A 110573-nucleotide genomic window follows, 5' to 3' on the forward strand; every position below is an offset into this window, starting at 1 on the left:
TTCGGCTCAGCCTGCGCATCTGTCGCATAGACCACGCCCAACCGCGCCTCGCCCAGTGCAACCAGAGCCAAGGCGGCGCGGACATTGTCGGTCTGCACCACATGAGGTTCCGCCAGATCCCACAGTCCCAGATGACTCAGAGCCGCCTTGCCGTATTGCCCCGCAGGGATTGCCTCAACCAGCGCCATGGACAGGCGACCTCCGCCTAGGGCGGCCGCGAGATCCTCGGGCGTTTCCGGCAAGGTCGCCGGGGCCGCTTGCGCCGCTGGGGCGATCAGCACCAGAGCATTCCCAGCGAAATCTCGGCGCGTGCCGCCGGCCAACAATCCGGCATCCTCGACCACATCCAACCAATTCGTATTGGCGGACAGATACGCATCCGCAGGCGCACCCAAAGTGATCTGGCGGGCCAGAACCGAAGACCCCGCGAAGGACAGCGCGACCTCGTGCCCCGTGTCTTCCTCGAAGGCCTGCGCGACCTCATCCAGCGCCCCGCCCAGGCTGGCAGCCGCAAACACGGTGATCCTGTCAGCAAAAGAAGGCAGACTTGATGCGCCCAGAAATAGGGCGGCAAGGGTGTATCGACGGGCGCACAAAAACATCTCGGATCGAGATAACGGGATGCGTGGCCCGTCAGCAAGGGGTTTTGCGGTCGCAGCGTTCAGGCGAAGTGGGTATCGACGCTTCCGAACGCGCCGAAATCTGCGTGAATGTCGGTGCCCGAGGGACATTCGACCGGACGGATAAAGCTGCCTGACAGGATGATCTGCCCCGGTTCGATGCTCTGGCCATACTGCGCCATGCGGCGGGCAAGCCAGACCACGCCTTCCACCGGATCATTCAGAACACCTGCGCCAAGCCCAGTTTCTTCGACCTCTCCGTTACGGAAGGAGATTGCACCAACCCAGCGCAGGTCAAAATCATCGACCGCATGGCGTTCGGCACCCAGAACGATCCCTGCATTGGCGGCGTTGTCGCTAATCGTGTCAAAGACCGTGCGGGTCTTTCCGGTCTCAGGATCCACGCGCTGAATGCGTGTGTCCAAGATCTCGATCGACGGAGAAACGTAGTCCGTGGCGGCGATTACATCATCGCGGGTCACATCCGTCCCCCCGATGGCATCTTTCATTACAAAGGCAATCTCTGCCTCGATCCGGGGTTGGATGAAGCGGCCAGCTGGCACTGTTGCTCCGTTCTCAAACAGCATGTCGTCAAACAAGATGCCGCTGTCCGGGATGACGATGTTCAACGCATATTGCATCGCTTTCGAGGTCAGCCCGATTTTCCAGCCGATGACCTTACGCCCCTCGGCCAGCTTCGCGCGGTAGATCGCGTTCTGCACCTGATAGGCGTCGTCCATCCCCATCTCCGGGTGGCGCTTTGTCAGCAGCCCGATCTGGTCGCGAGTTTTCTCGGCGGCAAGCAAATCGGCGGCAGCGCGGGCGTGATCTTCTGGCGTCATACGGCTTCGTCCTCGATCGTGTTCGACAGCGTGCCAATCCCGTCAACCGACACTTCGACCACGTCACCGGGCACAAGGTATTTGGGCGGGTCAAATCGCGCACCAGCACCGGTGGGCGTGCCCGTGACGATTACATCGCCGGGCTGAAGCGTCATGAAGGTCGAGATATAGGCGATTTCCTCGCGGATCGGGAACATCATGCGGTCCAGTGTGTCATCCTGACGAAGCTCTCCGTTCACATGGGTCTGGATGCGCGCGTCATCCAACTGGGCAGCGTCAGTGAAAGGCACCAGCCACGGACCAATCGCACCGGAGCGATCCCAGTTCTTGCCTTGGGTCACGTTGAATTTCGCATGACGCACCCAGTCGCGGATCGTGCCTTCGTTGCACAGCGTCAGCGCCGCGATGTGGTTGTAGGCATCTTCGGCCGCAATCCGGCGACCCGTCTTGCCAATGACAATCGCCACCTCGCCTTCGTAGTCCAGCGTGTGGTTTTCCGGCGGGCGGATCAGCGGGCGACCATGACCGGTAAACCCGCTGGCAAAGCGCGGGAACAGCGACATGTATTTCGGCTGCGCGCTGCCGTCTTTGTATTCGGCATTGCGATCCGGGAAGTTCACACCCACGCAGAGGATCCGGCGCGCATCGGGCATCACCATGTCGTAGTCGAAATCAGTATGGGTGACCGCGCGCCCTTCGGCTGCTGCAGCCAACGCGTCAAACTGCCCGGCGGCAATAACCTCGTAGAGGCTTGCGTGATCGGGGAAGGCGTCGTTCAGCGCGATGGCGCCCTCATCCGTAATCGCGCCGAAAAATGTGCTTCCGTCCGCTGAATATGTCGCAAAACGCATTGTCTATTCTTTCACTTTTCGCGCTTTGTGTCGCGCTATCTTGGGTAAAACGACGCAGAAATATACAGATCCCTACATCTATTGCTGTCTCAAACTGAGAAGCTGATATTCGCCTGTCCGGTGCCCGAGCTGCCGAAATAGGGGGTGTAGATGTCGATCTTTCCTTCGTAATCCTTCCAGCCCAACGCGCCAAACAGAAGCGCAGTGTCGTTCATCGCGCATTCGCCGGTGCATTTGACGGCATAGTCGGGCAGTAGGTCGAGGAACTCGGCCCATTTGCCGTTTTCCCAAAGGTCCAGAACGCGCAGATCCATCTGACGGTTGAACTCGCCATTCACAGAATTCAGCCCATCAACCGAGCGTTCGTTGGGGGTGAAGTCATGGCTCATAGACCCCGAGGCGAAGATGGCGACCTTGCGGTCCGACCGCTTGATCCCTTCAGCAATCGCAGAGCCCCAACGGCGGTTTTCTTCGATGGACGAGAACTGGTTCACGGCAGTGGGCAGGACGCGGGCGTTCACGCCTTTGTTGATGAAATGCATCGGCAGAAGCGTTCCGTATTCCATACCCAAATCAGGTTGCGCATGGCCCATGGCGCGCTCGTCGCGTTCTTCCAAAACGCTCAGGATGCTCTGTGCCAGCTCGCTGTCGCCCTGATAGTCGAATTCCATATCCGCCAGCATGTGCGGCAGTTCGTGGCTGATGAAGCGGCCCTTGTGGTGGGGCTTGGCGTTCAGGTGGAAGCCCTGATTGGTGATCCAATGCGTGTCGAAAATGATGAACGTGTCCACACCCCGGTCAATCGCGTCCTGTCGCAGCTTGGCGTAGCCATCGACAGCGGGCTGACGGATGCCTTTGTATTGCGGCATGGTTTCGGACATCCAGATGCTGGGCACATGGGTGATTTTTGCAGCTTGAACGATCTGTCCCATTGGGTCTCCTCCCGTTGGTGGTCGCGCGTTTCCGGGGCAGGGCGCTTAGGCGCCGAGCCGCATGATTTTGTGTTGACCCGTGGCAAAGCCCACGTGTTTTTGCTCCATGTAGAACTCGAACGACCAGTCGCCGCCGTCGCGCCCGATGCCCGATGCCTTCACTCCGCCAAACGGGGTCGGCAGGTGGCGGACGTTTTCCGAGTTCACCCAGATCATGCCTGCTTCCAGCTTGTCTGTGAAGCGTAAGGCGCGGGTCAGATCGTTGGTCCAGACATATCCGGTCAGGCCGTATTCAGTGTCATTGGCCATCGACAGCGCTTCGTCTTCCGACGAGAAGGGGATCGAGGTCAGAACCGGGCCGAAGATTTCTTCGCGCGCGATGCGCATTTGGTTGGTGGCGTTGGTGAACAGCGTCGGGCGCACGAAATAGCCTTCGTCGCCCACCTTCACGCCACCCGCCGCAACGGTTGCGCCGTCTTCCTTGGCGATGTCGAAATAGGACGTCACTTTGTTATAATGTGTCTCGGTCACCAGCGGGCCGATCTCAGTCGCGGGATCCAGTGGGTGGCCAACCTTGATGTTGTTGACGCGTTCGACCAGCTTGGCCTCGAATTCTTCTTTGATTGTATCCTGAACAAGCAGGCGCGAGGACGACGTGCAGCGCTCGCCGTTGATCGAATAGATCATGAAGATCACAGCATCCAGCGCGCGATCCAGATCTGCGTCGTCAAAGACGATGACTGGATTTTTCCCGCCCAGTTCCAGATGGTTACGCTTGTGTGTATCCGCGCCCTGCTTCACGATCAGGCTGCCGGTGCGGCTTTCGCCAACAAAGGCAATCGCTTTGATCTTCGGGTGTTCGCACAGAGCCTTGCCAGCGTCCGGCCCAAAGCCGTTCACAGTGTTCAAGACGCCTTTGGGCAGGCCTGCTTCTTCCGCGATCTCGACCAATAGGCGGGCGGTTAAGGGGCTGTCTTCAGCGGGTTTGTGGACCACAGTACAGCCTGCGGCCAGCGCGGGTGCGATCTTCCAGGTGGACAGCATAAATGGCGTGTTCCACGGCGTGATAACTCCCACCGGGCCGATCGGTGTGCGGCTGGTGACGTTCATCAGCGTGGGCGATTTCAGGTGCTGTCCATCGCGCGACTGAATGACTTGATCCGCGAAATAGCGAAAGTTCTCGGCCCCACGCAGGGCGGCTTTCGACATGAAGCGGAGTGTCTGGCCGGTGTCCCAGCATTCGCAGAGCGAGATTTCTTCAGCACGTGCTTCGATGGCGTCGGCGACGTTCAGCAGGATGCGACGACGCTCGGTGGCGGGCATGTCGCGCCATCCTGCGAAGGCCTCATGGGCGGCATTGGCCGCAGCGTCGATGTCATCCGCCGTGCCGTGGGCCACGTCGCAGATCACCGACTTGTCCACTGGGCTGGTTGTCTGGAACACGCCTGCGGCGCCGTCCCGATCTTCACCGGCGATCCGATTTTTGATCCCACCCGCGCGGAAACGTTCAAGATAGCCCGCGAGTTTCGAAAGATTGCTGTCCAGATCCGACATGTTGCCCCCATACGTTCAGTAATTAATTGCGATGTTAACTAATGATCTGGCCGCTGTCAACAATAGTTGCTTTGTTCAATTCCTAGCCCTTGCTATAACACCCTTATGACCAAGAATAATTCGGCCCGTATGGGCTATCCCAGCACCTCCCGTTCGCTTCCCATCTCGCTTCTTCGAGCGCGAGAGGTGGTGATGCAGCCGATTCGCGACATGCTGGGCGAGCTGGGCTTGACCGAGCAGAAATGGCGTATCTTGCGCACATTGGATGAGTTGGGCGAGGTCGAACAAAGCACCATCGCAAAAGAGGCCTGCCTGCTTTTGCCCAGCCTGACGCGGATCCTGCGCGGGATGGAGGCTGACGGTCTGATCTCGCGGCAATCTGACGCCAAGGACAAGCGCCGCACGCTGGTGACGATCACTGACAAAGGACGCGCCATCGTGCGGGACAACCTGCATCTGGCCAATGACATCGCCGCCCGGATCGAGACGCATATGGGCGAGGACGAGGTGAAGCAGCTTCTGGATCTTCTGGAAAAGCTGCAAGCTGCCAAGCTGTGATCCACACTTCTGGCGCATAAGGGCTTGCAAACGCCGCCTTTCGTCAGCAGGTGTATCGCGCACAAGGGTATCACCGTTTCGCAGCGGAGGCTTTGCAGGTGGACATCAGATTTGATCATGGACCGGATGGGATGGCAGGGCTGTTTTCAGCCCCGCTGGATCAGATCGTGGCGTGGTCTCTGGACGATGTTCCAGGCGCGCTGGACCGTTTGGATCAGGCGCAGAAAAGCGGTGCGTGGCTGGCGGGCTTTGCAAGTTACGAGCTGGGTTATGCGCTGGAGTCGCGTCTGGAGCCTTTGCTGAAACCCGACCGCCGCCTGCCGCTTTTGCAGTTCGGTCTCTATGATGGACCCAACCCCGCGCCTGCGCTTCAGCCCGGAGACGCGGCGCTGTCGGATCTGAAACCCGACTGGGATGCCGACACCTATGCGCGCGGGTATCAGACGGTGCATGACTATATCTGTGCGGGCGACACGTATCAGGTCAACCTGACCTTCCCGATCCGGGGTAGGGCGCAAGGCGACGTGCAAGCGCTCTATCATGCGCTCACACGCTTGCAGCCGGTGCAATATGGTGCGCTGGTGCAGGCTGATGGCCTGCCCGCAATCCTGTCCCGATCGCCCGAGCTTTTCTTTCGCACCGATGCGGATGGGATGATCGAGACGCGCCCGATGAAAGGCACCCAGCCGCGCAGTTCCGATCCTGTCGAGGACGCCGCACGCGCGGTATTCCTGAAAAGTGACGAGAAAAATCAGGCCGAAAACCTGATGATCGTGGATCTGCTACGCAACGACATCTCTCGCATCTGCGAACCGGGCAGCGTCCATGTGCCTGAGCTGTTCACCGTGGAAAGTTATGAGACCGTGCACCAGATGGTGTCGCTGATCCGTGGTCAAATGGAGACCGGTACGCGCCTGTCCGACATCCTGCGCGCTCTCTTCCCCTGCGGTTCGATCACCGGCGCCCCCAAACTGCGCGCGATGGAGATCATCGCCGAGCTGGAACCCAATCCCCGCGATATCTATTGCGGCTCGATTGGCTGGATGGCCCCCGATGGACGGTCCGAATTTAACGTCGCCATCCGCACACTATTGCTGGATGGGCAGGACGCGACCCTCAATGTGGGCGGTGGGCTGGTCTATGACAGCACTGCGGCCTCGGAGTATGAAGAGGCGCTGTGGAAGGCACGGTTTGCGTCGCGTCTATCTAATGGGTTGAGGCAATGAAGAATGTAGTTCTCATCCCATCTAGAGATTTGCTGAAAAGATACGCGCGGTACCGCGGTTTCCGCTCAGCTGGACGACTTGTTTTCGGCTTTGTCACCGTAATTGTCATGTTTTGCGGATATAACTGGTGGTTGATGGTACGCGAGCCTTCCAGTGCAAACATCGGACGATCTTACGAATTTCTGGCACCATACATGGTGTGGCTCGGTCCAGTGATCTTATATCTTGTACAGATTACTGATCTCAACAAAGCCATACGCGAAAAAGACTTCCCGAAACACTAGTGGCGTTGATGATTGAATGGGCTGTAGAGTTTCTGGAAAATGGTGGGCGACCTTGGAATCGAACCAAGCGTGAGTCGCCTCGAGGGAGTTACAGTCCCCTGCCACACCTTGCGGCCTGTCGCCCACTTTTTCCTGCGCAATCTGCGCCGAACGTGGGGCTAGGTATCGCGGGCAGCTTGCGGCGTCAATAAGAAAAATCACCCAAAAGCACCTGCCAAAAGCACTTGTCTCTCAGAAAGCCATGGCGCATTGTCCGGGCCTTGTAAAAACTCAGCGGATCGCGTGATGAAAAAGCCAAAATGGGTCGTCAAAAAGGAACAAGACAAGCGTCAGGCGGCGTCTGAAACTGTGTGGCTGTTCGGGATTCACGCGGTGCGGGATGCGCTGATGAACCCAGACCGCGTGCGGTTGCGGTTGATCGTGACGAAAAACGCGAGCGACAAACTGGCGGACGCGATCGCGACTTCCGGTATGACGCCTGAAATGGCCGACCCGCGCAGTTTTCCGGCGCCGATTGATCCCAATTCGGTTCATCAGGGCGCTGCGCTTGAAGTGAAGCCTTTGAACTGGGGTGATTTCGCCAGCCGCGTGATTGGTGGCGAGGGCAAGATGCCGGTTGTTGTCTTGCTCGACCGTGTGACCGACCCGCATAACGTGGGCGCAATCTTGCGCTCGGCCGAAGTGTTCGGGGCCAGCGCAGTGGTCGGCACCAAACACGGATCGGCGCCTGAAACAGGGGCGCTGGCCAAGACCGCGTCGGGTGCGTTGGAGCGTCAGCCATACCTGCGCGTGCGCAATTTGGCTGAATCTATGGAAGAGCTGCGCAAAATGGGGTTTGTCGTCCTCGGCATGGATGGCGAGGCGACCGAAACCATTGAAGGTGCGCTGGCCGCACGTCCGGATCGCCCTGTCGCTCTGGTCATGGGGGCCGAGGGGCCGGGACTGCGCGAAAAAACCAAGGCGACCTGTGACGCACTGGTGAAAATCCCATTTGCGCGTGATTTTGGATCCTTGAACGTGTCCAATGCAGCAGCGGTCGCGCTATACGCCACACGCCTCACGCGGTGATCACCTTGTTGTGGGTGGGGCTGTAATATCCGCCCCGGCAGCGCAGATTAGGGACAACCGAAAAAGGAGGTCCCAATGTCGAAACTGTCCCTATCCCGCCGTAATATTCTGTCCGGTTTGATTGCTTTGCCTGTTGGGGCGACGCTTCTGACTCGCCCGGCTTTTGCCGCCAACCCACCGGTCTATGCCGAAGATGGTATCGCATGGGATGGGCAAGACCCCGTGGCCTATTTCACAAAGGGCGCGCCAACACCGGGTGTGGCCGAGTTTTCCTTGGAACATGAAGGTGCGACGGTGCTGTTTTCCAGCGCAGCGACCCGCGACATGTTTGCAGCCGATCCTGCGAAATATGCGCCTCAGTTCGGCGGATACTGCGCTTATGCAGCCAGCAAGGGCTATATCGCGCCCACTGTGCCCGAGGCGTGGACCGTCTATGACGATAAGCTCTACCTAAACTTCAGTCTGCGCGCGCGCGAACTGTGGTCACAGGATATCCCCGGCAACATCGCCAAGGGTAATGCCAACTGGCCGGGCATTCTTGAAGGCTGAGCGATGACGGGCGGATCACAAGTGTTTTACCAACCCTTCCAATTCCGCCCCTCCACCATATCTGTCTAACAGAGGCCAGGCTGTGGAACGCCTGAAACCTCTTCACTGTCCCTCGTTCCACCAACTGCGCCCGAGGCTTACTCCCCTCGGGCGCTTTTTCTTTTGCGGTCTTGGAATGGGCGCATCCGGTGCTTAGTTGTGGCCAATGACCCAGACAGATATCGACACCCGCCTGAAACAGATCCTGACAACAACCCGCGTGATCGGCCTTGTCGGCCTGTCGCACAAATCAGACCGTGCCAGCAATCGTGTGGCTGGATTTCTGACTGCGAAAGGCTATCGCGTGATTGGCGTTAATCCGGGGTTGGCAGGGAAAGAGATGTTTGGCGAAACGGTTGTGGCGTCTGTTGCAGATCTTCCCGAAGAGACCGATATGATCGACCTGTTTCGGCGATCCGAGGCAATCGAGCCAATTGTGGACGAAGCGCTGGCCAATTTGCCCAACCTGCGCACGGTCTGGATGCAGCTAGAGATTTTCAACGCGCCAGCGCGGGCCAAAGCTGAAGCGCGTGGGATCGACGTCGTTGAGGATCGCTGCCCGGCGATTGAGTACCCGCGTTTGATTGGGTCGGAAGCGCTGGTTGGATAGAGTTCGAGGGGGCTTTGCCCCCGCGCCAAATCCGTGCTTTGGCGCTCCCCCGGGATATTTACAGTAAGAAAATAAGACCTTAGGTATGACGGGCTGCTTTTTCTGCAATGCCCGAAGTACCTTCACGGCGTTCGAGTTCGGCCAGAACGTCCTCCAGCGCAACGTCGCGCGCGGCGAGCATGACGAGCAGGTGATAGAGCACGTCTGCGGCCTCAGCGGTCAGGTTCTCGCGGTCGTTCTTGGCAGCGGCGATGATGGCCTCGATGGCTTCTTCCCCGAACTTCTCGGCGCATTTTTCCGGGCCTTTGGCCAGCAGTTTGGCGGTCCAGCTGCTGTCGGGATCTGCGGATTTGCGCTCTTCAATGGTGGCGGCCAGTTGGGTCAGGATGCTCATGTCAGCCTCATCGGGATGCCTGCGGCGGCCATGTGTTCCTTGGCCTCGCGGATGGTGTAGTCGCCGAAGTGGAAGATCGAAGCCGCCAGCACGGCGCTTGCGCCGCCTTCGGTCACGCCTTCGACAAGGTGGTCCAGATTGCCAACACCGCCCGAGGCGATCACGGGCACATGCACCGCGTCAGAAATGGCGCGGGTAAGCGGCAGGTTGAAACCTGCGCGGGTGCCGTCGCGGTCCATCGAGGTCAGCAGGATCTCGCCCGCGCCCTTTTGTTCCATCAGCTTGGCGAATTCGACCGCGTCGATTGGGGTGCCGTTGTCGTCCAGCGCGGGTTTGCGCCCGCCATGGGTGAAGATGCCCCATTTGTTGGGCTTTCCATCCGCATCATGGCCGATGGTCTTGGCGTCGATGGCAACGACGATGCACTGGCTACCAAAACGATCTGCTGCACGTGCGATCACGTCCGGGTCGGCCACGGCGGCCGAGTTGAAGCTGACCTTATCCGCGCCTGCCAGCAGCAGGTCGCGCACGTCCTCCGGGCTGCGCACGCCGCCACCGATGGTCAGCGGCATGAAGCATTGTTCTGCTGTGCGGGTGGCCAGATCATACATGGTGCCACGGTTTTCATGGGTCGCCTTGATGTCGAGGAAGCAGAGTTCATCGGCACCGGCGGCGTCATAGGCGCGCGCCTGTTCCACCGGGTCGCCCGCGTCGATCAGATCGACAAAGTTGACGCCTTTCACCGTGCGGCCCTCGGCCACGTCGAGACAGGGGATGATGCGAGTTTTCAGCATAAGTTACTATTAACCCTTCTTTCGCTGATACGAAATCAGATGAAATACCGCCACAATAAGTAGGGCAACCAGAAGTACGAGAGCAATTGGAAGTGTGATCAGCATAAACCAGCCAGATACAAATCCGGCATATAACACGCCCCCAAAATCGAATCCCAGGAAGACGCAGGGGTTCTCGAAGCCTTCATGTAGCGTACAGCCGCGCCAGTCAGCAAATGACGACGAGAGGATCACACCAAGGACTGGTATGAGGCAGAGGATAAGAGTTCCTCCAAGCCAAATATACAGCCCTTTAAATCCCATCAGCCTTTCAAAACCCCCAACGCCTCTTTCAAATCAATTGCCCCATCATAAAGCGCACGGCCCGAGATGGCGCCGTTCAGGCGCGCGCCGCAGGATTTCAATGCGCGCAGGTCGTCCAGCGAGCTTACGCCGCCCGAGGCGATGACGGGGATCGAGACCGCGCGGGCCAAATCGGCGGTCGCCTCGGTATTCGGGCCCTGCATCGCGCCGTCGCGGTTGATGTCGGTGTAGATGATGGCGCAGACGCCTGCGTCCTCGAACGACTTGGCAAGGTCGGTGACCATGACGTCGGTTTCCTCGGCCCAGCCTTTGGTGGCGACGCGGCCGTCGCGGGCGTCGATGCCGACGGCGACTTTGCCAGGGAAGGCGCGGGCGGCTTCGCGGACCAAATCGGGGTTCTCGACGGCTACGGTGCCGAGGATCACGCGAGACAGGCCCTTTTCAATCCAGCCTTCAATGGTGGCCATGTCGCGGATGCCGCCGCCCAACTGGGCGGGGACGTCGATGGCGCCAAGGATCGCCTCGACCGCTGCGCCGTTCACAGGCTCGCCTGCGAATGCACCATTCAGGTCGACCAGATGGATCCACTCGCAGCCTGCGTCCTGAAATGCGCGTGCTTGTGCCGCGGGATCGTCGTTGAACACGGTGGCTTCTTCCATCTCGCCGCGCAGCAAGCGCACGCATTGGCCGTCTTTCAGGTCGATGGCAGGATAGAGGATCATGGCAGGCGCTCCGTTAAGCTGTCGGTTGCGCTGCTTTTTACATGGACAAGGGGGAAAGCCAAGTAAGACCTCCCGTGACGTCACACTTGCCACAAGGCAGCCTAGGGCGGCAGGATATCCTGCAAAACAGGGAGGTAACTATGAAACGAGTGATTGCAGCAGCGGCTTTGGCCGTTGGCCTGGCAAGCCCAGCGATGGCGGATCCGGTGCTTGGGGTGTGGAAGACACAAGTCGATGACGGGGCATATGCACATGTGACCTTCTCGAAATGTGGGGCCGCATTGTGCGGCGTGATTTCGAAAGCTTTCGATGCAAGCGGGGAAATCAGCACGCCTAATATTGGCAAGCAATTGGTCTGGGATATGAGCCCGAATGGCGGCGGCAAGTACTCGGGTGGCAAAATCTGGCAGCCTTCGACGGGCAAGGTCTATAAGTCGAAGATGACGCTTGCAGGGTCGTCCCTGAAGGTCGCAGGGTGCGTTGGCCCGATTTGCAAGAAACAGACGTGGTCGCGGGTGAAATAACGCAGACCGCACAGGGGTTCAGTAACCAGTACTCCATACACAAAGGGCGCCCATTGAGGCGCCCTTTTTTGTTACGGTGTCCAGCTCAGGAAATTTGCAATCATTCTCAGCCCGGCTGCTTGGCTTTTTTCCGGGTGGAATTGCATGCCGATCATGTTGTCTCGTCCGACAATCGCAGTGATGTCGCCGGCATAGTCGCAATGTGCGAGCCGTTCTTCAGCGTTGTCCACAACGAAGTGATACGAGTGCACGAAATAGGCGTGATCGCCTGTGGTAACCCCGTCCAGAACTGGGTGGTCGCTGTCGATCACCAGATCGTTCCAGCCCATATGAGGCACCTTCAGCGCCGGGTCAGCCGGAGTGATCTTGCGTACATGACCTTTGATCCAGTCGAACCCGTCGGTGTCCTGATATTCATGGCTGACGGTGGCCAGCATTTGCATGCCGACGCAAATCCCCATGAACGGGCGGCTCTGACGGATCACAGCCTCTTCCAGCGCTTCATATATACCGCGGTGGTCGGAAAGCTGCTGACGGCAGGCCGGGAAAGCCCCGTCGCCGGGCAGAACAATCCGGTCAGCGCGGGCCACGTCCTCGGGCTTGGTTGATACGATCACGTCGCCCGCATTCGTCTCGGCTGCCATGCGTTGAAACGCTTTTTCGGCCGAGTGCAGGTTGCCGCTGTCATAGTCGATGATCACGGTCAGCATATCAGTCTCCGGGTCGGGTGCCTTTTACAGCGCACCCTTGGTCGAGGGGATGGCGTCCGCTTTGCGCGGATCGGTTTCGACGGCCACGCGAAGCGCACGGGCCACGGCCTTGAACGCGGCTTCGGCCACGTGGTGGGCGTTGAAGCCGTGGATCTGGTCGATGTGCAGCGTGATGCCGCCATGAGTCGCCAGTGCCTGGAAGAACTCGCGTACCAGTTCGGTGTCGAAGTTGCCGATCTTGGGGGCGGCGAACTCGACATTCCAGATCAGGAACGGGCGTGCCGACAGGTCCAGTGCCGCGCGCACCTGCGCATCATCCATTGGCAGGTGGCATTCGCCGTAACGACGGATGCCTTTCTTATCGCCAAGTGCCTCGACCAGCGCTTGCCCGATGGCAATGCCGGTGTCTTCGACCGTGTGGTGATCGTCGATGTGCAAATCCCCTTCGGCGCGGATCGTCATGTCGATCAGCGAATGGCGCGACAGCTGATCCAGCATGTGGTCAAAGAAGCCCACGCCGGTCTGGTTGTCATACTGCCCGGTCCCGTCGAGGTTCAGCTCGACCGAGATCGCGGTTTCAGCGGTTTTGCGAGTGATCTGTGCGCGCCGCATGGGATGTCCTTCTATTACCTGCGCCCCTTATAGGGGGGAGGGGCGGCGGCGAAAAGACAGCAACCCAACGAAAAGGGGCGCTGTGGTGTAAGCGCCCCAAATTCGGTTTGATGCTGAAAGGCGGGGTGGTCTTGGCCGCGCGGGGTTACGCGGCCTGAGACATTACGAACTCGCGTGGGCAGATTTCCATCAGATAGCTCAGGTCTTCTCGGGACATATATGTCAGAAAACCGCGAATCACTGTGTTCAGTTCGCGCGGGTACAAAACAAGCGCGCCGGGTTCACAATGCATATACCCCTCGCGTTCGGCGAGGCCGCGGAATGCGTGATGTTCTGCCATGAATCCAAACACATGGTCGGGCGACCAGCGCAACAGGCTTGTTGCCAATGCAAACCGGGCGAGAATCCCGGGAAGCCCCGTGCCGCGATAACGGTCACTGCTTTCGACCCAAAGGTCTCCATGATAGCAAATCTTCCCGGTGATCCGCTTGGCTCCGGGGCCGGGGCGGTACATGCTGCGATTCATATCCAGAGTGTACCCCGGTGGTGCAAACCCTTGAAAATTCTCGCTAAGATAGTCTGAAAGATACGTATCAGACATATCAATCATGCGCATTGCTTGCGAGTGCATCATCTTGCCCTCGCGGTCCCAACCTACAATCCAGAACCCATTATCTTCGGTTAGCGGTTGGACCTCAGGATCAAACGCCAGTCCCAGTGGGAGCTTGCTTCGGTGCTCGGCAATGTAGTTTGAATAGAGATCGAAATCTGATCCGATTTCGATCATTACGTCCTTCTCGTTAATGATGTCTAGCATGCGTGTTACGTACTGCGCGCCGGCGAATGTGTCGTGAATGGTCATCGGAACCTCTTGGCTAGTGGCTATGACCAATTTTCGCGCAGTCGTTGCGATTTGTCGAATGAACACGCCCTAGTGGAAACTTGTCGACAATATGGCGCAAAATTGACACGGACGCAGAGCGGCACTCTTTAGAATGGCGGTTTCACATCCATTGCCAGTTCCGGGGGCATCGAAAGGCGCATCTCATCCGGCAATTCTAGAATTTGAACATTCAGAGTGCGATCAATCAGGGTTGCCAGCGCCAAATCGCCATCGGCATATCTGCAAGCCATCACAAGACGGTGGTACGAGATCGGAGTCGGAATGTCTTCGGGCCCATACGGCATATGGGTGTGAATATGATCAAGCCGGAGACTTCGGGTACTGGCTACATCATGGAATGATTGAGTCAGCAGATAGCTATAGCCTTTGTCGGTCGGCAGATTGACGGCACTGCGGCCAACAGCGGACCTATACTTTTCCCACCCAAACCACGTTGCGAAGGACGATTTGTCGCCAACTTCCGTACAGATCCAATCTCCGTTTTGCGGGTTGTATCGGAACACCATCAAATATGGTCGCAAGCTGGCGAAACTTGGGCTTTCCAGCTCTCCTTCGGACTGCGCCCAGCTGTGGAATCCGAACTTGAGAAGCTCGGAAGAATTGTCCCAAAGTGAGGTCAGGGGATGCTGTTGCAGGAAGTAAGGGATCTTCCCTTCCTGCAGTGCCAAATAGTGCAGGCCGAGAACATGCCTGCTTTCGCTGTTCAGCCAAGCCTCACCGCGCGCCAAAAGTTCCTCGGCTTCTTTAAGAGCGTTCTCTCCGGTTTCGGTCAGTTTGTATTGTCGGTTTTCAAACGAGAACAGTGGATTTCCCATGTACTCTTCAAGATGGTCGATATGCCGACGGACTGTTTGGCGCGTGCTTCCAAGGTTCTTTACAGTCTTTGATAGGTTGAGAGTCTGCGCCAATGAGGCGAACGACCTCAGCATCTCATACAGTAGCGCAGGCGCATCTCGATGGGTCATCTATGTTCCCTTGTTTGTAAACGCATTGTGCACGATGGCGAAACACTCACCCCCCGATCAACCGTAGCGGCGATCGGAAAACCCTTGAAATACAGGCCTTAGATAGAGTTGGTAACATAAATCATCCATCATGCAATCAAAAATGTTACATAAATGTTCAAACCTCACCAATTGGGTTTCATATCGTTTGATGCCATTCTCCCTTAGCGGGAAACAATTATGTGGTGAAAAAATGGTACATCCGGTTGATGTTCATGTTGGAAAGAAAATTCGCGAAGTGCGCCTGCTGCGGGGCATGACGCAAGTAAATGTAGCTGAAAAACTGGGACTTTCGTTCCAGCAGCTGCAAAAATACGAGACCGGTTATAACCGGGTGTCGGCTAGCAAGATGTTCGAGATCGCTCAACTTCTTGATGTAGAGCCGGCCTATTTCTTCGAAGGGCTGCCGCGTGCGGGTGTGCCCCAGCGCGAAGCTATGGATGAACGGACAGCAAAGGCCGCACAGGCGTTGTCCTCGATCACGGATGAAAAGATCCGTGCACAGATCCAGTCGATGATTCACGAACTTGCCGGGCGCCAGTCTCTGAGCGCCTGAACCCATCGTCCTCTGAGGGGAAGGATGAATTGGGGAAGGGGATGCGCAACGCGCGTCCCCTTATTTTTTTGTTTGCGTGAAATCGGGCGCGTGAACATGTGGACGCACCAGCTGCGTTGGTGCGCATCCATCCATCAATTTTGGGATCTGGTCCATTTGGAGCGGGCGAGGCGATTCGAACGCCCGACCCTAACCTTGGCAAGGTTATGCTCTACCCCTGAGCTACGCCCGCTTCCTATGGCAGTGTCTGGTGGGTGACCAGACTGGGTAACCGATTGGAGCGGGCGAGGCGATTCGAACGCCCGACCCTAACCTTGGCAAGGTTATGCTCTACCCCTGAGCTACGCCCGCTTCCTTCGGTGAGGCGTGAGATATGAAATACAGGCGCGGGCTGCAAGGGGAAAAGCGAGAAATTTCAGGTTTTTTTCTGTTGAGAGCCGCGATGAGCAGGGGTGCGTCTCAGCAGACACAAAGAATTGACCTAAAAAAAGCACGTTTCATACATATATAGTAAAGAAGAAGGAGTGTGGGGGCTCGGAATCATCCTGGGGAGGGTGGGTTTTGGAACTAAATTCTTGCAACTATCAAAAAGTGGTCACGGAGCGTGAGCGCCGTGAAGCGCTGTCTTTGAAACAATGTGAATGCTGCGGTGTAACGTCTGCAGAACTTGCAGCCCGTGGCGAGAGCCTTGAGGTGTGTGGTGATGAGTATATGGCCCGTTTGGGTGGTGGTGGGCGTGTGCTGACACCTGTTGCCCTTTGTCCGACGTGTCACGAAGAGAACCACCGCGACGCGCACAATCATCACAAACATTGCCAGGTCAAAGCACGACAAAGCCGCGAGAGCACGTTCTAAGCCTGAGCTTGGGCATTCGGTTTTGTATCATTGAACGAAAAACGGCCGCTCTGAATGCGGCCGTTTTCGTTTCTACTGTCGGGATAGTTTATTCCAACTCGACCAGCAGATCCTTTGCGTCAATCTGGCCTCCAGCATTCACATGGACCGCACTGACGATCGCATCACGTTCGGCGTGAATACCGGTTTCCATCTTCATTGCTTCGATCGTCAAAAGAAGATCGCCTTCGTGCACCTGCTGACCTGCGGCCACAGCGACTGAAGCAACCACGCCCGGCATTGGGGCGCCTACGTGGTTGTGATTGCCATCTTCGGCCTTCGGGCGCGCTTGGGTTGTCGACTTCACCAGACGGTTTGGCACGCGGATCGTGCGCGGCTGACCGTTCAGTTCGAAGAACACCTTCACTTCGCCGTTCTCGTCGGTTTCGCCCAGTGCCTGCAGACGGATCTCCAGCGTTTTGCCCGGGTCGATCTCGGCCGAGATCTCTTCTCCTGGCTCCATGCCATAAAAGAAGGTCTTGGTCGGCAGGGTGCGCACCGGGCCGTACTGGCGGTGGCGGCCCATGTAGTCCAAGAAGACTTTGGGATACATAAGATAGCCGTTCAGATCCTCATCATCGACTTTGAACCCTGCGAGCTCCTTCGACAGTTCGGCACGGGCAGCCTCAAGGTCCACGGGCTCCAGATGCTTGCCCGGACGTTCCACATTGGGTTTCTCGTCCTTCAGAACCTTCTTGATGATTGACTTTGGGAAGCCACCGGGCGGTTGGCCCAGATTGCCGCGCATCATGTCGACTACCGAATCCGGGAAGGCCACGTCGGCCTTCGGATCCTCGACTTCTTCGCGGGTCAATCCTTGGCTGACCATCATCAGGGCCATATCGCCGACAACCTTCGATGACGGCGTTACCTTCACGATGTCGCCAAACATTTGGTTTACATCCGCATAGCTTTGCGCGACGTCCGGCCATTTCTCTTCCAGCCCAAGCGAACGCGCCTGCGCCTTCAGGTTGGTAAACTGACCGCCGGGCATTTCGTGCAAGTACACCTCGGAGGCAGGCGCTTCTAGCCCGCTTTCGAACGCGGCGTACTGATGGCGCACACCTTCCCAATAGTTCGAGATCTCGCGGATCGCACCAATGTCCAACCCGGTGTCGCGGTCGGTATTGCGCAACGCTTCGACCACCGAGCCTAGACAGGCTTGCGACGTCCCACCTGAAAACGCGTCCATTGCCACGTCTACAGCGTCCACGCCCGCATCCGCTGCGGCCAGAATGGTCGCGCCTGCAATGCCCGAAGTGTCGTGCGTGTGGAAGTGGATCGGCAGGCCGACCTCTTCCTTCAGCGCCTTTACCAGCACGCGGGCTGCGGCGGGTTTCAGCAGGCCAGCCATGTCTTTCAGACCCAGAACGTGCGCGCCCGCGGCTTCCAGTTCTTTCGCCATACCGACATAGTATTTCAGGTCATATTTCGAACGATCCGGGTTCAGGATGTCGCCGGTATAGCAAACCGTGCCCTCGCAAACCTTGCCTGCGTCGACCACAGCGTCCATTGCGACGCGCATGTTTTCCACCCAGTTAAGGCTATCGAACACGCGGAACACATCGACGCCAGACACAGCCGCCTGACGCACAAACTCTTGCACGACGTTGTCAGGATAGTTCGTGTATCCAACCCCGTTCGAGGCGCGCAGCAGCATTTGTGTCATCACATTGGGCATCGCATGGCGCAGGTCGCGCAGGCGCTGCCACGGGCATTCCTGCAAGAAGCGGTACGCCACGTCGAAGGTCGCGCCCCCCCAGCATTCCACGCTGAACAGGCTGGGCAAGTTCGCGGCATAGGCCGGGGCTACTTTGATCATGTCGATCGAGCGCATGCGGGTCGCCAGCAGCGACTGGTGCCCGTCGCGCATGGTGGTGTCGGTGATCAGCAGCTGCTTCTGCGCCTTCATCCAATCCGCAACTGCCTGTGGGCCTTCGGCTTCAAGCAGGGTACGCGTTCCGGCAGCTGGATCTGCGCGCAGGGCAGGGGGCTTCGGCGCTTTCAAGTCTGTGGGCGGGGCAGGACGATCTGTCGTTTCCGGGTGTCCGTTTACGGTGATATCCGCAATATAGGTCAGTACCTTGGTGCCACGGTCACGACGTTTCGAGAACTTGAACAGCTCGGGCGTCTCGTCGATGAATTTCGTTGTGTATTGATTGTTCAGGAATGTCGGGTGCTTCAGCAGGTTTTCGACGAAGGCAATGTTCGTGGACACGCCACGCACACGAAATTCGCGCAGCGCGCGGTCCATGCGGGCAATCGCTTTCTCAGGAGTCTGTGCCCAAGCCGTCACTTTGGTTAGCAGTGAATCGTAGTAGCGCGTGATGACGCCGCCCGCATAGGCCGTACCGCCATCCAAACGGATGCCCATACCGGTGGCCGAGCGATAGGCGGTGATGCGGCCGTAATCCGGAATGAAGTTGTTCTGCGGGTCTTCCGTGGTCACGCGGGTTTGCAGCGCGTGGCCGTTCAGGCGGATGTCGTACTGGCTGGCTTTGCCGGTGGCTTCGGACAGCGATTTACCCTCGGCGATCAGAATTTGCGCCTGTACGATGTCGATGCCGGTGACTTCCTCGGTTACGGTGTGCTCAACCTGCACGCGTGGGTTCACCTCGATGAAGTAGAACTTGCCCGATTCCATATCCATCAGGAATTCGACCGTGCCCGCGCATTCATAATTTACGTGGTTACAGATCTTGCGACCAAGTTCGCAGAGTTCCTCACGCTGGGCTTCGGACAGATACGGTGCTGGTGCGCGTTCAACCACTTTCTGATTGCGGCGCTGGACCGAGCAGTCGCGTTCGTAAAGGTGATAGATATTGCCGTGGCTGTCGCCAAGGATCTGTACCTCGACGTGACGCGCGCGGGTGATCATCTTTTCCAGATAACCCTCGCCATTGCCAAAAGCGGCTTCCGCTTCGCGGCGGCCTTCCAAGACCTTCTCTTCAACTTCGTCTTCGCTGAAAATGGGGCGCATCCCGCGCCCGCCGCCGCCCCAGCTGGCTTTCAGCATCAAGGGGTAACCGACTTCGGCGGCCTCTTGCTTGATGGCCGCCATGTCGTCGCCCAATACTTCAGTGGCCGGGATTACAGGCACACCAGCTTCAACAGCGACCTTGCGGGCCGAGGCCTTGTCGCCAAGCGCACGCATGGTTTCTGCTTTGGGACCAATGAAGGTGATGCCGTTGGCGGCACAGGCATCCACGAAATCCGGGTTCTCGGACAGAAGGCCATAACCTGGGTGGATCGCGTCAGCGCCGCTTTCCTTGGCAACCCGGATGATCTCGTCAATCGACAGATAGGCGGCCACCGGCCCCATGCCTTCGCCGATGCGGTATGCCTCGTCCGCTTTAAAGCGGTGTAAGCCCAGCTTGTCTTCTTCGGCATAGACCGCAACGGTCTTTTTGCCCATCTCGTTGGCTGCCCGCATCACGCGGATTGCAATCTCGCCGCGGTTGGCGATCAGGATTTTCTGAAAGTCGCGCATCAGTGGTCCCCTTGGTCCGTAAATGGAATTGCCGGAGTCGTAGGGGGTGCCGCATTGCAGCGCAATAGTTTTTGTAACGATTGAGTAAGGTTTAGCGCTATATTGGTAAAAATATCTTACCAATATAGCCACGGATTACGAGGGCTTCGAAAGAAGCCCTCCTGCTTGGCGTGTGATATGCCCCTCAAGCTCGAGATTCACCAATTCAGGTAGAATCTGTTGCGAGCCCAAACCATATGATTGGCCGATGTCGCGGATCAATTGATCCTCGGCCAAAGGACAGGATCCCAGTCTGGACAGGATCTGACCATGCAATTCGGCGGTTTCCGCCAATGTCCTTTTGTCGCGAGTTCCCGCCAATTCTGTGGTCGCAGAAGCGTCATTTGCACGCGCTTTCGCGTCAGAAACAGCGGAAGATGCTGCCGGACCGATGGCTTCAATCACATCAGCTGCGTTGCGTACCAGCGCCGCCCCGTCCCGGATCAGCATGTTGCAGCCAAAGGCCCGAGCATCAAAGGGATGTCCCGGTACCGCCAGCACGTCGCGCCCCTGATCCAGTGCGTTGCGCGCAGTCAGAAGCGATCCGGATTTTGCAGCGGCTTCGACCACCACGACGGCACGGGCCAGCCCCGAGATCAGCCTGTTGCGTCTTGGAAAGTGCCGCGCTTGTGGCGTCACACCCGGCGGCATCTCTGAGATACGAAGCCCATCGCGCGCGATGTCTTCGGCCAGATCGGTGTTTTCTTTCGGATAGATCACATCCACGCCGCCCGCCATCACCGCGATGGTTTTGCCGGATTTCAACGCGGTCTCATGGGCAACCGTGTCGATCCCGCGCGCTAGGCCCGAGATTACGGTGAACCCTACCTCGCTTAGATCGTCCGCGAGTTTGCGGGCCATGCGTGTTCCAATCGAGGAGGCATTGCGTGCGCCGATCAGCGCGACAATGGGGCTGTGCAACAGGGTCGTGTCGCCCATCGCCCAGAAGAATGGAGGAGGGTCCGAGATTTCCGACAGCAGCGCGGGATATGCTTCGCTGCCCCAACAGATCATCTTGGCACCCGCCATTTGCGCCCGACGATATTCATCTTCGGCCACGTGTTCGGGGCAGGGGGCATAGTCTTTCACACCCGCTGCCTTCGCGACCTCTGGAAGGGCGTCCAGCGCTGCCTCGGCTGAACCATGTTCGCCCAGAAGTCGGAAAAAAGTTGAGACACCCACGCGGCGTGATCGCAAAAGACGGATCCACGTCAGAGCCTCGTCTTCGGTCTTGGGTGAGGGGGTGGGGTGAAGAGGTTGGAAAAGGTCCTTGGTCATGTGTGATTCCGTCTTTTGCGGGATCAGCATGCAAGGGAAATGGTTAACGGGCCGTGAATCGCAGCATTTTGGTTCAAATCGCCTATGCTGATGTTGGCGACACAGCGTCCTCGGTTTTTTGTGCACGCTGATAACGCCACAGGAAAATTGTCGATGCGGTAAACGCTCCTGCAACGGGCCACCAAAAAGGAACATATAGCGGATCGTCCGGGGCGTAGGCCCCGATCATGAAATATGTTCCAAGTGCAAAAATCTGCCCCAGAACAATTGCTATTGGTCGCGGGGCATTCATAGTACGCACCGCACCGACGAATGTGGGCAGTGTTATTGGGAGCGTTAGCAACATCGCTACACTTGTTGCCACCCCCAGTAGCCCCGATGTTCCAAGAATGGTTACCCAGAGCGATTCACGTCTCGTAAAAGCGCTCATCATAGTCAACACCTCTTGGACAATAAGGGTAAAGCAGATCAGTATGATTGCTCCTGTGAAGAGGAACCCAACCGTAAACAGAGCCGGCCACAGACTTCGTTTAAACTCCGCTCCGAAGCTCACGCCGCCGAACCCCCAACCGTTAGCCCGCCAATCAGCAGCGACGGCTGCCCCACGCCTACGGGCACCGACTGCCCCGCCTTGCCGCAGGTCCCAACGCCCGGATCCATTGCCATATCGTTTCCGATGGCGCGGATCTGTTTCATCGCTTGCGGACCGTCGCCAATCAGGGTGGCACCTTTCACCGGCGCGCCGACTTTGCCGCCTTCGACGCGGTAGGCCTCGGTGCAGGAAAACACGAATTTCCCGTTGGTAATGTCCACTTGGCCACCGCCGAATCCGACTGCATAGATGCCGTCCTTCAGCTCGCCCAGCACTTCTTCCGGGGTGGCGTTGCCGCCTTCCATAATGGTGTTGGTCATACGCGGCATTGGCGCGTGGGCATAGCTTTGGCGACGCCCGTTACCCGTGGGAGCGACCCCCATCAGGCGCGCGTTTTGGCGGTCTTGCATATAGCCGACCAGCACGCCGTCTTCGATCAACACCGCACGGCCCGAGGGCGTGCCTTCGTCATCCACGGTGATCGACCCGCGCCGGTCGGGCAGGGTGCCGTCATCGACGACGGTCACACCTTTGGCCGCGACCTGTTGGCCGACAAGTCCCGAGAATGCCGAAGTGCCTTTGCGATTGAAGTCGCCTTCCAGCCCGTGGCCCACGGCCTCGTGCAGTAGGATGCCGGGCCAGCCATTGCCCAGAACCACATCCATCATCCCGGCAGGCGCAGGCACCGCGTCGAGGTTTACCAATGCAATCCGCAACGCCTCGCGCGCGGTGCTTTGCCAGTGTTGCGGGTCCATCAGGCCGGTCAGACCAGCACGTCCGCCGCCACCGGAGGATCCGCTTTCGCGACGCCCGTCGTTTTCCACGATGACCGACACATTTAGCCGTGTCATGGGACGTGTGTCCGAGACCAGCTGGCCATCGGGGCGCAGGATGTGGACCTCTTGCAGTGAGGCCGCGATCGTGGCTGAGACCTGTACCACCCGCGAATCAAGATCACGGGTAAAGGCGTCGATCTCGCGCAGTGTCTCGACCTTCAGGCCAAAGCTGGCATCCGCCATTGGGTCAGCATCTGTATAGAGCTTCCGGTTGGTGCGGGCCGGCGCATCTGCCCATGTTCCGCCGCCATCACCCACGGCCAATGCCACAGTCGAGGCGGCGCGCTTCAGGGCAGCTTCGCTGATCTCGGTTGAATGGGCGTATCCAGTGGTTTCACCCTTCACGGCACGTAGTCCGAAGCCTTCAGAAGCGTCATAGCTGGCATTGCGCAGACGGCCGTCGTCAAAGACCAAGGCCTCAGACCGCATCCGCTCTAGAAACAGCTCGCCGTCATCGGCCCCGTTTGTGGTCTGCGCCAGAATCTTCTGTGCCTCATCCTGGCCAATCAGGGTCTCGAACGGGCGAAATGCGGTGGTGTTGGTCATGGGGGGCCTTTAGTTTGCGCTAAACGCGACGTTGTTCGTTAACTTGCGAAGGTTTTTCCTTGTTCCCAGCTTTCTAATATGGTTTCACACCAATGAGAAACAAGGGATTCCCGCGCCTTGTGTGTGGGAGAGTCATGAGCGCGCAGCAGCCTGAACCGGAAATCACCGGTGCCGGGCCGCGCCGCACAGGGAAGAGAAAGACGAATATGATGCGTTTCAGCAGCCTTTTCGCCACTGCAACAGCAATTATGACGGCGGGTGTCGCCACAGCTCAGGAAAATCTTGAGGTGATTGGTAAACCGGTACAAGGCGGCACAGGCTTCCAGCCAGCCGTGACCAGCGTTGCCGAAGCGGCCCAAGGGCTTGATGCTATGATCAACGTGATCATCTTCGGGATTACGATCTTCGTAACCGCACTGCTGGCCTATGTCATCGTGCGTCACAACCGCCGCGCCAATCCCGAGCCGGCGACCTTCTCGCACCATACGCCGATTGAAATTGCATGGACCCTGATCCCCGTTGTGATCCTGGTCTTCATTGGTGCCTTCTCGCTGCCGGTTCTGTTCCAGCAGCAGGTCATCCCCAAAGGTGACGTGGTCATCAAAGTCACCGGCTACCAGTGGTACTGGGGCTATGAGTATCCCGAGCACGAGTTTGGCTTTGACAGCTTCCTTCTGGACAAAACAGCATTGGAAGAGCACGGATACGATCAGAGCGACTATCTGCTGGCCACTGACACCGCAGTTGTTGTGCCCACCGGCAAGAAAGTCGTGATGCAGGTGACTGCAGCTGACGTGATCCATTCGTGGACCATTCCGGCCTTTGGTGTGAAGCAAGACGCTGTTCCCGGTCGCCTGGCCGAGCTGTGGTTCGAAGTTGAGCCCGGCAAGGAAGGCATCTACTTCGGTCAGTGTTCGGAACTGTGCGGCAAAGACCACGCCTATATGCCGATTACTGTGAAAGCCGTGACCGAAGCCGAGTACGAAGCTTGGCTGAAAGGTGCGATCGAAGAATATGCAGGCGACGTGACGACCGCACCTGCCGTTCAGGTCGCTTCGGCCAACTGATCAGACGGAAGGGGGTAACCCCTTCCTACAGACCGCCCTTCCGGGGGCGGTTTCTTGCAAGTAAGACCCTAGCCAAAGCGCCGTAACAACATGACTGACGCCAGCATTCAGACGACCAAGACCGAAACCGGCGAAGCCGGGTTTGGCGACTATTTTGCGCTGCTGAAGCCGCGCGTCATGTCCTTGGTGGTGTTTACGGCCCTTGTTGGACTGCTTGTTGCGCCGGTTGGCGTAAACCCTGTGGTTGGCTTGGCCTCGATTCTGTTCATCGCCGTGGGGGGGGGAGCCTCGGGTGCCCTGAACATGTGGTGGGACGCAGACATCGATCGCAAAATGAAGCGCACGCTGACACGACCGATCCCGTCGGGCAAAGTCGAAGAAGGCGAGGCGTTTGCCATCGGCATCACCCTGTCGGTCATGGCAGTCGTGATGCTGGCTCTGGCTGCGAACCTTATGGCTGCGGCGCTGTTGGCCTTCACCATATTCTTCTATGTCGTGATCTACACGATGTGGCTGAAACGCTGGACCCCGCAAAACATCGTGATTGGTGGCGCTGCGGGCGCGTTCCCTCCGATGATCGGCTGGGCTGTTGCCACGGGTGGGATCTCGATCGAAAGCGTTCTGATGTTCGCTTTGACCTTTGCATGGACGCCGCCCCATTTCTGGGCGCTGGCGCTGTTCACCAAGGGTGACTATGCCAATGCTGGCGTGCCGATGCTGACCGTGACCCACGGTCGTAAAGCCACCCGTAACCATATCCTTGGCTACACATTCGCACTGGCTGCTGTCGCTATCGCGCTGGGCCTGACCTCGGTCGGTGGCCCCACCTATATGGTGATCGCGCTGGTTCTGAACGGCATGTTTATCAAAGGTGCGTGGGATGTGTTCCGCCGCACGGATGAAGACAGCGATGCGGACAGCCACAAGGCCGAACGCGGTCTGTTCAAACTGTCGCTGGCCTATCTGTTCCTGCACTATGGTGCACTGCTGGTCGAAGCTTCGTTGAAACCCTTCGGACTGGGGGGCTGGGGCTGATGGCGATCAAAGCTGAACATGAAATGCACAAGCGTCGCCTTTCCCGGAACATCGGACTGGGTCTGGTGCTGGTTGGTTTTGTCGCCCTTGTCTATGGGTTGACGGTGGCCAAAGTAAGCGAGCTGTATCAGCCGGAAGCAACGTCGGAGGCTGGTCAATGAGCCTTTCGCAGCACCAGATGACGGCAGCCAAGATGGTCGGCGTTGTGGTCCTGATGGGATCGCTCAGCTGGGCCTCTGTTCCGTTCTATGACTGGTTCTGCCGTGTCACGGGCTTTGGCGGCGTCACCGGCGTGGCTGAAAAGGCGTCCGATGTGGTTCTGGATCGTAAGGTGCTGGTCCGCTTCGACGCCTCGAAAGAACGCGGCATGCCGTGGGAGTTCAAACCCGTCCAGCACGAGATGGAAATCCGTCTGGGCGAAACCGGGCTGGCCTTCTATGAGGCCTATAACCCCACGGACCGACCCGTGGCGGGCACCGCAAGCTACAACGTGGCACCTTTCGCTGCGGGTGGCTTCTTTACCAAGATCGATTGCTTCTGCTTTGAAGAGCAGGTGCTGCAACCCGGAGAGCGCGTGACCATGCCGGTCACCTTCTACGTGGACCCCGAACTTATCGAGGACGACGAGGGCAAATACGTGAATGCGATCACGTTGTCCTATACGTTCCATGAAACCGAATTGCCTGAAGAGATTGCGCAGCTTGCGCCAACTCAGACGGCTGTGCAAAACTGACGCCAGAAGAACAGGGACTAGACGCTTATGGCACATGCAAAGAACCACGATTTTCACATTCTGCCGCCTTCGGTAAACCCGTTTTTGGGTGCTGTAGCTGGCTTCGTCATGCTGTTTGGCGCTGTCCAATGGATGGCCAACGGCACGCCTTGGCTGTTCTTCGTCGGCCTTGCTGGCGTTCTCTATGTCATGTTCGCCTGGTGGTCGGACGTTGTGCATGAAGGCGAAACCGGTGACCACACTTCGGTCGTGAAAATCGGCCTGCGCTACGGCGTAATTCTGTTCATCATGTCCGAAGTCATGTTCTTCGCCGCATGGTTCTGGAGCTTCTTCAAGCACGCCATGTATCCGATGACCGAAGGCTCGCCCGCCATTGATGGCGTTTGGCCACCCGTCGGGATCGAGACTTTTGACCCCTGGCACCTGCCGCTGATCAACACGCTGATCCTGCTTCTGTCGGGTTGCGCTGTTACCTGGGCCCACCACGCGATTGCACATGAAAACAACCGCAAAGACCTTGTTTGGGGTCTGACTCTGTCGGTGATCCTGGGCGTGATCTTCACCATCTTCCAGGCTTACGAATACAGCCACGCTGCCTTTGACTTCTCGGGCAACATCTATGGCGCCAACTTCTTCATGGCCACCGGCTTCCACGGCTTCCACGTGATCGTCGGTACCATCTTCCTGTTCATCTGCCTTCTGCGCGCGATGAAGGGTCACTTTACTCCGGAAAGCCACGTAGGCTTCGAAGCCGCTGCTTGGTACTGGCACTTCGTTGACGTTGTATGGCTGTTCCTGTTCGCCGCTGTTTACATCTGGGGCGGTTGAACCTGACCTGCGATTAGTCCTAATCAGGGGCGCGAGGGGAAACTCTCGCGCCTTTCTTCTTTCGGATCTCTGTCATGCGCCAAGCCATTGCCATCATCCTGTCCCTCGCCGTGCTTGCCCTGTTCATCGGGTTGGGCACATGGCAAGTGCAGCGCCTGAAATGGAAAGAGGGCGTGCTGGCAGAAATCGACGCCCGCATCGCCGCCGATCCGGTGTCTCTGCCGGATAGCCCTGATAAAGCCCGAGACACCTACCTGCCGGTGATGGTCTCGGGCCAGTTTGGCGACGGCACTTTGCGCGTGCTTGTCTCCACCAAACAGGTAGGTGCGGGCTATCGCCTGATCTCACCCCTGCTGACCGATCAGGGCGCGATCCTGATCGACCGCGGGTTTGTCCGTGTTTCGCACGAGATGCCACCCCTCCCGCAAGGCCCGGTCACTATCGAGGGCAATTTGCACTGGCCCAATGACCGTCTCAGCTCGACACCGGAAAACGATGTGTCTGGCAATACGTGGTTTGCGCGCGATATTGACCAGATGGCCGACGCGTTGGGCACCCAGCCCGTCTTTGTCATCACCCGCCAGATGACCCCGCCCGAGCCACGCGTCCTGCCGTTGCCCGTCACGTCCGAGGGCGTTCCCAACCGGCACCTTGAATATGCAGGCACATGGTTTTTACTGGCCCTGACATGGTCGATGATGACACTTGCCCTGCTATGGCGTAAGAAACGCCGAAACACCTGAAGGACTCACTTTCGATGCGCTATATCTCGACCCGCGGCGACGCACCTGTTCTCAGCTTTGAAGATGCCATGCTGACCGGCCTTGCCCGTGATGGCGGCCTTTATGTGCCTGAAACTGTGCCGACCATGGCAAAGGACGAGATCGCAGCACTGGCGGGCCTGTCCTATGAAGAGATTGCCTTTCGCGTGATGCGCCCCTTCGTTGGCGACACTTTCACCGATGAGGAATTCAAAGAGATCATCGCCAAGGCCTATGCAGGATTCGGCCACGACGCCCGCGCGCCGTTGGTGCAGCTTGGCCCGAACCACTTCCTGTTGGAACTGTTCCACGGCCCGACGCTGGCCTTCAAAGATTTCGCAATGCAACTGATCGGTCAGCTTTTTCAAGTGGCGCTTAGCCGTCGCGGTGAAAAGGTGACCATCGTTGGTGCGACCTCGGGCGACACCGGGTCCGCCGCCATCGAAGCCTTCAAAGGTCTGGACGCGGTCGACGTGTTCATCCTGTTCCCGCATGGCCGTGTGTCTGAGGTGCAGCGCCGCCAGATGACCACGCCGTCGGAAAGCAACGTGCATGCGCTGGCCATGGACGGAGACTTTGACGACTGCCAAGCGCGCCTGAAAGACATGTTCAACGATTTCGACTTCCGCGATGGCGTCAAGCTGGCCGGTGTAAATTCGATCAACTGGGCCCGCGTGTTGGCGCAGGTGGTGTATTACTTCTCGTCCGCCGTGTCGCTGGGCGCGCCGGATCGCAAAATCAGCTTCACTGTGCCGACTGGCAATTTCGGTGATATCTTTGCGGGCTATATCGCCAAGAAGATGGGTCTGCCGATTGACCAGTTGGTGATTGCGACCAACCAAAACGACATTCTGCACCGCACGATGGAAACTGGCGCCTATACCAAGGCGGGTGTTACCCCCTCGATCAGCCCGTCGATGGACATTCAGGTGTCCTCGAACTTTGAGCGCGCACTGTTTGACGCGTACGGGCGTGATGGCAAAGCTGTAGCCGGTCAGATGGACGACCTGAAAGATGGTGGGTTCTCGATCAGCCAAGGCGCAATGGAGTTCTTGAAAGAGCAGTTCACCTCGGGCCGTGCCTCGGAAGACGAAACCATGGCTCAGATCAAGGCAAGCTTCACCACCACTGGCGAAGTGCTGTGCCCACATTCCGCCGTGGGCGTGAAAGTGGCGAACGAGAACCTTGGTGATAGCCCTATGATCACGCTGGCCACCGCGCACCCCGCCAAATTCCCGGCTGCTGTGAAGGATGCTTGCGGAGAAGACGCCCCCTTGCCACCGCGCATGGCGGACTTGTTTGACCGCGACGAGCGCGTGACCCGCGTGGCCAACGACTTGGAAGCATTGAAATCGCTTATCCTCGAGCGTACCGGTGAGGCTACACCTGCATGACGGTGCGTCTGGATCGCCTTTCCAACGGCGTACGCGTCGTGACCGAGCATATGCCGGGGCTGGAAAGCGCCTCTTTGGGCGTTTGGGTCACTGCGGGCGGACGTCATGAAACGCAGGCTCAGAACGGCATCGCGCATTTCCTTGAGCATATGGCCTTCAAAGGTACTCAAAAACGCAACGCGCTTGAGATTGCCGAGGCGATCGAGGACGTGGGCGGCTATATCAACGCCTATACCTCGCGCGAGGTGACGGCCTATTACGTACGCGTTCTGAAAGATGATGTGGCGCTTGGCCTCGATGTGATTTCCGACATCGTGCTGAACCCGGTTTTTGACACAAGCGAGATTGAAACCGAACGCGGTGTGATCTTGCAAGAAATCGGACAGGCGCTCGATACGCCCGATGACGTGGTGTTCGACTGGCTGCAAGAAGCTGCCTTTCCTGAACAGCCCATCGGCCGAACCATTCTTGGCCCATCCGAGCGGGTGAAGGCCTTTGGCCGTGATGACCTGTCGGGCTTTGTTGCGCAGCATTACGGCCCGGATCAGTTGATCCTGTCGGCCGCCGGTGCCGTGGATCATGACGAAATTCTACGTCTGGCCGAAGCCGCTTTTGGCGGGTTGGCGCCGCGCCCATTGCTGACACCTGACGCGGCACGTTGGACGTCCGGCGCACGGGTCGAGGTGAACAATGCGCTGGAACAAGTGCATTTTACGCTGGGCTTCGAAGCGCCCTCGTATCGCGATGAAGGCTTCTATGCCGCACAGCTCTTCAGCTCGGCCCTTGGCGGCGGCATGTCCTCGCGCCTCTTCCAGGAAGTGCGCGAGAAACGCGGGCTGTGCTATTCGATCTTCTCGCAAGTTGGGTCGTATGACGACACCGGCATGTTGACCGTCTATGCGGGGACGTCCGGTGACGATATCTCGGCCCTGTCTGGCCTGTGCATTGATGAGATGAAACGCGCTGCTTCCGACATGTCAGATCGCGAGCTGGAACGCGCCCGCACGCAGATGAAAGCGGGTCTTCTAATGGGGCTGGAAAGCCCATCGGCCCGCGCCGAGCGTATGGCGCGTCTAGTTGGGATTTGGGGTGAGGTGCCGACTGTGGCTGACACCGTCTCCAAAATCGATGCCGTGACCTTGCATGACCTTCGGGCCTTTGGCGCGTCCCTGTCTGACAGCGCCATGGCGATGGCGGTCTATGGTCCGGCAGCCAAGGCCGAGCCGCTGGAGGCTCTGATGGAAAGGCGCGCTGCCTGATGTTCGCGCGGCCCAAGAAGGTTCGGATCGAAACCGAACGTATGACCTTGCGTCCGCCCATGCATAGCGACTATCGCGCATGGGCAGCGCTTCGCGCGACAAGCCGTGACTTCTTATCCCCGTGGGAACCCACTTGGGCCCCGGATCACCTGACCCGGAAAAGTTTCACAAATCGCGTTTATTGGGCCAATCGTTCGGTCGCAGGCGGTACCGCGCTTCCACTTTTCATGTTTCGACGTCAGGACGGCGTTTTGCTGGGCGCGCTGACGCTCGATAATATCCGCCGTGGCCCGTCACAGGCCGGCACCACCGGATATTGGGTCGGTGAACGCTTTGCGCGGCAGGGCTATATGCGCGAAGGGCTGGAAGCACTGGTGCATTACGCCTTCAATGAACTCGATTTGTCGCGGCTTGAGGCGGGATGCCTGCCCGAAAACGCCGCCTCGCGCGGGGTGCTGGAAAAGGTCGGCTATAAATATGAAGGCGTGGCGCAAAGCTATCTTCAGATCAACGGGCGCTGGCGCAATCATGTGCTCTATGCCAACCTGCGTTCAGACCGTCGCGGGCGCACGCAAGCGGGTTAATCCTACTGCTTGAGGCCCACACGGCATCGCACAGCAAAAGGGGCGTGACATGAGGTCCGTCGGTGACACCATCGAAGCAAAACTGCGCGCGGCCCTGCCGGACGCGGTTTTCCGTCCCTTGACACCGGCCTATCTGGAAGAGCCGCGCGGCTTGTTTCATGGCGCGGGCGGTCTTCTGCTGGCCCCCGGATCCGTGGACGAGGTGTCGGTGATCCTGCGCATCTGCAACGACGCGCGCACCCCGGTCGTCCCCTATGGTGGCGGCACCGGGCTGGTCGGTGGGCAGGTGATGCAAGACGCCCAACCTGTGATCCTAAGCCTCGAACGTATGACCCGCATCCGCGCGGTCCACCCTTCGGAAAACGTTCTGGTGGCCGAAACTGGCGTCCTTCTGGCGGATGTCCAATCTGCCGCTGAAAATGCCAACCGCCTGTTCCCCCTGTCATTGGCCTCAGAAGGGTCGTGCCGCATCGGCGGCTGCCTCTCGACCAATGCGGGTGGCGTGAATGTGCTGCGCTATGGCACCGCGCGCGATCTGTGTCTGGGGGTCGAGGCCGTGCTGCCAGATGGCACCATCCATCACGGGCTGAAACGCCTGCGCAAAGACAACACCGGCTATGATCTGCGCGCGCTTCTCTGCGGAGCCGAGGGTACGCTGGGCGTCATCACCGCCGCCAGCCTTCGGCTTTTTCCCCGTCCCGTACGCACCGGCACTGCGCTGTTATCTGTGCGCGACCCCGCGGCCGCTTTGGATCTTCTGGCCATCGCGCAAGCTCAACTGGGGCAGGGGATCAGCGCATTCGAGTTGATCAAGGGCACAGGGCTTGAGTTTCTGTCCGAGGCGAAATTGAGCGGACCGCAACCCTTTTCCGAGACGCCCGGCTGGTCGGTGCTGATCGACCTTGGCCTCGGTCCGTCGGACGATCCCGAAGAGGCTTTGCTGACGCTCTTTGAAAGCGCGCAATCAGCCAATCTCGTCTCGGACGGAGTCATCGCGCAATCCCAATCCCAACGCACCGCGCTGTGGAAGCTGCGTGAAGAGATCCCATTGGCAAACAAGGCTATAGGGGCCATCAGCTCGCATGACATCTCGCTGCCACTGTCCGAGATCCCAGCCTTCCTGACCCGCGCGGACGACACGCTCGCCGCCCTTGGCCCGTATCGCGTGAACACTTTTGGCCATCTCGGCGACGGCAATCTGCACTACAACGTCTTCCCACCCGCAGGGGATGACAAAGCCACCCACATGCCCAAACGCGACGCGATCCGCCGCGCCGTCTATGATCTTGTGGCCGATCATGGCGGGTCTTTCAGCGCTGAGCACGGGGTGGGCCGCCTGAAAACGGAAGAGCTTGCCCGCTACGCCGACTCCGCCCGCCTTGCCGCTATGCGCGCGATCAAACAGGCGCTTGATCCCAATGGGATCATGAACCCAGGCGTGATCTTTCCGCGGGACTGAAACCACCTATCGGCTGCATCAAACGGAAAACGCCCCGCCGGGTAAGCGGGGCGTTGCACGTTATCCATGTGCTCAAGCAGCGCCCGAACTCCAACCGGGCAGGGAAAGGATTACGGCCTACTGGTTAAGGGAAGGTTCACAGCCCTTCGAATTCGCACAAAACATCGACGCCCATGCCGAGCTTTTCTAACTTCTTGCGCCCACCCAGCTCGGGCAGGTCGACGATGAAGGAACAGCCCACGATCTCGCCTCCCAAACGTTCGATCAGTTTGATCCCGGCTTCGGCCGTGCCACCTGTGGCCAGCAGATCATCCACCAGCAAAACCTTTTCGCCCGGCTGAATGGCGTCGTCATGAACCTCCATCACCGCTTCGCCATATTCCAGCGTATAGGCTTCCGACAAAGTTGCCCCCGGCAGTTTGCCCTTCTTGCGGATCGGCACAAAGCCCAGCGTCAGCTGGTGCGCAATCGCGCCACCCAAAATGAAGCCACGCGCCTCAAGCCCGACCACCTTGTCGATCTGCATGCCCGCATAGGGGTGCAGCATCTGGTCCACAGCCATGCGAAATCCGCGCGGGTTGGCGAACAAAGTGGTTACATCGCGAAACAGGATCCCTTCATGCGGGAAGTCCACGATGGTGCGGATATAGTCTTTGACGGATTTCATGTTTTCCCCTCGGTGATCAGACGCATAGCGGCCTCAAGCGGCCCGCGTCTGAACTTATGCGACCACAGCCAGCTGAACAACGCGGCAATTGTGCAATAGGCGATCGAAATCAAGAAAATCTGCATCGGCCGAAGCGATCCGTCGAGCAGCCCAATCGCCTCAAGCGTCCCCATGCCGATCACGATATGCGCCACGTAGTGGGTCAGGGTCTGACGCCCGGCAACGATCATTGCATCGCAGATGCGCCGGATTAGCGGCAGTGTCAGTAAAAGTGGCGTGACCAGCAACACAGTGCCCAGAACCGCTGTGGCCGTGGCCCCGCTGGCCAGCATGTAAAGCGGTCCCGCGGGAGCCGGTTCAGTGCTCATCAGCGCGCCGATCTCGGGATCGCTGATCAGGGCTGCGCTGGCGCTTTGAGCGGCAACCGCCACCAATGCACCGCCCAATACCAAGCCGATCTGAACTGTCCGGCGGCTTAGCTTAAGGCGTCCCAACCACATGCCCCACAATATGAAGGCCGCCCACGGAAAAACCGGGTGCCAACCGTTGAAGAGCGAATGACGCAAGAAGCCCTCAATGGACCAGAAATCGGCATAGCTTAGTGTGTTCCAGTTCCAGCCTTGATCGAAATCCAAAACCAGCTGTGCCCCAAAACCCATAAGGATGAAACCGGCTGTGCCCAACAGAAGCCAGTTGTTCGATCGAGATATGAACGCCATCGCGACGATGAAATAGAGCGCATAGAAATGTAGAATATCTGCGTCAAAGATCAGCATGTTCAGCATGCCGATGACAAACAGGAAAATGGCGCGGCGCAGGTTCAGATGCCACGCGGGCTTGCCAAGACTGGCACCAACTCCGGCCAGAATAACGAACAAGGCGGCGGCGCGGCCTTCCAGATTGTTGGTGATCAGCGATCCGACATCCGCGCCTGATGCAACCTCGGCGGCCAGCCGGAAGTTCACCAAAACCATGCCAACAAAAGCGAGGTATCGGGTTATGTCGACGCCGTTCAGGCGGTTCACAAAACCCGCCCCGCTACCGCATCCAACTTGGCCAGAAGCGCAGGGTCACGCTTTTCCGGGGCGGTCATGATGGCCATGTCGAGCGCGCGGTCGCAGCCATGGGGGCAAGCAGCGCGTTCCGAGCCCAACAAAACAGGCAGCCCTGCAACCATCCGTTTAGCCTTGTCGCCGTTGCCGGTCAGCGTCGCGATCACTTGCGCCACGTCCACCTCGTCATGGTCTGGATGCCAGCAATCGTAATCCGTCACCATCGCGACCGAGGCATAGCAAAGCTCGGCTTCACGGGCGAGTTTGGCTTCCGGCATATTGGTCATACCGATCACGTGTGCGCCCCACTGATCGCGATACAGTCGGCTTTCGGCGAGTGTCGAGAACTGGGGACCTTCCATCGCCAGATAGGTACCACCCTCGTGCACCGTTACACCGGCTTCCCGCGCGGCATCAGCACAGGCCGCGGACAGCCGTGGGCAGGTTGGATGGGCAAAGCCCACATGGGCCACGCAGCCCGATCCGAAGAAGCTTTTCGAACGGGCGAAGGTTCGGTCAATGAACTGATCTACAATGACAAAATCACCCGGAGCCATTTCCTCGCGGAACGACCCGCAGGCAGACACACTGATCACATCCGTGACACCCAGTCGCTTCAAAGCATCAATATTGGCGCGATACGGCACGTCCGAGGGGCTGTGTACATGCCCCCGCCCGTGGCGCGGCAGAAATGACATTTGAATACCATTCAGACGGCCCGTCAGAATCTGATCGGATGGTGCGTCCCAAGGGCTTTCAACGTCCACCCAGTGCGCGTCCTCAAGGCCGTCCATTTGATAGATGCCCGATCCCCCGATGATCCCGATATGTGTGTCCATGCCTGCCTCCATTTCTGTTGGCGCAAGTCTTGCCCGCTTTACATGCCAAAGAAAAGATTCCATCCCGACGAGAATGTGCCATTTTCAGATCGTATGTGAGCGTTATGTGGTTCTTCAGATCAGTCGAATACCTTGTCCGACCTTCGTTGGAGTACCTGGCGAGCAATATCAGCGTGCTGGTAATCTGGTTTGCATTTCAGGGAATGTCGTTTTCGATCCTGGGTCTGGAAATCACCCCCTTCGGTCTGACGATCGGCGTTTTCCTGACCCTCAACTTTTCCCGGTCAACGCCTCAGAGACTGTCGGAAATCCACACTAAACAAGATCGCAGACAACATCTTTGGATCGTTGCATTCGTTTGGGCTGGCCTAATGGCCGCAGTGTTACTTTTGTCGGACTTTGCGCTTCAATTGCTGGTGCTAGGTTCGTACCTGACTATGCTTGTCTTGCTTCTGATTATGAGTGTCGCGGCGCCAGAGATGATTGCGCGGCTCCCTTTCAGGTGGCGCGCAGACCCGGAAGAACGCGCCTTCGTGTTTACGGCTGTACGCATCTTGATCCTGCGCGACGCGGTTTTTTGTGCGGTGGCGATGTTTGTCCTGAACCACGGTGACCTGACTGATTGGGTCATTCTGATCGTTCTCGGACGGATGTTCTTCTACTATTTGTTTGATTGGATAACGGTGGTGTTTTGGCTCACCGAAGCTGATTGACGGCGATAGATGCCTTTAAAGCGAAGCCATGCCTGAACTGCATAACTGCATGTCGCTACGGGGATTGCTCAATACCTGCGAACCTAGTAGTTAGCGCCATTGCGAACAAATCCCCAAATGAGGTGACCCCTTGGCCCGAGCCCTGCTGGCAAGCTTTGCCAATCGTATCGAACGCCCTGATCTGCGCTTGTCGCCGAATGACGAGCTGACGCCGTCGCGGATCAAAACCGAGCTATTGTCGGGTCTGACCGTGGCCCTCGCCCTCGTACCTGAAGCCGTGGCCTTCGCTTTCGTCGCCGGCGTGCACCCGTTGGTGGGTCTTTATGCGGCCTTCATGGTGGGTCTGATCACTGCTGTGATCGGCGGACGTCCGGGCATGATCTCGGGCGCAACTGGTGCACTGGCCGTTGTTATGGTGGCGTTGGTCGCCGAACACGGAGTTGAATACCTGTTTGCGACCGTTGTTTTGATGGGGATTTTGCAGATTTTTGCCGGCGTCATGCACTGGGGGAAGTTCATCCGGCTGGTGCCGCACCCCGTAATGTTAGGCTTTGTGAATGGTCTGGCGATCGTTATTTTCCTAGCTCAGATGACCCAGTTCAAGGTGCCGGGGACGGTCGAGGCTGCGGGGCATGGCGCTGCGGGGGGCGAATGGCTTTCAGGTCTGCCTCTCTTCATGATGCTGGGCCTTGTTGGCCTGACGATGCTAATCATCTGGGGTCTGCCGAAACTGACCTCGATTATCCCGGCACCTTTGGCTGGGATTGGTGTTGTTGCCGGGCTGGTGATTGCCTTTGGGATCGACGTGCCGACTGTTGGTGACATGGCCTCGATCAAGGGCGGTCTGCCAAGCTTCCACAATCCGTTCGGTACGGGCGAGGGGCTTTATGGCACCGCGCTTGCCCCCTTCACACTTGAAACGCTTTGGATCATCCTTCCCTATGCGGTGATCCTTGCTGCGATTGGGCTGATTGAAAGCCTGCTGACTCTGAACCTTGTGGGCGAGATGACCGGCCAGCGTGGCGGCGCTTCGCAGGAATGCATCGCGCAGGGCACTTCGAATGTGATCACCGGTTTCTTTGGCGGCATGGGCGGTTGCGCCATGATCGGCCAATCGATGATCAACGTGCGCTCGGGCGGACGTACTCGTATCGCCGGTATCGCGGCCGCGGTTTTCTTGCTGTTGTTCATCGTTGTTGCCTCCAGCTGGATCGAGATGATCCCGCTGGCTGCCCTTGTCGGCGTCATGTTCATGGTGGTGATCGGCACCTTTGCCTGGAACTCGTTGAAGATCCTACGCCGTGTGCCACGCACTGATGCGTTCGTAATCCTGCTGGTGACCGCTGTGACTGTCTATGAAGACCTTGCTGTTGCCGTGGTGGTGGGCGTAATCGTGTCGGCTTTGGCCTATGCGTGGAACGCTGCCGCCCGCATCCATGCGGTCACCCGCGAAGAAGACGGGGGCAAAGTCTATGACGTGGAAGGCCCGCTGTTCTTCGGCTCGGCCGAAGGCTTTATCGAGCTGTTCGACGTCAAAAACGACCCCGATCTTGTGGTGATCGAATTCGCCCGCTCGCGCGTCGTGGATCAATCGGCCTTACAAGCGATCGAGGCCGTGGCGTTGAAATACGAAGCACTGGGCAAGAAAGTTCAGCTGCGTCACCTGAGCCGCGACTGTCACGACCTGCTGACCAAGGCAGGACACCTGATGGTCGACAGCGATGATGACCCTGATTACGAGGTCGCCGTGGACTATTCGGTCAAAACCGGCATCCTCGGTGGACATTAATAAAAAGGCGCCTTCGGGCGCCTTTTTTGGTTGGATTAACCGGAGTTACTCTCCGGGGCGTTTCAGGGTGAAACTGTCGCGTACGACGGAATAGTCGCGATACCCCAATCGGGCCAAGGGGCGTGCGCGGGTGATGTCGAAAATCCCGTCGACGATGCAGTCATCCCGCATATGGATACCGGTCACTTCGCCGAAACAGACATGATTGGCCTTGCCTGACAGTTCCGTAATCTGCGTTAGCTTGCATTCAAGTGCGGCGGGGGCAGCGGGAAGGCGGGCGGCAGCGATGGTTTCACACTCCACCCGGTCCAAAGCAGCCTTCTCGATCTCGTTGACCTCACGTGCGAAGCTGGCGGCACTGACATTCATCGCGTCCGTTAGGTCTTCTGATACCATGTGCACGCAGAACACGCCGGTCTGGCGGATATTGTCCAAACTATCCTTTCCCAATTGTCGATCCGCCTTGCCCGAGGTCGTGGCGAACATCACCTGTGGCGGATCATAGGCCACCCCATTGAAGAACGAATAAGGTGCAAGGTTATCGCGACCATCGGCATCTCTTGTGGTGATCCACGCAATAGGACGCGGTACGATCAAGGCGTTGAACGGATTATGGGGCAGCCCGTGCCCGTTTTCGGGTTTGTAGAACACTGGCTTATCCCTTCCGTTTCATAGCCTTGCCGTGATAGCAGGAACCTCAAGAGAAGCCAAAGGCAACACGAGGGCAGGCAGCTGTATCATCTGTCTCAGGAAACGCAGGAAGATTGGTGGGAGGTCGAAGCCCTTTATGACCTGTGCTTTGCGCCTGGGCGCGAGGCCTTGTCATCCTATCGTCTGCGCGATGACGTGCCACCAATCCCTGAACTGTCCTTGGTAGCCCGCGACGGGGATGGTGTTCTGGCTGGGGCGATCCGCTATTGGCCAATCGCGGTAGTGGGCGAACGCACGCACAATGCACTGTTGCTCGGGCCGGTCGCGGTGCACCCGACCCGGCAGGGTGAGGGACTGGGGGGGCATCTGATCCGTCAGAGCATCGGGCGGGCGGCCGAACTGGGCTGGGATCGTGTCATGTTGGTTGGGGATGCGCCTTACTATCAGCGGTTCGGATTTACTCGATTAGACGGAGTGATGATGCCTCCGCCCACCAACCCGGACCGTGTTCTGGCCTATGATCGGGGCGGCGGGGCTTGGCGCGGCGTGTCTGGCGAGGTACGCCGGTTCGACACAGCCCATCTGTGAACAAATCCACATTGGGTGATCGGGGACCTTTATTGAAAGGTTGGCTGATTGCGCCGTACAGATGAAAACACACCAACCGCAGCAGGTTTGGCCTGCGCGCCGATGGTTTGGCGTGACATACGTTCCAGTCGTTCTTGCCAGTAAGGGCTGCGCCGATTTTGCGATAGCGGATGCCAGATTCGATGTGCCCGGGTGCCGCGGGATTGGTTTAGCTTCCACTGGCGCGACGAGGCAGGTTGTTTCGGGGCGGTAATAGTCAGGACACCCATGCCAATCACGGCAAATGCAGCAAAGAGCGTGTAGGCGATAAGGACTGAAATTGGGCCAAGCCCCTGCGAGAACGCGGTGATGGCGGCGATGGTGCCGGTGAAAACTCCGGTGAAAAGTACACGAAACAGCATGGGCTTCTCCTAATGCGGTTCAGAGTAGGCAAATGGCCGATCAAAGAACCGCGGCATGTCTTCCAGGATACGAGCGGATCGGCCGGTCCCGTTGCCGGTTTCCTCCTAAACGCCCGCGTTGCTGTTCTGTTATTGTTCTAATTGTCTGAATATTTACCTAACACGGCGCGCAGAGCTGAAAAAAACTGCTTGTCAGGTCGAATTTTTGGCCAGCCAAGCCTTGACCGTCGCGCGCACGGATTGCTCGCCAGACAGACGGGTCTCGTCGATGAGTTCGCGCAGGTCTTCGATATTTGTGCGTCTTATCAGGCTCTTGACCGGTCCGATCGAGGCCGGTCGCATGGAAAGGTGGCGCATCCCAAGCGCTGCAAAACACACCGCTTCCAGTGGACGGCCTGCGTCTTCCCCGCAGAAACTCAGCGGAGTACGGGCCGCGTCGCAACGTGTCACGATCTCTTCGATCAGGTTCAGGAAGGACACGTTCAGCGTGTCATAACGTCGCCGGACTCGTTCATTTTCGCGGTCTGCTGCATAGAAAAACTGCTTCAGATCGTTGCCGCCGATCGAGATGAAATCGGCCATCTCGAAGAATTGTTGTGGGGCAAACACCATCGAGGGTGTTTCCAACATCGCGCCGATCTCGACCTTCTCGGGCAGGATATGCCCCAGGGCACGCTCGCGTTCGATCTCGGCCAGAAGCATTTCGCGTGCGTCGCGGAACTCGTCCAGCTGGGCGATGAAAGGGAACATAACCGTCAGGCAGCGCCCGGCAGCGGCGCGAATGAGCGCCTGCAATTGCATCCGCATGACACCAGGCTTGTCCAGCCCGACGCGGATCGCACGCCAGCCCAAGGCCGGGTTAGGTTCGTCCAGCGGGTTCATATAGGGCAATACCTTATCCGACCCGATATCGAGCGTCCGGAACGTGACCCGCTTGCCTTTCGCGGCGTCCATGACACGCGCATAGGTCGCCGCCAGATCACCGCGGCGCGGGACGCGGTCCACAGTCAGGAACTGAAGCTCGGTGCGGAACAGGCCCACCCCATGTGCTCCAGAGCTTTCCAGCGACGGCAGGTCGGCCATCAACCCTGCATTCATGTGCAGTTTTACCTCGGTCCCACAGAGGCCCATTGCGGGCTTGTCGCGCAAGCTGCGATAGCGTTCCTGCTGCTTGGCCTCCATCGCCATCTTGTCACGGAAGGCGGTGATGATCGTATCCTCGGGGCGTAGATGCACCACGCCCGCTTCGCCATCCACAAGGATGTGGTCGCCATTCAAGGCTTCGGTTGCGATGTGCCCCGCCTGAATGATCAGGGGAATCGCAAAAGCTCGCGCCACGATTGCAGCGTGGCTTGCGACCGAGCCTTCTTCAAGCACGATCCCTTTGAGGCCGCGCCCGTATTCCAGCAGTTCCCCCGGACCAATATTGGTGGCGATCAGGATCGGGTTGTCTGGCATCTCGGCCCCGGTATCCTTGCCCTGTCCGGTCAGGATCCGAAGCAAGCGGTTGGACAGGTCGTCCAGGTCATGCAGTCGCTCACGCAGGTAAGGGTCCGGTACTTGGCTCATCCGGGCACGCGCTGCGGATTGTTCTTTTTCGACAGCAGCTTCAGCGGAAAGGCCCCGAGAAATATCCTCGGCCATACGCCGCATCCATCCCTTGGAATTGGCAAACATCCGATAGGCTTCCAGAACCTGCATCTGTTCCTTGTCGGTCGTCTGCGCGTTCTCAAGCATCTCGTCCACGGACACACGCAGAGTATCAACGGCATCGTTCAGCCGCTTTAATTCAGCATCGGGATCATCAGCCACAGGGTTGGTCACAACCACGCGTGGTTCATGCAACCAGACATGGCCTTCGGCCGCACCTTCCTGCCCAATTCCGCCATTGAATGTCGCGGGGCGCTGGTGCAGTGCGCCCATGGCCTCGCCTTCGCCCACAAAGGCGCCCAGCTCGGTCATCTCGGCCAGAACCATGGCGACCACTTCGATGCCGTAAATCTCGTCGGCTGAGAATGCACGGGGATCTTTCGACTGGATGACCAACACGCCCAGTTTTTCCCCAAGGCGCTGAATGGGCACGCCCATGAAGCTCGAGTAAATTTCTTCGCCCGTTTCCGGCATATACCGGAACCCGCGCTCTGACGGTGCATCTTCGGTGTTTACCACCCGGCCCGAACGCGCCACGCGCCCTACAAGCCCTTCACCGACGCGAAGACGTGTCTGGTGCACGGCTTCCGGATTCAACCCTTCGGTCGCACACAGTTCAAGCGTTTCCGTGTCCCGGAACAGATAGATCGAGCACACCTCGACGCCAAGGCTTTCTGCAATCAGCGACGTGATGCGGTCCAGCCGCTCTTGCCCTTCGGACGCTGCCGCAAGGGTCTCGCGCAGGCTGACCAGCAGCTTTCGACTGTCGCTTGTCTGGCTTTCTGCCATCTTCATCAATCCCTGTTTGCCACGGCTTCTTTGTAGTCCCGGTAACCGAGGCATGAGCCGTTTGATCAAGCCTTATTCTAGCGGCTCGCTGCCACCTATGCCAGAAACACGTGACGTCGGCATCAGCAAATTCTCGCGCGTTTTGACACACCGCCCGGCGCGCCTGTTATTTGCGCGTCCCGACCAGCGTTTGAGCGGAACAGAAAAGTGGCACTTTGGCTGATTATGGGACAATGCGCCGGGGACGAATTGCAAGGCGTGAATTTCAGTCTTTTTCGTGGGTGCGGGTTTAGGCCCCGCGGATCGCAGTCTAAGTTAATACCCAACGAACAATGAACCCGTGTATTGCGAAAGGACCTTTCCATGGCACCCCGACAGACCAATGGGCGCGGCACGCGCTATGACAGCATTCTGGACACCGTGGGCGACACGCCCGTCATCCGCATCAACCGCATCGCGCCCGAAGGCGTAAACATGTTCGTCAAGATGGAGGCGTTTAACCCCGCCGGATCCGTCAAGGATCGTCTTGCCCTGAACATCATCGAAGCCGCCGAAGCCTCGGGCGCGCTGAAGCCCGGCCAGACGGTGGTCGAAGCCACATCCGGCAACACCGGCATCGGCCTTGCGATGGTCTGCGCTGCCAAAGGCTATCCGCTGGTGTTGACCATGGCCGAAAGCTTCTCGGTCGAGCGGCGCAAGCTGATGCGTTTCTTTGGCGCGAAGGTCGTTCTGACCCCCAAAGAGTTGAAGGGCTTTGGTATGTATTCCAAAGCCAAAGAACTGGCTGAAGAGAACGGTTGGTTCCTTGCCAGCCAGTTTGAAACCGACGCCAATGCCGACATCCACGAAAACACCACCGCGCGCGAGATCCTTGCCGATTTCGACGGCGAGCGGCTGGACTATCTGGTCACCGGCTATGGCACCGGCGGCACCGTGACGGGCATCGGGCGCGTGTTGAAGAAAGAGCGCCCCGACACCAAGATCATCCTGACCGAACCCGCCAACGCGGCGCTGGTCGCCTCGGGTTATGTGAACACCCGCAACGATGACCATCAGCCAACCGAGGGCCATCCGGATTTCAACCCGCACCCCATTCAGGGCTGGACCCCGGACTTCATTCCTTTTGTGATGCAGGAGGCGCTGGACAACGGCTATGTTGACGAACTGACCTCGGTCCCCGGCCCGGACGGCATCAAATGGTCGCAACGTCTGGCTGCCGAGGAAGGCATCTTCGTCGGCATTTCGGCCGGTGCGACCTTTGCCACCGCGATCGAGACCGCGAAGTCGGCCCCCGAAGGTGCCAACATCCTGGTCATGCTGCCTGACACCGGCGAACGCTATCTCTCGACCCCGCTATTCGAAGGCGTCGAAGAGGTGATGAGCGACGAGGAAATCGAAATCTCGCGCTCGACGCCTTACGGGCAGATGTGAGTGCTAAGCGATAGATAAAGAACAGCCCGCCGGATTGGTGGGCTGTTTTTGTTTTATGTGGGAAGGACGCAACTTAGCTTGTTTTCAAGCAGCATTCGAATCCGATAGTCGTTGCCAGAATTCAGACAGCCTCGACTTATGGAAATCGTCCTGAACGAGTGTAAGGCATTCGTCGAAGCGCGCCGCAGCAGCGTCCTTGCCTTGCGTGACCCATTCGATAGCTACAAGTCGTTCGGCATAGCCTCCCCCGTTGGAAATATCCTCTTTGATACCTGCGATAATCGCCTCTGTATCGCAAAGCTCCAGAAGCTGTGTTTCCGGAATGGCTTTCACGTCTTCCAGAATCTGCGGAATGACCGATGCTTTGCTTTCGTTACTTCCGATTGTGTACCGGTGACCCTGATTGAGCATGCGCGCCGATGTGAACGATGACGCGAACCCTTGTTTCAATCCGAACCCGACGGCAACAAGTTTTTCGACCTCTCGCCAGTAACAGTTCGCATAGATGTCAACCATCAGGGGACCGAGTTTGATCTTAGAGGAGCCAACGCTCAGGCAAAGAAACTTGCCCTTGCCAAGCTCTTTAACAGCCAAGTTCTTCCTACGCTTAGTGAAGCCAAGTGCAGAGAAAGATTGCGTGATTTCCGAGATTGTCGAATTCTGCCAGCTCATCTCTCACCCCATTCTTAACTACGGTTCTAGACGTAGCAGCATCAATAATGGGTGGTAAGGTCAGATCGCCAGCTATCATCGCCTTTGAGTGGATATCTAGTTCAACGATGTGGCTGCATTGTCATTCGTAGCTAATCTCGAAACCACAAGAAACGGATTGGCCTTCACCGCAAATCCCGCCATCACTGTGGGCAGCAACACGGGACACCGCTAAATGACACAACCCTCCCTCCAAATGGACCGCACCGCATGGATCATGCTGATCGCTCTGGCGGCCGTCTGGGGCGGGTCGTTTTTCTTTGCCGAGGTCGCGCTGGGCGAGGTGCCGCCTCTGACCATCACGCTGCATCGTGTGTTTTGGACCATTCCCATTCTGGCGGTGATTGTCGCGATGAAGCGAATCCCGATCCCGCGCAACCCACGCATTTGGCTGGGCTATCTGGGTATGGGCGCGTTGAACAACGCGATCCCGTTTTCACTGATTTTCTGGGGGCAGACGCAGATTGAGAGCGGTCTTGCCTCGATCCTGAATGGCACCACAGCGATGTTCGGCGCGGTCGTTGCGGGCGTGCTTCTGGTCGACGAACCCCTGACCGGTCGCAAGATCGCAGGCGCCCTTCTAGGCCTGATCGGTGTCGGTGTCATCATGGGCCCCGAGGCCGTGTCGGGCTTTAACCCCGCCAACCTCGCGCAGCTGGCGATCCTCGGCGCCGCTCTGTCCTATGCCTTCGCCAGCGTCTGGGGCCGGGTCATGCTGGCAGGCCAACCGCCCTTGATGAACGCGCTGGGCATGGTGACGGCCAGCACGTTGATTATGGCGCCTGTTGTCTGGATGGTCGACGGAGCGCCATCTCTGAGCCTGTCCGTGACCACATGGGGAGCCCTCTTGGGCCTCGCAGCCCTCTCAACCGCGCTGGCCTACGTCCTCTACTTCGCCATCCTCGTTAGGGCAGGAGCCGCGAACCTGATGCTCGTCACCTTGCTGATCCCGCCCTTCGCTATCGGGCTTGGCGCGATGTTCCTGGGTGAACGTATCGGGCCCGGAGCATGGATGGGTTTCGCGATCATCGCGATGGGGTTCGCGGTGAATGATGGGCGGGTGTTTGGGTGGTTGAAGCGTCGTATCGCTGACTGAGGCCTGGTATGTCTATCGCGCAACTGAAGCCCGAGCGCCTGAAGGTCAACCCAATCTACTATTTTGTTTGTGCGTGGCCGAACTCGGTCTGTGCACTTCTCATGGCATCAAAATAGCAGGGGCTGAGTTGCTGATATGCGTCCCAATTGTTCCAATCATTCACATCAGGAATCTGACGGGCCATATCCTGCTGCGCACGCGGGCTTGCCCAGTAAGTCTCATTTGAAATTGCGGTCTCAAGGGGGCTACGCATCGCTAATGGAGTAGACGCCCACATCGTGCTAATGCCAACTGCAACACAGGCCTGCACTTCATTCTCGCAACTGCGTTCACAGAAATCGACCATTGGTCGCCATGAGCGTACATCTCCGGCAACATTTTTCACACGTCTGAAAAGCTCTGAATTCTCAACCAGTGACCTTGGAGGTGTGCTGACCCATGCGAATTGCAACGCGTCTATTCCAGCGCCGTCGCCGGTTTCCATGGGCCTTCGCGCCGAGCCGACATAGCGCTCGCTTGCAGAACGGGACGCTTGCGCCAATGCCCACTGCACAATGACAACCGCCTCTTCCGGCAATTTGTCGTCGCGCCCAACAAGTACCTCAAGCAAGGCGTCTGCTTGCCCCTGCCGAAGGATTGTTTCTGCAGCAAGTAACGCTGCAATCGGTTCCCCGCGATCAAGTAATGCGCTGATCGCCGGTACCTTTTCTTCGATCTTTTGGGCCTGCAGCAGAGCTGTGGCCAAGGGGGCGACATTTGCCGCTTCTGTTAACCAAGATTTACCAGATAGACCCTTGGGAATGCGAAGAAGGGCGACGCGTTCTTTTCTGGGGAGGTCTGAAGTGACGTGAAAATGCATGTAGCCGTGGCTGGCAATTCTGGCCAACAGCATCTGTGCTGCTGTGTTGCCCTCCCTCGCCAGCGCTGCCAAGGAATGCAGCGCATCCATATCATCACCTGCAAGCCACGTTTCTACAGCCTCGCGGTATTCTGGGCTGTCACTGCCCGCAACCGGGTCAGTCTGCCCCAAGGAAGGGACACTCGACAGAAGACCTGCAATCAAGATTACAATAATTCGAGACACGTTAATCGCCTTTCAGATAAATAGCTGATTTCGAACGTATTTAGGCTAAGTGTTGGCGTCAACCTTGGCGCGAAGAGGTGGGCGGGGTAGGATTTCACAAAACAGCGATCTCAACCAATCGCGCACTCTCCGTTCCTGCCCCACAAATCGCAGGCGCTTTCCCGATCAGCGCGTCGTTCCGCAGCGCTTCGACCATGAACAGGGCAAAGTCGATCCGGCGGGTCATGTTGGACGCCAGCACTGGGTCCTGCACATGTTCCGACCAGACGGGCAGGCCTTGGCTTTCGCCTTCCTCAAGATCTGATCCGCGCACCACGGTCCATCGGGTGTCCGATTTGAAGATCAGGTCGCAGGCTCGGTATTGGTCGTCGATCTCAACCAGCCGCAGCCAGCGCAAAAGGGGGCTTAGGAACCTGATGATCGCATTGATCTTCCACGAATAGCGATCCTTGCCGTCCAACGTGATGTGCCAGCCGCAGGAATAGATCAGCCGCGCGTCCGGTTCGGCGAAGTCCATCACGGCCTGTGCGGTGCCCGACGCATATTGCTGCACGCCCCATGGGGCCAGTACGGTCAGCACGCCCTCGCAGCCCTTTACCGCACGTTCGATCACGTCGCGGTCATTAGTTTTGCCGGGGTAAAGCGTGATGCGATTTCCGTGCTCGGCCATCACCGCGCCCAGTTTCCCCACGCTCTTTTCCCGGCACACGCCATTCACGTGATAGCCGCGCTCCAGCGCGTGTTTCAGCATGTATTGCCCAAGTTTGCCCGAGATCCCGACGATGCAGATGCGTTTCATTTCCTTGATCCTTTACTTACAGTGTAAGTTAACTTGGGGCTTGATATAAACTTACAGTGTAAGTAAATCAAGTGGGGTAATCGAAAGGGGCGCAAGTGGCTCGAAAATCAGGGAAAACATCAAAGCTGTCGCGCGAGGCGATCCTCGCCGCAGCCGTAAAACTGGCCGACGAGGCTGGTTCCGAATCGCTGTCCATGCGCAAGCTGGCCGCCGCTTTGGGGGTCGAGGCGATGTCGCTCTACAACCACTTTTCCAACAAAGACGCGCTGTTGATGGGCATGGCTGACTGGGCCATCGCGCAGATCCCGCTGCCCAATCCGAGCGGCCCATGGCAGGATGAACTCCGCGCCCGTGCCCACAACGCGCGCGCTGTGTTCAAACGCCACCCGTGGACGATCCAACTGATGGTATCGCTGCCCAACACCGGCCCCAACGTGCTGGCCTATGTCGAGGCGACGCTGGCCGTCATGACCAACGCGGGCTTCGATCTGATCGACGCTGACCACGCCTGGAACCTGATGGACAGCCATATCTATGGCTTCACGCTTCAGGAGTTAAACTTCCCCTTCGCCCCCGAGGAATACGCCGAGGTCACCAAAGCCCACCTCCACCTGATCCCCGCCGAGACCTATCCAAACCTACGCGCCATGGCCGAGAAAGTCGCTGCGCGCGAATATGACGGCCTGCACAACTTCGCACAGGGGGTGGAGTTGATCATTGCGGGGTTGGAGGGGGAAAAAACGTAGTTGGGTCGAACCTCGTCACCCAACTAAACTAGAATTGTGCGTCCTCGGTGGACGAAACTGGTTGTCGTTTCGGTATCAAGGATTTCCTTACATGCATCTAATTCAAGAGTGCTAAGAAAGCGGTGCATTGATCTACTACGAACTCGTGGCATTTTACCGACCGGAGACCCGACATGAAAATTTTCGATAGGTTGTTCAGAAACAAGAAGCTCAAAAGGGCGGTCGAAAATGTCGAGGAACGGTTAAATCAGGGGCGGTCGGAATTGAGCATTGCGCTGGTGGATCGCAACCAGGCGATCGGGCTTTCTCTTCCCAACAACCAACCAACCCATTTTTTTCTCGCAGCGTCAAAGATCGCTTCTCGACACGTGGATGAAGAGCAGCAGTTTCAGCTTCACAACCTCAATCGGGAAGCATTCGAATCCATCTTTTGCCTTCATGCAAATCTCTGGCCAGAAGACGGAACCAGAGAATTGGCCCAAGACTTGTTCCCTGGTTGCGGTACGACGATCCGGACTGCAAGGGATGAGGTTCAGCTTTTGGCTGATGATGTCTGGAAGCAGGCCTTCGGCGAAGAAGATCTTCACGATCAGGCAATGGACGAAGAAAAGCAGTGGTATGAAGCCACCAAGCTTTTTGAGTTATCGCCTGAAAGGGACCTTATCGGGTTTCTTTCCGAATTGGGCCCCGAATACCTGCACCTTATGATTACCGACGGCAACTCTCTGCTCGATAAATCGGAATACTTTTGGATCGCCAAGCAGCCGAATTTGGACAAACTGACGGCCCAATTCATTCACGTGGCACTTGGAAGCACCGCGTACAAACTGTCGAAGGAAGAGGCTGAGATTTTTGCCGATCTGAACCAGCGCTTGGAAGCAGACACCTATCCGTCGCATGGCTATCGCGTTCGTGGCGGTATGGATGACATGTTGTCACGTAGCGTGGAAAACTATCGTCAAAAGGATCGGGCAGGTCGCTTTGCTCTGTCAAACGAACAACTGGATGCGCTTTGTGCAAGCAGCGGGGCATGGTCCGGTCCTATCATCTGCGGGTGGATTTCCGGATGGGAAACCATTCATTCATGTGACCTAAAAACTTGGAGACAGGCCTGATCGCCGCCGAGATCTATCCCAACCTGCGCACCATGGCCGAGAAAGTCGCCGTGCGCGAATATGTCGGGCTCAACAGTTTCGCGCAGGGGTGGAGTTGATCATCGCGGGATTGGAGGGGGGTATCGAGAACTATAGAGGATTGATTGTAAGCCTAGTGGCAGAAGTCTCCTAATGTCTCGTTCGGTCGTGAAGTCGTAAACTTCTGCTTGGAGAATTTCCAAGTGAGAAATTCACCATCATTATGTTTAAGTATGCGAGGTGATTTGGAACCAACAAACAAACCAAGCTCAAGATCGTCTAATTCAAGGATACGTTTTGAGGCTGTATGTCGGTAGTCGCCCCGTGGGGCTTGGATTATGCAGGCCGACTGAAGATCCGATGCTCGAAGTTCTGATTTCAACGGTTCAACAACATGGTTTCGAATGCCGGCAATGGTCAGAGGTAGCACCACCACGAATACCACCGCAGATTTGATAGCCCATGCTCGAAATTGTGCCATAACCACGATCATATTGAACAGCGCAAGGTAGCCTATCCCACCTATGCCGTGGTTGCTGTGCCGATCTCCGATGCCCGGAAAACTCGCGATTTTTGCAAGTACCAACGACAATAGTAGAAGGAGTAAGAACACAGCGTTGGCCTGAAGCGCTAGTTCATTATCATTCAGAAGCGCCAAAGCCCCAAGCGAAAGATTAATTGCGATTGAAGCATAGACGATTACTTCAAGCACATCACCTACCCAGACATTTCCTGTCATGGCGGCAAAAATGTAGATGATTATCGAACTCGCTGAAGCAGCGGACAAAATGAGAAGCGCATTTGTAAAAAACAAAATCATCGGAACACCTTTGGATCAATTAATGGTGGAGCGCGCGGGTTGGCAAACAAAAAAACGGCCCCGCATCCTCGCGAGGCCGTTCTTAATTCCAACCATAGGCCGGTAGGGCTTACGCTTTCTCCAGCTCGAACGCGTCATGCAGCGCCTGTACGGCAAGCTCCATGTATTTGCGGTCGATCAGGACTGAAAGTTTGATTTCCGAGGTGGTGATAACCTTGATGTTGATGCCTTCGTTCGACAGCACTTGGAACATCTTAGCCGCAATACCAGCCTGTGAGCGCATTCCGATCCCGACGATCGAGACCTTGGCCACATCCGTATCCGCCACGATGTCGTGGAAGTTGATGTCACCGGCTTCCTTGGCGGCTGCCATCGCCTTTTCGGCGCGCGCCACCTGATCAACAGGGCACGAGAAGGTCATGTCGGTGCGACCCTCTTCCGAGATGTTCTGCACGATCATATCCACGTTCACGCCAGCGTCTGCTAGCGGGGTGAAGATGGCCGACGCGATGCCGGGGCGGTCCGCCACCGAGATCAGAGTCATTTTCGCTTCGTCGCGGCTGTATGCGACGCCAGAAACTACATTGCTTTCCACGATATCCTCCTCGTCGCAGACCAGCGTGCCTGCTTCCGGGTCATATTCCTCGAAACTGCTGAGAACCCGCAGTTTCACTTTATAGCGCATCGCCAGCTCGACCGAGCGGGTCTGCAGAACTTTCGCACCAAGCGATGCCAGTTCCAGCATTTCCTCGAATGCGATCTTGTCCAGTTTGCGCGCCTTGTCCGAGATGCGCGGGTCCGTCGTATAGACGCCGTCCACATCGGTATAGATGTCGCAACGCTCGGCCCCAAAGGCGGCGGCGAAAGCCACAGCTGTGGTGTCCGATCCGCCACGCCCCAGCGTGGTGACCCGGCCATCATCTGCGATGCCCTGGAACCCGGCCACGACAGCGACACGCATGCCTTCGCCGAACTTGGCCATGATGTTGTCGGTCGGGATCTCTTCAATCCGCGCAGCCGAGTGTACGCCCGAGGTCTTCACCGGCACCTGCCAGCCCTGCCAGCTGCGTGCAGGAACTTCCATTTCCTGCAGGCGCAGCGACATCAGACCTGCGGTCACTTGTTCACCCGAGCTGACCACAGCGTCATATTCGCGTGCATCATACAGATGTGAAGTTTCGTTGACCCAGCCCACCAGCTCGTTGGTTTTGCCCGACATGGCCGAGACGATGACGATCACGTCATAGCCATTGGCCACCTCACGCGCGACCCGCTTCGAGGCCCGGTGGATCCGATCCAGATTGGCGACCGATGTGCCGCCGAATTTCATCACCAGAATAGGCATGCTGCCCCATCCCTTCCTTTACGTCCGGCTTCTCTTACGCAGGAGGGGGCGAAAGGGCAAGTGTGGATGGGGTGTCATGTTGGCCCTTTGGGGGTGGGTGGTGGACGTTCGCTACAGGTCGAAGACGGTGATCCACTCTCCTGTCTTGATGCGGCACTCATGGTTCTGAACAAGGTGACGGGCGACGGCGCGCATATGCGAAGCGCCATAGACAATCCCGATGGTTTGATTTGTATCATCAAGTTTGGCAATTTGATCGTCGATGACGCTGATCAAGTGTTGGTCACGTCGCCCTAGCACAATGTCGTCGACCGCCTGTAGATCTTCGTCTTTCAAAAAATCCTCGCGGCTCTCCAGCATCTGGCTGTTGATTTGGCTTGCCATAAGGCGGCGCGTTCCAAAGAGCCGCAGATAAAGACCGAAGAAATACGCGGCAATCGGAAGAACAAACCTGTTGAAGAACGAGAGCCCTTTCCAGCTTTCGTCAAAAAGTGCGCCTTCGATATCCGCAAGGACCAGCCGCTCTTTGACGTGATCAAGTGCCATCTCGTGTTGTGCAACCAGTCCCAGCCGCGGATTGCGCGTCAGTTGCAGATAGGCTCTGCTCAGTCTTTTGCTGTATCTGCTGCTGATACCTTCGCAAAGAATGACATCGCACGAAGACAACCGCTTAGACACCTCCGCGTAAAATGATGGCTGCGCCACATGGATCATGGGAAAGAGCAGAACGCGAAAGCCTGTTCGCGTGTTCTCGAGGGTCCAGATGGCACTGCGCACCCCAAGCACGGATCTTTCAATGAACTGCATGGCATCCCCAGATTAGGGTTAGTCCTTCTTTGCGTACTTGATGAACGGCGTCTTTGTCGCGACCCGATCGTAAAGCATCCGACCCTTATAGTTGAACTCTTGCGTTAACCAGTAGGTGCCCGAGCAGCCATTATCCTTGGCTATTTTGTGGACGGCTTCGATCAGCTGTCGACCTACGCCGCTCCCGCGCAGGCTGGGATCGACATAAAGGTCCATTAGATAGCAGGTGTTCTCAACGCTCCACATGCTGCGGTGAAATAGGAAGTGGGTCAGGCCAACCAGTACGCCGTTCTGCTCGGCCACCAAACCCTGAAACTCTCCGGGTTCGCCAGACAGCATCCGCGCAAACGAGCTGTCATAGACCGCGTCGTCCAGCTTGGTTTCATAGAACTCCAGATAGGCGGCCCACAGTGCGCGCCACGCTGGTTTGTCGTCTGCACGAACGGGGCGGATGGTGATGGTGTCGGGCATGGTAGGCATCCTGAATGCAATGTCGGTGGCGATAGCCTAGCCGAATGCCGTCCGATCACAAGGTGCCTTAGTTCACCTTCCGCGTGGGGGTAAAGGGCAGGGGCATTACCGGGACACCATCCTCGATCAATTCCTTGGCGTCTTCCAGCTTTGTCTCGCCATAAATCGCACGTTCCGGTGCCTCGCCCAGATGCATGGCGCGGGCTTCTTGGGCGAAATCTTCGCCCACGTAATCGCTTTCGGCCTCGACCTTGGCGCGCAGCTTGGCAATTTCTGCTTCAATCTCGGCCTGTACCTCCGGAGGAGGTGCGACATGCGGAGAAGGAGCCGACGGAGCCGGAGCAGGGGGCGTCTTTGGCACCTCAGGTTTCACCGCAGCGCTGCGCGCCGGGCGCACTTTCGGGGCCATCAACGTCTTTTCCACGTTGGTGGACCCACAATCCGGGCACGCAACATGCCCCGCCGCCTTCAACGCATCAAAGGCGTCGGCGTTCTGGAACCAGCTTTCAAAGCCGTGGTTCTGGTCGCATTTCAAAGCATAACGGATCATGGGGCGCGTACGTCCATTTGGTGTCGTGTTAAAGATATATGAAACTCGAGAAGGGCTTGTGCAAGGCCCCAGCGGCTTGAGCACCTAATCAGCGCAGGGCTTTGGGATCAAAATCCTTGATGATCTGACGCAGTTCCGGCTCGCCTACCATCTGCGCGGCTTTCTTGCGGCTGACCCATTTGCGGCGGCGTTCATGCTTTTCCGGAAAGCTCTTCAACTGCTTTTTCACCTTCAGTGGAAATACCGCCACCACACAGGGCAACCTTTCACCCGCGAACCCCTTATCATAGGCATAGAACCCAAGTACCTGATGGAACAGTTTGCCTTCAACCCCTGCCTCTTCATAGGCTTCGGTCGCCGCCGCCCCTGCAGGGGTTTCCCCGTCCATTGGCCAGCCTTTTGGGATGATCCACCGCCCTGTCCCGCGCGAGGTGATCAACAGGATCTCGGTCCTGCCGTCATGGATACGAAAGGGCAACGCGCCGAACTGCGTGCGCACAGAGCGCTTGTCAGAAAGCGATAGCCGGATAGGCTTTTGTTTGCCCTTTGCAATCGTCAACTTTTTACCGCTCGTTTTCCCCATGGGTCCGGTCATCTTACCCGGTTATTGTTGCTCTTTTTTAAAGATAGCGGCTTTCGGGGTGAAATAAAGAAGAAATGGCTGATTTGGTGTGTAGTTGGGGCTAGTAGCCCTAAATCGGGTGCGTTTCCGGTATGTGGACGAGTAAAAACGCCCCAACCGAAAGGAGGGGCGTTTCGAAGGTCATTTGAAGATGGCTTAGTCGCGCGTGCCTGCAAACCGCTCTTGCCATTCCTCGCGCTGTTCGTCGGCGATCTTGGCAAAGAGGTTTTCCGGCACTGTAAAGGCATGACCCGCTTTTAGGGTGTCCAATGTCTCGGCCACATCGCCTGGCCAATCCATGTCGGTGTTCATTGACGCACGCAGGGTTTCCGCAGCATCGGGGATGAAGGGGGCCGACAGTACCGCGTAGAGGCGGATCAGGTTCAGGGCCAGACGGATCTGTGCGGCGGCCTGATCAGGGTCGGTCTTGAACGTCGCCCAGGGCGCCGTCGACTGCAAATACTCATTGCCTGCAACCCAGATGCCACGCAGCTCTTGGGCTGCCTTACGTACGTCCATCGCTTCCATATGGCCTTCATAGGCGCGCACTTTGGTGGTCAGATCGGCGATCAGCGCGGTTTCCGCTTCGCCATATTCACCACCTTCCGGCACAGCCTCCGAGAATTTCGAGCGGCAGAACTTGGTTACGCGGCTGACAAAGTTGCCCAGCACGTCAGCCAGATCTTTGTTCACCGAGGTTTGGAAATTCTCCCACGTGAATTCACTGTCCGAGTTTTCGGGCGCGTGGCTCAAGAGCCACCAGCGCCAGTAATCCGCGGGCAGGATCGACAGGGCCTGATCCATGAACACGCCACGGCCTTTCGAGGTCGAAAACTGTCCGCCATCATAGTTCAAATAGTTGAACGACTTGATGTAATCGACCAACTTCCACGGCTCTTGCGAGCCCATGATCGTCGCCGGGAACGACAGGGTGTGGAAGGGTACGTTGTCCTTGCCCATGAACTGCACGTAACGCACGTCATCGGCACCCTTGTCGGTGCGCCACCAGCGCTCCCAAAACTCGGGGCCTTCGCCTTTTTCATCCGCCAGCTCGGCGGTTGCGGCGATGTATTCGATGGGCGCGTCGAACCAGACATAGAAGACCTTGCCTTCCATCCCCGGCCAATCGTCGTCGCCTTTCTTGACGGGTACACCCCAATCCAGATCGCGCGTGATGCCGCGATCTTGCAGGCCGTCGCCATCATGCAACCATTTCTTCGCGATCGAAGTCGTCAGGACAGGCCAATCGGACTTCTGGTCGATCCACGCATCCAGTTTGTCCTTCAGTTTGGACTGACGCAGGTAAAGGTGCTTGGTTTCACGCACTTCAAGGTCAGTGGAGCCAGAGATGGCCGAACGCGGGTTGATCAGGTCGGTTGGGTCCAGTTGTTTCGTGCAGTTTTCACACTGATCACCGCGCGCACCGTCATAGCCACAGTTGGGGCATTCACCTTCAATGTAGCGGTCGGGCAGGAAGCGGCCATCGGCGTTGGAATAGACCTGCTTTTCTGACACTTCTTCGATGAACCCGTTGTCCGCCAGCTTGCCTGCGAAATGCTGAGTCAGCTTGTGGTTCTGCGGGGAAGATGAGCGACCGAAGTTGTCGAACGACAGGCGAAAGCCCTTCGCGATCTCGGCTTGAACCTCGTGCATCTCGGCACAGAATTCTGCAACGGGCTTTCCTGCTTTCGCGGCAGCCAGTTCGGCCGGAGTACCGTGTTCGTCAGTCGCGCAGATGAACATGACCTCGCGGCCCCGGCAGCGGTTATAGCGGGCGTAAAGGTCAGCCGGCAGCTGCGAGCCAACCAGGTTTCCAAGGTGCTTGATCCCGTTGATATAAGGGATTGCCGAAGTGATGAGGACGCGGTTCATGTGAGCTCCCAAAACGTGTTTGGGGCCGTATACGACATGCCCCGTCACATGACCAGAGCTACGGGCTTCTCAACCCCGGTCCCGAAGCTTGCCAAACAGCCGTCCCATAGAAAACGATGTGCGCGGCGTATAGGTATAGGGTGTACGATCTTCGCTGGTCGGACGACGGCGCATCCGCGCCACGCTGAAAACGACAAGTACCAGATGGCCCATCGCAACCATTGCAAATAACGCGGGTGGACCAAAGCTTGCGATCAGATTCGAAGCCAGCAGAGGCGAGGCGATGGCTCCCACCGCGTAATAGAACATAAGTGCGGCTGACAGCTCGATGCGTTCTTCGCTGCTGGCAAAGTCATTGGCATGCGCTGCTGCCACCGAGAAGATTGGAAAGGTGGTGAAGCCGAACAGCCCTGCGGCAAGAAAGACGCCCGCAACGCCGGATCCGGCCGCCAGTATCGTGATCGCGCAGCTGGCAATGGCGGCGATGGACAGCCAGACTAGCACCCAGCGGCGGTCATATCTGTCGGCAAGCCATCCCGTTGGAAGCTGAGCAAGGGCACCTCCCAGAACGAAGGCCGCCAGGAACCATGCCAGCTGGTGGGTCTCAAGCCCAACCTCGTTGCCATAGATAGGGCCAACCATTCGAAACGCAGCGGTCGTAATCCCCGACGTCACCACAGCCGCCACCGCCAGCGGAGAGCGATGCCACGCTAGCGCTGGGCGCAGCCGCGGAGTGGCGGGAGTGTGCGGCTCTTGGGTGCGGGTCAAAACCAAGGGCAGGATGGCCGCGCAGCAGGCAATCGCAAGGATGTTGTAGCTGATGTAGTGGGCGGGCTCTAACACAGCGATCAGCAATTGAGCGCTTAGGGACCCGCCCAGATCCACGATGCGATAACCTCCGGTCAACCGACCTCGGGTATCGTTCGTGACCCGTGCGTTGATCCAGCTTTCAATTACCGTATAGCTGCCGGCGATACACAGTCCTGTCGCCATCCTCATCACTGCCCAGGCATAGGGATCAATCCAGATCATATGTGCCAAGAGCCCAATGGCACCCAATGCGGCGAATCCCGCAAAGGTACGTGCATGCCCTACGGCTCCCATCAAGCGTGGCGCCCACCAGCAGCCCACGAAGAAGCCGATGAAGTGCGCGGAACCCAACAATCCTACCTGAGACTTCGTGAAGCCCAGCGTTAACCCCGACACCGCATCCAAAGGTGCCGCCCCGCCCGAGCTGAGCTGAAGCAGCACAACGGACAGCAAAAGGGGGGTAAAGCTTAGAAACAATCGCATCGGACACCTCGGTTCCCAAAAGCTTGGCAGCTTTGGCGTCTTGATCCGTCCTGTCCGCGACCTCTGACCCCTTTGGCTGTCGTTTTTCGCTGTTTCGCTTGCGGGGCGTCGGGGGGGCTGGTAAGCGAAGGAAACCTGATGGAAACAATAGGATTTGCGTCAGAAGGCGGGAAGGCACTGTAGATGGACATGACACCCCAAAGTACGGCTCGGCTGGAAGTGCGCGGGTTGAAGCGCAATTTTGGCGGGCTGGACGTGGTGCGCGAGGTGTCTCTTTCGCTTCAGGCAGGCCAAGTGACCGGGCTTTTGGGCCCTTCTGGCTGCGGCAAGTCAACAACGCTTCGGATAATTGCAGGCGTTGATCGCCAGACCGAAGGCGAGGTCTGGATCGACGGTCAGATGGTCGCTGGTCCCGGCGTGTTTGTCCCTCCGGAAAAACGCCATATCGGCTTGATGTTTCAAGATTTTGCGCTGTTTCCACACCTATCTGTCGGGGACAACGTCGCCTTTGGCCTGACTGGCACGCGGACCGAGAAACGCCAGCGGGTGCACGCTCTACTGGAAAAGGTCGGGCTTGGCACTTTCGTCGACAAGTTCCCACACGAGCTATCGGGCGGCGAGCAGCAACGCGTGGCCTTGGCGCGCGCACTAGCCCCAAAACCCTCGATCATGTTGATGGACGAACCGTTCTCGGGTCTCGACAATCGTCTTCGTGACGGGATCCGGGATGAAGCACTGAGCATCCTGAAAGAGGAAGGCGCGGCGGTGCTTCTGGTTACCCATGAGCCGGAAGAAGCGATGCGGATGGCGGACGAAATCGCATTGATGCGGGCCGGCCAAATCGTGCAACGCGGCGCACCCTATAACGTCTATAATACACCGGTCGATTTGCAGGCCGCCGCCTTCTTTTCCGACGTCAACGTGATTTCGGGGACGGTGGATGGCGCGTTGACCCAAACAGCCTTTGGTCAGTTTCTAGCCCCCGGCGTGCCGGATGGATCCACAGTGGATATCGTGATCCGCCCCCAACACCTGAAAATCGACTTTGACCGCGGCGGCGTCGGACCTAGCCCCACGCCCGACCACGGCGTCTGGGCACGCGGATTGGTGAAACGTGCGCGTTTTATCGGCAAGGAAAGCCTTGTAGAGTTTCAGATGGAGCGGGACGGCAGTATTCTGACCGCCTCGGTCCCGTCCGTGTTCCTGCCAAAGCCCGACACGCCCCTATGGATCGCCATCCGCCGAGACCGCTGTTTCGTGTTCCCTCGCCGCTGACTCGGCAGAATCGCTGCGCACCCAATGGGTAAATCCGGCCACCTGAGGCCGACTTATCTGACAGCTTGCTGACATCACGTGTCAGATAACGTGAAAACCCAACCGATTTCGCAGTTTTTTCCCTTTGGGGCTTTGAACTTCCCGCATGAAGCAATAAATGTTCAGGGCGATATATCTACGAAAGCCGCAAAAGCTTTCGGACTAGGGAGAAAAACATGCTCAACAATATCGGCCTTCCGGGCCTTCTGCTGATTGCCGTCGTGGTGCTGGTTCTGTTCGGCCGCGGCAAAATCTCGTCCCTCATGGGTGAGGTCGGCAAAGGCATCACCGCTTTCAAGAAAGGCGTGGATGACGGCAAGAAGGAAATCGAAGACGAAGCCGCAGAGGTGGCTAAGGACGTGACGCCCGAGACCGATAACGAAAAGGCGTAAGCCGCCCAAGGAAAGGCGCAGCCTATGTTCGATATCGGGTTTACCGAGCTTCTGGTCATTGGCGTCGTAGCCCTGATCGTGGTGGGTCCAAAGGATCTACCCGGCATGTTCCGCACGCTTGGTCGCTTTACCGCGCGTGCGCGTCAAATGGGGCGTGAGTTCACGCAAGCCATGAACGACGCCGCGGATGAAAGCGGTGCAAAAGACATTGCCAGCACGTTGAAATCGGCTACATCGTCCAAGGCGATGGGGTTGGATGCGCTGAACAAAGCCGCGGATGGGTTTGAAAAATGGGACCCGTCCAAGGCCCGGCGTGATCAGAAAGAAGCTGACGCTGCTTTGAAGGCAAAAGAAACCGAGGAAAGCGCGAAGCTGGCTGAATCCACGGCGAAGGCGGCTGAAAAGATCAGTGCAGCCAGCGCCAAGCCGGCCGCCAAGTCCGCAGACGACGCTGCCGCGAAGCCAGCAGCCAAGTCCAAGGCGGCCAAGAAACCCGCCGCGAAGAAGCCCGCCACCAAGAAGGCACCCGCAAAGAAACCTGCAGCCAAGAAACCGGCTGCGAAGAAACCTGCGGCCAAGCCCAAATCCACGGACACATCTGACGCATGAGCGACACTGACGAGATCGAAGACAGCTCGGCCCCGCTGATCGAGCATCTGGCCGAGCTGCGCACGCGGCTGATCCATTCCGCCGTTGCTTTCATCATTGGCATGGTGATCTGCTTCACGGTCTGGAACCCGATTTTTAACTTCCTGACCGAACCGTTGTGTTCGACCATGGCCAATCGCGGTCAGGATGATTGCGGGCTGATCCTGATCAAGCTGCAAGAGGGTTTCTTCGTCGCGGTTTCGATCTCGCTTTTTGGGGGCTTGGTTCTGTCCTTCCCCTATATCAGCTACCAGCTGTGGCGCTTCGTGGCGCCGGGGCTTTACAAGAACGAAAAGAATGCGTTCCTGCCCTTTATGCTGGCCTCGCCGATTATGTTCCTGATCGGGGCATCTTTCGCATTCTACGTGGTTATGCCGCTGGCGTTTGATTTCTTCCTTGGGTTCCAGCAAACCGGCAACGTCGCTGAAACTGGTGTCGAGGCGTCCATCGATTTCCAGGGCTCGGTGCAGGAATATCTGCGTCTATCGATCAAATTCATCGTGGCCTTTGGCCTGTGCTTCCAGCTGCCTGTGCTTCTGACCCTGATGGGCAAGGCCGGTCTGGTATCCTCGCAAGGTCTGGCGGATGTACGCAAATACGCTGTTGTCGGCATTCTGGTTCTAGCCGCTCTGGTCACGCCGCCCGATGTCATCACGCAGGTGATCCTGTTCGTCGTGGTCTATGGCCTCTATGAGATTTCGATCCAGCTGGTGAAGCGGGTTGAAACCAAGCGTGAGGCCGATCTGCGCGCACAGGGCCTGTGGTTCGACGATGACGACGAAGAAGTCGAAGACGAGTTGATGGCTGAGTTCGACGAAGATGACGATGAGGATGATAGTGGGGACGATGATCCCAGCGACGATCCCGAAGGCGGTCCAGATGATGACCCCGAGGATGATCCGGGCATGGTTGAGACCGGTCGCTAATCCTTCATCGACAAAGAAACACAAAAGCGCGCCAATCGGGCGCGCTTTTGCTTTCGGGGGGTGCTTAGCTAGCTCTAAAACCGCCGGGCATCTGCGTTAAACACTTTAAACCCCGTCCCATCCGCGGTTTAAAGGTTTGAAACTTTCTACCCGGATGAAGGATCACCAAGATGGCGGATCAGGACATGATGAAACGCATTGCCGAGGCTTTGGAACGGATGTCCCCTGCGCCTTTCGATGCTCCGGATTTTGACAGTGCAGATGCCTTTGTCTGGCATGTCTCACCTGACCGCTTGGAGCCGGTTCAGGATGTCTCGCGCGTGGCGTTAGACCTGTTGGTCGGTGTGAACCGCTCGCGCGACACACTCTTGGAAAACACCCTGCAATTTTCAAACGGATTGCCCGCCAACAACGCGCTTCTTTGGGGCGCGCGGGGCATGGGGAAATCGTCCTTGGTCAAGGCTGTACATGCCGAGGTTCTGAGCCGTGGTAAACCCCTGAAGATCGTGGAATTGCAGCGAGAAGACCTGCCGTCCGTGTCGCGTCTTCTGAACCTTCTACGCGGGTCTGAACATCGCTTCCTGCTGTTCTGTGATGATTTGTCCTTCAGCCATGATGACCAGCATTACAAGTCGCTGAAGGCAGTGCTGGATGGCGGGATCGAAGGCCGCCCGGACAATGTGGTTTTCTATGCCACCTCGAACCGACGTCACCTGATGCCGCGCGACATGATCGAGAACGAGCGCCAGTCCGCGATCAACCCGTCTGAAGCGGTTGAAGAAAAGGTCTCGCTGTCGGATCGTTTCGGTCTGTGGCTGGGCTTCCACCCCTGTGATCAGGACGAATACTTGGCAATGATCCGTGGCTACTGCGCCGCCTATGGTGTCGAGATCGACGATGACACCCTGTGGGCGGAAGCGATCGAGTGGCAAGCCACACGCGGCGCGCGATCAGGGCGTGTGGCGTGGCAATACTTCACGGATCTGGCGGGTCGTAAGGGCGTGAAACTGGACTAAGCCTGTCCTACCAAAAGGCTTCTCAACCATTCGTGGCGTGCTAAGGTTCGGTATCAAAATCCGAGGCTGACATGAAACGTATCGCCATTTTCTGCGACGGAACCTGGAACCGGTCTGACGCGCACAATCCGACACACGTGTTGCGTATTGCGCAAGGGGTGCGCCCTACTGCGCGGGATGGCATTACGCAGGTCGTTCACTATCTTCCGGGTGTGGGTAGCGGGCAGGGTGTTACCAAGCTGTCGCGGTTTATGGACCGGGTGCTTGGTGGCGCGCTGGGCTGGGGTTTGGATGATCGTATTCTGGAAGCTTACCGTGCCCTTCTGTTCACCTATGAACCCGGCGATCAGATCTATATTTTCGGCTTCTCCCGCGGGGCTTACACTGCGCGATCCCTCGCTGGCATGATCCGTACAGCGGGCATTTTACCGTCTAACCGAACTGACCTGATCCCTGAAGCGATGCGCTTGTATCGCGCGCGCGAGGGTCGCAACTCGCACCCCGACAGTGCGCCATCAATGGCTGCACGTCTGGCCATGTCGCCAGAAGTCGCAACCAGTCCCAAGGATGAGGACTGGCGAAAGGCCCAAGGGATCGACTGTCATCTTCTGGACATTACCTATGTCGGCGTTTGGGACACAGTAGGCGCGCTGGGTGTGCCAGCATTCCTCGGCCCGCTCGCTCGTTTTCTTAATGCGCGCTATGCGTTTCACGATGCGGATCTGTCGCGATCCGTCGGCGCCGCGCGTCACGCAGTGGCCATCGACGAACGACGCAAGCTCTTCCCGCCCGCGCTCTGGACCAATCTGGACAAACTGAACGGAGAGATCACAGGCAGCAACTCGCGCTATCAGCAACTTTGGTTTACAGGCAATCACGGGATCGTCGGCGGGTCAGGTGCTGCGCCAGAGCTGTCCGCCTTTCCAACAGCTTGGATCGTAGCAGGCGCGCAAGAGCGCAAGTTGGATTTCAACCCAGCGCGGCTTCAACAGCTGCTGATGGCCGCTGATCTGAAAGCTGACGATCGGGGTGCCGCCTTGCAGCCTGCTTGGCGTAACCTGTGGGGGCTTTTGTTGTGCGACCGCACGCTTCTTTGCGACCCAGACAGCCAAGAGATCCCGGCCCGACAGATTTCGGGTGCTGCAAAAGAAAGGGTGCGTCAGACGTCGTATCGTCCGCGCACCCTTGATCCCGTCATCGAGGATCTTTTGAAATAGACCAAAGGCTTAGGCCAGCTGACCTTCCGCTGTAATCCGGGTTTTGCCGCCCAGATAGGGGTGCAGAACTTTGGGTATGGTGACCGATCCGTCCTCTTCCTGACCATTTTCCAGAACTGCAATCAGCGCGCGGCCGACTGCAAGGCCCGAGCCGTTCAGCGTGTGCAGGTACACCGGCTTACCGCCTTCAGCGGGCTTCATCCGTGCGTTCATGCGACGCGCTTGGAAGTCGCCGCAGGTCGAGATCGAGCTGATCTCGCGATAGGTGTTCTGACCGGGCAGCCAGACCTCGATATCATGCGTACGGATCGCGCCGAAACCGATGTCGCCGGTGCACAGAACTACGGTGCGATAGGGCAGGCCCAAGCGTTCCAGAATATCCTCGGCGCAGCGGGTCATGCGCTTGTGTTCAGCTTCCGATGCGTCCGGCTTGGTGATCGATACCATCTCGACCTTTTCGAACTGGTGCTGACGCAACATGCCTGCCGTGTCACGCCCAGCCGATCCGGCTTCCGAACGGAAACACTGGGTGTGCGCCACATAGCGGCGCGGCAGATAACCTTCTTCGACCGTCGCGCCGTTGACAATATTGGTCAGTGGCACCTCGGCGGTCGGCACCAGCCACCAGCCATTGGTGGTCTGATAGCTGTCCTCACCAAACTTCGGCAATTGGCCTGTGCCGCGCATCATGTCTTCCTTGACCAGAACCGGGGTCCAAGTCTCGGTCAGTTCGTTGTCATTGACGTGCACGTCCAGCATGAACTGGGCCAGAGCGCGGTGCAGGCGGGCGACAGCGCCCGACAGAACCATGAAGCGCGAACCAGACAGCTTGGCTGCGGTTTCGAAATCCAGACCGTCCTGAACGGCGGGCAGCTCATAATGCTCAATCGGCTTGAACGAGAACTCGCGCGGGGTGCCCCAGCGGTTGATCTCGACATTGTCGTCTTCATCGTCCCCATCTGGCACGTCGTCGGCCACGATGTTGGGCAGACCCATCAGCAGATCGGTCAGCTTGGCGTCCAGCTCTTTCGCTTGCTCGTTCAGGCTTGCGATCTCGGCTTTCTTTTCACCGACGAGGGCGCGCAGGCGTTCAAACTCTGCCTCGTCACCCGAAGCTTTTGCAGCCCCGACGGATTTGGCAGCCTTGTTGGCGTCGGCCTGAGCCGTCTCTGCAGCCAGAATGGCGGCGCGGCGATTTTCATCCAGCGACAAAACCTCGCCCGACAGCGCCGAAAGGCCCCGACGGGCCATGGCCTTGTCGAATGCTTCGGGATTGTCACGGATCAAGCGGATATCATGCATGGATCTGTCCTTTGATTTAACCTGACGCGCATATGCCAGAAGGGCGCGCGCGGGGGAAGCCCTAAGCGAAGATGCGGATCACATAGTCCTTGCGCGTGGTTTCCAGAACCTCCCACGTGCCGGAAAAGCCAGGGCGGATCACCATGCGGTCGCCTGCACGTAGCTGAGTCTCGTTGCCATCAGCGTCTGTCAGTACAGAATGTCCTTCAAGTATGTTGAAATACTCCCACTCATCATAAGACACGTACCATTTCCCCGGCGTGGACTGCCAAATTCCGGTGAATTGATCCTCGGTTTCCTCTAGGGACCATGTGGTGAATTCGGGCGTGCCTGATATGAGTTTTTCTTCCGAGGGGTGGTCGATTTCTGGTGTGACATCCGACGTGATCTTGAAGGCAAGGGTCATGGGGGCTCCTGTGTTGCGGTATTTTGATCAAATTACGCAGGGTGGCGCGAAAGGAAAGGTCAAATAGCCCCCAATTGTTCGAAGAAATCGCGTGTACGCTGCTTGCTGGACAACCTACAGGCCCCCATATAGGGTGCGCCGGACAATTGGGCGGGGCGCGTAAGCCAGCCCGTGAAAGAAGGGATAAAACGATGTTTGTAACTCCTGCATTTGCACAAGCCGCGGGCGCCCCGGCTGGAGGAATTCTGAACGGGATGTTGGTCCCGATGGTGCTGGTCTTTGCGATCATGTACTTCTTCATGATCCGCCCCCAGCAGAAGAAAATGAAAGAGCATCAGGCGATGCTTGGCGCGCTGCGCAAGGGCGATCAGATCGTCACGCAGGGCGGTGTGATCGGCAAGATCACCAAGGTCAAAGACGACACCGAAGTCGAAGTTGAAATCGCGTCGGGCGTGAAAGTCCGTGTTGTGCGTTCGACCATCACGGCCGTCATGGGCAAGACCGAGCCGGTCGAAAGCTGATCGGCGCGGGTTTCCGACCCAACCAACTGAATAACAAGAATTTATAGGGCAGGGGCACATGCTTCAAATCGCAACTTGGAAACGTATTGTGATCTGGGGGCTCGTGCTCCTTGGCCTATATTTTGCGTCCCCGAACGGATTTTACGACCGGGTTGAGACGCATAATGATGCGGTCGCCACGATTGAAACTACCGGCACCACGGCCGAGCTTGAGGCAAACCGGTCGGCTTGGCCCGATTGGGCGCCGAATGCGCTGGTCAATCTGGGTCTGGACCTGCGTGGCGGTGCGCATCTGCTGGCCGAGGTTCAGGTCGAAGATGTCTATGAAGCGCGGATGGATGGCTATTGGCCGGAAATCCGTAACGCGCTGCGGGATGAACGCGCCACCATCGGGACGATCCGCCGTCAGGACAGCGCTCCTGCCGAGCTGCGTGTGAAAATCTCGAAACCCGAGGCCTTGCCGCAAGCGATTGAACTTGTTCGTGGTCTGGCCCAACCTGTGGTCAGCCTGTCGGGTGTCGGTTCCACAGATATTGAGGTAAACCCGGGCCGCGAGGGCGAGTTTGTCGTTACCCTGTCCGAGGCCGAGCGTGTTGCCACCGACGACCGCACCATTCAGCAATCGCTTGAAATCATTCGCCGCCGCGTGGACGAGGTTGGCACTCGCGAACCCACCATTCAGCGTCAGGGCGATACGCGCATTCTGATTCAGGTGCCGGGGATCGGGTCGGCCTCGGAGCTAAAAGAGATCATCGGCAAAACCGCCAAACTGACCTTCCACCCGGTCGTCAGCCGCACCACCGACGCGGCGACCACACCCGGTCCACGCAATGTAATCTATCCCTCGCTGGATGAAGAAGGTGTGCTCTATGTGTTGGAGCAAACCCCGGTTGTGACCGGCGAGCAGTTGAACGACGCGCAACCCGCTTTCGATCAGAACGGTCAGCCTGCGGTAAACTTCCGGTTCAACGTCTCGGGCGCGCGTCTGTTTTGTGACTATACCGGCGCCAATGTGGGTGCCCCGTTCGCGATTGTGCTGGATGAAGAGGTCATCTCGGCACCGCGGATCAACGAACAGATTTGTGGCGGATCTGGCATCATCACCGGTAATTTCTCGCTCGAAGAATCGACCAATCTTGCTGTGCTTCTGCGCGCAGGTGCTCTGCCCGCCGAGCTGACCTATGTCGAAGAACGCACCATTGGCCCGGAACTGGGGCAGGACAGCATCGATGCGGGCAAAATCGCGTCGCTCGTCGCCTTTGCAGCCGTTCTGATCTTCATGGTCGCCTCTTACGGCTGGTTCGGCGTGATCGCCAATATCGCTCTTATCCTGAACGTCGGCATGATCTTCGGCCTTCTGTCGATGATCGGGGCCACGCTGACTTTGCCGGGCATCGCAGGGATCGTGTTGACCATTGGTATGGCGGTGGACGCCAACGTGCTGGTCTTCGAACGTATCCGGGAAGAGCTGAAGGCCGGTCGCGGTCCCGCCCGCGCCATCGAGCTTGGCTATGAAAAGGCCCTGTCGGCCATTTTGGATGCGAACATTACCACCTTCATCACCGCAGTGATCCTTTTCATCATGGGCTCTGGCCCGGTGCGCGGCTTCTCGGTCACGCTGGGGCTGGGTATCCTGACCTCGGTTTTCACCGCGATCTTCCTGACCCGCTTGATGGTCGTCATGTGGTTTGAACGTAAACGCCCGCGTAGCTTTGAAATCAAAGGTATTCGCCTTGCTCCGCAGGGTCGCGTTTTCGACTTCTTTAAACGGTCGATTGCCACACTCGGCGCATCGGGCTTGGCTATGGTGGCATCGGTTCTGCTGTTCCTTGTGATCGGGCTGAACTTCGGCATCGACTTCCGGGGCGGCACGACGATCCGTACCGAAAGCACGCAGGCCGTTGACGTAGGTTCGTATCGTGACGCGCTGACGCCGCTCGCCCTTGGTGACATCTCGATTGTCGAGGTGAACGACGTGAACTTCCGCGCTGACCAGCATGTCAGCCAGATCCGTATCGAGGCCCAAGAGGGGCAAGAGGCGATCACGCCGGAAACCATGACCTTGATCGAACAGGCCTTGGTCCAAGTTGATCCCGCCATCACCTTCCCCAGCGTGGAAAGTGTCGGGCCGAAAGTCTCGGGCGAGCTGGTGACGACTGCTGTTCTGGCCGTTGTCGCGGCGATTGCGGCGGTTCTGATCTATATCTGGCTGCGCTTTGAATGGCAGTTCAGCTTAGGCGCAGTCGCAGCCCTTGTGCATGACGTCGTGCTGACCATCGGGATTTTCAGCCTGCTGGGCATCAAGTTTGATCTGGCCATCATCGCGGCGCTTCTGACAATCGTGGGCTACTCGCTGAACGATACCGTGGTCGTCTTTGACCGCGTGCGCGAAAACCTGCGTCGCTATAAGAAGATGGACTTGAAAGAGGTTCTGAACCTGTCGATCAATGAAACGTTGGCACGTACCATGATGACATCTGTCACTACGCTGCTGGCGCTGATTGCGCTGTACGTGTTGGGCGGCGACGTGATCCGCGGCTTCGTCTTCGCGATGATCTGGGGCGTGATCGTGGGTACCTACTCGTCGATCTTCGTGGCCTCGGCCATCTTGCTGCGCCTTGGTGTGAAACGCGACTGGTCCAAGCCTGATGCAACCGCTGGCAACCAGTTTGCTAACGTAGATGCCTGATCTGCTGATCCAAGCCCTGGCGCTGCCGGGGCTTGGCTGGCTTCTTGCCACTGCTTTTACTGCGGGGTTGGTACGCGGGTTTGCGGGCTTTGGCACTGCGCTGATCTTTCTTCCTGTTACGGCCCAGATCGTTGACCCGGTCTGGGCCATTGCCATTTTGATCGTTATGGATTTGGCTGGACCTGCACCAGCCATTCCGCGCGCGTTGAAGGATGGCCACCCGCGCGATCTGGTGCGCCTGACGATCAGCATGGCGCTGACCTTGCCCCTGGGGTTGTTCGCGTTGTTTGTGGTGGACCCGATCGTATTCAAATTGGCCGTGTCCATGGTCAGCCTTGCCATGCTGGCGGCTCTTGTCAGCGGTTGGAGGTATCAAGGACAGGTGACGCCAAAAACAGTCTGGGCGACGGGCGGTGCGTCTGGCCTATTGGGGGGCGCCGCTGGCATTCCCGGCCCGCCCGTCATCCTGCTTTACATGGCCTCGCCCCACAATCCGCGGGTGATCCGCGCCAACATCACCGCGTTCTTGTTTTTCTATGACGTTCTTATGTTGGGTGTTTTTCTGGCGCTGGGGAAGCTTCTGGGAATGCCGTTGGTTCTGGGCCTGATTGCAATGCTGCCCAATCTGGCGGGCAATCTTCTTGGCGGTTGGATTTTTAATCCCGCACATGAAAAGCTCTATCGTCGCGTCGCCTATGCGATCATTGCAGGATCAGCCCTGTCGGGGCTATACGCAGCCCTAGGATAAGGAGATCCCGATGCAGTTTCACGAAGTCCGATATGACAGTGCACAGCCAGTGGACAGCTATGGCCCAGGTTTCTTCCGCATCGCAGGCGAGGTGATTGAAGGACCGGTGCTGGTCACGGCAGAGACCGCAACCGGCTGGGCGGGGCTTGATGACATCGCCACCCTGACCGCCCTGAAAGACCAAATCGACGTGTTGTTTCTGGGCATGGGGGCCGAGATTGCGCACCCACCGGCGCCCTTGCGTGAGGCATTGGAAGAAGCGGGAATTGGCATCGAACCTATGGGCTCTGCCGCTGCCTGCCGAACCTACAACGTACTGATTGCCGAGGGCCGCCGCATTGCGCTGGCCGCCCTTCCGGTCTAAGGCTTTTCTTATGGAACTTCGGGTAGAAAATCTGACCGTGGCGCGCGGTGGCGTGCCGGTGCTGGAGGGGTTGGATTTCACCCTGTCCCCCGGTCAGGTGTTGATCCTTCGTGGGCCGAATGGATCGGGGAAAACAACGCTGTTGCGGACCCTTGCAGGGTTACAGCCCCCATTGACCGGTAGCGTTTCTGCCGATCCCGAACAAATCACCTATGGTGCGCATGCCGATGGGCTAAAAGCCACGCTCAGCGTCGAAGAGAACCTGCGCTTTTGGGCGTCTGTCCACGGGATTGCGGATATTGCACCAGCGGTAGATGGGTTCAATCTGCGCGGATTGCTGGAGCGTCCTTCGGCCAATCTGTCAGCCGGGCAGAAACGGCGGCTGGGATTGGCGCGCCTTCTTGTTACTGGACGCCCCATTTGGCTGCTTGATGAACCGACCGTGTCGCTGGACATGGCCTCGGTCGCGTTATTCGCGGATGCGGTGCGGGCGCATGTGGCCGGCGGAGGCGCGGCGCTGATTGCAACGCATATCGATCTTGGTCTGCAGGCTGACACTTTGGATGTCGGGCCGTTCAAAGCGGATGCCAAACGCCCTCGCACTGACGGCACCCGCGACGCCTATGCAGATTTCGACGAGGCCTTCTCATGATCGCTTTGCTGGTACGAGATCTCAGACTTGCCATGCGGGCAGGGGGCGGCTTTGGGCTGGGGCTGGCGTTCTTTCTGATCGTCTCAACCCTTGTGCCCTTTGGCGTTGGGCCCGAGGCTGCGATCCTATCGCGTATCGCGCCGGGCATTCTGTGGGTGGGTGCACTGCTTGCCTGCCTGTTGTCGCTGGATCGTATCTTTCAGCTCGACTTTGAAGACGGGTCGCTCGACCTGCTGGCCACCGCCCCCATCCCGATGGAGGGGATCGTTGCGGTCAAAGCTCTAGCCCACTGGCTGGTCACCGGGTTGCCGCTGACGTTGGCCGCCCCTGTGTTGGGCACACTGATGAATCTGGAAAGTCCCGGTCATTACTGGATCTTCATTACGCTTCTGATTGGAACGCCTGCTCTGTCGATGATCGGCGCATTCGGAGCCGCACTGACCGTCGGGTTGAAGCGCGGCGGGCTGCTTCTGTCGCTGCTGGTCCTGCCATTGTACATTCCCACGCTGATCTTCGGGGCCGAGGCCGCAACCCGCGGCACGGCAGGTCTATCGGCTTCAACCCCGCTTCTAATGATGGCTGGAATTACGGCTGGATCCATCGCCCTGCTACCATTTGCCGCCGCCGCTGCCTTGCGTGTGAACCTGAGATAGGTCAAACCATTCCGAGGCACATGCGCGATGCTGCCCGTGCCACCGACTGAAGGAAGCCACAGAGGAAACATATGTCACTTTGGGAATTCGCAAACCCGGTCAAGTTCATGGCTCTTAGCGGCAAGATTTTGCCCTGGGTGATCGGACTATGCGCCGTGACCCTGGTCCCGGGCATGATCTGGGGCTTCTTCTTTACGCCCGAGGCCACCAATTTCGGGAACTCGGTTAAGATCATCTATATCCACGTGCCAAGCGCGATGATGGCGATCAACATCTGGGTGATGATGCTTATCACATCGCTGATCTGGATCGTGCGCCGTCACCATGTTTCCGTCCGGGCGGCGAAAGCCGCTGCACTGATTGGCGTCACCATGACGGTGATCGCGTTGATCACCGGCGCGATCTGGGGCCAACCCATGTGGGGCACCTATTGGGCGTGGGATCCGCGCCTGACCAGCTTCCTAATCCTATTTCTGTTTTATCTTGGCTACATGGCGCTTTGGGCAGCCATTGATAACCCGGACACAGCAGCAGACCTGACATCCGTTCTGTGCATTGTCGGGTCCGTCTTCGCAGTTCTCAGCCGCTATGCGGTGAACTTCTGGAACCAAGGCCTGCATCAGGGTGCATCTCTGTCTCTGGACAAGGAAGAACACGTGTCGAACGTCTACTACCAACCTCTGCTTCTGTGTATCGCCGGGTTCATCCTGCTGTTCGTCGCGCTTGTACTTGTCCGCACCCGGACCGAGCTTCGTTTGGTTCGCCTGCACCGTTTGGACGTTCGTGAAAGGATGAAAGATGCTTGAGCTTGGTAAATATGCTGACGCAATTCTGTCGTCCTGGGCAATCACTCTCGGACTTTTGATCGCCCTGATCCTTGTCACTTGGCGCCGTTCAGTCCAAGTGAAACGTGAACTGGATGCGGCCGAAGAAAGGGCGAAGCGGAATGACTGAGAAGAAAAAGGGTATCTCGTGGCTGATGATCCTGCCGCCGGTTCTGTTTCTGGGCCTTGCCGCAATGTTTCTGTGGGGCATGACGCAGGACGACCGCAATGCGCTGCCATCAACTCGCGAGGGTGGCATCGTTCCGGCCCTGCAAGTCACCGCATTTGACGGCGAACCCGGTTTCACGCAGGAGGATCTGAAGTCCGGCGGCGTGAAGTTGGTGAATTTCTGGGCCAGCTGGTGCGCGCCTTGTCGTGCCGAGCATCCGCTTCTGGAGAAGCTCGCCGAGGAAGGCGTTCAGATCAATGGGATCAACTACAAGGACGATCCGGCCAACGCCAAGCGTTTCCTAACTCAGTTAGGCAATCCTTATGCCGCCTTGATGACGGATGGCGACGGACGTACGGGGCTTGATTGGGGGCTATACGGCGTGCCGGAAACCTTTGTGATTGCAGGCGACGGTACTGTGGTGAAACGCTTTGCCGGCCCGATCACCGAAGGCATTTTGGAAAGCATCATTCGCCCTGCCATTGCCGAGGCAGAAGCGCGTTAACCTGCTGCGTTCAGCATCAGGATAATGACCGCAAATGCGGCAAATTCCAGTACTGGAAGCGGGATGCGGCGAAATAAATTGCCCAACTAACTGCGACCTCATTTGGTTGTCCGTCGAAGGCCATGATTTGGAACATCGTGTCCTTGACCTTAGGTAATCTAGTCGGCTGCGACGATCCAGAGCATTTGGTGGAAACGGACTGTTTTTCTAATCACAGTTTAGCGCGCCACGTACGGTTCAATAGTGACGCACATCACAGGTAGTGATCAAACCTTCGCAGGTAGATTCCCCCTTGCTGAAATGACGCAATAAGGGTTGCGCGCTCGACAAAACAAAGTGGGCCGCCGAATCAGGTGCTTCATTGTCCTTGCGGTTTCTCAGGTCCTCTTAAGTTCCAAGAAGTAGCGGAAATTCGGGGCGCTTGTGCGCATGGAACACGCTGAATTTCCATCTGTGCGGGAAACTGTAACAAACACCTCGCAAATCCTTGATTGGAAGGTCAGGCCCGGGATCGCTATCTAGAGATCAGAGCAATACAGAAAGAGACACCGATGCGGGCACTTCTGACCGGATTGATCAGTATATTCCTAAGCACTTTTGCAGGGCTGGCGACAGCCGGGGACCGCCCCGTTGTGGTGGTCGAGCTGTTTACGTCGCAAGGGTGCTCGTCCTGCCCGCCCGCAGACGAGTTTCTGGGCGAGTTGGCCCGTCAGGATGACGTTCTGCCCTTGGCGATGCATGTGGATTACTGGGATTATATCGGCTGGAAAGATACTTTTGCCCGACCCGAGCATACGAAGCGGCAAAAAGCCTATGCCTATGGGTTCGGGACCAAGTCGATCTATACGCCGCAGATGGTGATCGGTGGCGTGGATCAGGCCGTGGGCAGCCATGTTATGAAGGTGATGGAAATCTTGCACCGTCACCAAATGGCCTCTGGTCGCGTCAGCCTATCGACCCATGATGGCGAAAACGGGCGGGTTGTGCGGGCTGCGAATATTTCGAACCTGCCGTTGCCAGACAAGGTGATTGCGCAGATCGTTCACTTCGCCCCCAAAGCCACCGTGGCCGTCAAACGCGGTGAAAACGCGGGGCGTTCGATCACATCGACTAACATCGTGACCAATATTCAGGCCTTCGGAAAATGGGACGGCACAGGCGAAATCGAGTTTACGTTGCCCTACCCCGTTGCCCCTGAAGGTCAGAATGCCGCGATTGTATTGCAGGCAACGCGAATGGGCGATTATCCCGGCGAAATCGTTGCGGCTATTGCGCTAGACTGAGGATCACCCGTCGTCCGGCATCTGCCAGCGATTGTGGATCCACAGGAACTGTTCCATGTTCTGGCGCACGCGGACCTCGAACCGGTCGTTGAATTCCTGCATCATGGTTTCTGGGTCTGAGTGGGCGATCGGCTCTTCCACTACCACGTCAAAATCTACGCCGTTTTCCTTGCGGATCGCGAAGACCGGAATAAACAGCGTGTTGTATTTCAATGCCATTTCGGCGATGGCCAGAGTGGTCATCGCGGGCTTGCCGAAGAAGCTGAGCTTGGCACCTTGATCTTCGCGTTGGTCCAAGAGGATCGCCAGAAGCCCACCGCTACGCAGGTGTTTCACCATGCTGCCCATACCGCGCCGGGATTGCTCGAATGCTTTGCCTTCGAAGCCCTCCATACGCTTGATGTAGCTTTCGTTGAAATAGGCGTTGGACATCGGGCGATAGAGCGCCCCGGTGTTGAAGCCTGACTGGATCAGAACCGAGCGTGCCGCGTCATAGTTTCCGAAATGGCCAGAGGTCGCGATGATCGGGCGCCCCTCGGCTTTGGCTTGTTCAAGAGCTGCCACGCCAGGCCCGCTGAGTTGGGTGTTCTTCATCCGGTTAAACAGCTCGTCGCCCGACCACATCTCGGCCAGGAAACGTCCTGCGTTGGACAGGACGGCCCGCTCCATACGCTTAACTTCTTTCCTCGGCATATCAGGGCAGGCTAGGGCCAGATTGTTACGAATACGCTTGTCGTAACCAGCAACGGGGCCAATGACACGTGAGGCGAACCAGCCGACAACAGGCAGGCGCATTTTATAGGGCAGGATACGGGGCAGGTTCAGCACACCGGCCAGCGCCAAGTGGGTCAGATAGGGGCCCAGCCCACGTTTTTCTTGCACCATTCGGTCGCTCCCGGTCCTGTGCCCATGTGGTGAAATGGGCTGGTCGGTCACACATAGCGGGCAGCGCTGCGGCCTGCAAGCGTCAGGCCAAGCCGTCAGTCTTCTTCGTCAGCGGTTAGCAATGTAATTTCGCCTTCGGTTTCCAGCGCGCGAATCTGCCCGATGACCTGGTTCATCGCCGCGTCGCCTTCGGCCTGCTTGACCGTCCCGCGTTCGGCAATCTCTTCGCGGATCTGTTCGGCCATCCGTTTTGACATGGCATCAAGAACGAAATTTGCTGCGAATTCCAACTCTCCGGTGGCAGCGGCAAGAGCGGTAACCAATACGGACTGATCTATATCCTTGGTTACTTTCGGCACATCTGTGGGCAACAGCCGTTCTGGCACATTGGCAAAGGTGAAAATCGACTTGCGCACGGCGCTTGCAAACTCCGTATCTTCCTTCTCCAACCCATTAAGAACGTCGTCTCGGGTGGTAGCAGCTGAGATGTTCAGGATTGAGCCGACGCGTTCGCTGGGATCATCGTCAAAGGCTTTCGCAGGCTGTGCGCCCAGCTGTTCGGCCAAAGCTCGGCCGATCCGCGTTACTACATCTGGCGCAATATTGCTGGTCATTGAGATCGCATAGGCGATCTTGCGTGCCCGTTGGCCAGGAAGTTTGCCCAAAAGTTCGGCTGCGACTGAGGTTTTAAGCTTGGACAGTAAAACCGCCGACACCTCGGCGCTTTCGTGTTCAAGAAGCGACAAGAGCTGTTCGCCCGGGGTATTTGAAATTGAAAGCCATGGATCATGCGCGATCTGAACGCCAGACAGTTTACGAACCCGCGCGGCGGTGGCGGGGCTGATCGTACCATCAAGGACCGAAAGTGTGTTTTCTAGCCCCCCGGGGAAAGACAGGCCAATCTCTTCAATCTCGAAAACAAACTCGTCAATGACTGCTTTCAGGGTTGCCCGATCGACATAGCGCATGGTGGACATCTGGTGTACCAGTTCACCCTGCAGACTGTCCGGCAGATCCTGCAAGGCCAGTTCCGCACCTTCCGCCAGCAATAAGCGCACAATGATCGCCGCCTTCTGGCGTCTGGAAAGATGTCGGGGAAGATGTCGCAGGGGCTGGGCCAAGTCGACCGCTGGTTCCGAGCCCGCACCGGGCACCACCTGACCGGGGCCTTCCCCCAAAATCAGGTCTGCTCCCATCATCATGTCATTTGGCACAGCGCCATCTCCGCCTTGGTTTCAGGCAGATTGGCAGACGTGAGTTAAAACCACCTTTACGCCTGAAAGATCAGGCTGATTTTTCGTCGATACAAGCTTGTAGCTTCTCGTTCCAAATCTGTCCGGCAGCACAGGTTGATGCTTCGTGTGACCCATGATTACATTGGCCAGCGATGGACAGCGTTGGAACCAGCGCCAGCAGGACCGTGAAAAGCAGGGTTCTGAATTGCATAAGGGCCTCCTGTTCAGAAGGCCCTTATCATAGCATATTCTTCAGTATCGCCCAAATTAACCTGCAAGTAACCAGTATTCCTTCTTAAAATACTCGTTGAGTTCCACAAGCCAACTGGCTGGAGGGAAATTCAAAATGGCCCCCAGCAATAGCACAATCACAATCGCAAGCACCGCCCAGCCTTCACGGCGATGACCGCTTGAATGCATCGGAGTGCCAACCACGAAGCCTTTGATCACCGGCCAGTGCAGGGCGGTGTGCCAAATCCCAAACAAAACAAATGCGCTTGAGGTTGCCAAATGAACCGACTCCCAACCTGATCGCGTCAGGCCAAGCATGTGCCAGTCAAGTTGGTTGGCTATCGAGCCACGCGGCGCAATGATCAGCAACAGGCCGCTGATCGTCATGATAATGAATGAAAACCCAACGCCAAAAACAGCAGATGCGCGGGACATTGCAGCGGAAAACATAAGAGCCTCCTTCTAATTTCACCAGTATGGTAGGTCAGAAAGAGGCTCTTAGCTTTGCGCTGGATCAGCTTTCGCCGAAGACCCGCTTGAAGATCGTGTCGACATGTTTTGTGTGATAGCCCATGTCGAACTTTTCGTTGATCGCGTCGATACCAAGCGCCTCGACTACGGCCTCATCGGCCAGCAGAAGTTCGCGGAAATCCAGACGTTCTTCCCAGACTTTCAGCGCGTTGCGCTGAACCATGGAATAGGCGTCTTCACGCGACACGCCAGCCTGCGTCAGGGCCAGCAGCACGCGCTGCGACATGACCAGACCGGGGAATTTGTTCATGTTGTCCAGCATGTTCTCGGGGAAGACCAGCATCTTGTCGATGACGCCAGCCAGGCGGTGCAGGGCGAAGTCCAGCGTGACGGTGGCGTCCGGACCAATGCCGCGCTCGACCGACGAATGCGAGATGTCACGTTCGTGCCAAAGCGCCACGTTTTCCATCGCCGGGATCACGGTCATGCGCACCAGACGGGCCAGACCGGTCAGGTTCTCGGTCAGAACGGGGTTCTTTTTGTGCGGCATGGCCGACGAGCCCTTTTGGCCCATCGAGAAGAACTCGGCGCCTTCCAGAACCTCGGTACGCTGCATGTGGCGGATCTCGACGGCGATGTTTTCAATCGAGCTGGCGATCACGCCCAGCGTGGCAAAGAACATGGCGTGGCGGTCACGGGGGATGACCTGTGTGCTGATCGGCTCGGGGCGCAGGCCCAGCTTTTCGCACACATGCTCTTCGACGGCCGGGTCGACGTTGGCAAAGGTTCCAACCGCGCCCGAGATCGCACCGGTGGCGACTTCCCAGCGGGCTTTTTCCAAACGGTTCTTGTTGCGGTCCATCTCGGCGTAGAAGCGCGCGAAGGTCAGGCCCATGGTGGTGGGTTCGGCGTGGATGCCGTGGCTGCGGCCGACGCGCACGGTGTCTTTGTGCTCCAGCGCGCGTTTTTTCAGGGCAGCCAGAAGCTTGTCCATGCCAACCAGCAGAAGATCGGCAGCGCGGACCAGTTGCACGTTCAAGCAGGTGTCCAGCACGTCCGACGAGGTCATGCCCTGGTGCACGAAACGGGCTTCATCGCTGCCCACATGTTCGGCCAGATGGGTCAGGAACGCGATGACGTCGTGCTTGGTGACGGCTTCAATTTCGTCAATGCGGGCCACGTCGAATTCAACGTCTTTGGCTTTCCATACGGCGTCCGCGTTTTCACGCGGGATCACGCCCAGATCGGCCATGGCGTCGCAGGCATGCGCCTCGATCTCGTACCAGATTTTGAACTTGGTTTCGGGCGACCAGATGGCGACCATGTCGGGGCGGGCATAACGAGGGATCATCGGCGGAGCCTTTTTCGTTTGGTTGGCAGTCGCGCTTCTCATAAACTGCCGCGATGCAGCGAACAAGGGATGCGTGCAGCGAATGGGCGCGCCGGGCCCATGTTTGCGACCAAAACGAGGGAAATAGGGTGCAGATCGCGGATTTTCTGGGGGAATGGTGCATAGATCGCGAGATCGTCGAGAAAGCGGGTGTGACACACCGATTGACCGGAACCGCGCTGTTTGTAGCCGAGCCAGAGGGGCTGCTTTATCGTGAAGACGGGGTGCTGGTGACTGCTACCGGTGCCAGTTTCGCGGCCAGCCGTATCTATCACTGGCGAGAGGTGGCGGAAGGACGCGTTCAAGTGTTGTTTGAGGACGGCCGCGACTTTCATATTTTCGATTTTGAAGGCCAATTGCCGGCGGCGGATCACTGGTGTGATCCTGATATGTATCACGTATCCTACAATTTTGGAGATTGGCCGCAGTGGTCCTCCGTGTGGTCGGTGTCGGGGCCGCGTAAGGATTACCGGATGGTGACCCGGTATCATCGATAGGGGCGGTGGCTCACTTCGTGAGCCTGTAGGGGCTTTGCCCCTTGCGCCAAATCTTTGATTTGACGCTACCCCAGGATACTTTGGGTAAGAAAATAGAGGTTAGTTGTAGACGCGTATCGGGCTGTTTGGTCGAGCGCGGTAGTGGGTGAGGCGGGTGTTCAAATCGCCTGAATGCAGTTCCAGCTTGTGGCCGTCCGGGTCGAGAAAATAAAGCGACGCGCCCTCGGATCTGTTGTCTTGCCAAAGCCGCGCGTGGTCTGTGATCCGTTTGGCGAGAATTTGGAAATCCTCGTTTGAACAGGCGAGCGCGATGTGGGTGTAGTCACTGCGCGGTTGGATCGGGTCGTCTGAGAGGGTGAGGCAGAGCCACAGGTTGCCAAGCTCCAGATAAGCACCACGTTTCCCGTCGGCGCGCAGGGCGCCGCCGAGAATTTCCGAGTAAAACCAAGTAGATCGTTGGAGGTTGCTCACCGCAAGAGTGATGTGGTTCACCCCGGTGATCATCAGAACTCGTCGCTTGAACCCTGTTGCCACGCCTTGACCAGATTCCCGAAACGGGTGAACTGCGCCTCGAATGAAAGCTCGACCGTGCCGATGGGGCCGTGACGTTGCTTGCCAATGATGACCTCGGCCTTGCCGTGCAGGCTGGACATTTCGTCCTGCCATGCGGCCATGCGATCAAGCTCGTGATCGCCGGGCTTTTCGCGTTCCTTATAGTATTCCTCACGGAAGACGAACATGACCACGTCGGCGTCCTGCTCGATCGAGCCCGATTCCCGAAGGTCAGAAAGTTGCGGGCGTTTATCGTCACGGCTCTCCACCTGACGCGATAACTGAGACAGGGCGATGACGGGGATGTTGAGTTCCTTGGCGATCGCTTTCATGCCCATCGAGATCTCGGCGATCTCGTTCACGCGATTTTCAGCCATACCGCGGCAGAGCTGCAGATAGTCGATAATCAGAAGGTCCAAACCATGCGTCCGTTTTAGTCGGCGGGCGCGGGCCGCCAACTGGCTGATCGGCAGCGCAGGCGTATCGTCGATGAACAGCGGGCAGCTTTCCAGATCCTTGGCGGCTTGGACAAAACGACGGAATTCGTTTTCGTCCATGTCACCCTGACGGATCTTGTGCGACGAAATCTCGGATGCTTCCGCCAGAATACGGCCGGCAAGCTGTTCGGCCGACATCTCGAGCGAGAAGAAGCCGACAACGCCTCCGGAAATTGCACCCTCGGTCCCGTCGGGCTTGGTGCCTTTCTTATAGGCTTTGGCGACATTGAAGGCGATGTTGGTCGCAAGCGACGTTTTCCCCATCGAGGGACGACCCGCAAGGATCAGAAGGTCAGACGGGTGAAGACCACCCAATTTCCCGTCCATATCGGCCAGGCCGGTCGAAATCCCGGCCATTCCGCCTTCGCGTTGATAGGCGGCGTTGGCGACTTGAACGGCTTCAGTTACGGCCTTTAGGAAGCTTTGAAAGCCGCTTTCTGTCTGCCCTGCTTCGCCCAGTTTATAAAGAGCTTGTTCGGCCTCGACGATTTGTTCCTTCGGCTCAGACGAGATGTCGACTTTCTGCGCCTTGGCCGCGATATCCTGACCCAACTGGATCAGCTCGCGACGGATGGCGAGGTCATAGATCATCTGCGCATAGTCACGTGCGGCAAAGCTGGAGATCGCAGCGCCCGCAAGGCGTGCCAAATAGGCAGGACCGCCGAGTTCCTTAAGGCCCTCGTCATCCTCCATGAACGCTTTCAGTGTGACCGGGCTGGCCAGTGCGTTCTTGGAAATACGGCTGGCGGCAATTTCCCAGATGCGCGCGTGAACGGGTTCGTAGAAATGACCGGCATTGATGATCGAGGCGACGCGATCGAACACGTCGTTATTGGTCAGGATGGCACCCAAAAGCTGCTGTTCGGCTTCGATGTGGTGGGGCAGGCTGTCCTGCACTTCGCCATCACCGGATTCTACACCTTGTTGGATATTGCTGATCTCGTTCATCGCCACCTGTCCCTTAGGCCGCTGTTTTACGTGTTCGGGCGTGCCGACGCAAAATGTATGTTTCTGTGAGTAACGTGTGGATAAATCAGACCCGCAGGATCCTACCATATTTGGTAGGATCCTGCAAAATAAGGTCATAATATGGTGTGACTATTCGGATTTCATGCGCTCGGCTTGCCAGCCGCGCGGATCCTTAAGAAAGCGTTCCACCTCGTCCAAAGTTTCGTCCGAGAAGGCGCCCTGCGCCTTGGCTTCGGCCAGAACGTCCCACCAAGTGCAAAGATGGATCAACTGAACGCCATGATCGGACAGGGTTTTTTCCGTCTCGGGGAAAATGTCGTAGTAGAAGATCACGGCAGTGGCGCCACAGGTGGCCCCGGTGTCGCGAATCGCATCCACGAAGGACAGTTTCGAGCCGCCATCGGTGGTCAGATCCTCGACCAGCAGCACCCGCTGGCTGTCATCCATCGCGCCTTCGATGCGGGCGTTCTTGCCGTAACCCTTGGGCTTCTTGCGCACATAGGTCATCGGCAGGGCCAGACGTTCGGCGACCCAAGCGCCGAAGGGGATGCCTGCGGTTTCACCGCCTGCGATGTTGTCAAACGCCTCGAACCCAGCTTCGCGCATGATCGTCACCGACATGAAATCCATCAGCGTCGAGCGGATGCGCGGGAAGCTGATCAGCTTGCGGCAGTCGATATAGCTGGGGCTGGGCAGGCCCGAGGCCAGCGTAAACGGTTCATCCGTGTTGAAGTTCACAGCGCCGATTTCCAGAAGCATCCGGGCGGTCAGGCGGGCGATTTCTTCTTTCGCGGGGAAAGTGGAGGGGATCATGGGCAGCGGTCCTTATGTTCGGATCAGGCGTCGACACGCCAGTGCAGCGGGAAGCCGGGGTCAAAAGTGGTGACGGTGTGGTCACCCGCCGGCAATGTCGCGGGATAGGTGACGGGCGCATCGCCCTTGGTCAGGGTGATGGAGTCCTCGTTCACCGGTAGGCCATAGAAGGCGGGGCCGTGCAGCGAGGTGAAGCCCTCCAGCTTGTCCAGCGCGCCTTCGGCTTCGAACGCGTGGGCCAGGATCGACAGGGCGTTGGGTGCGGTGAAACAGCCGGCTGAACAGCATTCGCTCTCTTTGGCGTGGGTCGGGTGCGGGGCGCTGTCGGTGCCAAGGAAGAAGCGCGGGTCGCCCGAGGTGGCTGCAGCAATCAGCGCTTCGCGGTGTTCGCCGCGCTTCAGGATCGGCAGACAATAATAATGTGGGCGCATACCACCGACCAACATGTCGTTGCGATCAAGGATCAGATGCTGAACGGTGATGGTCGCGCCCAGCTTGCTGTCGTTTGCTTTGACGTAATCTGCGCCGTCCTTGGTGGTGATATGTTCCATCACCACACGCAGTTCGGGTGTGGAGCGGCGGATTGGGTCGAGCACGCGGTCGATGAACACAGCCTCGCGGTCGAAAATGTCGATCTCGCGGTCGGTGACTTCGCCGTGGACACACAGAGGACAGCCGATTTCGGCCATCTTTTCCAGCACCGGGCGCACCTTGTCGAAGTTTTGCACGCCGCTGGACGAGTTCGTCGTGGCCCCAGCCGGGTACAGTTTCACAGACGTGATCAGGCCTGATGCGTGGGCAGCGGCCAGATCTTCCGGGTCCGTATCCTCGGTCAGATAAAGCGTCATTAGGGGTTCGAACGACATGCCGCCGGGCAAGGCCGCCATGATGCGGTCGCGATAGGCGGCGGCATCGGCCTTGGTCACCACAGGCGGCACAAGGTTCGGCATGACAATTGCGCGGGCAAAATGGCGCGCAGTTTCGGGCAGCACGGTTTTCAACATCTCGCCATCGCGCAGATGCAGGTGCCAGTCGTCGGGGCGGCGGATCGTAAGTGTCTGGGTCATCGGAGCATGGCATAGCGCAGCCCCGCCGGTATGGTCCAGAGGAAAGCGTGTCTTGGGGCATAAGGATTGCCCCGCGGATGCTTTAGATCAGCACCGCCTCCACCTCTGGTTTCTCCATCAGGTCTTCCTGATAGTCGCCGGCCCCTGGCGGGATCGATTGATAGAGCAAGGCTAGCGGCTTCTCGATTGACGAGATCAGCGTCCGAAGTTCGTCCCGATAAAACTTGGGATTGGACAGGATGGATTGGGGCAGTTTCGACGGGTCAAATACCCGTTTTTTATGTGAAATCACGGTGACATCATGGGTGTCGCCAATGAAATCCTGCTCGCCCGCGTCTTCGCGAAAGAACCGTCGCAACGCGTCCTCGCGCTGATGTAGGCGTTTCAACTCGGCCCGAATTTGGGCCAGTTCGTCAGCGGGGTGAAGGGGCATGTCCTGCGCCGTGCCGCACGGGTGGCTGGCTTGTGGCAGGACAAGAGGGGTTCCGGTCAGGGGGGTGCGAATCTGTTTCATGAACCCAGCATGGGACTCGTTTGGTTAAAACCAGTTTAACCGCGTTTCGATGCGACACGTCTTGACAATTGTATCATTTGCAATGAAACATATTCGCACCAATGAATGTGAAGGAGGTGTCCCATGACGCTGAACTGGAAAATTGGAGGGATGGCGCTGGGCCTTGTGTTCTTCCTAGCCGTCCTATTGGTCAAACCCATCGGGGTCTCGACGCAATTCGTGATCCTTGATGGGATCATCGCGGATGTCGTGAACCCGGAGATGGTGACGAAAACTGATGATGGTTACACGTCCACCAACGCCTATCTTGCGAAATCCGGCGGCAAGTACGCCAAATCAGTCGCGAACCCGCTGAACTACAGCTTCATCTTCGTGATCGCGATGATGGTCGGTGCGCTCCTGTCGGCGATACTACGCGGAGGCAATGGTGCGGACGAAAACAAACTGCCCGCGATCCACTATGACAATTTCGGCGACACGCCGATGAAGCGCTATGCCATCGCCTTTATTGGCGGTTTCATTGTGCTGTACGGCGCGCGTCTGGCCGGGGGCTGTACCTCGGGCCACATGATGTCGGGCATGATGCAGACCGCCTTGTCGGGCTACATCTTCGCGGCTGGCGCTTTTGCCGCGGCCGTTCCTGTCGCCATGATGATGTATAAGAAAGGATAAGCCATGCAAATTGTTCTCGCTCTCGTAATCGGTGCGCTCTTCGGCTTCGTCCTTGATCGCATTGGCGCCACAAACCCTACAATCCTGATCCGTATGCTGAGCCTGCGGTCTCTGGGCCTCATGAAGGCGATCCTGCTGGCCATCGGCGTCGGTTCGATCCTGATGTTCGGTGGTCAGATGGCTGGCCTTGTGGACGTAGGTCACATGTCAGTCAAAACCGCCTATGCCGGTGTATTCGTTGGTGGTCTTCTGCTGGGTGCAGGCTGGGCGCTGTCGGGTTTCTGCCCTGGCACCGGAGTCTGTGCAGCGGCCACGGGCCGCAAAGATGCGCTGTTCTTCATCCTCGGCGGCCTATTGGGTGCAGCGGCTTACATGATCACCTATCCGTCCGTAAAAGCCACAGGGATGCTGGATGCGATCGCTGGCGGCAAGGTGACATTGGGCACCGTTCCGGGTTCGAAATTCGAGGGCTTGATGGCCATGCCGGGCGATGTGCTTGGGATCGTGCTGGGTCTGGTCTTTGTTGCAGTAGCCTTTGCAGTGCCTGAAGCTCCGCGCGGCGATGCTCTACCGGCACCTGCCGAGTAATCACGACTGACGCAATCCAATGAAACGGGCCGCCTTGTGCGGCCCTTTCTCTTGCGCGAGTGGGGCAGAAGACCCACATTCAGCGAAATCAAGCACGAGGCCACCGTGACCCATTCCCCATCATCCTTCGACCGAATCCCTGAACTGGCTCTGGACTGGATCGCCCAAGGGCGGCAGGTGGCGATTGCCACTGTGGTGTCCACATGGGGCAGTGCGCCCCGACCTAGTGGCAGTCAGATGTTGATTGCTAAGAGCGGCGAGATCGAGGGCTCGGTGTCCGGCGGCTGCGTCGAGGGCGCAGTGGTGATCGAAGCGCAAGAGGCGTTGCGCACCGGGTTGCCGGATCTGCTGGAGTTCGGCGTGACGGGCGAGGATGCGTTTTCTGCCGGGCTGGCCTGTGGGGGCGAGATCAAAGTGCTGGTCGAACCTGTGGGCGAGGGCTTGGGTGTTGGGCATGGGATCCCGGTGGATCTGTTGGAACGGCTCGTCGCTGCACGCGCCGCGCGGACTCGCGTGACCTATGAGGTTGCGTTGGGCGGCTGGGCGCGGCGATTACGTGACACGCGTGACAGCGAGGTCGAGATTGGGATTGTTGACGGGCTTTATATTCACACGCATGAACCGCCGCTCCGCCTGATTATCGCGGGTGCCGTTCATGTGGCACAGGCGTTGGTTCCCATGGCGCAAATCGTCGGGTTCGATGTGGTGTTGATTGACCCGCGCGAAGCCTTTGCGACCCCGGATCGCTTCCCTGGCGTGGCCATCTTTGACGATTATCCAGACGACGTTCTGCCCCAAATCGGCATCGACCATCGCACTGCGATTGTCACCTTGGCGCATGATCCCAAGATAGATGATCCCGCGCTTGAAGCTGGATTTAAATCGGAGGCGTTCTATATCGGCGCACTGGGTTCACGACGCACGCAGGGGCAACGGCTAGAGCGACTTTCGGAACGTGGTTATGGACCCGAGGATCTGCGCCGTATTCACGGCCCGGTTGGTCTGGACATTGGCGCGCTTGGCCCGGCGGAAATCGCTGTATCCATCATGGCCGAGCTTGTGGCCCGCCATCGCCGCCCGCGTTAGGTCGTGTTCGCCCCGGTCCTACGGGCATGGGCCAGAACGACGACCCTTGCCAAAAGCATCGACAGGAAGCTGACCGCAAGGGCCGGTGTCTCGCCAATCATCGGCAAAAGAGCGATGAAGATGCCGCCCCCGGCCAGCGAAATCGTGGCATAGAGGTCTTCCTTCAACAGGCTCGGCGTCATGTTGCAAAGAAGATCCCGGATCATGCCGCCAGCGGTGCCGGTGATGCAGCCCAATACGATGGCCATCAGCGGATGAACGCCCGCATTCAGCGCAACCTGCAACCCGGTCAGGGTGAACAAAGCTAGCCCGATGGCATCCAGATGCAAAAGCACGCTCAGACGCTGGCCCGATCCAGGGGAAATGCGGCTGGCCAGAAGGAACCCCAAAAGCGCGACGGGGATCGCCACGGCCATATAGCGCAGGTCGTTGATCCAGAAGACGGGCGTTAATCCTAGAAACAGATCGCGCAAGGTGCCGCCGCCCATCCCGGTTGCAATCGCGAGAACCGTTGCGCCAAAGGCATCCATTTCGGCGCGATGCGCTTGTATCGAGGCTGAGGCTGCCATGACAGCGGTCGCCAACAAAGTTAGCGGCAAGATGATGAACGATAGATCTTCCATTGCTTCAACTTAGCGATGGCAGCGACAAGGCGAAAGCGGAACAGGCCTATCAGCAAAGGAAATTCGTCCTGCAGGTTCAAGGCGGTTTGATGTTTGAAAGTGCAGGGAGGGCTAGAGTTGCTCTGAATCAAAGCGAACACATTCAATAGTGCTAAAGTATAAGTGGGTGAATAAAGCCCCTGAACCGCTGAATCCAGCGTCGCGCGAACGATGAGGAGGACGGATCATGTTGAAGTACTTGTCAAAAATCACCGCAACGATCACTTTCGCAAGCGGGTTGATGGCTCAGACTGTTCTGGCAGATATGCCGGGTGAGGATCAGTATCTGAGTTATTGCGCTTCATGTCACGGAGCGCAGGCTGACGGGAATGGCCCCTTGGGCGATGTTCTGAATATGAGTGTTCCTGACCTGACCACTATTTCCCAAAGAAATGACGGGGAGTTTCCCTTCCTGAAGGTGGTTCATATGGTCGATGGCCGTACAGGTGTGATGGCACACGGATCGGATATGCCTGTTTGGGGCGATCAGTTCTCGGACCAATCTGCGAAAGAGGATGGAATGGTGGGCGACCTAAGCGCTGTTTACGAAGTGCGAGGACGTATCCTATCGCTGGTCTATTATCTGGAGAGCATCCAGAAGTAGGCAAAGTGAGGGCCCAGCGGATAAGTTGGGCATAACGAAAAACGCCCTGCGAAGGCAGGGCGTTTCAAAGTCGATGTTAGGTGGGATTATTTCGGCAGCGGGCCGATCATCATGACCATCTGACGGCCTTCCATCTTGGGCATGTTTTCCACTTTGCCCAGTTCTTTGATGTCTTCTGCCACGCGCAGCAAAAGTTCACGGCCAAGGTTCTGGTGGGCCATTTCACGGCCACGGAAACGCAGGGTCACTTTGACCTTGTCGCCTTTTTCCAAGAACTTCACCACGTTGCGCATCTTGACGTCATAGTCATGAGTGTCGGTGTTCGGACGGAACTTGACCTCTTTGACCTCGATCGTCTTCTGCTTCTTGCGTGCTTCGGATTCGCGCTTTTGTTGTTCATATTTGAACTTGCCGAAATCCATGATCTTACAGACGGGCGGATTGGCATTTGGCGAGATCTCGACCAGATCCAGACCTGCTTCTTGTGCCATTACAAGCGCGCGCGCAGGGGTTACAACCCCAACGTTTTCGCCTTCGGCGCCAATCAGGCGGATTTCCGGGGCCCGGATGCGATCGTTGATGCGTGGGCCGGTGTCGCGCGTCGGGGGCGCGTTATGAGGTCTGCGGGCTATTGTGCCATTCCTTCTGTGGTTTCGCTAAACTATGGAGGCGAAACGTAAAGGTGCGCCGCGCCGCTTTCAAGCCGATAGTTTGGGTTTTCTAAGCGTTTTGATGCCGAAACTGGGAAACTCCCCTTGCACCTTCGTGGTCAAGCGCGCACATCCGATGGCGATGGCAAGACCGATCCAGTGGTCTTGTGCAGATGACAAACGAGGATGTCGACATGAACAAATCCATTATCGCGCTTCTGGTTGCAGCTGTTGCTGCCTTCGGCGGATACAAGTGGTACGAAGGCAATCAGGCTAAAATGGCTGCCGAAGAGGCTGCTGCAACCGCTGCTGCAGAAACCAAAGCTGCCGAGGAAGCCGCCGCTGAGGCCGCTGCCGCTGCTGAAGCCGAAGCCAAGGCCGCAGAAGAAGCTGCTGCCGCCGAAGCCGCCGCTGCTGAAGAAGCTGCGCAGACTGCTGCCGCCGCTGCCGCCGCTGAAGCTGCTGCCGCCGCTGAAGCTGCTACGGCTGCTGCCTCTGAAGCTGCAACCGAAGCTGTAGAGGGCGCAATGGAAGCAGTTGGTGACGTTGTGACTGACGTTGTGGGCGAAGGTGCCGCTGTAACTGAAGCGCTGGGCGCCGCAACCGAAGCTGCGACTGAAGCTGTTACTGGCGCCGTGGAAGACGCTGCTGCCGCTGCGACCGAAGCTGTGACCGGTGATGCTGCCGAGCCCGCTGCCGACGCTGCAACCGAAGAAGCGGCTGCAGAAGAAGGTGGTACGATGGCGATGGCGAAAGAGCTGCTGACCCCTGAAGGGTTTGACGCTGCTAAAGTTGGCGAACTGATCGATGGTTCGTCTCTGGATGATGCGACCAAGACCGCTTTGAAAGCGGCTGCTGATGCCGCCGCCAACAACCCGGCCATTCTGCAGGTCGCGCTGGATCAGATCAAAGGCGCTTTGGGCATGTAAGCTTCGGCTTCAACCACAAAGACCAGGCCGCGCAGGGAAATCTGCGCGGCTTTTTTGTGCCGTCAGTCCCCGAAGTCGAAACTGCCGGTGCCGACGGGTTCGATTAACTGCGGGCCATCATCTTTCATGCCGAACTTCGCCACCTGATGCGACTGGAAACGCCCCGTCCAATGGGTGCCGAACGCCGCGCGAATTTCATCGTCCGGGGCAGAGTGGTCCATCCACTGGGCGGCTTCCTCGGCCGAAAGCAGTACCGGCATCCTTGGATGCAAGTCGTGGATCTCGGGCAGGGCAGGGCGGGTCAGGATGGTGCACGTCTCGCGACCATCGGACAATGTGCTGCGCAATCCAGCAAACAGCGTCAGCGGATCATTCTGCTGTAGTGATATGTAGTTGGGCTGGCGATCCGATTTCGGGCCGCTCCATTCATAATATCCTTGGGCGGGGATCACACAACGGGCGTGGCGCCACGCCTCGCGAAAAGTGGGTTTCTCGTGCGCGGTTTCGATCTTGGCGTTGAAGGTGGTGGCCTTCCACTCTTCCGCCGGCCCCTTGAACCAATGCGGCACCAGCCACCAACGCGCGGTCGAGGCGATCAGGTTTTCCCCCTGCGGGAACAGGATATTCACCTGTTGGGTGGGCTTCACATTATATCCAGTCGCGGCGGGCGGCGCGTTGCTGGCAATCACGACGGATCGGCTTGGGTAGATGAACCCCTCGATAATGGCCGCCATTTGGGCCTGCGTCATCTCGCCTGCAATCAATCTTCCACACATTGGGAAATCTTGCCCGCAATTGCAGGGGCTGTCCATGCAATGCCGTCCAAACAGAAACGGGGCCGCAGACGGCCCCGTTTCATAACAAGATATTGAAGGGATCTTAGGCCGCAAGCGCTTGGATGGCTTGTTCGGCATCCGCTAGCCCCGCTTCGCCCGCAGCGCCCACGAAGGACACGTCGGTCAGGCCCATGAAACCCAGAACATGGGTCAGATAGGGCGAGGCAAATTCAAAGGGTGCACCCACCGGCGTACCACCCGAGGCACTCACCACGATCACGCGTTTACCTTCCAACAGACCCACCGGGCCGTTCTCAGTGTAGTGAAAGGTCACGCCGACGCGGGCCAGTTGGTCGATCCACGCTTTCAGGGTCGAGGGGGCCGAGAAGTTGTAAACCGGCATCGAGATCACAATCAGATCTGCGGCCTGAACTTCGGCCACAATTTCGTCCGACAGGGCAAGGGCAGCCTTGTCGGCATCGCTGCGGGCTTCGGGCGGGGTAAAGGTTGCGCGGGTGAAATCAGCGTCGATATGCGGGATGCCGTCGCCAAGGTTGCGGGTAGCTACAGAAGCATCCGCGTAACGGGCAAGAACGTCGTCTGCCAGTTTGCGCGAAAGCGAAGTTTCGGTGCGGGTCGAGCTGTCGATACGAAGGATATGCATGGGATGTCTCCGGGGTTGTGTGTCTGTTGAGGAGAATGTGTGCTCTTGCATTTCCAAACGCAATCTGGGTTAATCAACACATTGTGTGTGATAATGCACATATCCATCAAACGGGGATTACATGGACCATTGGGACGAAATCCGCACGGCATATCATGTGGCACGCGCTGGCACCGTCAGCGGGGCAGCTGACAGTTTGGGCATTCACCATGCCACGGTGATCCGACATGTAGATTCGCTTGAGGCCCGAATGGGTGTGAAACTCTTCCAGCGCCATGCCCGCGGCTATACCCCAACCGAGGCTGGGGCGGACCTGGCGCGCATCGCCTCGACAACCGAGGAGCAATTTGCGCAGTTGGGCACGCGCTTGAAAGGGCAGGGCGAGGATGTCTCGGGTGAGGTCGTGATCACGGCACTTGCGTCTTTCTCACCACGGCTGACGCCGGTTCTAGCGGCGTTCCAACACGCGCATCCAAACACACTGATCCGTCTGCGCACCGGGTTGCGCCTGTTCCGTCTGGAGTATGGAGAAGCCCATGTGGCGATCCGTGCAGGTCAAGCCCCGCAAGAGCCTGACAATGTCGCACAGCGGTTTCTGCGCCTAGACCTCTCACTCTATGCATCACCCGACTATGTTCAGCGCTATGGGCTGCCGACAGAGGATACGTTGGACAAGCACAGGTTCATAGGTGGGGACGAAGTTCATTCGCGCGCTCCGTTCGCACTTTGGATGGCCAAGAACATCCCTGACGAGAACGTCACCTTTCGTGTTACTGATGACGTGTCGATGCAGCAGGCGTTGCTTTCGGGCGCCGGCATCGGGTTCGCTGTGCGAGGAGAGCACCCGGATCTGATCGAGATTATGCCGCCCCAGCCGGAATGGCGGTCGGATTTTTGGTTGGTGACACATGTCGACCTTCATCGTACCGCGAAGGTGCAGGCCGTATTGTCTTGGCTTAAAGAGGCCGCGAAGAACTGGGCCGCGACGGATCCAGCGGTCAGCTTGCCCGACTAAATACTGTCGTCGCGCAGCTCTTCTTCCAGAAACCGCTCGAACGCATCCAGATTTACCGGCTCGAATTGCCCGAACCCCTGCATCCAAACGGATGCCTCGCGCAGTGCGCCGGGATCCAGTTTGCACCATTTCACACGGCCGCGCTTTTCCTGCGCGATCAGTCCTGCACGGGACAAGATCGTCAGATGTTTCGAGATCGCAGCCAGCGACATCTCGAACGGTTCGGCCACGTCAGTGACCGCCATGTCATCTTCCAGAAGCATGGTCAGAATGGCACGGCGTGTCGGGTCGGACAGGGCGGCGAAGACAAGGTCAAGGCGGATTTCCATGTCTATGGCCCTAGGCTGCGCCGGCCTGATCGTCAACCAATCGGTTAAATAAGCGCTTTTGGCCTGAATCCGGGCGCTGGGGGTGCCGTTGGGGTGCTTGCAAATCCATTCGGAAAATAAAATCCTATTATTACAACGGCTTGCGGTTTCTCCTGTTGGCGCTAAACGCCGTTGACTCATGCCCCCCCACCCCTTAGCACATGCCCTAACTGTCACCGGAGGAATTTTCGTGCCCGACGCCCCCGATCCCGAGCGCTTAAAAGAGCTCGAAGCCCGCATCCAAGCGGCGAAAGGGGAAGAGGACGAAACGAAAACCGGAGACGAGGCCTATAACCAAGCATCGTTCGCTTGGCAGATGGTCATAGAGCTTACAGTCGGTCTGGTGATCGGCTTTGGCATCGGATACGGGCTGGACAGTCTTTTGGGGACCAAGCCGATATTCATGGTGCTGTTCATATTGTTGGGCTTCGCGGCAGGCATGAAAGTCATGCTGGGAACTGCAGCCCAGATGCAGAAGAAAGCAGAGGATGCGCAGGGCGCGCAGGCTTCTGACAAGAAAGAGGGATAGGAACGTGGCTGAACAAGGCGCAAAACAGGGTGCAGGCCCCATCATCAAGATTGCATTCTTTGCCGTTCTGGCAGTGGTTCTGCTGTCGGGCGTACTGTTCTCGCCTGCGCATCCCGGTCTGGCCATCCACCCGATGGATCAGTTCGAAATCAAGCCGCTGTTCGGTGACGGTAAGCTGGGCATGTTCACGGTTACCAACCAGACCTTGTGGATGGTTCTGGCCATCATCGGTATCGTACTGATGCTGGTTGTCGGTTCGCGCGGTCGCGCAATTGTACCGACCCGCGGTCAGTCGGTTGCCGAAATGGCTTACGGCTTTGTCTATAAGATGGTCGAAGACGTGGCCGGCAAAGACGCCGTGAAATACTTCCCCGGCATCATGACCCTGTTCATGTTCATCCTATTCGCTAACTTCCTGGGTCTGATCCCGACCTCGTTCACCGCCACCAGCCACATCGCTGTGACCGCTGTGCTGGCCATGATCGTGTTCGTCTTCGTAACCGTGCTGGGCTTCGTCAAAAACGGCGCTGGCTTCCTGGGTCTGTTCTGGGTTTCGTCGGCTCCGCTGGCGCTGCGCCCGATCTTGGCGGTTATCGAACTGATCTCGTACTTCGTGCGCCCCGTCAGCCACTCCATTCGTTTGGCTGGTAACGTTATGGCTGGCCACGCAGTTATCAAAGTATTCGCCGGCTTCGCTGCTGCCCTGGGCATGTTCAGCTTCCTGCCGATCTTGGCCATCTCGGCCGTCTACGCACTGGAAGTGCTCGTAGCCTTCATTCAGGCCTACGTGTTCACCATCCTGACCTGCGTATATCTGAAAGACGCTCTGCATCCGTCGCACTAAGACGGTTGCAGCCCGCTAACCAATCCTAATTCAAGCATTCCAACGTAAGGAGAAATCACAATGGAAGGCAATATCGCTCAAATGGGTCAATTCATCGGTGCAGGTCTGGCAGCTATCGGTTCGGGTGCCGCCGCTATCGGTGTAGGCCACGTTGCTGGTAACTTCCTGGCCGGTGCTCTGCGCAACCCGTCGGCAGCTGCCGCTCAGACCGCGACCCTGTTCATCGGTATCGCATTTGCAGAAGCCCTGGGCATCTTCTCGTTCCTGGTCGCTCTGCTGCTGATGTTTGCTGTCTAAGACCTGAACCATCCTTACGCCGGGGCGAGGCGTCAGCGTTTCGCCCCAAGTAACTCGGTTCCAGAGGACTTAAGACATGGCAAGTAACACACATAGCACAGAAGCAGCACACGGTGGCGCAGAAGCCGCTGGCATGCCGCAACTGGACTTCTCGACCTTCGGGAACCAGATTTTCTGGCTCGTGGTGACGCTGGTCGTGATCTACTTTGTTCTGACCAAGATTGCTCTGCCCCGTATTGAGGCTGTGCTGTCTGAACGTCAGGGCACGATCACAAATGATCTGGCTGCTGCCGAAGAGCTGAAGCAGAAGGCTGTCGAAGCCGAGGAAGCTTATAACAAGGCCCTGGCTGACGCCCGTGCAGAAGCAAACAAGATTGTTGCTGAAGCCCGTGCCGATATTCAGGCTGATCTGGATGCAGCTGCCGCTAAGGCAGATGCCGAGATCTCCGCCAAGGCTGCCGAAAGCGAAGCCGCGATCAACGAGATCCGCGCCGGAGCCATCGACAGCGTCAAGGCCGTCTCCAAGGATACCGTCAAGGAAATCCTGGGCTCGATGGGCTACAAGGCGGATGCCAAGTCGGTAACTGCGGCTGTGACCGCACGGATGAAAGGGTAAACTGATGAAAAAACTCGCAGTTCTCCCCTTCGCTCTGGCTGCAAACCCGGCGTTTGCCGCTGGCGACGCTGGCTGGACCGATCTGTCCAACACCAACATGGTTGTCACCCTGGCATTCCTGTTGTTCGTAACCTTCCTTGGTTACATGGGCGTGCACAAAATGTTGGGCGGTCAGCTCGACAAACGTGCCGAGGGCATCAAGTCGGAACTCGACGAAGCCCGTGCCCTGCGCGAAGAAGCCCAGACCATTCTGGCGTCTTACGAGCGTAAGCAAAAGGAAGTGGCTGAGCAGGCCGAGCGCATTGTTGCGCATGCCAAGGAAGAAGCAGCTAACGCTGCGGCTCAGGCCAAGGAAGATCTGAAAGCTTCGATCGCACGCCGTCTGGCTGCTGCTGAAGACCAGATCGCATCGGCTGAAGCGGCTGCCGTGAAAGAGGTACGCGATAGTGCCGTTCAGGTTGCCGTAGGTGCTGCCCGCGACATGATCGCCAAACAGATGACCGCAACCGACGGCAACAAGCTGATCGACGAGGCCATCAAGGACGTGGAAGCCAAGCTGCACTAAGCAGACTTTTTTCCAACGACTTACGAAAGACCCGGCCATTGAGCCGGGTTTTTCATTTGAGAAGACAGCCTATCGGTGCATCTCATAGTCCAACCGTTGACGCGCGACTTCTTCGTTGCGTTCGGTACGGCGCAGATCAGTATAGGCCTGAACGACATAGTCCATATGTGCTTCGATTGCCGTGCGGGCCGCTTTAGGGTCGCGGGCTTGCAGCGCATCGTTGATGGCGCGGTGTTGTTCCAGCAGGTCCATACGCGTGTTGGTGATTTGAACGACCACTTGCCGGTTGTAGAGAATGCCTTGCCTTAACAGGTCATACATGGCGCGCATCATATGGACCATCAACACGTTGTGACCGGCCTCGATGATGGCCATGTGGAAATCACTGTCCAGATCTGCTCCCTGACCTTCGGGGGCTTTCTCCATCTTCAGGAAAATCTCGTTGATGACGGCAAGATCCGTGTCAGAACCGAACTGCGCAGCGCGCTCGGCGGCCAAACCCTCCATATCGCGGCGAAAGGTGATGTAGTCGTAGACTGCTTCGTCGTGGCGCGCGAAAAGATTGGTGAGGGCTGGCGGGAATGAGCTGTCCAGATCTTCCGAAATAAAGATCCCAGCACCAGCACGACGCGCCAAAAGCCCAGATGCTTCAAGTTCAGCCAGAGCATCGCGCAGGGATGGGCGCGACACGCCAAGGCGGTCTGCTAGATCCCGTTCCGAGGGAAGGCGTTCACCGGGGCGCAACACACCGCGTAAAATCAGAAGCTCGATCTGCTCGACCACGGATTTGGAAAGCTTGCTTGCTGCGATTCTTTGAAAGGGCATAGGCGTCTCGCGTGAATTGGTCAGAATATATGACCACATCCGGTCGCGGGCCTCAAACAAAAAAGCCGGGCACTTGGCCCGGCTCTTCTCGTGATACGCACGATACTGGTACAAAACTTATGTCGTTGTGGGGCGGATGACGATCTCGACCCGGCGGTTTTGTTGGCGGCCTGCTGCGTTCAGGTTCGATGCAACAGGGCGATGTTCGCCATGCCCGATGGTCACAACACGAGAGCTGGGGACGCCATTGGCAAACAGCGCAGACGCGACCGAGGCCGCGCGATTGCGCGACAGGGACAGGTTGTAATCCGCGCTACCGACGTTGTCGGTATGCCCCTGCACCTCGACCAAGGAGTTCGGGTATTGCATCAGATTGCGCGCAAGGGCAGCAAGATCGCCGTGCAGGGCGGGGCTGACTTGGCTGCTATCTGTGGCGAACAAGATGTCCTGTGGCATCGTCACGATCAGCTCGTTGCCGGTGTTGACGATCTGTACGTCGTCATTGTCGATGGCCTGTCGCAGGTCGCCTGCCTGTTTGTCCAACTGCTGGCCAATGGCCCCGCCAATCACGCCGCCGATAACAGCGCCGACGGCGGCTTTGCCCAGCTTGCCATCGCCCTTGCGCGTGGCACCCAACAGGCCCCCTGCGATGGCGCCGATGGCTGCACCGTTCTGGGTGCGTGGACCCATGTTTGACGTTGGGCTTTGCGTCGGTGACGTACAAGCGCTGGTAGCAAGTCCGGCGATTAGGCCGAACGAGAGAATCATATGTCTTGGGTGCATACTGCTGTCCTCGGTTTGAATTCTTGTTTTGCATACAGAAAAGGGCCCTGTTATCGAATAACAAGGCCCTGTTATGGGGAAACTTTCAGAAAAACAGACGCTTACGCGGACGTTACCCTGTGCGCTCTTGTTCAAGTTCCGCGCTTTCAAACGCCAGCAAGGCGCGTTTCACGGGCAGACCCCAATGGTACCCTCCCAGTGCGCCGGATTTTCGCAGGGCACGGTGGCATGGGATCAGCCAACTAACCGGGTTGCGCCCAACTGCGGTTCCTACGGCACGCACGGCGCGCGGCTGACCGATCTTTTCAGCGATCTGCCCATAGGTCGTCACATGGCCCGAGGGGATCGACAGAAGTGCTTCCCACACTTTGATCTGCAAAGGAGAGCCGATCAGGTGCAGCGGCGTCTTTCCGTCTTCGCCCAGTTCTGTGTCATAGGCCGCCAGAACCCAAGGACGCAGGAACATCGGATCCTCAATGAAGGTGGCATTGGGCCAGCGCGAGGTTAAGTCCTCGAAAGTTTCCGCAACACCGGTTTCGTCGGCAAATCCGATACCGCAGATGCCTCGTTCCGTGCCCATCACCAGCGACGCCCCGAATGGACTGTCAAACCAGCCCCAATAGACCGTCAGTCCCTCGCCCTTCTTGGCATATTCGCCGGGGCTCATCGCCTCCCATCGCAGGAAGAGATCATGCAGCCGGCCTTGCCCAGACAGCCCTACCGACTGAGCGGTTTCCAGCGTCGAGAAGCGGTCAGCCAGAAGTGACCTGGCATGGCCCAGCGTCAGGAACTGTTGATAGCGTTTCGGCGAAACACCGACCCAACGCGAAAACACGCGCTGGAAATGTGCGGGCGACATGTCCATCTTCGCGGCCAAGGCGTCCAGCGCCAGCGTCTCTCCGCCTGCCGCATCGATCGCCTCGATCGCGCGGCGGATCACGTTGTAGTGGTAGCTATCTTCAGAACGGTTCATATTGACCTCGCAGGTTATGTGACCAGACTGCCGCGAATTCGTGCCGTAAGCGACCCGGAAATTGCGCATTGTGTGTGGCTCGCGTATGAGGTTTTGCGAAACGGATGGATACCATGGCCAAACAACTCGGATATCATCAGATCCGCGAGATCTTTGAGCGGTTCCAAGAACAGGAAGCCGAACCAAAGGGCGAGCTGGAACATGTGAACGTCTATACGCTGGTTGTGGCGGTGGCCCTGTCCGCGCAGGCGACGGATGCAGGCGTGAACAAGGCGACACGCGCGCTGTTCCAGGTAGCGGATACACCGCAGAAGATGCTGGGCTTGGGTCTTGAGGGGCTGACCGAGCATATCAAGACCATTGGTCTGTTCCGCCAGAAGGCGAAGAACGTGATGAAGCTGAGCCAAATTCTTGTGGACGAATACGGGGGCGAGGTTCCGAATTCCCGTGCCGCTCTTCAATCGCTGCCCGGCGTGGGGCGTAAGACCGCCAATGTTGTTCTGAACATGTGGTGGGGCGTGCCCGCACAGGCCGTCGATACGCATATCTTCCGCGTTGGTAATCGCACCGGCATTGCGGTTGGCAAAAACGTCGACGCGGTCGAACGCGCTATCGAAGACAACATCCCCGCAGACTTTCAACAACACGCCCATCACTGGCTGATCCTGCATGGGCGTTATACTTGCAAGGCCCGCAAACCAATGTGCGGAAACTGCATCATTCGGGACCTATGTCCCTTCGAGGAAAAGAACTTATGACGAAAAAGTACAAGGTTGTCGGCATTGGCAATGCCGTTGTCGATGTGATTACCACCGCCGATGATAGCTTTCTCGAGCTGATGGGTATCGAAAAAGGCATCATGCAATTGGTTGAAAGGGACCGGGCCGAGGTTCTTTACGCCGCGATGCAGGAACGCAAGCAGGCGGCCGGTGGTTCGGTTGCGAACACGATCGCCGGGATCGGTAATCTAGGCCTGACCACAGGGTTTGTTGGTCGCGTGCATGACGATGCGCTTGGCCACTTCTATGCCGATGCGATGGAGATGGACGGCACACGTTTCGTGAACCCACCTGTGCCGGGGGGCGAACTGCCGACCTCGCGTTCGATGATCTTCGTGTCGCCTGATGGCGAGCGGTCGATGAACACTTACCTGGGCATTTCGGCCGAGCTTGGCCCGGAAGACGTCGATCCGGACGTCGCAGCAGATGCCGAGATCGTGTTTCTGGAAGGATACCTGTTCGACAAGGATAAAGGGAAAGAAGCGTTCATCGCTATGGCGCGCGCTTGTCGTGCAGCTGGCGGTAAGGCTGGGATCGCGATTTCCGATCCGTTCTGCGTGGAACGTCACCGCACCGACTTCCTGATGCTGATCGAGCACGAGCTGGACTATGTGATCGGCAACGAGGATGAATTGAAATCCCTGTTCCAGACGGATGATCTGGAAGAGGCGATGACCAAAACCGCTGCCATCTGCCCGCTGGTTGCCTGTACACGTTCGGGGGATGGCGTGTCGATCTTGGCGGGTGAAGAGCGTGTAGATGTTCCGGTCGAGCGCATTACGCCTGTTGACGCCACAGGCGCTGGGGATGCGTTCGCGGCTGGGTTCCTTTACGGATTAGCTACGGGTGCCGATCTGCGCACTTGTGGCGAGATGGGCTGCACAGTGGCCGGCGAGGTCATTCGCCACATCGGGCCGCGGGCAGATCGCAACTTGCCCGCCTTGTTCCGTGAAAAGGGACTGGTTCAAACAGCTTAAAGAAAAAGCCCGGATCCTTAGGCCCGGGCTTTTTCCTTATTCGGTGTCCGTGACCTCGAAGTCGTGAGTCACGGCGGCTGTGGCTGCCATCATCGCCGAGGCTGAACAGTATTTGTCGACCGAGAGCGAAATTGCCCGCTCTACCTTATCCGCGCTGATGCCGCGTCCTTTGACGATGAAATGTAGGTGGATCTTGGTAAAGACCTTGGGGTCGGTTTCTGCCCGTTCTGCATCGACTTCAACGTCGACGTCTTCGATACGTTGACGCTGTTTTTGTAAGATGGACACAACATCATAGGCCGAGCAGCCCGCTGTGCCGATCAGCAAAAGCTCCATCGGGCTTGGGCCAGGCGTTCCCGCACCGTCGTGGCCGGTGCCCAGAACAATGTTGTGGCCAGTGCCAGAGGTGCCGATAAAGGTGCGGGCTTCGGCCCATTTTACGCGCGCTTTCATGTGCTTTCTTTCGCAGTTTGAAGGGGATCAATCGCCCAGTTTGGCGTGGATCTCGTCCAGATCAATCTCGCCGATGGGCATCTTATTTGCTGGGTTTTCGAAGTCGTATTTGAACAGCTCGAAATCTTTCTTGAAGATCTCATAGACCAGATGCATCGAAAGATCGTCGAAATAATCCTCGACAGGGTGGGCACGTTTCGGGCCGTGTCCTTCGCTTTCGTTGAAGCGCGGAATGTCGTCCAACTTGACCTTATGAGGCGTCTCAATCGCGTCCAGAACGGACTGCATCCCGTCGTTGAATTTCTCGGTCCAGAAGATGTTGTTATACCGTCCGCCATTCACGATGAACGTCGAGACGTGGCCCGACACCGATGACCAATGGATGTCCGGTTCCATTGGCTTGCGCCAGCGAATGGTGTCTCGGGCAAACAGCAGAAAGCGGCGGAAGCTTTGGATCTGGTCGAACTCGAACCCGGTTTCGGGGTCCCCGACCTCGATGCCGTATTTCTGGATCAGCAGCGGTACCAGATTGCCGCGATAGCGGCGACCATTGCGTTGAATGCCACAGATCTTGTCGAAGAAACTGGACAGGATGCGGGTATAAGGGTTGCGCACACAGGTGAAGGCATAGCTTTTGTGGTTCAGAACATTCTGCGAAATCAGATCCTGCGAATGGTCCTGCGCCCATTTGTGCATCCGATCCTTGCTGTCGTGAATGTCACCGTCAAAAAACTCGCCATGATCGGAATAGAACATGATCTGCCCAATGGTCGAGCAGGCGCATTTGGGAACCACGCGATACACAACGCTTTCGCTTTCGGTCATCCAGGTGCCGGGAAACCCCATAAAATACCTCGTCTTATAATTACTTGGCCCGCGCCGTTGCTTTGTTTGTGAACAGATTGATGAAAAAAGTAAAGAATCTCTGTTTTTTCAGCAGATGTTCACGCTATTTAAGTCAAGATATCGTCAGTTCCAAAGGTCTCATTCGTTTACATGGCTCAAATCGCCTTCATCCTGTTGTGTCACAAAGACCCCGAGGCCATCATCTCGCAAGCACGGCAGTTGACGGCGGCGGGCGACTATATGGCGATCCATTTCGACGCACGCGCCAACCCGACTGACTTCCAGCGTATTCAGGATGCGCTGAGGGACAATCCCAATGTGACTTTCGCCAAGAAACGCATCAAATGCGGTTGGGGCGAGTGGTCATTGGTGCAGGCGTCTCTGAACGCGGTAGAGGCCGCGCTGGAAGCGTTCCCGCGCGCCACGCATTTCTACATGCTGTCGGGTGATTGCATGGCGATCAAATCGGCCGAATACGCACATGACCTGCTGGACCGCGAAGACGTCGACTATATCGAGAGCTTTGATTTCTTTGAAAGCGACTGGATCAAGACCGGCATGAAGGAAGAGCGGCTGATCTATCGTCACTTTCTGAACGAACGCAAACACAAGAAGCTTTTTTATGCGTTGTTCGGACTGCAGAAAAACCTTGGCTTGAAGCGCGAGATCCCGGCCGACATCCAGGTCATGATCGGCAGCCAGTGGTGGTGCCTGCGCCGTCGCACCATCGAATGGGTTGTTGATTTCTGTCGTAAGCGCAAGGACGTCATGCGGTTCTTTCGAACGACCTGGATCCCGGATGAAACCTTCTTTCAGACCATCGTGCGCCATCTTGTGCCGGACAATGAGATCCGCACCAGCACGCTGACCTTCCTGATGTTCACCGACTATGGGATGCCTGTGACATTCTATAACGATCACTATGACTTGCTGCTTAGTCAGGATTTCCTGTTTGCCCGTAAAATCAGTCCGGAAGCGACCGAACTCAAACGCCGTTTGGGGGATCTTTATGCCGCCGAAGGGGTCGAGTTTCAGATATCGAACGAAGGGCGTAGCCTGTTTCGCTTTTTGACCAGCAGGGGGCGCAACGGGTTGCGGTTTGCACCGCGGTTCTGGGAGGCGGAATCCAGTCTTGGCCGTGAACGCGAACTTTTGATTGTTGTGGCCAAGAAATGGCACATCGCCAAACGTCTGGTCCACAAGATCAAAGAAGTCACGGGGATTGAGACCACCGAGTACCTGTTCGACGAGGCCAGCTGCCCCATGCCTGATTTGGGTGGCATCCAGACACAGATGGGCAAACGTGCCCGGCACCGTCGCGCATTGATGCGGATGCTTTACGAATACTATGGAACCGACCGTATGGTGATCTGCATGGATCCCAAAAATATGGAGATGTTTCAGGATTTCTTCTCGGATCGGTCCACCACGCGTTTGCTAGAAGTCGAAAGCGTCTTCTCGGACGACTATTTGGCTGGACACGCGATGCGGGTTGGACTTGCTGGTGAAAACACGCCGCAACAGTCGATGGAGCGCCTATTGCCCACGATCCGCGCTGACGTGATGCATGAAAGTGATCGGATCCGGGATGCGGGGTTCGAAAACTACTATCGCATCAGCGAAGCACGGGATGCGCAAGAGAACGCGATGGCTCTGTCGCAATTCCTGTCGATCTCGCCCGAGCAAGCGCTTGAGATCGCACAGACCAATCACCTGTTTGAGGACTGACCGGAGGCCACAATGCCCTACAGCTATGACGACCAGAACATCTTCGCAAAGATCCTGCGTGGCGAGATCCCGAATGATACCGTTTATGAGGACGATCACGCGCTGGCGTTCCGTGATATCCAACCGAAGGCACCGCACCATGTGCTGGTGATTCCGAAGGGTCCGTATGTGACTTTCGATCATCTGGCCGCCGAAGGTTCGGACGCGGAGATCGTGGGCTTCACCCGTGCCGTCGGCAAGGTCTGTGCGCTTCTGGGCGTTGAACCAGGCGGTGATGGCGACGGGTATCGCATGATCTCGAACGCAGGCGTGCATGGCGTGCAGGAGGTTCCGCATCTGCACATCCATATTCTGGCAGGCCGCCCCATTGGGCGCATGGTATCGCGTGCAGATTGACGGTTCGCTCTTGCGGCACCTGCCGCACGGGGCGTAAATAGAATGACGAGAAATGACAGAGGTGTCTCACATGACCCAACCGGCTCCTGAAACCAAGATCGTAGACAGCTACAAAGTCTCTTGTGACGGCGGCGAGGGCGCGCTGGGCCATCCGCGTGTCTATCTTCAGATCCCGAACGAACATGGCTGGGTGGAATGCCCCTATTGCGATTGCAAGTTTGTGCACAAAGATCACGCCGACGACGATAAAGCCGCCTGATCTTAGCCGGGCTGCACTGAAAATCCGGGCCGCGGGCTGGTGCCTCGCGGCCTTTTGCGTCTTAACTGGTCACACGCGTATCAGGGGGAAATCCAATGAGCTTTGGAAAAGGCTGTCATCTGCATTTGGTCGACGGGTCGGCTTTTATTTTTCGAGCCTATCACGCGTTGCCGCCGTTGACGCGCAAATCTGACGGACTGCCCATCGGGGCGGTGGCCGGGTTCTGCAACATGCTGTTCAAGTTTGTCGAAGATAACGCAGGGGCCGACGCACCCACCCATGTCGCAGTGATCTTTGACCATTCCGGCAAGACCTTCCGCAGCGATATCTATCCAGAATACAAAGCCAACCGCCCCCCTGCGCCCGAAGATCTGCGCCCGCAATTTCCGCTGACCCGCGACGCGACCCGCGCCTTCAACATCGCCTGTATTGAGGTCGAAGGGTTCGAGGCCGACGACATCATCGCCACCCTTGCCCGCCAAGCGAACGAGGCGGGCGGGCGCGTGACCATCCTGTCCTCGGATAAAGACCTGATGCAGCTTGTGGGCGGCGGTGTCGAAATGCTCGACCCGATGAAGAACAAGCGCATTGGCGTTGAAGGCGTGGAAGAAAAATTCGGCGTTGGCCCCAACCGCGTGGTCGACGTTCAGGCGCTGGCGGGCGATAGCGTCGATAACGTCCCCGGTGCGCCCGGCATCGGCATCAAGACCGCAGCGCTTTTGATCAACGAATACGGAGACCTCGACACGCTTCTGGAGCGCGCCGAGGAAATCAAGCAGCCCAAACGCCGTCAAACCCTGATCGAACAAGCTGATCTGATCCGTGTCAGCCGCGAGCTGGTGAAGCTGGATGACCAGATGGATCTGGACGTGACGTTCGAGGATATGGAGCTGAAAGACCCCGAACCCGAGACGCTCTTGAATTTCCTTGCCGAAATGGAATTCCGCACGCTGACCAATCGCGTCGCCGGTAAGCTGGGTCTGGAAGCGCCCGAGATCGCGCAGCCTGAAGGCGGCGATGCGCCCGCAGCGCCCGAGATGCCCGCCATCGACCCCGAGAAATACGAGTGGGTCAAGGATATGGATGCGCTGTCGACGTGGGTCGACAAGGCCTACGCCCGTGGCTACGTGGCCTTCGATACGGAAACCACAGGCCTAAACGAAATGCTGGTCGATCTGGTCGGGATTTCGTTGGCGGTTGAGGCGGGCGAGGCCTGCTATATCCCGCTGACCCATAAAAGCAGCCAAGCCGACGATCTGTTCGGTGGCTCGGATCTGGCTGAAGGGCAGTTGGCGCTGGATCAAGTGATCGCCGCGCTCAAACCGATGCTCGAGGATCCAGCGATCCTGAAAATCGGCCAGAACATGAAGTACGACGCCAAGATCTTGGCGCGCTACGGGGTGAATGTCGCCCCCATCGATGACACGATGCTGATGTCCTACGCCCAAAATGCGGGCCTGCATGGGCACGGCATGGACAAGCTGTCGGAAGTGTATCTTTCGCACACCCCCATCTCGATTAAGTCGCTGTTAGGCACAGGGAAATCTGCGATTACCTTTGACCGTGTCCCGCTTGAAGACGCGGTGAAATATGCGGCCGAGGATGCGGATATCACCCTGCGCCTCTGGCAAATCCTGAAGCCGCGTCTACACAGAAATCACGTGACCCGAGTTTACGAACGTCTGGAACGCCCGCTCGTTCCAGTCCTCTCGCAGATGGAGATGACGGGCATCAAAGTCGACCGCGAAGTGCTGTCGCGTATGTCGAATGCCTTCGCACAGAAAATGGCGGGGTATGAGGCCGAGTTGCACGAGATCGCAGGCCGCGACTTCAACGTCCAATCCCCGGCCCAAGTGGGTGAAATCCTGTTTGGCGAAATGGAGCTGCCGGGTGGTAAGAAAACCAAGACCGGCCAATGGTCGACCCCTGCCGACGTGTTGGAAGACCTCGCCGCCGAACACCCTTTCGCCGCGCGGGTTCTGGACTATCGCCAGCTGCAAAAGCTGAAATCGACCTATACGGACGCTCTTCAAGATCACATCCACCCTGAGACGGGTCGTGTTCATACGTCTTACCTGCAGTCTGGGGCGAACACGGGGCGCATGGCGTCCAGTGATCCAAACCTGCAAAACATCCCCGTGCGCTCGGAAGAAGGCCGCCGCATCCGCGAGGCGTTTGTTGCCCCAGAAGGCACCAAGCTGATCAGCCTCGACTACAGCCAGATCGAATTGCGCATTCTGGCCCATATGGCCGAGATCGACGCGCTGAAACAGGCCTTCCGCGACGGCCACGACATTCACGCCATGACCGCGAGTGAGATGTTCGATGTGCCACTGGACGAGATGACGCCGGACATTCGCCGTCAGGCGAAGGCGATCAACTTCGGCGTCATTTACGGCATCTCCGGTTTTGGTCTGGCGCGCAACCTGCGCATCCCGCGCGCCGAGGCGCAGGGCTTCATCGACCGCTATTTCGAACGCTTCCCCGGCATTCGCACATACATGGACACCACGATTGAGTTCGCCAAGGAACACAAACGCGTCGAGACCCTGTTTGGTCGCCGCATCCACACGCCCGAAATCGGCGCAAAAGGCCCGCAGGCGGGCTTTGCCAAACGTGCCGCGATCAACGCGCCCATTCAGGGCACCGCTGCCGACATCATCCGCCGCGCCATGATCCGCATGCCGGACGCGATTGCGAAACTGCCCGCGAAAATGCTGTTGCAAGTCCACGACGAACTGATCTTCGAGGTCGAGGAAAGCGCCGTGGATGAGGTGATCGAGACCGTGCGTCACGTCATGGAAGGTGCAGCTGAACCCGCGATCAAACTGGACGTGCCTTTGGTTGTGGACGCTGGCATCGGCATGAACTGGGCCGAGGCGCACTAGGCGCCATTGGGTCTAGTGCCCTCCTGCACATTGTGTGTGATCACCAAAGGCGGACAGCACCGAGCAGGTGTCCTTGCCATCGCAGCTGTCCTTGATCCGCACCAGCTCGGCCTCAAGCCGTTTTAGGCGCGTAATCCGGTCACGGATCTCATCCAGATGTTCGGCAGCAATCCGGTGGCTTTCCGCGTGATTGCTGGGCGCGATGGTCAGAAGGTGGCGGATCATATCGATCGAAAGCCCAAGGTCGCGGGCGTGTCTGATGAAATGAAGCCGGTCCAATCCCTCTTGTGAAAACCGCCGCTGGTTTCCTTCCGTGCGCTCTTCAGCCTCGATCAAGCCCATTTGCTCGTAATAGCGAATGGTTGGCACTTTCACTCCGGTACGGGTGGAAATTTGGCCGATGGAAAACATGTTTTTTCCTCTTGAACCTCTAGGGACTAGAGGGATTATATCCTGTTGTGACAGGAACAACACCCGAAACCGGAGCACTTTCATGCCCCATGATCACAGCCATTCGCACAGCCCTTCACATGGCCATCACCATCATCATCACATTGACCCGGAAGCGGGTGACTTGCGCGTCGGGCTGGCCGTTGCGGCAAACGTCCTTTTGACCCTCGCGCAGATCGTCGGCGGGCTGCTGTCCGGATCGGTCGCGCTGATTGCCGATGCCATTCATAACCTGTCGGATGCGGCGTCTTTGGCGATTGCATTCTTTGCCCGCAAAATCGCACGCCGTCCCACCGACGTCACCATGACGTTCGGCTACAAACGGGTCGAGCTGGTGGCCGCTCTGATCAATCTGACCACGCTGGTCGTGATCGGGATTTATCTGGCCTATGAAGGGGCTATGCGGTTTTTCAACCCGCCCGAGGTCGCCGGCTGGCTGGTTGTCATCGTGGCGGGCATCGCGTTGGTGGTGGACGCGGTGACGGCGTTGCTGACATGGCGCATGGCGAAAGACAGCGCCAATATCCGGGCGGCTTTTCTGCACAATGTGGCGGATGCGCTGGGGTCTGTTGCGGTGATTGTCGTGGGCGTGTTGATCGTGGCCTTTGACTGGCATCTGGCAGACCCGATCGCAACGCTGGGCATCGCGGCTTACGTGATTTGGATGGGCCTGTCCGAGCTGAAGGGCGTGGCCCATATCCTGATGCTGGGCGCGCCGCAGGGCATCGACGTGGAAGAGGTTCTGTCAGGGATGGAGGCCGTTCCGGGTGTCGAAAACGTGCATCACATACACCTGTGGCAAATCAGCGAGGATGTGATCTCGCTTGAAGCGCATGTGGTGGTGACAGGAGGCAGCTGGTCCGATGTCCTTCCGGTGAAAGAGGCCGTGAAAGCGCATTTGGTCGAACGTTGGGGGATTGCTCACGTCACGTTGGATATCGAAAACGTTGACGCGGCTTGTGACATGCCGCAGCGGGTTGGTGGGGCCAAGCCGACGCTAGCCTAGGTATTCAGCCTTGGGTCGATGCCGGACTCTTCCATCTGAGCATAAAGCGCGGGGAGTGATTTGTCGCGCTCTTCGCGGAAGCGGTCTCCGGTGGTGAAGCCTTCGATGCGGTCGACGCGGAACATACGGAAGTCTTCGCGTAACTCGCACCAGGACACCACGGTCCAGCCATTGCGCCAAAGCCAAAGGGCCAGCGGCCGTATAGTGCGTGTGGTCTTGGCGCCTTGTTCGTCCGCATAGGTCAGGGCCAGTCTGAGCCGCGCATCAATCGCACTTTCGATCTGGTCTATGAAATGGCGGTCACGCTCGGATGGCATCAACGAGGGCCCCGCGTGGATTTCAACCCGTTGTGCTTGCGCCTCAAGGTCCTCAGGAAGCACGGCACGGATCTTGACCAAAGCTTCACGGGCCGAGGCCGCCATCGCAGCCCCACCCATCCGTTCCAACAGATGGGTGCCTGCAATCACGGCCATGATCTCTTCCCGGGTGAACATCAAGGGCGGCATGTCGTATCCCGCCCGCATGACATATCCAACGCCCGCCTCGCCCTCGATTGGGACTCCGGAACCGATTAGGTCAGCGATGTCACGATAGATCGTTCGTTCGCTGACCTCTAAAGCTTCGGCAAGATCGCGCGCCGTGACCAACCGACCGCCTCGCAGGTGTTGAACAATCTGGAAAAGGCGGTCGGCACGGCGCATGGGTCAGGCTTTCGGCTCGAACAACCCGATCGAGTTTCCGTCGGGATCTTTTGTATAGACGAAGCGGCCAGCGGGGATCGTAACAGGATCGCACAGGATTGTGCCGCCCGCATCCGCGACGCGATTGGCGGCGTTCTCAAGCTTATCTGGCACGACGATATGGATGGTCGGGCCGTTGCCATCCGTAGCGGGTTTGCCCGGGTACAGATGCCCGCCGACTGTGTCGATGGTTCCACCCAGATCAGCCATCGGGTTTGGCCCGGTGTTGTCGATCTTCATATTCCATTTGAAGACAGCGTTGTAATAGGAAACTGCTTTGTCCATGTCCGTCACGGGAATTTCGGACCAGCAAACAATGGGAGGCGTCATAGGATGTTCCTTTCATCAGTGTTGATGAGCATGTGTGTGACACACCCCTCCTGACAGCATAGTGTCAGGAGCCTGTCAGTCGAACCCCTTTATCCATGACAACCCGTCTTCTGTACGTCCGGAGGGGTAATATTCGCCGCTGACCCATCCGGAATAACCTTCGTCATCCAGTTGTCGGAACCACGCGGGATAGTCGATCACACCAGCCACAGGTTCGTGCCGGTCAGGCAGGCCTCCGACCTGAATGTGGCGGGTCAGGTGTTTTACCTTCTTCCACGTGGAAAGCATGTCTCCGGTGATCTTGTGCGCGTGATAAGCATCAAATTGCAGAGCCAGATTAGGGGCGGCGACCTCGGCCAGAATGTCCGCTGCTAGATGGTAATCAGCAAGGAAATAGCCCGGCATGTCACCTTGATTGATCGGCTCAATGGTCAAGTTTTGGTTTGGGGCTTGGGCCGTGGCCCATTTCAGATTCTCGACAAATGCGGCGCGGGCTGCATCGCCTTCTGCCGCGCCTGCCATGATGTGTAGATGGGTTGAGCGAAAAGCCTGTGCAAAGCGCAGCGCGCGTTTGAAATCATGGCGAAATCTGTCCTGCCCATCAGGGATGGCCGCGAAACCACGCGGGCCACCCGTCCAGTTGGGTGGAGGGCAGTTGATTAGGACCATATGCAAGCCATTCGCGGCCAGACGTCTCTGGATTTCTTGAGCGGCGTCGTCATAGGGGAAAAGCACTTCGACGGCCTCGAAACCGGCCTCGGCTGCTGCTTCAAACCGGTCGAGAAAAGGCAGTTCGGTGAACAGAAGGGTCAGGTTGGCAGCGAAACGAGGCATGGTGGGGCTTTCGGTCTCTTGCAGGGGGCGGGGTTAAACTTGCCGATGGGCGCGCTTGACGCAAGGCCAAGGTGCTGTAGGATTCCAGCAATTTAAAGAGGTATTCCATGCGCATTCTTCCCGCCATTTCAGCCTGTGTCGCCATCCTGGCATTGACGGCCTGTCAGTCCAATCAAGGAACAGGCGGCGCGCGTGGCGGGGCCAGCTTTTGCGACCGTCTGATCGGGTGGCAGGCCATCGCGGGTGATGAAGACACAAAACGGGCCATAACCAAGCCCGAGATTTGTGCGCTGAGCCAACCGGGCGCCCTGTGGTTCCGGTCCAAGCAGGTCAGTGGGCAGCTAAAAGGGCGCGAATACTGGCTGTTGGTGCCGCCCAATGATCCCCATCTCAGCGAAAATGCAATTACCGGCTGGGACCTTCAGGTGCGCCCGTTTAGCTATGCGCATGAGTTTTTCTTGGTGCGCAATGACGGCGCACGCCTTCAACCCGCCATTACCAAGAATGACTGCCCGCGCAAGGCGGTTGGGCTGGAAGGGGTCAAAGGTGGCAAACGCTATTGTGTAACGAACTAGGCCCGCGCACTGTTAACTGCGCGGATCCAGAAGTCGTGCCATAACTGCATCTGCCGTGATCCGCCCGACGGATTGCCCCGCCTCGGTCACGCTGATCTCGTCTTGGCCCGACAGGGCTTTCATCACCACATCCACATGATCCGCTACATCAACGCTGACCGACGCGGCCGAGGCCCCGTCCGTCATCACGTCGCGTGCGGTCAGTACGCCCAGCGGGTTCATATGCGCGACGAAGTCCGCCACATATTCGTTCACTGGATTTGTGAAGATGTCGCGCGGCGTGCCGCATTGTACGATGCGCCCGCCTTCCATGATCGCGATGCGGTCGCCCAGTTTGAACGCCTCATCCAGATCGTGGCTCACGAAGATAATGGTGCGTTTCAGGCGCTGCTGAAGCTCGATCAACTCGTCCTGCAAGCGGGCACGGATAAGCGGATCAAGGGCCGAGAACGGCTCGTCCATCAGCAGGATCGGTGCTTGGGTCGCAAAGGCGCGGGCAAGCCCCACACGTTGCTGCATGCCGCCCGACAGCTCGCCGACCTTGCGGTTGGCCCATTCGCTGAGATTTACCAACTCTAACTGCTCGTCCACACGGGCTTTATGTTCGGCTTTCGCCATTCCTGCCAGTTCCAGCCCCAGCCCAACATTCTCGCGCACTGTGCGCCACGGTAGAAGGCCGAACTGTTGGAAGACCATCGCAACGTGGTTCTGGCGGATGCGACGCAGGGTGCCCGCGTCGGCATTGGTCACGTCGACCAGACCGTTTCCGTCATTCACGCGGACACAACCACGCACCACCGGATTCAGTGCGTTCACGCCGCGCAGAAGCGTGGACTTGCCAGAGCCCGACAGCCCCATCAGCACTAGAATTTCACCTTCCGCGACGGACAGAGAGCAATCGTGGACGCCCAGCACCTGACCTGTTTCAGCCTTTACTTCCGAGCGGTCTTTTCCTGCGTCCATGCCAGGCAGGGCGCTTTCGGGTTTGTCGCCGAATACGATCGAGACATTATCAAATTCTACAGCGGTCATGATTTGGTCTCCACGCGCAACATTCGGTCAAGGGCGATGGCGACGGCCACGATGACCAATCCGCTTTCAAAACCAAGCGAAGCGTTCACCGTGTTCAGGGCACGCACAACAGGCACACCAAGGCCGTCCGCGCCAACAAGGGCGGCGATGACGACCATCGACAGCGACAGCATGATGGTCTGGTTCAGGCCGGTCATGATCTGTGGGAAAGCCGAGGGCAGCTCGATCTTCCACAGGGTTTGCATCCGGGTTGCGCCGAACGCCTGTCCTGCTTCGGTCAGCGCCGTTGGAACTTGGCTAACACCCAATTGGGTCAGGCGGATCGGGGCAGGGATCACGAAGATAAAGGTGGCGACAAGACCCGGTACCATACCGATGCCAAACAGTACGATCATCGGAATCAGATACACGAAGGTTGGGATCGTTTGCATCATGTCCAGAACGGGCAAGATCGCTTTGAAAAACCGGGGGCGGTGGGCGGCATAGATGCCGATGGGAACGCCGACCCCCATACAAAACAGAACCGAGAAGACGATCAGCGTCAGGCTTTCTGTGGTCTCTTCCCAGTAGCCTTGGTTTAGGACGTAAAGGAAGCACAGGACGACGACTGCCACGCGGCCCCAGCTGCGCTGGATATAGAAAGTCAGTGCGCCCAGAAGCGCCACGATCAGAAGGGCAGGCGGGTACTGCAGCAGCCAAAGGAACCCATCGATCCCGTTGCTGAGCACCTCATCGACAAAGTCAAAGAAGGGGCCAAACGCATCGGTCAGCCAGTCAAACCCATCCGAGATGGTTTTGCCGACCGGTATCTTGGTGTCTGTCATCCAGTCCACGTGTCAGTGCCTTTCATTTAGGGCCAGGGCAAGGCCAGAGAAGATCAGGAAGCAGCCAACACCTTTGTTCAAGTTGTACAGGCGCTTCGGGGACAGTAGGCCTTGGAAGCCTGCGCCGAACCCGGCATAAAGTGCGACCGCAAGACACTCGAGCACCAGAAACAGCCCGCCAAGAAGCGCGTATTGCGGGGCGAGCGGTTGGGCAAGGTCGGTGAATTGCGGGAAGAATGCGGTAAAGATCGCGATGGCTTTCGGATTGCCGATGGCGATCAGAAAGTCACGGCGGATCAGCGCGGTGATTGGGTCGTTCGAAGCGGCCGTGGTCTCGGCCTGCGGTTTCGCTTGCCACATGCGCCACCCGACATAGATCAGATAGGCTGCACCCGCATATTTCACCGCATTGAACGCAGCTTCCGACGTGGCCAGAATTGCGCCCAGACCGACGCCAACCAACAGGATCATTGCTGCAAAGGGCAGCATACGCCCCATACCACCGGCAAGTCCCACCAGAAATCCGCGTCGTGCACCGTTCGAAAAGGCCAATACATTATTTGGCCCCGGCGCGATGTTCAGCGCGAAGCAGGCCGGAATAAACAGGGCAAGCGTGGCAAGTGTCATATCAGGGTCTTCAGGATGTCAAAACGAAACGCGCCGGGAAGATCCCCGGCGCGTTCCATAATGTGTTGGGTTTACATGCCCAGCGAAGCTTTGACAGCAGCCACGGCATCGCCACCATCTTTGGTGGTCACGCCGTCCAGCCATGCCATGTAGGCGTCGGGGTTCGCAGCCAACCACGCTTTGGCAGCGTCAGCAGGATCTTGGCCGTCATTCAGGATCGCACCCATGATCTCGTTTTCCATTGCCAGCGAGAAGCTGAGGTTTTGCAGCAGCTTACCGGTGTTGGCACATTCAGCCACGTAACCTGCACGGGTGTTGGTGTCGACCACGGCACCACCCAAGTTCGGGCCGAAGAAATCGTCGCCACCGGTCAGGTAGGACATTTCAAAGTTGGCGTTCATCGGGTGGGGTTCCCAGCCCAGGAAGACGATCGGCTCGCCTTTTTTGTCGGCGCGGGCAACCTGTGCCAGCATGCCCTGCTCGGAGCTTTCAGCTACTTCAAAGCCTTCAAGGCCAAACGAGTTGCCATCGATCATCGACTGGATCAGGCGGTTGCCGTCGTTGCCCGGCTCGATGCCATAGATCTTGCCTTCCAGCGCATCCGCCTTAGCAGCGATGTCAGCGAAATCCTTGATGCCCATGTCGCTAGCAGCCTTGTTTACGGCCAGCGTGTACTTCGCGCCTTCAAGGTTGGTGCGCACGGTGTCAACGGTACCAGCTTCGCGATAGGGCGCGATGTCGGCCTCCATCGTGGGCATCCAGTTGCCAAGGAAGACGTCAATGTCGCCTTCCGCCATCGAGGTATAGGTCACGGGCACGGACAGAACCTTGATGTCGGTCTCATAACCGAGTGCTTCCAGAACTACGGTGGTCGCCGCAGTGGTTGCCGTGATGTCGGTCCAGCCCACATCCGAGAAGGTAACCTTGTCGCAGTGGCCGTCAGCAAAGGCGGTCGTCGCGACAGCCGACAATGCGATGGCTGAGAGTGTGGATTTGAGTTTCATATGTTCGCTCCCTGTTTTTTGGTGCGGTTTTATTGGCCGGGGCCCGCATATGCAGACCGCTCGGCGTGACCCTAACGCAGGCTGCGCAAAGGTGGAACCGGCTTCATTGGTGCAGACGGTGCTTTTTATTGATTGACGAGTCAATTAAAAAAAGCAACCCTGACGCACCGCAAATCGGAGAGGCATATGCCAAAGCTGGGGATGGAACCCATTCGGAAAGGCGCGCTGGTGCAGGCCACGATCGACGAGATCGGCCGTG

Annotated in this window: 123 protein-coding genes and 3 tRNA genes (2 of these 126 only partly in view); 61 read left to right on the forward strand and 65 right to left on the reverse strand. The window is 57.8% G+C overall.

Annotated elements, in window-relative coordinates:
• The 5 genes from modA to hpaE all read right to left on the reverse strand — a co-directional run.
• A protein-coding gene (gene modA, locus ACP15F_RS02790; protein ID WP_424939326.1) for a molybdate ABC transporter substrate-binding protein crosses the window boundary here: on the reverse strand, positions 1-518 show its 5' portion. 181 nt of this gene lie to the left of the window's left edge; 518 of the gene's 699 nt are visible here — the first part of the coding sequence; it begins with the start codon at positions 516-518; its stop codon lies off the left edge, out of view.
• Between the two features lie 143 nt (positions 519-661).
• Positions 662-1462 (reverse strand): 2-oxo-hept-4-ene-1,7-dioate hydratase, encoded by an 801-nt coding sequence (gene hpaH / locus ACP15F_RS02795; protein ID WP_424939327.1) that lies wholly within the window; start codon positions 1460-1462, stop codon positions 662-664.
• Positions 1459-2313, reverse strand: a complete 855-nt coding sequence (locus ACP15F_RS02800) for a fumarylacetoacetate hydrolase family protein (RefSeq protein WP_424939328.1) — start codon at positions 2311-2313, stop codon at positions 1459-1461. The genes hpaH and ACP15F_RS02800 overlap by 4 nt, the downstream gene beginning before the upstream one ends.
• Before the next feature lie 89 nt (positions 2314-2402).
• Entirely contained in the window at positions 2403-3245 is an 843-nt protein-coding gene (gene hpaD, locus ACP15F_RS02805) for a 3,4-dihydroxyphenylacetate 2,3-dioxygenase (RefSeq protein ID WP_424939329.1), read from the reverse strand.
• Between the two features lie 45 nt (positions 3246-3290).
• Positions 3291-4799, reverse strand: a complete 1509-nt coding sequence (hpaE, locus tag ACP15F_RS02810) for a 5-carboxymethyl-2-hydroxymuconate semialdehyde dehydrogenase (RefSeq protein WP_424939330.1) — start codon at positions 4797-4799, stop codon at positions 3291-3293.
• Positions 4800-4904: 105 nt separating this feature from the next.
• Here hpaE and hpaR point away from each other — a divergent pair, with 105 nt between their 5' ends.
• Both hpaR and ACP15F_RS02820 read left to right on the forward strand, forming a co-directional pair.
• The gene (gene hpaR / locus ACP15F_RS02815; protein ID WP_424939331.1) at positions 4905-5357 is read left to right on the forward strand and encodes a homoprotocatechuate degradation operon regulator HpaR; all 453 of its coding nucleotides are present in this window, start codon (positions 4905-4907) and stop codon (positions 5355-5357) included.
• A 98-nt stretch (positions 5358-5455) separates the two neighbouring features.
• On the forward strand, positions 5456-6583 hold the full coding sequence (locus ACP15F_RS02820; protein ID WP_424939332.1) for an aminodeoxychorismate synthase component I: 1128 nt from the start codon (positions 5456-5458) through the stop codon (positions 6581-6583).
• Positions 6584-6907: 324 nt separating this feature from the next.
• Here ACP15F_RS02820 and ACP15F_RS02825 read toward each other — a convergent pair.
• A tRNA-Tyr gene (locus ACP15F_RS02825) sits at positions 6908-6991 on the reverse strand.
• Between the two features lie 161 nt (positions 6992-7152).
• On the opposite strand from ACP15F_RS02825, the gene rlmB reads away from it, so the two are divergent.
• From rlmB to ACP15F_RS02840, 3 genes are all read left to right on the forward strand, one after another.
• Positions 7153-7935, forward strand: coding sequence for a 23S rRNA (guanosine(2251)-2'-O)-methyltransferase RlmB (gene rlmB, locus ACP15F_RS02830; protein ID WP_424939333.1), 783 nt, complete (start codon positions 7153-7155; stop codon positions 7933-7935).
• A 75-nt stretch (positions 7936-8010) separates the two neighbouring features.
• Positions 8011-8484 (forward strand): YHS domain-containing (seleno)protein, encoded by a 474-nt coding sequence (locus ACP15F_RS02835; RefSeq protein WP_424939334.1) that lies wholly within the window; start codon positions 8011-8013, stop codon positions 8482-8484.
• A gap of 205 nt (positions 8485-8689) precedes the next feature.
• Positions 8690-9133: a CoA-binding protein gene (locus tag ACP15F_RS02840; RefSeq protein ID WP_424939335.1), complete on the forward strand. Its 444-nt coding sequence runs from the start codon at positions 8690-8692 to the stop codon at positions 9131-9133.
• 79 nt (positions 9134-9212) lie between these two features.
• On the opposite strand, the gene ACP15F_RS02845 is transcribed toward ACP15F_RS02840, so the two are convergent.
• The 3 genes from ACP15F_RS02845 to hisA form a co-directional block, all read right to left on the reverse strand.
• On the reverse strand, positions 9213-9527 hold the full coding sequence (locus ACP15F_RS02845) for a phosphoribosyl-ATP diphosphatase (protein ID WP_424939336.1): 315 nt from the start codon (positions 9525-9527) through the stop codon (positions 9213-9215).
• Positions 9524-10321, reverse strand: coding sequence for an imidazole glycerol phosphate synthase subunit HisF (gene hisF, locus ACP15F_RS02850; protein WP_424939337.1), 798 nt, complete (start codon positions 10319-10321; stop codon positions 9524-9526). Before hisF ends, ACP15F_RS02845 begins: the two co-directional genes overlap by 4 nt.
• A 302-nt stretch (positions 10322-10623) precedes the next feature.
• Entirely contained in the window at positions 10624-11346 is a 723-nt protein-coding gene (hisA, locus tag ACP15F_RS02855; RefSeq protein ID WP_424939338.1) for a 1-(5-phosphoribosyl)-5-[(5-phosphoribosylamino)methylideneamino]imidazole-4-carboxamide isomerase, read from the reverse strand.
• 140 nt (positions 11347-11486) lie between these two features.
• Between hisA and ACP15F_RS02860 the strand changes: the two genes are divergently transcribed.
• Positions 11487-11870, forward strand: a complete 384-nt coding sequence (locus ACP15F_RS02860; protein WP_424939339.1) for a DUF2147 domain-containing protein — start codon at positions 11487-11489, stop codon at positions 11868-11870.
• Between the two features lie 71 nt (positions 11871-11941).
• Here ACP15F_RS02860 and hisH read toward each other — a convergent pair whose 3' ends face one another.
• The 4 genes from hisH to ACP15F_RS02880 form a co-directional block, all read right to left on the reverse strand.
• Positions 11942-12580 (reverse strand): imidazole glycerol phosphate synthase subunit HisH, encoded by a 639-nt coding sequence (gene hisH, locus ACP15F_RS02865; RefSeq protein ID WP_424939340.1) that lies wholly within the window; start codon positions 12578-12580, stop codon positions 11942-11944.
• A gap of 24 nt (positions 12581-12604) precedes the next feature.
• A complete protein-coding gene (hisB, locus tag ACP15F_RS02870) occupies positions 12605-13192 on the reverse strand; it encodes an imidazoleglycerol-phosphate dehydratase HisB (protein WP_424939341.1) in 588 nt (195 codons plus the stop codon).
• Positions 13193-13337: 145 nt separating this feature from the next.
• Positions 13338-14054 carry a hypothetical protein gene (locus ACP15F_RS02875; protein WP_424939342.1) on the reverse strand — a complete coding sequence of 239 codons (717 nt, stop codon included), beginning with the start codon at positions 14052-14054 and terminating at the stop codon, positions 13338-13340.
• A 128-nt stretch (positions 14055-14182) separates the two neighbouring features.
• Positions 14183-15061 (reverse strand): LysR family transcriptional regulator, encoded by an 879-nt coding sequence (locus tag ACP15F_RS02880; protein WP_424939343.1) that lies wholly within the window; start codon positions 15059-15061, stop codon positions 14183-14185.
• A gap of 130 nt (positions 15062-15191) precedes the next feature.
• On the opposite strand from ACP15F_RS02880, the gene ACP15F_RS02885 reads away from it, so the two are divergent.
• Positions 15192-15656, forward strand: coding sequence for a helix-turn-helix domain-containing protein (locus tag ACP15F_RS02885; RefSeq protein ID WP_424939344.1), 465 nt, complete (start codon positions 15192-15194; stop codon positions 15654-15656).
• A 157-nt stretch (positions 15657-15813) separates the two neighbouring features.
• Here ACP15F_RS02885 and ACP15F_RS02890 read toward each other — a convergent pair.
• From ACP15F_RS02890 to tldD, 5 genes are all read right to left on the reverse strand, one after another.
• Positions 15814-15888, reverse strand: a tRNA-Gly gene (locus ACP15F_RS02890).
• Between the two features lie 44 nt (positions 15889-15932).
• Positions 15933-16007, reverse strand: a tRNA-Gly gene (locus tag ACP15F_RS02895).
• A gap of 592 nt (positions 16008-16599) precedes the next feature.
• A complete protein-coding gene (locus ACP15F_RS02900; protein WP_424939345.1) occupies positions 16600-20040 on the reverse strand; it encodes a pyruvate carboxylase in 3441 nt (1146 codons plus the stop codon).
• Between the two features lie 135 nt (positions 20041-20175).
• On the reverse strand, positions 20176-21357 hold the full coding sequence (dprA, locus tag ACP15F_RS02905) for a DNA-processing protein DprA (protein WP_424939346.1): 1182 nt from the start codon (positions 21355-21357) through the stop codon (positions 20176-20178).
• Positions 21358-21906: 549 nt separating this feature from the next.
• Entirely contained in the window at positions 21907-23331 is a 1425-nt protein-coding gene (gene tldD / locus ACP15F_RS02910; RefSeq protein WP_424939347.1) for a metalloprotease TldD, read from the reverse strand.
• A gap of 206 nt (positions 23332-23537) precedes the next feature.
• Here tldD and coxB point away from each other — a divergent pair, with 206 nt between their 5' ends.
• The 10 genes from coxB (at position 23538) to ACP15F_RS02960 (ending at position 32451) form a co-directional block, all read left to right on the forward strand.
• Positions 23538-24398: a cytochrome c oxidase subunit II gene (coxB, locus tag ACP15F_RS02915; protein WP_424939348.1), complete on the forward strand. Its 861-nt coding sequence runs from the start codon at positions 23538-23540 to the stop codon at positions 24396-24398.
• Positions 24399-24488: 90 nt separating this feature from the next.
• Positions 24489-25433: a heme o synthase gene (gene cyoE / locus ACP15F_RS02920; protein ID WP_424939349.1), complete on the forward strand. Its 945-nt coding sequence runs from the start codon at positions 24489-24491 to the stop codon at positions 25431-25433.
• Positions 25433-25594, forward strand: a complete 162-nt coding sequence (locus ACP15F_RS02925; RefSeq protein ID WP_424939350.1) for a hypothetical protein — start codon at positions 25433-25435, stop codon at positions 25592-25594. The genes cyoE and ACP15F_RS02925 overlap by 1 nt, the downstream gene beginning before the upstream one ends.
• Positions 25591-26166: a cytochrome c oxidase assembly protein gene (locus ACP15F_RS02930; protein ID WP_424939351.1), complete on the forward strand. Its 576-nt coding sequence runs from the start codon at positions 25591-25593 to the stop codon at positions 26164-26166. Before ACP15F_RS02925 ends, ACP15F_RS02930 begins: the two co-directional genes overlap by 4 nt.
• Before the next feature lie 27 nt (positions 26167-26193).
• Complete coding sequence (locus ACP15F_RS02935) at positions 26194-26994, forward strand: cytochrome c oxidase subunit 3 (RefSeq protein WP_424939352.1); 801 nt, start codon at positions 26194-26196, stop codon at positions 26992-26994.
• Positions 26995-27068: 74 nt separating this feature from the next.
• Complete coding sequence (locus tag ACP15F_RS02940; protein WP_424939353.1) at positions 27069-27737, forward strand: SURF1 family protein; 669 nt, start codon at positions 27069-27071, stop codon at positions 27735-27737.
• 14 nt (positions 27738-27751) lie between these two features.
• Positions 27752-29149 carry a threonine synthase gene (thrC, locus tag ACP15F_RS02945; protein ID WP_424939354.1) on the forward strand — a complete coding sequence of 466 codons (1398 nt, stop codon included), beginning with the start codon at positions 27752-27754 and terminating at the stop codon, positions 29147-29149.
• Positions 29146-30408: a M16 family metallopeptidase gene (locus ACP15F_RS02950; RefSeq protein ID WP_424939355.1), complete on the forward strand. Its 1263-nt coding sequence runs from the start codon at positions 29146-29148 to the stop codon at positions 30406-30408. The genes thrC and ACP15F_RS02950 overlap by 4 nt, the downstream gene beginning before the upstream one ends.
• On the forward strand, positions 30408-30992 hold the full coding sequence (locus ACP15F_RS02955) for a GNAT family N-acetyltransferase (protein ID WP_424939356.1): 585 nt from the start codon (positions 30408-30410) through the stop codon (positions 30990-30992). The genes ACP15F_RS02950 and ACP15F_RS02955 overlap by 1 nt, the downstream gene beginning before the upstream one ends.
• Positions 30993-31041: 49 nt before the next feature.
• Positions 31042-32451, forward strand: a complete 1410-nt coding sequence (locus ACP15F_RS02960; RefSeq protein ID WP_424939357.1) for an FAD-binding oxidoreductase — start codon at positions 31042-31044, stop codon at positions 32449-32451.
• Positions 32452-32587: 136 nt separating this feature from the next.
• Here the strand turns inward: ACP15F_RS02960 and ACP15F_RS02965 are convergent, their stop codons facing one another.
• Genes ACP15F_RS02965 through ACP15F_RS02975 form a run of 3 tightly spaced genes read right to left on the reverse strand, consistent with a single transcriptional unit; the run spans position 32588 to position 35009 of the window.
• Positions 32588-33118: an adenine phosphoribosyltransferase gene (locus ACP15F_RS02965; RefSeq protein WP_424939358.1), complete on the reverse strand. Its 531-nt coding sequence runs from the start codon at positions 33116-33118 to the stop codon at positions 32588-32590.
• The gene (locus ACP15F_RS02970) at positions 33115-34143 is read right to left on the reverse strand and encodes a DUF418 domain-containing protein (protein ID WP_424939359.1); all 1029 of its coding nucleotides are present in this window, start codon (positions 34141-34143) and stop codon (positions 33115-33117) included. Before ACP15F_RS02970 ends, ACP15F_RS02965 begins: the two co-directional genes overlap by 4 nt.
• A complete protein-coding gene (locus ACP15F_RS02975) occupies positions 34140-35009 on the reverse strand; it encodes an S-methyl-5'-thioadenosine phosphorylase (RefSeq protein WP_424939360.1) in 870 nt (289 codons plus the stop codon). The genes ACP15F_RS02970 and ACP15F_RS02975 overlap by 4 nt, the downstream gene beginning before the upstream one ends.
• A gap of 29 nt (positions 35010-35038) precedes the next feature.
• On the opposite strand from ACP15F_RS02975, the gene ACP15F_RS02980 reads away from it, so the two are divergent.
• Together ACP15F_RS02980 and ACP15F_RS02985 are read left to right on the forward strand one after the other, a co-directional pair.
• Complete coding sequence (locus ACP15F_RS02980) at positions 35039-35722, forward strand: hypothetical protein (RefSeq protein WP_424939361.1); 684 nt, start codon at positions 35039-35041, stop codon at positions 35720-35722.
• A gap of 130 nt (positions 35723-35852) precedes the next feature.
• A complete protein-coding gene (locus ACP15F_RS02985) occupies positions 35853-37511 on the forward strand; it encodes a SulP family inorganic anion transporter (RefSeq protein ID WP_424939362.1) in 1659 nt (552 codons plus the stop codon).
• Positions 37512-37556: 45 nt separating this feature from the next.
• On the opposite strand, the gene ACP15F_RS02990 is transcribed toward ACP15F_RS02985, so the two are convergent.
• A complete protein-coding gene (locus tag ACP15F_RS02990) occupies positions 37557-38162 on the reverse strand; it encodes a flavin reductase family protein (protein ID WP_424939363.1) in 606 nt (201 codons plus the stop codon).
• Positions 38163-38243: 81 nt separating this feature from the next.
• Here ACP15F_RS02990 and ACP15F_RS02995 point away from each other — a divergent pair, with 81 nt between their 5' ends.
• Positions 38244-38750, forward strand: coding sequence for a GNAT family N-acetyltransferase (locus tag ACP15F_RS02995; protein WP_424940930.1), 507 nt, complete (start codon positions 38244-38246; stop codon positions 38748-38750).
• Between the two features lie 29 nt (positions 38751-38779).
• On the opposite strand, the gene ACP15F_RS03000 is transcribed toward ACP15F_RS02995, so the two are convergent.
• Both ACP15F_RS03000 and ptsP read right to left on the reverse strand, forming a co-directional pair.
• Complete coding sequence (locus tag ACP15F_RS03000) at positions 38780-39151, reverse strand: hypothetical protein (protein WP_424939364.1); 372 nt, start codon at positions 39149-39151, stop codon at positions 38780-38782.
• 192 nt (positions 39152-39343) lie between these two features.
• The gene (gene ptsP, locus ACP15F_RS03005) at positions 39344-41590 is read right to left on the reverse strand and encodes a phosphoenolpyruvate--protein phosphotransferase (RefSeq protein ID WP_424939365.1); all 2247 of its coding nucleotides are present in this window, start codon (positions 41588-41590) and stop codon (positions 39344-39346) included.
• Between the two features lie 363 nt (positions 41591-41953).
• Between ptsP and cysK the strand changes: the two genes are divergently transcribed.
• Entirely contained in the window at positions 41954-43021 is a 1068-nt protein-coding gene (cysK, locus tag ACP15F_RS03010) for a cysteine synthase A (RefSeq protein ID WP_424939366.1), read from the forward strand.
• A gap of 84 nt (positions 43022-43105) precedes the next feature.
• On the opposite strand, the gene ACP15F_RS03015 is transcribed toward cysK, so the two are convergent.
• Positions 43106-43693 (reverse strand): hypothetical protein, encoded by a 588-nt coding sequence (locus ACP15F_RS03015; protein ID WP_424939367.1) that lies wholly within the window; start codon positions 43691-43693, stop codon positions 43106-43108.
• 214 nt (positions 43694-43907) lie between these two features.
• Between ACP15F_RS03015 and ACP15F_RS03020 the strand changes: the two genes are divergently transcribed.
• Positions 43908-44828, forward strand: a complete 921-nt coding sequence (locus ACP15F_RS03020) for a DMT family transporter (protein WP_424939368.1) — start codon at positions 43908-43910, stop codon at positions 44826-44828.
• A 58-nt stretch (positions 44829-44886) separates the two neighbouring features.
• Here ACP15F_RS03020 and ACP15F_RS03025 read toward each other — a convergent pair whose 3' ends face one another.
• Both ACP15F_RS03025 and ACP15F_RS03030 read right to left on the reverse strand, forming a co-directional pair.
• The gene (locus ACP15F_RS03025; protein ID WP_424939369.1) at positions 44887-45912 is read right to left on the reverse strand and encodes a hypothetical protein; all 1026 of its coding nucleotides are present in this window, start codon (positions 45910-45912) and stop codon (positions 44887-44889) included.
• A 94-nt stretch (positions 45913-46006) separates the two neighbouring features.
• Positions 46007-46711, reverse strand: coding sequence for an NAD(P)H-binding protein (locus ACP15F_RS03030; protein WP_424939370.1), 705 nt, complete (start codon positions 46709-46711; stop codon positions 46007-46009).
• Between the two features lie 95 nt (positions 46712-46806).
• On the opposite strand from ACP15F_RS03030, the gene ACP15F_RS03035 reads away from it, so the two are divergent.
• Entirely contained in the window at positions 46807-47457 is a 651-nt protein-coding gene (locus ACP15F_RS03035) for a TetR/AcrR family transcriptional regulator (RefSeq protein ID WP_424939371.1), read from the forward strand.
• A gap of 173 nt (positions 47458-47630) precedes the next feature.
• Positions 47631-48572 (forward strand): hypothetical protein, encoded by a 942-nt coding sequence (locus ACP15F_RS03040; RefSeq protein ID WP_424939372.1) that lies wholly within the window; start codon positions 47631-47633, stop codon positions 48570-48572.
• Positions 48573-48723: 151 nt separating this feature from the next.
• Here the strand turns inward: ACP15F_RS03040 and ACP15F_RS03045 are convergent, their stop codons facing one another.
• The 8 genes from ACP15F_RS03045 to ACP15F_RS03080 all read right to left on the reverse strand — a co-directional run bounded on the left by ACP15F_RS03045 (position 48724) and on the right by ACP15F_RS03080 (position 56370).
• A complete protein-coding gene (locus tag ACP15F_RS03045; protein WP_424939373.1) occupies positions 48724-49410 on the reverse strand; it encodes a hypothetical protein in 687 nt (228 codons plus the stop codon).
• Positions 49411-49519: 109 nt separating this feature from the next.
• Entirely contained in the window at positions 49520-50755 is a 1236-nt protein-coding gene (locus tag ACP15F_RS03050; protein WP_424939374.1) for an aspartate kinase, read from the reverse strand.
• Positions 50756-50866: 111 nt separating this feature from the next.
• Positions 50867-51562, reverse strand: a complete 696-nt coding sequence (locus tag ACP15F_RS03055; protein ID WP_424939375.1) for a hypothetical protein — start codon at positions 51560-51562, stop codon at positions 50867-50869.
• Positions 51563-51580: 18 nt separating this feature from the next.
• Entirely contained in the window at positions 51581-52033 is a 453-nt protein-coding gene (locus tag ACP15F_RS03060) for an N-acetyltransferase family protein (protein ID WP_424939376.1), read from the reverse strand.
• 67 nt (positions 52034-52100) lie between these two features.
• A complete protein-coding gene (locus ACP15F_RS03065) occupies positions 52101-52583 on the reverse strand; it encodes a DUF1178 family protein (protein WP_424939377.1) in 483 nt (160 codons plus the stop codon).
• Between the two features lie 88 nt (positions 52584-52671).
• The gene (locus ACP15F_RS03070; RefSeq protein ID WP_424939378.1) at positions 52672-53142 is read right to left on the reverse strand and encodes an NUDIX hydrolase; all 471 of its coding nucleotides are present in this window, start codon (positions 53140-53142) and stop codon (positions 52672-52674) included.
• A 219-nt stretch (positions 53143-53361) separates the two neighbouring features.
• Positions 53362-55077, reverse strand: coding sequence for a methionine--tRNA ligase (gene metG, locus ACP15F_RS03075; RefSeq protein WP_424939379.1), 1716 nt, complete (start codon positions 55075-55077; stop codon positions 53362-53364).
• 69 nt (positions 55078-55146) lie between these two features.
• On the reverse strand, positions 55147-56370 hold the full coding sequence (locus ACP15F_RS03080; RefSeq protein WP_424939380.1) for an MFS transporter: 1224 nt from the start codon (positions 56368-56370) through the stop codon (positions 55147-55149).
• A 189-nt stretch (positions 56371-56559) separates the two neighbouring features.
• Here ACP15F_RS03080 and ACP15F_RS03085 point away from each other — a divergent pair, with 189 nt between their 5' ends.
• The 6 genes from ACP15F_RS03085 (at position 56560) to ACP15F_RS03110 (ending at position 61883) form a co-directional block, all read left to right on the forward strand.
• Positions 56560-57645, forward strand: coding sequence for an ABC transporter ATP-binding protein (locus tag ACP15F_RS03085; RefSeq protein WP_424940931.1), 1086 nt, complete (start codon positions 56560-56562; stop codon positions 57643-57645).
• 215 nt (positions 57646-57860) lie between these two features.
• On the forward strand, positions 57861-58076 hold the full coding sequence (locus tag ACP15F_RS03090; RefSeq protein WP_142852349.1) for a twin-arginine translocase TatA/TatE family subunit: 216 nt from the start codon (positions 57861-57863) through the stop codon (positions 58074-58076).
• 24 nt (positions 58077-58100) lie between these two features.
• Positions 58101-58685: a Sec-independent protein translocase protein TatB gene (gene tatB, locus ACP15F_RS03095; protein WP_424939381.1), complete on the forward strand. Its 585-nt coding sequence runs from the start codon at positions 58101-58103 to the stop codon at positions 58683-58685.
• Positions 58682-59650: a twin-arginine translocase subunit TatC gene (gene tatC / locus ACP15F_RS03100; RefSeq protein WP_424939382.1), complete on the forward strand. Its 969-nt coding sequence runs from the start codon at positions 58682-58684 to the stop codon at positions 59648-59650. The genes tatB and tatC overlap by 4 nt, the downstream gene beginning before the upstream one ends.
• Before the next feature lie 170 nt (positions 59651-59820).
• Entirely contained in the window at positions 59821-60666 is an 846-nt protein-coding gene (locus tag ACP15F_RS03105) for an ATP-binding protein (RefSeq protein ID WP_424939383.1), read from the forward strand.
• 71 nt (positions 60667-60737) lie between these two features.
• Positions 60738-61883, forward strand: coding sequence for a DUF2235 domain-containing protein (locus tag ACP15F_RS03110; RefSeq protein ID WP_424939384.1), 1146 nt, complete (start codon positions 60738-60740; stop codon positions 61881-61883).
• A gap of 9 nt (positions 61884-61892) precedes the next feature.
• On the opposite strand, the gene serS is transcribed toward ACP15F_RS03110, so the two are convergent.
• Both serS and ACP15F_RS03120 read right to left on the reverse strand, forming a co-directional pair.
• On the reverse strand, positions 61893-63185 hold the full coding sequence (gene serS / locus ACP15F_RS03115; RefSeq protein WP_424939385.1) for a serine--tRNA ligase: 1293 nt from the start codon (positions 63183-63185) through the stop codon (positions 61893-61895).
• 61 nt (positions 63186-63246) lie between these two features.
• Positions 63247-63591 carry a cupin domain-containing protein gene (locus ACP15F_RS03120; protein ID WP_424939386.1) on the reverse strand — a complete coding sequence of 115 codons (345 nt, stop codon included), beginning with the start codon at positions 63589-63591 and terminating at the stop codon, positions 63247-63249.
• Positions 63592-63782: 191 nt separating this feature from the next.
• On the opposite strand from ACP15F_RS03120, the gene yajC reads away from it, so the two are divergent.
• The 10 genes from yajC (at position 63783) to ACP15F_RS03170 (ending at position 71999) form a co-directional block, all read left to right on the forward strand.
• Positions 63783-64112, forward strand: coding sequence for a preprotein translocase subunit YajC (gene yajC, locus ACP15F_RS03125; protein ID WP_424939387.1), 330 nt, complete (start codon positions 63783-63785; stop codon positions 64110-64112).
• A 58-nt stretch (positions 64113-64170) separates the two neighbouring features.
• Complete coding sequence (gene secD, locus ACP15F_RS03130; RefSeq protein WP_424939388.1) at positions 64171-66801, forward strand: protein translocase subunit SecD; 2631 nt, start codon at positions 64171-64173, stop codon at positions 66799-66801.
• Positions 66794-67549, forward strand: a complete 756-nt coding sequence (locus tag ACP15F_RS03135; RefSeq protein ID WP_424939389.1) for a sulfite exporter TauE/SafE family protein — start codon at positions 66794-66796, stop codon at positions 67547-67549. Before secD ends, ACP15F_RS03135 begins: the two co-directional genes overlap by 8 nt.
• A gap of 10 nt (positions 67550-67559) precedes the next feature.
• Positions 67560-67913, forward strand: coding sequence for an Mth938-like domain-containing protein (locus tag ACP15F_RS03140; RefSeq protein WP_424939390.1), 354 nt, complete (start codon positions 67560-67562; stop codon positions 67911-67913).
• A gap of 10 nt (positions 67914-67923) precedes the next feature.
• On the forward strand, positions 67924-68565 hold the full coding sequence (gene ccmA, locus ACP15F_RS03145) for a heme ABC exporter ATP-binding protein CcmA (RefSeq protein WP_424939391.1): 642 nt from the start codon (positions 67924-67926) through the stop codon (positions 68563-68565).
• Entirely contained in the window at positions 68562-69218 is a 657-nt protein-coding gene (gene ccmB / locus ACP15F_RS03150; protein ID WP_108855698.1) for a heme exporter protein CcmB, read from the forward strand. The genes ccmA and ccmB overlap by 4 nt, the downstream gene beginning before the upstream one ends.
• A 71-nt stretch (positions 69219-69289) precedes the next feature.
• Entirely contained in the window at positions 69290-70024 is a 735-nt protein-coding gene (locus ACP15F_RS03155) for a heme ABC transporter permease (RefSeq protein WP_424939392.1), read from the forward strand.
• Positions 70017-70172: a heme exporter protein CcmD gene (gene ccmD, locus ACP15F_RS03160; protein ID WP_424939393.1), complete on the forward strand. Its 156-nt coding sequence runs from the start codon at positions 70017-70019 to the stop codon at positions 70170-70172. The genes ACP15F_RS03155 and ccmD overlap by 8 nt, the downstream gene beginning before the upstream one ends.
• Positions 70165-70716, forward strand: a complete 552-nt coding sequence (locus tag ACP15F_RS03165) for a DsbE family thiol:disulfide interchange protein (RefSeq protein ID WP_424939394.1) — start codon at positions 70165-70167, stop codon at positions 70714-70716. Before ccmD ends, ACP15F_RS03165 begins: the two co-directional genes overlap by 8 nt.
• Positions 70717-71267: 551 nt before the next feature.
• Positions 71268-71999, forward strand: coding sequence for a DUF1223 domain-containing protein (locus ACP15F_RS03170; protein ID WP_424939395.1), 732 nt, complete (start codon positions 71268-71270; stop codon positions 71997-71999).
• Positions 72000-72002: 3 nt separating this feature from the next.
• Here ACP15F_RS03170 and ACP15F_RS03175 read toward each other — a convergent pair whose 3' ends face one another.
• The 5 genes from ACP15F_RS03175 to purB all read right to left on the reverse strand — a co-directional run bounded on the left by ACP15F_RS03175 (position 72003) and on the right by purB (position 76172).
• The gene (locus tag ACP15F_RS03175; RefSeq protein WP_424939396.1) at positions 72003-72884 is read right to left on the reverse strand and encodes a lysophospholipid acyltransferase family protein; all 882 of its coding nucleotides are present in this window, start codon (positions 72882-72884) and stop codon (positions 72003-72005) included.
• Positions 72885-72979: 95 nt separating this feature from the next.
• On the reverse strand, positions 72980-74098 hold the full coding sequence (locus ACP15F_RS03180) for a flagellar motor switch protein FliG (protein ID WP_424939397.1): 1119 nt from the start codon (positions 74096-74098) through the stop codon (positions 72980-72982).
• A 70-nt stretch (positions 74099-74168) separates the two neighbouring features.
• Positions 74169-74330, reverse strand: a complete 162-nt coding sequence (locus ACP15F_RS03185) for a carbohydrate-binding module family 14 protein (protein ID WP_424939398.1) — start codon at positions 74328-74330, stop codon at positions 74169-74171.
• Between the two features lie 56 nt (positions 74331-74386).
• Positions 74387-74800: a DUF4405 domain-containing protein gene (locus ACP15F_RS03190; protein ID WP_424939399.1), complete on the reverse strand. Its 414-nt coding sequence runs from the start codon at positions 74798-74800 to the stop codon at positions 74387-74389.
• Positions 74801-74864: 64 nt separating this feature from the next.
• Positions 74865-76172 carry an adenylosuccinate lyase gene (gene purB, locus ACP15F_RS03195; RefSeq protein WP_424939400.1) on the reverse strand — a complete coding sequence of 436 codons (1308 nt, stop codon included), beginning with the start codon at positions 76170-76172 and terminating at the stop codon, positions 74865-74867.
• A gap of 128 nt (positions 76173-76300) precedes the next feature.
• On the opposite strand from purB, the gene ACP15F_RS03200 reads away from it, so the two are divergent.
• Entirely contained in the window at positions 76301-76708 is a 408-nt protein-coding gene (locus tag ACP15F_RS03200; RefSeq protein WP_424939401.1) for a DUF6314 family protein, read from the forward strand.
• Positions 76709-76807: 99 nt separating this feature from the next.
• Here the strand turns inward: ACP15F_RS03200 and ACP15F_RS03205 are convergent, their stop codons facing one another.
• The 5 genes from ACP15F_RS03205 to ACP15F_RS03225 form a co-directional block, all read right to left on the reverse strand.
• Positions 76808-77212: a VOC family protein gene (locus tag ACP15F_RS03205; RefSeq protein WP_424939402.1), complete on the reverse strand. Its 405-nt coding sequence runs from the start codon at positions 77210-77212 to the stop codon at positions 76808-76810.
• The gene (locus ACP15F_RS03210; RefSeq protein ID WP_424939403.1) at positions 77212-78705 is read right to left on the reverse strand and encodes a replicative DNA helicase; all 1494 of its coding nucleotides are present in this window, start codon (positions 78703-78705) and stop codon (positions 77212-77214) included. The genes ACP15F_RS03205 and ACP15F_RS03210 overlap by 1 nt, the downstream gene beginning before the upstream one ends.
• 150 nt (positions 78706-78855) lie before the next feature.
• Positions 78856-79539: an orotate phosphoribosyltransferase gene (locus tag ACP15F_RS03215; RefSeq protein ID WP_424939404.1), complete on the reverse strand. Its 684-nt coding sequence runs from the start codon at positions 79537-79539 to the stop codon at positions 78856-78858.
• A gap of 23 nt (positions 79540-79562) precedes the next feature.
• Complete coding sequence (gene pyrC, locus ACP15F_RS03220; RefSeq protein ID WP_424939405.1) at positions 79563-80606, reverse strand: dihydroorotase; 1044 nt, start codon at positions 80604-80606, stop codon at positions 79563-79565.
• 82 nt (positions 80607-80688) lie between these two features.
• Complete coding sequence (locus ACP15F_RS03225; protein WP_424939406.1) at positions 80689-81120, reverse strand: hypothetical protein; 432 nt, start codon at positions 81118-81120, stop codon at positions 80689-80691.
• A gap of 123 nt (positions 81121-81243) precedes the next feature.
• On the opposite strand from ACP15F_RS03225, the gene ACP15F_RS03230 reads away from it, so the two are divergent.
• The 3 genes from ACP15F_RS03230 to ACP15F_RS03240 all read left to right on the forward strand — a co-directional run bounded on the left by ACP15F_RS03230 (position 81244) and on the right by ACP15F_RS03240 (position 83466).
• On the forward strand, positions 81244-81792 hold the full coding sequence (locus ACP15F_RS03230; RefSeq protein ID WP_424939407.1) for a YeeE/YedE thiosulfate transporter family protein: 549 nt from the start codon (positions 81244-81246) through the stop codon (positions 81790-81792).
• Between the two features lie 3 nt (positions 81793-81795).
• Positions 81796-82380: a DUF6691 family protein gene (locus ACP15F_RS03235; protein ID WP_424939408.1), complete on the forward strand. Its 585-nt coding sequence runs from the start codon at positions 81796-81798 to the stop codon at positions 82378-82380.
• Positions 82381-82485: 105 nt separating this feature from the next.
• Positions 82486-83466, forward strand: coding sequence for an XdhC family protein (locus ACP15F_RS03240; RefSeq protein ID WP_424939409.1), 981 nt, complete (start codon positions 82486-82488; stop codon positions 83464-83466).
• Here the strand turns inward: ACP15F_RS03240 and ACP15F_RS03245 are convergent.
• Positions 83463-84089 (reverse strand): trimeric intracellular cation channel family protein, encoded by a 627-nt coding sequence (locus ACP15F_RS03245; RefSeq protein WP_424939410.1) that lies wholly within the window; start codon positions 84087-84089, stop codon positions 83463-83465. The two genes, ACP15F_RS03240 and ACP15F_RS03245, sit on opposite strands and share 4 nt — an antisense overlap.
• A 226-nt stretch (positions 84090-84315) precedes the next feature.
• Between ACP15F_RS03245 and ACP15F_RS03250 the strand changes: the two genes are divergently transcribed.
• Positions 84316-84732 carry a c-type cytochrome gene (locus ACP15F_RS03250; protein ID WP_424939411.1) on the forward strand — a complete coding sequence of 139 codons (417 nt, stop codon included), beginning with the start codon at positions 84316-84318 and terminating at the stop codon, positions 84730-84732.
• A gap of 86 nt (positions 84733-84818) precedes the next feature.
• Here ACP15F_RS03250 and infC read toward each other — a convergent pair whose 3' ends face one another.
• On the reverse strand, positions 84819-85364 hold the full coding sequence (infC, locus tag ACP15F_RS03255; RefSeq protein ID WP_142854724.1) for a translation initiation factor IF-3: 546 nt from the start codon (positions 85362-85364) through the stop codon (positions 84819-84821).
• Positions 85365-85576: 212 nt separating this feature from the next.
• Here infC and ACP15F_RS03260 point away from each other — a divergent pair, with 212 nt between their 5' ends.
• Positions 85577-86311 carry a hypothetical protein gene (locus tag ACP15F_RS03260; RefSeq protein WP_424939412.1) on the forward strand — a complete coding sequence of 245 codons (735 nt, stop codon included), beginning with the start codon at positions 85577-85579 and terminating at the stop codon, positions 86309-86311.
• Between the two features lie 62 nt (positions 86312-86373).
• Here ACP15F_RS03260 and ACP15F_RS03265 read toward each other — a convergent pair whose 3' ends face one another.
• A complete protein-coding gene (locus tag ACP15F_RS03265; RefSeq protein WP_424939413.1) occupies positions 86374-87087 on the reverse strand; it encodes an SOS response-associated peptidase in 714 nt (237 codons plus the stop codon).
• 103 nt (positions 87088-87190) lie between these two features.
• On the reverse strand, positions 87191-87751 hold the full coding sequence (locus ACP15F_RS03270) for an FMN-dependent NADH-azoreductase (protein ID WP_424939414.1): 561 nt from the start codon (positions 87749-87751) through the stop codon (positions 87191-87193).
• Between the two features lie 121 nt (positions 87752-87872).
• On the opposite strand from ACP15F_RS03270, the gene ACP15F_RS03275 reads away from it, so the two are divergent.
• Complete coding sequence (locus ACP15F_RS03275) at positions 87873-88766, forward strand: LysR family transcriptional regulator (protein WP_424939415.1); 894 nt, start codon at positions 87873-87875, stop codon at positions 88764-88766.
• Here the strand turns inward: ACP15F_RS03275 and ACP15F_RS03280 are convergent.
• Positions 88763-89095, reverse strand: coding sequence for an ArsR/SmtB family transcription factor (locus ACP15F_RS03280; protein ID WP_424939416.1), 333 nt, complete (start codon positions 89093-89095; stop codon positions 88763-88765). The genes ACP15F_RS03275 and ACP15F_RS03280 overlap by 4 nt on opposite strands.
• Positions 89096-89324: 229 nt before the next feature.
• On the opposite strand from ACP15F_RS03280, the gene ACP15F_RS03285 reads away from it, so the two are divergent.
• From ACP15F_RS03285 to ACP15F_RS03305, 5 genes are all read left to right on the forward strand, one after another.
• Positions 89325-89663, forward strand: a complete 339-nt coding sequence (locus tag ACP15F_RS03285) for an AtpZ/AtpI family protein (protein WP_424939417.1) — start codon at positions 89325-89327, stop codon at positions 89661-89663.
• A gap of 40 nt (positions 89664-89703) precedes the next feature.
• The gene (locus ACP15F_RS03290; RefSeq protein WP_424940932.1) at positions 89704-90507 is read left to right on the forward strand and encodes a F0F1 ATP synthase subunit A; all 804 of its coding nucleotides are present in this window, start codon (positions 89704-89706) and stop codon (positions 90505-90507) included.
• Positions 90508-90567: 60 nt separating this feature from the next.
• Positions 90568-90804, forward strand: a complete 237-nt coding sequence (locus tag ACP15F_RS03295; protein ID WP_055188564.1) for a F0F1 ATP synthase subunit C — start codon at positions 90568-90570, stop codon at positions 90802-90804.
• A gap of 76 nt (positions 90805-90880) precedes the next feature.
• A complete protein-coding gene (locus ACP15F_RS03300) occupies positions 90881-91420 on the forward strand; it encodes a F0F1 ATP synthase subunit B' (protein WP_424939418.1) in 540 nt (179 codons plus the stop codon).
• Between the two features lie 4 nt (positions 91421-91424).
• Positions 91425-91985 (forward strand): F0F1 ATP synthase subunit B, encoded by a 561-nt coding sequence (locus ACP15F_RS03305; RefSeq protein WP_424939419.1) that lies wholly within the window; start codon positions 91425-91427, stop codon positions 91983-91985.
• Between the two features lie 69 nt (positions 91986-92054).
• Here ACP15F_RS03305 and ACP15F_RS03310 read toward each other — a convergent pair whose 3' ends face one another.
• From ACP15F_RS03310 to ACP15F_RS03320, 3 genes are all read right to left on the reverse strand, one after another.
• Positions 92055-92810: a FadR/GntR family transcriptional regulator gene (locus ACP15F_RS03310; protein ID WP_424939420.1), complete on the reverse strand. Its 756-nt coding sequence runs from the start codon at positions 92808-92810 to the stop codon at positions 92055-92057.
• 117 nt (positions 92811-92927) lie between these two features.
• Complete coding sequence (locus ACP15F_RS03315) at positions 92928-93500, reverse strand: OmpA family protein (protein ID WP_424939421.1); 573 nt, start codon at positions 93498-93500, stop codon at positions 92928-92930.
• A 205-nt stretch (positions 93501-93705) separates the two neighbouring features.
• Positions 93706-94566: a methylated-DNA--[protein]-cysteine S-methyltransferase gene (locus tag ACP15F_RS03320; protein WP_424939422.1), complete on the reverse strand. Its 861-nt coding sequence runs from the start codon at positions 94564-94566 to the stop codon at positions 93706-93708.
• A 113-nt stretch (positions 94567-94679) separates the two neighbouring features.
• Between ACP15F_RS03320 and nth the strand changes: the two genes are divergently transcribed.
• Together nth and ACP15F_RS03330 are read left to right on the forward strand one after the other, a co-directional pair.
• Positions 94680-95324, forward strand: a complete 645-nt coding sequence (gene nth / locus ACP15F_RS03325) for an endonuclease III (RefSeq protein WP_424939423.1) — start codon at positions 94680-94682, stop codon at positions 95322-95324.
• Positions 95321-96322, forward strand: a complete 1002-nt coding sequence (locus ACP15F_RS03330; protein WP_424939424.1) for an adenosine kinase — start codon at positions 95321-95323, stop codon at positions 96320-96322. Before nth ends, ACP15F_RS03330 begins: the two co-directional genes overlap by 4 nt.
• A 36-nt stretch (positions 96323-96358) precedes the next feature.
• Here ACP15F_RS03330 and ACP15F_RS03335 read toward each other — a convergent pair whose 3' ends face one another.
• Complete coding sequence (locus tag ACP15F_RS03335) at positions 96359-96775, reverse strand: OsmC family protein (RefSeq protein WP_424939425.1); 417 nt, start codon at positions 96773-96775, stop codon at positions 96359-96361.
• Positions 96776-96802: 27 nt separating this feature from the next.
• Positions 96803-97621 (reverse strand): sulfotransferase family protein, encoded by an 819-nt coding sequence (locus tag ACP15F_RS03340; protein WP_424939426.1) that lies wholly within the window; start codon positions 97619-97621, stop codon positions 96803-96805.
• A gap of 150 nt (positions 97622-97771) precedes the next feature.
• Here ACP15F_RS03340 and ACP15F_RS03345 point away from each other — a divergent pair, with 150 nt between their 5' ends.
• From ACP15F_RS03345 to polA, 4 genes are all read left to right on the forward strand, one after another.
• A complete protein-coding gene (locus ACP15F_RS03345) occupies positions 97772-99349 on the forward strand; it encodes a DUF5928 domain-containing protein (RefSeq protein WP_424939427.1) in 1578 nt (525 codons plus the stop codon).
• Between the two features lie 12 nt (positions 99350-99361).
• Positions 99362-99745 (forward strand): histidine triad nucleotide-binding protein, encoded by a 384-nt coding sequence (locus ACP15F_RS03350; RefSeq protein ID WP_424939428.1) that lies wholly within the window; start codon positions 99362-99364, stop codon positions 99743-99745.
• Positions 99746-99815: 70 nt separating this feature from the next.
• Positions 99816-100004, forward strand: coding sequence for a zinc-finger domain-containing protein (locus ACP15F_RS03355; protein ID WP_133487263.1), 189 nt, complete (start codon positions 99816-99818; stop codon positions 100002-100004).
• A gap of 95 nt (positions 100005-100099) precedes the next feature.
• A complete protein-coding gene (polA, locus tag ACP15F_RS03360; protein WP_424939429.1) occupies positions 100100-102892 on the forward strand; it encodes a DNA polymerase I in 2793 nt (930 codons plus the stop codon).
• A 12-nt stretch (positions 102893-102904) separates the two neighbouring features.
• Here polA and ACP15F_RS03365 read toward each other — a convergent pair whose 3' ends face one another.
• Positions 102905-103303 (reverse strand): MerR family transcriptional regulator, encoded by a 399-nt coding sequence (locus ACP15F_RS03365; RefSeq protein WP_424939430.1) that lies wholly within the window; start codon positions 103301-103303, stop codon positions 102905-102907.
• Between the two features lie 82 nt (positions 103304-103385).
• Between ACP15F_RS03365 and ACP15F_RS03370 the strand changes: the two genes are divergently transcribed.
• Entirely contained in the window at positions 103386-104348 is a 963-nt protein-coding gene (locus ACP15F_RS03370) for a cation diffusion facilitator family transporter (RefSeq protein ID WP_424939431.1), read from the forward strand.
• On the opposite strand, the gene ACP15F_RS03375 is transcribed toward ACP15F_RS03370, so the two are convergent.
• From ACP15F_RS03375 to ACP15F_RS03385, 3 genes are all read right to left on the reverse strand, one after another.
• Positions 104345-105049, reverse strand: a complete 705-nt coding sequence (locus ACP15F_RS03375; RefSeq protein WP_424939432.1) for a helix-turn-helix transcriptional regulator — start codon at positions 105047-105049, stop codon at positions 104345-104347. The genes ACP15F_RS03370 and ACP15F_RS03375 overlap by 4 nt on opposite strands.
• Before the next feature lie 3 nt (positions 105050-105052).
• On the reverse strand, positions 105053-105418 hold the full coding sequence (locus ACP15F_RS03380) for a VOC family protein (RefSeq protein ID WP_424939433.1): 366 nt from the start codon (positions 105416-105418) through the stop codon (positions 105053-105055).
• 75 nt (positions 105419-105493) lie between these two features.
• Positions 105494-106252, reverse strand: a complete 759-nt coding sequence (locus ACP15F_RS03385) for a hydroxypyruvate isomerase family protein (RefSeq protein WP_424939434.1) — start codon at positions 106250-106252, stop codon at positions 105494-105496.
• 107 nt (positions 106253-106359) lie between these two features.
• Between ACP15F_RS03385 and ACP15F_RS03390 the strand changes: the two genes are divergently transcribed.
• Positions 106360-106827 carry a hypothetical protein gene (locus ACP15F_RS03390; RefSeq protein ID WP_424939435.1) on the forward strand — a complete coding sequence of 156 codons (468 nt, stop codon included), beginning with the start codon at positions 106360-106362 and terminating at the stop codon, positions 106825-106827.
• A gap of 12 nt (positions 106828-106839) precedes the next feature.
• On the opposite strand, the gene choV is transcribed toward ACP15F_RS03390, so the two are convergent.
• The 4 genes from choV to choX form a co-directional block, all read right to left on the reverse strand.
• Positions 106840-107859: a choline ABC transporter ATP-binding protein gene (gene choV / locus ACP15F_RS03395; RefSeq protein WP_424939436.1), complete on the reverse strand. Its 1020-nt coding sequence runs from the start codon at positions 107857-107859 to the stop codon at positions 106840-106842.
• Complete coding sequence (choW, locus tag ACP15F_RS03400) at positions 107856-108692, reverse strand: choline ABC transporter permease subunit (protein WP_424939437.1); 837 nt, start codon at positions 108690-108692, stop codon at positions 107856-107858. Before choW ends, choV begins: the two co-directional genes overlap by 4 nt.
• Positions 108693-108695: 3 nt before the next feature.
• Positions 108696-109310 (reverse strand): LysE family translocator, encoded by a 615-nt coding sequence (locus ACP15F_RS03405; RefSeq protein WP_424939438.1) that lies wholly within the window; start codon positions 109308-109310, stop codon positions 108696-108698.
• A gap of 71 nt (positions 109311-109381) precedes the next feature.
• Positions 109382-110314 carry a choline ABC transporter substrate-binding protein gene (gene choX, locus ACP15F_RS03410; protein WP_424939439.1) on the reverse strand — a complete coding sequence of 311 codons (933 nt, stop codon included), beginning with the start codon at positions 110312-110314 and terminating at the stop codon, positions 109382-109384.
• 186 nt (positions 110315-110500) lie between these two features.
• Here choX and betI point away from each other — a divergent pair, with 186 nt between their 5' ends.
• Positions 110501-110573: the start of a choline-binding transcriptional repressor BetI gene (gene betI, locus ACP15F_RS03415; RefSeq protein WP_424939440.1), read on the forward strand. The gene runs 509 nt beyond the window's last position; only the first 73 of its 582 coding nucleotides appear in the window; it begins with the start codon at positions 110501-110503; the stop codon falls past the right edge of the window.

Origin of the sequence: Aliiroseovarius sp. S253, from assembly GCF_049800855.1 — a bacterium.
Classification (GTDB): Bacteria; Pseudomonadota; Alphaproteobacteria; order Rhodobacterales; family Rhodobacteraceae; genus Aliiroseovarius.

Coding starts and splice junctions, on each gene's coding strand:
- hpaH (WP_424939327.1), bottom strand. CDS start 1,462: ATGACGCCAGAAGATCACGCCCGCGCTGCCGCCGATTTGCTTGCCGCC.
- ACP15F_RS02800 (WP_424939328.1), bottom strand. CDS start 2,313: ATGCGTTTTGCGACATATTCAGCGGACGGAAGCACATTTTTCGGCGCG.
- hpaD (WP_424939329.1), bottom strand. CDS start 3,245: ATGGGACAGATCGTTCAAGCTGCAAAAATCACCCATGTGCCCAGCATC.
- hpaE (WP_424939330.1), bottom strand. CDS start 4,799: ATGTCGGATCTGGACAGCAATCTTTCGAAACTCGCGGGCTATCTTGAA.
- hpaR (WP_424939331.1), top strand. CDS start 4,905: ATGACCAAGAATAATTCGGCCCGTATGGGCTATCCCAGCACCTCCCGT.
- rlmB (WP_424939333.1), top strand. CDS start 7,153: ATGAAAAAGCCAAAATGGGTCGTCAAAAAGGAACAAGACAAGCGTCAG.
- ACP15F_RS02835 (WP_424939334.1), top strand. CDS start 8,011: ATGTCGAAACTGTCCCTATCCCGCCGTAATATTCTGTCCGGTTTGATT.
- ACP15F_RS02840 (WP_424939335.1), top strand. CDS start 8,690: ATGACCCAGACAGATATCGACACCCGCCTGAAACAGATCCTGACAACA.
- ACP15F_RS02845 (WP_424939336.1), bottom strand. CDS start 9,527: ATGAGCATCCTGACCCAACTGGCCGCCACCATTGAAGAGCGCAAATCC.
- hisF (WP_424939337.1), bottom strand. CDS start 10,321: ATGCTGAAAACTCGCATCATCCCCTGTCTCGACGTGGCCGAGGGCCGC.
- hisA (WP_424939338.1), bottom strand. CDS start 11,346: ATGATCCTCTATCCTGCCATCGACCTGAAAGACGGCCAATGCGTGCGC.
- ACP15F_RS02860 (WP_424939339.1), top strand. CDS start 11,487: ATGAAACGAGTGATTGCAGCAGCGGCTTTGGCCGTTGGCCTGGCAAGC.
- hisH (WP_424939340.1), bottom strand. CDS start 12,580: ATGCTGACCGTGATCATCGACTATGACAGCGGCAACCTGCACTCGGCC.
- hisB (WP_424939341.1), bottom strand. CDS start 13,192: ATGCGGCGCGCACAGATCACTCGCAAAACCGCTGAAACCGCGATCTCG.
- ACP15F_RS02875 (WP_424939342.1), bottom strand. CDS start 14,054: ATGACCATTCACGACACATTCGCCGGCGCGCAGTACGTAACACGCATG.
- ACP15F_RS02880 (WP_424939343.1), bottom strand. CDS start 15,061: ATGACCCATCGAGATGCGCCTGCGCTACTGTATGAGATGCTGAGGTCG.
- ACP15F_RS02885 (WP_424939344.1), top strand. CDS start 15,192: ATGCAATCAAAAATGTTACATAAATGTTCAAACCTCACCAATTGGGTT.
- ACP15F_RS02900 (WP_424939345.1), bottom strand. CDS start 20,040: ATGCGCGACTTTCAGAAAATCCTGATCGCCAACCGCGGCGAGATTGCA.
- dprA (WP_424939346.1), bottom strand. CDS start 21,357: ATGACCAAGGACCTTTTCCAACCTCTTCACCCCACCCCCTCACCCAAG.
- tldD (WP_424939347.1), bottom strand. CDS start 23,331: ATGACCAACACCACCGCATTTCGCCCGTTCGAGACCCTGATTGGCCAG.
- coxB (WP_424939348.1), top strand. CDS start 23,538: ATGATGCGTTTCAGCAGCCTTTTCGCCACTGCAACAGCAATTATGACG.
- cyoE (WP_424939349.1), top strand. CDS start 24,489: ATGACTGACGCCAGCATTCAGACGACCAAGACCGAAACCGGCGAAGCC.
- ACP15F_RS02925 (WP_424939350.1), top strand. CDS start 25,433: ATGGCGATCAAAGCTGAACATGAAATGCACAAGCGTCGCCTTTCCCGG.
- ACP15F_RS02930 (WP_424939351.1), top strand. CDS start 25,591: ATGAGCCTTTCGCAGCACCAGATGACGGCAGCCAAGATGGTCGGCGTT.
- ACP15F_RS02935 (WP_424939352.1), top strand. CDS start 26,194: ATGGCACATGCAAAGAACCACGATTTTCACATTCTGCCGCCTTCGGTA.
- ACP15F_RS02940 (WP_424939353.1), top strand. CDS start 27,069: ATGCGCCAAGCCATTGCCATCATCCTGTCCCTCGCCGTGCTTGCCCTG.
- thrC (WP_424939354.1), top strand. CDS start 27,752: ATGCGCTATATCTCGACCCGCGGCGACGCACCTGTTCTCAGCTTTGAA.
- ACP15F_RS02950 (WP_424939355.1), top strand. CDS start 29,146: ATGACGGTGCGTCTGGATCGCCTTTCCAACGGCGTACGCGTCGTGACC.
- ACP15F_RS02955 (WP_424939356.1), top strand. CDS start 30,408: ATGTTCGCGCGGCCCAAGAAGGTTCGGATCGAAACCGAACGTATGACC.
- ACP15F_RS02960 (WP_424939357.1), top strand. CDS start 31,042: ATGAGGTCCGTCGGTGACACCATCGAAGCAAAACTGCGCGCGGCCCTG.
- ACP15F_RS02965 (WP_424939358.1), bottom strand. CDS start 33,118: ATGAAATCCGTCAAAGACTATATCCGCACCATCGTGGACTTCCCGCAT.
- ACP15F_RS02975 (WP_424939360.1), bottom strand. CDS start 35,009: ATGGACACACATATCGGGATCATCGGGGGATCGGGCATCTATCAAATG.
- ACP15F_RS03000 (WP_424939364.1), bottom strand. CDS start 39,151: ATGCTGTTTCGTGTACTTTTCACCGGAGTTTTCACCGGCACCATCGCC.
- ptsP (WP_424939365.1), bottom strand. CDS start 41,590: ATGGCAGAAAGCCAGACAAGCGACAGTCGAAAGCTGCTGGTCAGCCTG.
- cysK (WP_424939366.1), top strand. CDS start 41,954: ATGGCACCCCGACAGACCAATGGGCGCGGCACGCGCTATGACAGCATT.
- ACP15F_RS03015 (WP_424939367.1), bottom strand. CDS start 43,693: ATGAGCTGGCAGAATTCGACAATCTCGGAAATCACGCAATCTTTCTCT.
- ACP15F_RS03020 (WP_424939368.1), top strand. CDS start 43,908: ATGACACAACCCTCCCTCCAAATGGACCGCACCGCATGGATCATGCTG.
- ACP15F_RS03030 (WP_424939370.1), bottom strand. CDS start 46,711: ATGAAACGCATCTGCATCGTCGGGATCTCGGGCAAACTTGGGCAATAC.
- ACP15F_RS03040 (WP_424939372.1), top strand. CDS start 47,631: ATGAAAATTTTCGATAGGTTGTTCAGAAACAAGAAGCTCAAAAGGGCG.
- ACP15F_RS03045 (WP_424939373.1), bottom strand. CDS start 49,410: ATGATTTTGTTTTTTACAAATGCGCTTCTCATTTTGTCCGCTGCTTCA.
- ACP15F_RS03050 (WP_424939374.1), bottom strand. CDS start 50,755: ATGCCTATTCTGGTGATGAAATTCGGCGGCACATCGGTCGCCAATCTG.
- ACP15F_RS03055 (WP_424939375.1), bottom strand. CDS start 51,562: ATGCAGTTCATTGAAAGATCCGTGCTTGGGGTGCGCAGTGCCATCTGG.
- ACP15F_RS03060 (WP_424939376.1), bottom strand. CDS start 52,033: ATGCCCGACACCATCACCATCCGCCCCGTTCGTGCAGACGACAAACCA.
- ACP15F_RS03065 (WP_424939377.1), bottom strand. CDS start 52,583: ATGATCCGTTATGCTTTGAAATGCGACCAGAACCACGGCTTTGAAAGC.
- metG (WP_424939379.1), bottom strand. CDS start 55,077: ATGAACCGCGTCCTCATCACTTCGGCAATCCCTTATATCAACGGGATC.
- ACP15F_RS03080 (WP_424939380.1), bottom strand. CDS start 56,370: ATGCGATTGTTTCTAAGCTTTACCCCCCTTTTGCTGTCCGTTGTGCTG.
- ACP15F_RS03085 (WP_424940931.1), top strand. CDS start 56,560: ATGACACCCCAAAGTACGGCTCGGCTGGAAGTGCGCGGGTTGAAGCGC.
- ACP15F_RS03090 (WP_142852349.1), top strand. CDS start 57,861: ATGCTCAACAATATCGGCCTTCCGGGCCTTCTGCTGATTGCCGTCGTG.
- tatB (WP_424939381.1), top strand. CDS start 58,101: ATGTTCGATATCGGGTTTACCGAGCTTCTGGTCATTGGCGTCGTAGCC.
- tatC (WP_424939382.1), top strand. CDS start 58,682: ATGAGCGACACTGACGAGATCGAAGACAGCTCGGCCCCGCTGATCGAG.
- ACP15F_RS03105 (WP_424939383.1), top strand. CDS start 59,821: ATGGCGGATCAGGACATGATGAAACGCATTGCCGAGGCTTTGGAACGG.
- ACP15F_RS03110 (WP_424939384.1), top strand. CDS start 60,738: ATGAAACGTATCGCCATTTTCTGCGACGGAACCTGGAACCGGTCTGAC.
- serS (WP_424939385.1), bottom strand. CDS start 63,185: ATGCATGATATCCGCTTGATCCGTGACAATCCCGAAGCATTCGACAAG.
- ACP15F_RS03120 (WP_424939386.1), bottom strand. CDS start 63,591: ATGACCCTTGCCTTCAAGATCACGTCGGATGTCACACCAGAAATCGAC.
- yajC (WP_424939387.1), top strand. CDS start 63,783: ATGTTTGTAACTCCTGCATTTGCACAAGCCGCGGGCGCCCCGGCTGGA.
- secD (WP_424939388.1), top strand. CDS start 64,171: ATGCTTCAAATCGCAACTTGGAAACGTATTGTGATCTGGGGGCTCGTG.
- ACP15F_RS03135 (WP_424939389.1), top strand. CDS start 66,794: ATGCCTGATCTGCTGATCCAAGCCCTGGCGCTGCCGGGGCTTGGCTGG.
- ACP15F_RS03140 (WP_424939390.1), top strand. CDS start 67,560: ATGCAGTTTCACGAAGTCCGATATGACAGTGCACAGCCAGTGGACAGC.
- ccmA (WP_424939391.1), top strand. CDS start 67,924: ATGGAACTTCGGGTAGAAAATCTGACCGTGGCGCGCGGTGGCGTGCCG.
- ccmB (WP_108855698.1), top strand. CDS start 68,562: ATGATCGCTTTGCTGGTACGAGATCTCAGACTTGCCATGCGGGCAGGG.
- ACP15F_RS03155 (WP_424939392.1), top strand. CDS start 69,290: ATGTCACTTTGGGAATTCGCAAACCCGGTCAAGTTCATGGCTCTTAGC.
- ccmD (WP_424939393.1), top strand. CDS start 70,017: ATGCTTGAGCTTGGTAAATATGCTGACGCAATTCTGTCGTCCTGGGCA.
- ACP15F_RS03165 (WP_424939394.1), top strand. CDS start 70,165: ATGACTGAGAAGAAAAAGGGTATCTCGTGGCTGATGATCCTGCCGCCG.
- ACP15F_RS03170 (WP_424939395.1), top strand. CDS start 71,268: ATGCGGGCACTTCTGACCGGATTGATCAGTATATTCCTAAGCACTTTT.
- ACP15F_RS03175 (WP_424939396.1), bottom strand. CDS start 72,884: ATGGTGCAAGAAAAACGTGGGCTGGGCCCCTATCTGACCCACTTGGCG.
- ACP15F_RS03185 (WP_424939398.1), bottom strand. CDS start 74,330: ATGCAATTCAGAACCCTGCTTTTCACGGTCCTGCTGGCGCTGGTTCCA.
- ACP15F_RS03190 (WP_424939399.1), bottom strand. CDS start 74,800: ATGTTTTCCGCTGCAATGTCCCGCGCATCTGCTGTTTTTGGCGTTGGG.
- purB (WP_424939400.1), bottom strand. CDS start 76,172: ATGATCCCTCGTTATGCCCGCCCCGACATGGTCGCCATCTGGTCGCCC.
- ACP15F_RS03205 (WP_424939402.1), bottom strand. CDS start 77,212: ATGATCACCGGGGTGAACCACATCACTCTTGCGGTGAGCAACCTCCAA.
- ACP15F_RS03210 (WP_424939403.1), bottom strand. CDS start 78,705: ATGAACGAGATCAGCAATATCCAACAAGGTGTAGAATCCGGTGATGGC.
- ACP15F_RS03215 (WP_424939404.1), bottom strand. CDS start 79,539: ATGATCCCCTCCACTTTCCCCGCGAAAGAAGAAATCGCCCGCCTGACC.
- pyrC (WP_424939405.1), bottom strand. CDS start 80,606: ATGACCCAGACACTTACGATCCGCCGCCCCGACGACTGGCACCTGCAT.
- ACP15F_RS03225 (WP_424939406.1), bottom strand. CDS start 81,120: ATGAAACAGATTCGCACCCCCCTGACCGGAACCCCTCTTGTCCTGCCA.
- ACP15F_RS03230 (WP_424939407.1), top strand. CDS start 81,244: ATGACGCTGAACTGGAAAATTGGAGGGATGGCGCTGGGCCTTGTGTTC.
- ACP15F_RS03235 (WP_424939408.1), top strand. CDS start 81,796: ATGCAAATTGTTCTCGCTCTCGTAATCGGTGCGCTCTTCGGCTTCGTC.
- ACP15F_RS03245 (WP_424939410.1), bottom strand. CDS start 84,089: ATGGAAGATCTATCGTTCATCATCTTGCCGCTAACTTTGTTGGCGACC.
- ACP15F_RS03250 (WP_424939411.1), top strand. CDS start 84,316: ATGTTGAAGTACTTGTCAAAAATCACCGCAACGATCACTTTCGCAAGC.
- ACP15F_RS03260 (WP_424939412.1), top strand. CDS start 85,577: ATGAACAAATCCATTATCGCGCTTCTGGTTGCAGCTGTTGCTGCCTTC.
- ACP15F_RS03265 (WP_424939413.1), bottom strand. CDS start 87,087: ATGTGTGGAAGATTGATTGCAGGCGAGATGACGCAGGCCCAAATGGCG.
- ACP15F_RS03270 (WP_424939414.1), bottom strand. CDS start 87,751: ATGCATATCCTTCGTATCGACAGCTCGACCCGCACCGAAACTTCGCTT.
- ACP15F_RS03275 (WP_424939415.1), top strand. CDS start 87,873: ATGGACCATTGGGACGAAATCCGCACGGCATATCATGTGGCACGCGCT.
- ACP15F_RS03280 (WP_424939416.1), bottom strand. CDS start 89,095: ATGGAAATCCGCCTTGACCTTGTCTTCGCCGCCCTGTCCGACCCGACA.
- ACP15F_RS03295 (WP_055188564.1), top strand. CDS start 90,568: ATGGAAGGCAATATCGCTCAAATGGGTCAATTCATCGGTGCAGGTCTG.
- ACP15F_RS03300 (WP_424939418.1), top strand. CDS start 90,881: ATGGCAAGTAACACACATAGCACAGAAGCAGCACACGGTGGCGCAGAA.
- ACP15F_RS03305 (WP_424939419.1), top strand. CDS start 91,425: ATGAAAAAACTCGCAGTTCTCCCCTTCGCTCTGGCTGCAAACCCGGCG.
- ACP15F_RS03310 (WP_424939420.1), bottom strand. CDS start 92,810: ATGCCCTTTCAAAGAATCGCAGCAAGCAAGCTTTCCAAATCCGTGGTC.
- ACP15F_RS03315 (WP_424939421.1), bottom strand. CDS start 93,500: ATGGGTCCACGCACCCAGAACGGTGCAGCCATCGGCGCCATCGCAGGG.
- ACP15F_RS03320 (WP_424939422.1), bottom strand. CDS start 94,566: ATGAACCGTTCTGAAGATAGCTACCACTACAACGTGATCCGCCGCGCG.
- nth (WP_424939423.1), top strand. CDS start 94,680: ATGGCCAAACAACTCGGATATCATCAGATCCGCGAGATCTTTGAGCGG.
- ACP15F_RS03330 (WP_424939424.1), top strand. CDS start 95,321: ATGACGAAAAAGTACAAGGTTGTCGGCATTGGCAATGCCGTTGTCGAT.
- ACP15F_RS03335 (WP_424939425.1), bottom strand. CDS start 96,775: ATGAAAGCGCGCGTAAAATGGGCCGAAGCCCGCACCTTTATCGGCACC.
- ACP15F_RS03340 (WP_424939426.1), bottom strand. CDS start 97,621: ATGGGGTTTCCCGGCACCTGGATGACCGAAAGCGAAAGCGTTGTGTAT.
- ACP15F_RS03345 (WP_424939427.1), top strand. CDS start 97,772: ATGGCTCAAATCGCCTTCATCCTGTTGTGTCACAAAGACCCCGAGGCC.
- ACP15F_RS03350 (WP_424939428.1), top strand. CDS start 99,362: ATGCCCTACAGCTATGACGACCAGAACATCTTCGCAAAGATCCTGCGT.
- ACP15F_RS03355 (WP_133487263.1), top strand. CDS start 99,816: ATGACCCAACCGGCTCCTGAAACCAAGATCGTAGACAGCTACAAAGTC.
- polA (WP_424939429.1), top strand. CDS start 100,100: ATGAGCTTTGGAAAAGGCTGTCATCTGCATTTGGTCGACGGGTCGGCT.
- ACP15F_RS03365 (WP_424939430.1), bottom strand. CDS start 103,303: ATGTTTTCCATCGGCCAAATTTCCACCCGTACCGGAGTGAAAGTGCCA.
- ACP15F_RS03370 (WP_424939431.1), top strand. CDS start 103,386: ATGCCCCATGATCACAGCCATTCGCACAGCCCTTCACATGGCCATCAC.
- ACP15F_RS03375 (WP_424939432.1), bottom strand. CDS start 105,049: ATGCGCCGTGCCGACCGCCTTTTCCAGATTGTTCAACACCTGCGAGGC.
- ACP15F_RS03380 (WP_424939433.1), bottom strand. CDS start 105,418: ATGACGCCTCCCATTGTTTGCTGGTCCGAAATTCCCGTGACGGACATG.
- ACP15F_RS03385 (WP_424939434.1), bottom strand. CDS start 106,252: ATGCCTCGTTTCGCTGCCAACCTGACCCTTCTGTTCACCGAACTGCCT.
- ACP15F_RS03390 (WP_424939435.1), top strand. CDS start 106,360: ATGCGCATTCTTCCCGCCATTTCAGCCTGTGTCGCCATCCTGGCATTG.
- choV (WP_424939436.1), bottom strand. CDS start 107,859: ATGACCGCTGTAGAATTTGATAATGTCTCGATCGTATTCGGCGACAAA.
- ACP15F_RS03405 (WP_424939438.1), bottom strand. CDS start 109,310: ATGACACTTGCCACGCTTGCCCTGTTTATTCCGGCCTGCTTCGCGCTG.
- choX (WP_424939439.1), bottom strand. CDS start 110,314: ATGAAACTCAAATCCACACTCTCAGCCATCGCATTGTCGGCTGTCGCG.